Below are 114,202 nucleotides of genomic sequence, written 5' to 3'. Positions count from 1 at the left end.
GGCCCGGCGCGTCCGGCGCCAGCAGGGCCGAGGTGCGGCCGAGCGCCGCCTGTGCCTCGTCCAGCCGGTCGCGCCGGCCCAGCACGCTGGCCACGTACGCCAGGAAGCCGCGCGCACACGCCGCCGCGGCCCGCTGCGGGGGCGCCGCCGCCCCGGCCTCGGCGAGGCGCAGCGCGGCCTCCGCCTCGGCCCAGTGCGCGGCCGTGAACAGGCACTGCTCGATCAGGAGTTCGGCCCTCTGCAGGGCCGCCGCCGGATCGCGCCCGGCCTGCGGGCGCAGCAATTCGGCAGCCTCCTGCCAGCACCCGCGCGACCGCAACCGCCACACGGCTTCCGCCAGGCCGCCCTGGGCCCTCCCGTGCTCCGACAACGCCACCTCCTCGTGTGCGCCATCCAGCAGGGCGCGGGCCGTCCCCATCGACCTGCGCTGTGGCGGCAATTCAACACGGGGGCGCGCTTGTGCACCAGATCACGAGCGGCACTGATTGCGGAGGGCCGCCCTCCGCCCGACGGTGGATCAGGACGTCCAGCCGGTCTCCATCAGGGCCTCCGCCGCGCCGTTCGCCGGTTGCGGGATGCCCGCCGCGTCCACCGTGAACAGCGCCACCAGCAGCTGTTCGCCGCGCACCACCGCCTGGTGCGAGAACCCGGCCAGCGTGAACATCGCGGCCGCCATCTCCTCGCTGTGCAGCGTCTGCATCCACAGGCACTCCACGGCCTTCACGTCCGCCGGCTCGGACCAGGTGTCCACCTGCGCCACCATCCGGGTGCCGAGCAGTGTCACCGCCTCGCGGTCCTGCCCCTCCGTCAGCTCCAGGTCCTCGAAGCCCAGCCACTGCAGGTAGCGCGCCGCCGCCAGCACCGCGTCCTGCGAGGTGCGCACCGGCTGCGGGCGGAACGGCGGCCGCATCAGCCGGTGCCGGCCCGGCTGCGGTGCCACCGGCTCCGGCGGCACCGCCGTCGTGTACGGCCGCGCACCGGCGGGCCGCCCGCTCGGACCCGCCGCCGGCAGCCGCGGCGCCCGGTCCACCGGGAGCCGCACCGTCGCCCCGCAGTTGCAGGTGAACTCCGGCTGCGGCCACTGGTCGTTGCGCCCGCAGTGCGGACAGCGCATGCTCAGCCAGGAGTCCTCCCACGACCGGAACCGCACCTGCACCGGCACCCCGCCCCGCAGCAGCGGCACCCGCAACTGAGCTCCGCACGGGCACGGCAGGCTCGGCGCCTCGTACACGTGCTCGGCCCGGCAGGCCGGGCAGCGGATGGTGCTGGCGCTCGCGGCCGGGACGGGACCGGCCGCCTGGTCGCTGAAGTCGTCGGGCAGCGGCACTGCGGTCATGGCTGGCACCGTCCGTTCGGTGTCGGCTGGGCAGGTCACCCCCATCTTCGCTGATCCGGGCAGGTGACGGAGTGGATTACGGCAAACCTCAGGGAGAGTTAAGGGGCATACAACCCGACCCCGGCGCCGCCCCCTCCGAACGGCGGGGGCCGCTGTGCCACCAGCGCACGAGAGTGGCCCAACGGCCTTGTGCAGAGGCGACGTTCACCCCTGCGAGGCCGTCCAGCGGGCCAGGTCGGCCGGCGTGTCCAGATCGTCCGGCACCGCCACGTCCCCGCACTCCACCAGCAGGAGCTCCCCGGCGTGCGCGGCGAGCAGGGCGCGCGCCCCCGCATCCCCCTCGGCACCGGCCGCCGCCTCCGCGAACAGCCCCGCACCGATCAGCACCGGATGCCCCCGCCGCCCCCCGTACGCCGCCGCCACCAGCCCGCCGCCGGCCCGGTGCGCCGCCAGCAGCCGGGCCACCGCCTCCGGCGTCACCCCCGGCGTGTCCACCAGCATCACCAGCACCGCCGAGACGTCCGCCGGCAGCGCCGCCAGACCCGCCCGCAGCGACGAGCCCATCCCGCTCTCCCACGCCGGATTGTCGACCAGCAGGCAGCCGGCCGTCTCCGCCTCCGCCCGCACCCGCTCCCGCGCCGCCCCCAGCACCGCCACCAGCGGCCCGCAGCCGCCCGCCCGGACCACCCCCAGCGCGTGCTCCAGCAACGGCCGCCCGCGGTACGGCACCAGCGCCTTCGGCCGCCCGCCCAGCCGCCGCCCGCCCCCCGCCGCCAGCACCAGGCCGGCCACCCGAAGATCCGTCATGACCCCAGTCTCCCGACCCCGCGCCACCCGCGGCAGTTGTGCGATCCCACAAGGGGATGTCGCGGGTCGGCGCCGCGCCCCGGCGCTTCCGCCGCTGGCCGCACCCCCCGTCCGGCGCCTGTACTGGGCCCATGGCACCCAGTACCACCGCCCCCGGCAACGGACAGCCGCACCGCGCGCCCCTGGTCGACCGCTACGGCCGGGTCCACACCGACCTGCGGATCTCCCTCACCGACCGCTGCAACCTGCGCTGCACCTACTGCATGCCCGCCGAGGGCCTGAACTGGCTGCCCCGCCCCGAACTCCTCACCGACGAGGAGGTCCTCCGCCTCGCCCGGATCGCCGTCCACCGCCTCGGTATCCGCACCCTGCGCCTCACCGGCGGCGAACCCCTGCTCCGCCGCGGCCTGCCCGGACTGCTCGCCGCCCTCGCCGGCATCCCGGGCCCCGACGGCGGCCCGGAGCTCTCCCTCACCACCAACGGCATCGGCCTCGCCCGCACCGCCGCCGACCTCAAGGCCGCCGGCCTGCACCGGGTCAACGTCTCCCTCGACACCCTCCGCCGCGACCGGTACACCGAGATCACCCGCCGCGACCGGCTCCCCGACGTCCTCGACGGACTCGCCGCCGCCCGCGCCGCCGGCCTCGACCCGGTCAAGGTCAACGCCGTCCCCGTCCGCGGCACCAACGACGACGAACTCTGCGACCTCGTCGACTTCGCCGCCGGCCACGGCTACCGGATGCGCTTCATCGAGTCCATGCCGCTCGACGCCCAGGGCGCCTGGGACCGCAACCGCATGGTCACCGCCGAGGAGATCCTCACCACCCTCGGCCGCCGCTGGGACCTCGTCCCCGTCGGCCGGCACGGCAACGCCCCCGCCGAGGAGTGGCGGATCGCCGGCACCGACACCGTCGTCGGCGTCATCGCCTCCGTCACCCGGCCCTTCTGCGGCGGCTGCGACCGCGTCCGGCTCACCGCCGACGGCCAGCTCCGCAACTGCCTCTTCGCCACCGAGGAGTCCGACCTGCGGGCCCTGCTCCGCGGCGGCGCCGACGACGACCGGATCGAAGCCGCCTGGCGCGCCACCATCGCCCGCAAGGGCCCCGGCCACGCCATCGACACCGCCGGCTTCGTCCGCCCCGACCGCCCGATGTCCGCGATCGGCGGCTGACCGGCCCCGCACCCCCGCGGCTTGACCCGGCGGGACGGCCCCTGCTCTGCTGGTGCGCCGCTACCGCCACACCGTCGGGGGAGAACCCGTGCGCGCCCGCCGAACCACCGCCCTGTCCGCCCTGCTGCTGCCCGCCCTCCTGCTCACCGCCTGCACCTCCGGCGCCACCGGCACCTCCTCGGACGGCGCCGCCGCCCTCGGCACCAGCCCCCTCCAGAACCCCGACGGCACCAGGCCCGGCCTCGCCCCGCTCACCACCGCCGCCGACCGCAAGGCCGGCCACGACCTGATCGCCGAGGTCCGTACCGCCCGGCCCGGCCCGCGGACCGGCTACGACCGCGACCAGTTCGGCCCCGCCTGGACGGACAACGTCGACGGCACCGCCCTCGGCCACAACGACTGCGACACCCGCAACGACCTGCTCGCCCGCGACGGCCGCTCCGTCCAGCACAAGTCCGGCTCCACCTGCACCGTCACCGCCATGACCATCCACGACCCGTACACCGGCAGGACCGTGCAGTGGACGAAGGCCCAGGCCACGAAGATCCAGATCGACCATGTGATGCCGCTCTCCTACGACTGGCAGATGGGCGCCTCCAAGTGGGACAAGGCCAAGCGGGTCAGGATCGCCAACGACCCCCTCAACCTCGTCCCCGCCGACGGCTCCCAGAACTCCGCCAAGGGCGACTCCGGCCCCGCCGAATGGCTCCCCGCCGACCCGAAGATCCGCTGCGCCTACGCCGTCCGCTTCGCCCAGGTCTCCCTCAAGTACGACCTCCCGGTCACCCCCGCCGACAAGCAGGCCATGCTCGCCCAGTGCAGCTGACCTCGGTCGCCAGCCGTGGTCAGGGGCGCACCCGGACCGGTTGGGCCGGCAGAGGAAGGGGCGCGGGGAACTGCGCGCGTCGGAAGGTGCCGGTCGGCTTCTTCCGCTGCGCGCAGTTCCCCGCGCCCCTTCGGGTCGGCCCTGCTACTTGGCTGCGGTCAGGTCGTAGAGGGTGGTGCTGCCGACGGTCTTGGCGGTGAAGTTCTCCTGGACCCAGCTCGCGATCTCCGAGGAGTCGGAGGAGCCGCCCATCCCGCCACCGCCGCCGAAGCCGCCGCCACCGATGAACCAGTGCACCTTGCCCTCCTCCACGTACTGCTGGAACCGGGCCAGCGTCAGCGACGGGTCGGTGCCGTTGAAGCCGCCGAGCGCCATCACCGGCTCACCGGTGGCGAGCTGGTAGCTGGCCTGGTTCTGCGAGCCGACGGCGGCCGCGACCCAGGTGTACTTCCCGGCGTCCTGCTTGAGCAGGGCGGCGACCTCGCTGCTGACCTGGGCGCCGTTGAGCAGACCGCCCATCCCGCCGGGCCCGCCCGTGCCGCGCCCGGTCCGGCCCTCGCCGCCCGCCCCGTTCATGCCGGGGAAGCCGTTCTGGCCGTTCATGCCCGGGAGGCCGTTCTGCCCGTTCGCACCCGGGAAGCCGTTCTGGCCCTGGGCCTGACCCTGCGCCTGGCCCTGGCCCTGCGCCTGGCCCTGGCCGTTCTGGCCGCCCTGCACGCCCGGGGGGAAGCCCGTGCCGCCGGGCGCGCCGCCCGCCCGGAACCGGCCGCCGCCGGGGCCGCCGAAGCCGCCGCCCTGGACCTGCGGGCCGGCCGTGACGATGGAGCCGCTGTGCCCGGTGGATACGGTCTGCAGGGCGTAGGCGGTCGGCCCGCCGAGTGCCGCGGCCAGCGCCGCCAGCCCGGCGACCGTGGCCAGCCGTGCCCCGAGCCGCCCGCTCACCCGGCCGGCGAGCGGCAGCGCGACCGCCGCGGCGAGTCCGCCGACCAGCACCGCCCACTTCAGCCACGGCAGGAAGTCGGCACTGCGGCCGAGCAGCACGTACGCCCAGACCGCGGTGACCGCGACCACGGCGCCCAGCAGTGCCGCGTACGGCAGCCGGTGCCGGGCCCGCCAGAGGCCGTCCGCGCCCATGCCGACGAGTGCGGCGACCGCGGGGGCCAGGGCCACCGTGTAGTACTGGTGGAAGATGCCGGACATGAAGCTGAAGGTCAGGGCGGTGCAGAGCAGCCAGCCGCCCCAGACCAGGAAGCCGACCCGGGCGCTGTCGGTGCGCGGGTACCGGCGGGTCGCCCAGAGGCCGAACACCAGCAGGACGAGGGCAGCCGGCATCAGCCAGGCGATCTGCCCGCCGATGTCGCCGTCGAAGAGCCGGGTGATGCCGGTCTCGCCCCACATGCCGCCGCCCGTGCCGCCGCCGCCGCGGCCGCCGCCGACGCTGCCGGTCTCGTCGCCGGTGATCCGGCCGAAGCCGTTGTAGCCGAAGGTCACGGACAGGAAGTCGTTGTCCTGGGAGCCGCCGATGTAGGGGCGGGCGGAGGCCGGGACGAGCTCCACGATCGCCACCCACCAGCCGCCGGCGACCACCATGGCGAGGCCGGCCCACAGCAGCTGGCGGACCCGGCGGCCGAGCCCGGTCGGTGCGGTGACCAGGTAGATCACCGCGAAGGCCGGCAGCACCAGGAAGGCCTGCAGGGTCTTGGTGAGGAAGCCGAAGCCGAACATCACGCCGGCGAACACCAGCCAGCGGGTGCTCGCGGTCTCGGTGGCCCGCACCACGCCGTACGCGGCGAGGGTGAGCAGCAGCACCAGCAGCGCGTCCGGGTTGTTGAAGCGGAACATCAGCGCCGCGACCGGGGTCAGGGCCAGGGCGGCACCGGCCACCAGGCCGCCGAGGGCGGAGAACCGGCGGCGGACCGCCGCGTACACCGTGGCGACCGTCGCCACCGCCATCAGCACCTGCGGCGCGAGGATGCTCCACGAGCTGAGGCCGAAGATCCGGACCGACAGGGCCATCGGCCACAGCGACATCGGCGGCTTGTCGACGGTGATGAAGTTCGCGGCGTCGGAGGAGCCGTAGAAGAAGGCCTTCCAGCTCTGCGAACCGGCCTGCACCGCGGCCGAGTAGAAGGAGTTCGCCCAGCCGGAGGCGGACAGGTTCCAGAAGTAGAGGACGGCGGTGGCGGCCAGCAGGGCCAGCAGCGCCGGCCGGGCCCACCGCGGGTCGTCCGGGCGGCCGCGCCAGGCGCGACCGGGCAGCGTCCGCAGCCGGTCGCCCCAGCCGGAGGGCCCCTTGGGGCCGGGCGCCGGAGGGTCGGCCGGCGGGAAGAGCGGATCGACCGGGGCCCGATCGCCGGCTGGCGACGGCGGCGGGTAGTTCGCAGCCTCGGGCCACGGTTCGCTGGTCGGAGGAACGGGACGGGTCGTGGTCATGGGCGATACGCTCGCCGCGCAGGCTGAGAGCTCCATGAGAGCGGCCTATGAGCCCGGTGTGATCTTCTTCGGCCCGCCCGGCCGCCCTCCACCCGTCCGGATGCGGCCTGCGGCCCGTCGGTGTGTCAGCCCGCGGGCTGCGGCGGGGCCAGGCGCCGGCCGAGCCACTCCAGGGCGGGCGGGATCTCCCGGGTCCAGGTGTGGAAGTTGTGGCCGCCGCTGTCGAGGGTGATGGTGGACACCTCGGTGGGCGCCTTGAACGCGGCGACCATCTTCTGGGTGGCCGCGTAGTTGTGCTCGTTGCGGCTGGTGGCGAGCAGCAGCGAGACCGGCACGCCCGGCTGCGTGCGCAGCCGCCACAGCAGGTCGTTCTCCTGCTTCAGGCGCGGCCTGCCGCCGAACAGGTCGCCGGTGGTCGGGTCGACCGGGGCGGTGTAGTAGCCGGACAGCGAGATCGCCGAGCGGTACGACTCGGGTTTGCGCAGCGCGAACTTGAGGGCGCAGTAGCCGCCGGTGGAGTCGCCGATCGCGGCGCGGGCGTCCGGCCGGTCGAGGATCCGGTAGCTGCCGGCCATCGCCCTGGGGAGGTCCTCGGTGAAGAAGGTCTCCACCTGCGGGCCGTTGGGGACGTCCATGCACTCGGTGTCCCGGTTGCCGACCAGTGTGGGCCGCATCATCACCAGCACGGTCGGCGGCAGCTGCGAGGCCTGGATCGCCTTCAGGGTGGAGTCCGGGTACTCCAGCAGCGAGATGAGCTTCTCGGCGGAGCCGGGGTAGCCGGAGAGCACAAGCGCCATCGGGAAGCGGCTGTGCGCGTACTCGGGCTGGAAGTACTGCGGCGGCAGGTACACGTACGCGGGGGTGCCGATCAGGCCGGAGGAGGCGCCGCGGATGCGGACCTTCTCGATCACCCCGGAGCGGTCCTGGGCGGACCCCTGCGAGGAGTACACCTTCTGTTGGCCGGTCACCGAGACGGCCTTGCCGCCGGGTTCGTGGTCGACGACCGTGCCCTGCTTGCCGTCGGTGCCGAGCAGGTCGCTCCAGGTGGTGTAGAAGCCGAAGTAGGCGTTGGCGACCAGGCCGATCGCCGCGAGGACGGCCAGCTGGGTGCCGAAGAACGCGCCGAGCCGGCCGAGCCAGGACTTCCAGCCGCGCCCGGCCAGCCTCGGCCACAGCCACATGGTGGCGGCGAAGGCTCCGGCGGCGAGGAGGACGGCGAGGACGCGCAGCGGCAGTCCGGTCAGGCTCAACACGCGTTGATCGTAGAGGACTGTCAGAAACCACTCAGACCGCCCCCAGGCTCTGTCAAGAATGTGCACGGACGGCCCGCCCGCCACCTGCGCCCGCCCTGCGACGCACCCGCGGTGACGGTCCGTCGGCAGCCGGAGCGGGTCGATCCAGGGCGTGTGGGGGCACCCCGTGTGCCTCTTGTGGGCAAGCCTGGCGGCGTCCGGGGGACGGGGCGGTGTGTCGGCCCGCCGCGCTGTGCGGCGCCTGCCTACGCTGCTGAGCAGCCGTCACACCGATCGCCCTCGCACCGCCGGCGCCGTCCGGCGTGCCCGACCCCCGGGAGGGCGCATGGCGTCAGCGCCGCAGCCACCGCCACCACCGCCACCGCCGAGCAAGACCGCCGAAAAGGCCGCCGTGCGGCCGGGGGCGCTGCACCGGCTGGGTTCGTGGTGTGCCCGGCACGGCGTCCTGGTGCTGGTGGCGTGGCTGGTCGCACTGGCCGGCATCCAGGTCGTGGACCGGGCGGTCGGCGGCACCTTCTCCGACGACTTCAACATCTCCAGCAGCCAGGCGCAGAAGGGCCTGGAGGTGCTGCGGGCGCACAACCCGGCCGCGGGCGGCGTCGGCTCGCAGATCGTGCTGCACGACGACCAGGCGCTGACCGGCTTCCCGGACCAGGTCGACCAGGTGGTCGCGAACCTGGGGAAGCTGCCGCACGTGCTGTCGGTGCAGAACCCGCTGCCGCAGCCCGGCCAGCCGACCACCCAGACGCCCAACGGCCCGCTCTCCACCGACGGCCTGACCGGCTTCATCAACATCAAGTTCGACGCCAACCCCAGTACCTACGGCGACGACTTCCTGGACCAGGTGGACGGTGCGGTGGCGCCGCTGCGCCAGGCCGGGGTGCAGGTGGAGTACGGCGGGCCGCTGGGCGAGGCGGCCCGGCCCAAGGCGGACGACCGCAGCAGCGAGGCGATCGGCTTCGCCGTCGCGATCGTCGTCCTGCTGATCGGCTTCGGCAGCGTGATCGCGGCCGGCCTGCCGCTGATCAACGCGCTGATCGCGGTGATCGTCGGCCTCGGCTGCCTGGGCCTGCTGGCCGCGGCGACCACCTTCGCGACCGTCTCGCCGACCCTGGCCACCATGATCGGCCTGGGTGTCGGCATCGACTACGCGCTGTTCCTGCTGACCCGCTACCGGCAGGGGCTGATGGACGGCGCGGAACCGGCGGCCTCGGCCGGGCGGGCGGTGTCCACCGCGGGACGTGCGGTGCTGGTCTCCGGCTGCACCGTCATCATCGCGCTGGCCGGCCTCTCGGTCTCCGGGGTCAGCTTCATCTCCAAGCTGGGCCTGGCCGCCGGCGTCACCGTGGTGACCGCCGTGGCGGGCGCGCTCACCCTGCTGCCGGCGATGCTCGGCATCATCGGCAAGGCGATCGACCGCTGGCACGTCCGCACGCCGGTCGCCGAGACCAACGCCGCGCCCGGCGAGGAGGCCACCGGCACCTGGCACCGGTACGCGCAGCGGGTGGAGCGCCACCCGTGGCGGTACCTGATCTCCGGTGTGATCGCGGTGTGCGTGCTGGCGATCCCGCTGTTCTCCATCCAGCTCGGGCACATCGACGACGGCGCCGACCCGACGACCTTCACCGACAAGCGGGCCTTCGACCTGATGTCGGACGCCTTCGGCCCCGGCTCCAACGGCCCGCTGACGGTGGTGATCGACCAGACGACGGTGCCCTCGGCGAACCGGCAGGCGGTGACCACCTCCGTGCAGCAGGCGCTGTCCGCCACCCCGAACATCGCGAGCATCGGCCCCTTCCAGCCGTCCAGCGACGGCGACGTGCTCACCTCCACGGTGATCCCGGCGCAGGCCCCGCAGGACGAGCAGACCACCGAGCTGGTCAACCATCTGCAGGACGACGCGCTGCCGCAGGCGGTCCAGGACACCCCGGCGGTCACCTACGTGACCGGCACGACCGCCGCCCAGGTCGACTTCCGCGACATCGTCGCCGGCCGGCTGCTGTCGATCATCGCGGTGGTGGTCGGGCTGGCCTTCCTGATCATCCTCATCGTCTTCCGCGGCCTGCTGGTGGCGGTGAAGGCGGCGGTGCTGAACCTGCTGTCGATCGCCGCCTCGTACGGCGTGGTGGTGGCCGTGTTCCAGTGGGGCTGGGGCGGTCCGGCGCTCGGGGTGTCGGGCACCGTGCCGATCGAGAGCTATGTGCCGATGATGATGTTCGCCATCGTCTTCGGCCTCAGCATGGACTACGAGGTCTTCCTGCTCTCCCGGGTGCACGAGATGTGGCTGCGCACCGGTGATGCCAAGAACAGCGTGGCCCACGCGCTGGAGATCACCGCGCGGGTGATCACCTGCGCCGCACTGATCATGGTGAGCGTGTTCGCGGCCTTCATCCTGAGCGACAACATCGTGGTGAAGATGCTGGGCCTCGGCCTGGCGGTCAGCGTGCTGATCGACGCCACCATCGTCCGGCTGCTCATGGTGCCGGCGGTGATGACACTGCTCGGCCCGCACGCCTGGTGGACACCGCACTGGCTGGACAGGATCCTCCCGCACCTCAACCCGGAGGGCGACGAGGACTGAGCCCGCCGCTCCGGCCGTGGGCGCGGCCGCCGCCCGGTGGACCGGGCGGCGGCCGCTGTTTCGTGACGGTCCTACTGGGTGGGGGTCAGGCCGTCACGGGTAGGAGACGACGTTGGACGGGGTGGTGGAGGTGCCGGAGGTGGGGGCGCCGGTGTCGTTCACCACGTGGGCGAACTGGCCGTTGCCGCCGAGGGAGTTGACGAGGATGTCGTGCAGCTTCACACCGGCCTTGACCGGGACCTCGAAGCCGTGGTCCATGACGATCGTCGGGTCGACGTTGAAGTAGCAGTAGCTGCCCAGGCCCCAGCCCTCGTGGGTGTTGACGGCGTCGTCGACCTTGTAGGCCGCGTAGCCGCGGGTGTTGCCGTTCTGGACGGCGGCCTGGTTGGGGGCGTCGTACGCCTTCTCGTTCTGGAAGAAGATCGTGCGGCCGCCGTTGCCCTTCCACCAGACGTCGTACTTGTTGAAGTGCTCGACGAACAGGCCGGTGGCCAGCACGTCGTTGCCGCCGACGACGAAGCCGTAGTCGGAGCGGTTGGTCTCCCAGCCCACGCCGGCGCCGTGGTCGGCGCGCCAGATCCAGGTGTGGTCGACGACGGTGTTGTTGCTGTTGATCACCATGCCGTTGGTGGCCTTGCCGGCGCCGGCGCCGCCCACGCGGACGAAGACGTCCTGGACGACGGTCGGGTTGGCCGCGTGGCTCGCGCCCGGACCGGCGTCGCCGACCTGCAGCAGGGCGGGGGAGTTGACGGTGCCGGCGTCCAGCAGCAGGCCGGCCAGCTTGACGCCGTCCACGTCGGCGACCTTCATCGCGGTCACGCCGTTGTCCGGGACGACGGTGGCGAGGCCGAGGCCGAGCACCACGGTGTTCGGGCGGGTGATGTTGATGGTCTGGTCGACGTGGTAGACGCCGGGGGTGAAGAGCAGGTTGAGGCCCTGGGCCAGCGCCTGGTTGATGGTGGCGGCGGTGGCGCCCGGCTTGACCACGTAGAACTGGCTCAGCGGCAGCGAGGAGCCCTGCGGTGCGCCGTTGCCCCAGGAGGTGCCGCGGGCGTTGGTGCGCTTCGCGGGCACGAAGACCTTGTAGTCGTTGCCGTCCAGGTAGAGGAACGGCTTCTCCTGCGAGACCGGGGTGGTGTCGAGCGTGGTGTACGGCGGGTTCGGGAAGCCCTGGGCGGGGGCGCCCTGGACACCGGAGAAGGTCTGGTTCCAGACGCCGTTGGAGAAGCCGCCGATCGAGCTGTCGCGGGTGTACCACTGCTGCTGCGAGTAGTTGCCGATCTGGCCGTCGATCTTCGAGTCGGCGATGTAGCCGCCGGAGGCCCAGCCGTAGCCGTCGGGGGCGAGGTTGAGACCGCCCTCGACGTGCATCCGCCGGAACGGCGCGGCCTGCGAGACCGCCCAGCGGTCGGTGCCGCTGACCGGCTTGAGGTGCAGGTTCTCGGCGGAGCGCCAGAAGTTCTGGGTGGCGTTGCCGTTGAACCAGCCGGCGTCGACGGTGACGTCGCCGTTGAAGGTGGTGTCGTCGGGGCTGAGGCCCAGGCCCTGGATCGAGGTGTAGAAGCCGATCTGGGCGTTGATGTTGCTGTACGTGCCGGGCTTGAACAGCAGCGCGTACCGCTCGTTGCCGAACTGGTTCGACTCCTGCTTGGTGAAGACCTCGTCGACCTTGGCCTGGATGTTCGGCGTGGACGGGTCGAAGACCATCACGTTGGGGCCGAGGTCGCCGCCGCCCTGGACGGGCGGGACGGTGCTGCCGCCGCCGGTGTGCACGGCGAACTCCCAGAGCGAGTAGCCCCAGGCGGTGCCGCGCTGGGTGCCGTAGACCCGCACGTAGCGGCCGGAGCCGGTGACGTTCAGGGTCTCGTTGCCGCCGGCGCCGGTGGTGGTGGAGTAGACCGTCGTCCAGTTGCTGCCGTCGTTCGACGTCTGGATCTGGTAGGCCTTGCCGTACGCGGCCTCCCAGTTCAGCTGGACCTGGCAGATGTCCTGGACGGAGCCGAGGTCGACCTGCAGCCACTGCGGGTCGCTCGCGGCGGAGGACCAGCGGGTGCCGGTGTTGCCGTCGACGGCGGCCGAGGCCGGGGTGCCGGCGTTCTCGGTGCTGGAGGCGGTGGTGGCCTTGCCCTGGGCCGCGTTGGTGGTCGCGCAGGTGCCCGGGGTGGTGCCCGCGAACGAGCCGAAGACCTGGAACTCCCAGAGCGAGTAGCCGTAGCCGGTCGCCCGGGTGACGCCGTTCATCCGCACGTAGCGGCCGGTGCCGGAGACGTTGAGGGTCTCGGTGCCGCCGGCGCCGGTGGTGGTGGAGTGGACGGTCGTCCAGGTGGCGCCGTCGGCGGAGGTCTGGATCTGGTAGGCCTTGCCGTAGGCGGCCTCCCACTGGAGCACGACCTTGCTGATGGTCGCCGAGGCGCCGAGGTCGACCTGGATCCACTGCTGGTCGCTGGCGGCGGAGGACCAGCGGGTGCCGGTGTTGCCGTCGACGGCGTAGGCGGCCGGGGTGCCGCCGTTCTCCACGGACGAGGCGGTGACCGTCCGGCCCTGGGAGATCAGGGTGTCCGCGGCGTGGGCGGCGCTGCCGGGCAGTGCCAGGACGGCGCCCGAGAGCAGGGCCATGCCGAGCAGGGCGGCGGAGCTGCGGCGGCCGGCTCTGGCGCCGGGGCGTGCTGAAGTGAGCCTCACGGGCTTCTCCTGCGGTGGGGTGGGTGGGGGTTTTTGTGGGGGCGCGGACGTCGTGCGTCGGCGTGGGGACCGGCCCGCGACTGGCGGGCCGGCGCGGCGCAGGGGCGCCGGAGAACTGCGGGGCAGGGCGGTGCCGGTCGTTGCGGCCGAGCCGAGAGAGCGCTCCCCGGAGGGAGTCTGTGGGGCTTCGATCTCGGGTGTCAAGTCCTTCGACCGGAGTTCCGGTACGGATCAACACGCCTGTGGGGAGCCGTCGTTGACCCGTCGCCGGCTGTCGGCCGCGGCGGGTTTCCGCAGGTGGCGAGGGGTCCGGCAGGGCTGCACCGGCAGACCCCGGCCGAGCGCCGGGCGGGGCCGCGGAGGACTGCACGGGACGGGACGCGTCCGTACGGCCGTTCCCGGTCCGCGCGGTCTCCCGGGCGTCCGACCGGCCGCCCCCGTGCCGTCGGCGGCGGCTCCCGGCCCGCCGCGGGTCAGGGTCGGCCGCCGCCGCCAGCCGGGCGGGCAGCTCGCCGCCGGACTGCAGGAAGTGCCACAGCGGCAGGGTCGCGGCGCCGACGGTCACGGCGTCGCCGCCGGACTCGAGGTCTGCGCGCGGGGGAAGCGCAGCGCGTACGCGGTGGCGGCGTCCATCGCGGCAGGGCGCGGCCCGAGCATCGCGGCGCCGACGGTCACGGCGTCCGGCCCCAGCCGGCCGAGGTCGATCGAGGTCTGCGCGCGGGGGAAGCGCAGCGCGTACGCGGTGGCGGCGTCCCGGATCGCGGGCAGCAGGCGCGGCCCGAGCATCAGCCCGGCCCAGCCGCCGATCACGATCCGTTCCGGGTTGAACAGGTTGATCAGGTCGGCGATGGCCGCGCCGAAGTACTCGGCGGCCTCGGCGAGCAGCTCGACGGCGTCCGCCTCGCCGGCCTCGGCGGCGGCCAGCAGGGCGGCCAGCCCCGCCTTCTCGCTGGACCCGGCGGGGGCCCGGCCCCAGCGCTCGACCAGCGCCTCCGCGCCGACGTAGGCCTCCAGGCAGCCGCGCGAGCCGCAGCGGCACAGCCGCCCGCCGACGTGCACCTTGGTGTGGCCCCACTCGCCGGCGCTGCTGGTGGCGCCGCGGAAGCGGGCGCCCTCGGCGATCACGCAGGCGCCGACGCCGGAGCCGAACAGTGCGACCACCGCGTGCCGGGCGCCCCGGCCCGCGCCGAACCACATCTCGGCCTGGCCGAGCGTCTTGGCGCCGTTGTCGACGTACAGCGGCAGGTCGGTGCCGGCCCGCAGCATCCGGCCGATCGGCACGGCGTCCCAGTCCACGGTCTGGCTGTGCACCACGATGCCCGCGCCGTCGGTGCCCGGGTCGCCCTGCTCGACGATGCCGGGGACGCCCACGCCCACGCCGAGCACGGTGGCCGGGTCGGTGCCGGTGGACTCCAGCACCTCGGCGAGCCCGGTGAGGATCAGCTCGACGACGTGGTCGGAGTCGTGGCCGCAGTCCGAGAGCGGGTGGTCGCTGGCGGCGAGCTCGGTCAGCCCGAGGTCGAACAGGGCGACCCGCACCTGCGTCTCGCCGACGTCCACGCCGACCAGGTGGGCCCGGGCGGGCGGCACCTGGAGCAGGATGCGCGGGCGGCCGCCGTCCGACTCGACCGAGCCGCACTCCTCGACCAGCCCGTCCGCGAGCAGTTCGCCGACCACGTTGCTGACCGATCCGGCGCTCAGACCGCTGACCTGCCCCAACTCCTGCCTGCTCAGGGGCCCTTCGAAATACAACCGTTGCAATAGGGTCGATCTGCTGCCGCGCCGCAGGTCGCGGACCGTCTGCTTGCCTCGCTCTGCCATCGGTACTCCCTCCTGCAGCGAATCTATCGCTGCCCGTCCTCTTGACGCCAGCTTTTCTCACACGTTAAATCACGGCCTGAAGAAAGCCTCGGAAGGTCGATCCGGGGCCCTTCCACCCCCACCACGCCATCCACCCGCCCGAGAGGGGCATGGTCATGCGTATCAACCGTCTGGCTGCTGCGACCGCCGTCGTCGCGACTCTTGCACTCACCGCCACCGCCTGCGGAGGCGGCTCCAGCACCTCCGGCTCCGGCGACAACAGCAGCCCCAAGACGCTCACGTACTGGGCCAGCAACCAGGGCACCAGCCTCGAGAACGACAAGCAGGTCCTGGAGCCCGAGCTCAGAAAGTTCGAGCAGCAGACCGGCATCAAGGTCAAGCTCGAGGTCATCCCCTGGTCCGACCTGCTCAACCGCATCCTCGCCGCCACCACCTCCGGCCAGGGCCCCGACGTCCTCAACATCGGCAACACCTGGTCCGCCTCGCTCCAGGCCACCGGCGCGCTGCTGCCCTTCGACGACGCCGCCTTCGGCAAGATCGGCGGCAAGGACCGCTTCCTGCCCGCCACCATCGCCTCCGCCGGCGCCGCCGGCAAGGACCCGGCCGCCGTCCCGCTGTACTCCATGGCCTACGGCCTCTACTACAACAAGAAGATGTTCCAGGCCGCCGGCATCGAGCGCCCGCCGACCACCTGGGACGAGCTGGTCGCCGACGGCCAGAAGCTCACCAAGGACGGCAAGTTCGGCATCGCCGTCGAGGGCGGCAACGTCTCCGAGAACGTCCACCACGCCTTCACCCTCGGCAAGCAGCACGGCGCCGACTACTTCGACGCCACCGGCAAGCCCGCCTTCGACACCCCCGAGGCCGTCGCCGCGATCAAGCAGTACGTCGACCTGATCGCCAAGGACAAGATCGCCGCCCCGGGCAACGCCGAGTACGCCAACAACCAGACCGTCACCGACTTCGCCACCGGCAAGGTCGGCATGATGATGTGGCAGTCCGCCGGCGCCAACCTCAAGTCGCACGGCATGAACCCCGACGACTACGGCGTCGCCCCCGTCCCCGTCCCCGCGGGCGCCTCCGGCACCAAGCTCACCAGCTCCATGGTCGCCGGCATCAACCTCGCCGTCTTCAAGAACACCAAGAACCTGAACGGCGCGCTGGACTTCGTGAAGTTCATGACCAGCAAGGACGAGCAGATCCAGCTCAACAAGACCTACGGCTCCATCCCGCCGGTCAAGGACGCCCAGGGCGACCCGGCCTTCGCCACCCCCGAGCTCCAGGCCCTCTCCAAGGTCCTCGGCACCAGCGCCCAGCCGCTCCCGCAGGTCGCCAACGAGAGCCAGTTCGAGACCCTGGTCGGCACCGCCGTCAAGAACCTGCTCGCCGCGGCCGCCGCCGGCAAGCCGGTCACCGACGAGTCCGTCAAGGCCGAACTCACCAAGGCCCAGCAGCAGATGCCGGCCAACTGACGTGCGACAGCGACTCGGCCGAATCGGCCTGCCCCACCTGCTCCTGCTCCCGGCACTCGCCCTGGAGCTGCTGATCCACCTGGTGCCCATGGTGGTCGGCATCGTGATGAGCTTCAAACAGCTCACCCAGTTCTACATCCGGGACTGGTCGTCCGCACCGTGGACTGGCCTCGGGAACTACCGCATGGCGGTGGACTTCAACGCCCCCGTCGGCCAGTCGCTGCTCAACTCGTTCTGGGTGACCTGCGCCTTCACGATCCTCGCCGTCGGCCTCTCCTGGCTGGTGGGCACCACGGCGGCGATCATGATGCAGGACTCCTTCAGAGGCAGGGGGCTGCTCCGCGCAGCCTTCCTGCTGCCCTACGCCCTCCCCGTCTACGCGGCCGTCATCACCTGGTCGTTCATGTTCCAGCGGGACACCGGGCTCATCAACCACGTCATCCACGACCAGCTCCACCTCACCTCGGACCGGCCGTTCTGGCTGATCGGCGACAACAGCTTCACCGCACTCGTCGCCGTCTCCGTCTGGCGCTCCTGGCCTTTCGCCTTCCTCACCCTGACGGCCGGTCTGCAGAACATCCCCCGCGAGCTCTACGAGGCCGCCGCCATGGACGGCGCCGGCATCTGGCAGCAGATCCGCCGGATCACCCTGCCCTCGCTGCGCCCGGTCAACCTGGTCCTCGTGCTCGTCCTCTTCCTCTGGACGTTCAACGACTTCAACACGCCGTACGTGCTCTTCGGCAAGTCGGCACCGGAAGCCTCGGACCTCATCTCCATCCACATCTACCAGTCCTCCTTCGTCACCTGGAACTTCGGCGCGGGCTCCGCCATGTCGGTGCTGCTCCTGCTGTTCCTGCTGCTGGTGACGTCGGTCTACCTGTTCATCACCTCGCGTCGGAGGGGCGCCGATGATTAACCCGCCCGCGTCCTTCCGGTGGATCCGGCGGATCGTGCTCGCCCTGCTCGCGGTCTTCACCCTCGTCCCGGTCGGCGTCATGGTCAGCTCCTCGCTGAAGCCGCTCCAGGACGTCCAGGGGCCGTTCCGCTGGATACCGAGCACGCTCACCGTCCGGCCCTACTTCGACATCTGGAAGACCGTGCCGCTCGGCAAGTACTTCCTCAACTCGATCATCGTGGCCGGCGGAGCGACGATCTTCTCGGTGCTCATCGCGATCCTCGCCGCCTACGGCGTCAGCCGCTACCGCTTCCGCGGCCGCCGGCTGTTCACCGTCACCGTGCTGTCGACGCAGATGTTCCCCGGCATCCTCTTCCTGCTGCCGCTGTTCCTCATCTTCGTCAACATCGGCAACAGCACCGGCGTGGCCCTCTACGGCAGCCGCGGCGGACTGATCCTCACCTACCTCACCTTCTCGCTGCCCTTCTCGATCTGGATGCTGGTCGGCTACTTCGACTCCATCCCGCGGGATCTCGACGAGGCCGCCCTGGTCGACGGCTGCGGCCCGGTCCGGGCCCTGGTGCGGATCATCATTCCGGCCGCCATCCCCGGCATCGTCGCCGTCGCCGTCTACGCCTTCATGACCGCCTGGGGCGAGGTCCTCTTCGCCTCCGTCATGACCAACGACGAGACCCGCACCCTCGCCGTCGGCCTCCAGGGCTACGCGACGCTCAACGACGTGTACTGGAACCAGGTCATGGCCGCCTCCCTGGTCGTCAGCGTCCCCGTGGTCGCCGGCTTCCTCCTCCTGCAGCGCTACCTCGTCGCCGGCCTCACCGCCGGCGCCGTCAAGTGACCCTGATTGAAAGGCCAGTTGTGAACGACCTCAATGCCCTGCCGGACGACTTCGTCTGGGGCGCGGCCACCTCCGCGTACCAGATCGAGGGTGCCGTGGACGAGGACGGCCGCGCGCCCTCCATCTGGGACACCTTCTCCCACACCCCCGGGAAGATCGACAACGGCGACCACGGTGACACCGCCTGCGACCACTACCACCGCTACAGCGAGGACATCGGCCTCATGAAGCGGCTCGGCCTCGGCGCCTACCGCTTCTCCGTCGCCTGGCCGCGCGTCGTGCCGCAGGCCGACGGCCGGGTCAACGCCGAAGGCCTCGCCTTCTACGACCGCCTGGTCGACGGCCTGCTCGAGGCCGGCATCACCCCGCACGGCACCCTGTACCACTGGGACCTCCCGCAGGCCCAGCAGGACCGCGGCGGCTGGCCCGAGCGCGCCACCGCCGAGCGCTTCGGCGAGTACGCGGCCGTCGTCGCCGACCGCCTCGGCGACCGCGTCAAGCACTGGGCCACCCTCAACGAGCCGCTCTGCTCCTCCTGGATCGGCCACCTCGAGGGCAAGATGGCCCCCGGCTGGACGGACCTCACCGCCGCCGTCCGCACCTCGTACCACCTGCACCTCGGCCACGGCTACGCCGTGCAGGCACTGCGCGCGGCCCACGCGGACGTCCGGGTCGGCATCGTCAACAACCTCAGCCCGATCATCCCGGCCTCCGACAGCGAGGCCGACCGCCTCGCCGCCGTCCGCGCCGACGGCCACATCAACCGCTGGTGGCTCGACCCCGTCCTCGGCCGCGGCTACCCGGAGGACATGGTCAAGCTCTACGGCGTCGAACTCCCCGTCCGCGACGGTGACATGGAGCTCATCTCGGCCCCGCTCGACTGGATCGGACTCAACTACTACTTCCGCCAGTTCGTCGAGGACGACCCGACCGGCCCCGTCCCGCAGTTCCGGCAGGCCCCCGGCCGCAACGCCGAACACACCGCCATGGGCTGGGAGGTGGACGCCGAGGGCATCCACCAGCTGCTGATGCGCCTCACCGAGGAGTACGGCGTCCGGAAGATCTACATCACCGAGAACGGCTCCGCCTACCGCGACACCGTGACGGCGGACGGCCGGATCGAGGACCGGGAGCGCACCGCCTACCTGGAGGGCCACCTGGACGCCTGCGCCCGCGCCGTCGCCAAGGGCGCCCCGCTGGCCGGCTACTTCGCCTGGTCGCTGCTCGACAACTTCGAGTGGGCGTACGGCTACGACAAGCGGTTCGGCCTGGTGCACGTCGACTACGACACCCAGCAGCGCACCGTGAAGGCCAGCGGCGAGCGGTACGCGGAGATCATCCGCACCCACCGCGCCCGCTGACACACAGACCGAGGGGTCCGGCGGCGGCGGCCGCCGGACCCCTCGTCGGTCACCCCGCGCCCCCAACCGGTCGCCCGTACGCGTCCGCAGAAACTAGGATCGCGGGCATGGCCCTGATCATGAGCGACGTCGACCGGTTCGAGGCGGCCAGGCCCCGGCTGGAGGCCATCGCGTACCGGATGCTCGGCTCGTCGAGCGAGGCCGAGGACGCCGTGCAGGAGACGTTCCTGCGCTGGCAGGCGGCCGACGTCGAGCGGATCGACGTGCCCGAGGCCTGGCTGACCAAGGTCCTCACCAACTTCTGTCTCAACATGCTCACTTCGGCACGCGCCCGGCGCGAGACGTACGTGGGGGCGTGGCTCCCCGAGCCGCTGCTCGCCGGGGACCCGATGCTCGGCCCGGCCGACACCGCCGAGCAGCGCGACTCGGTGTCGTACGCCGTCCTCGTCCTGCTGGAGCGCCTGTCGCCCAACGAGCGGGCGGTGTACGTGCTGCGCGAGGCCTTCGACTACCCGCACCGGGAGATCGCCGAGATCCTCGGCATCAGCGAGGCGGCCAGCCAGCAGATCTACCACCGGGCCAAGAAGCACGTCGCGGACGGCAGGGCGCGTACCGAGATCGACGAGGCCGCCGCCCGGAGGATCGTCGAGGAGTTCCTGGCTGCGGCGACCAGCGGCCGTACCGAACCCCTGGTGCGCCTGCTCACCCAGGACGCCGTCTCGGTCGGCGACGGCGGCGGGAAGGTCCCGGCCCGCGCGAAGGCGTTCGAGGGCGCGCTCGCGGTCGCCAAGTTCCTGCGCGGCCTGTTCAAGCCGAGCGAGGCCAAGCGGGCCCATGTCGGCGGCGCGGCCGAGATCTACGCCGCGGACGCCAACGGCGGGCCCGCCATCGTGGCGGTCGTGGACGGCCGGGTCGTCGGGATCACCTGTCTGGAGGTCACCGCGGACGGCATCGCCGCGGTCCGCAGCCAGGTCAACCCCGACAAGCTCGTCCGCGCGACCGAGCAGTGGGCCGCCGCGGACCACGGGAACGCCCCGCTCCACACCCTCTGAGCCGATGTGACGTGCTTCACATCCCGACCCTGTCAGGAAACGCCGGGCTGCCCGGTTCAGGAGGCGAAACCGCGCGAAGACAGCGGCGGAACCCTCCAGACAGGAGCAGGCACATGCAGCACCGCATCGTCGTCCTCGGCGCCGGCTACACCGGAGCCACCGCCGCCGGCCGCATCGCCAAGCGGCTGCACCGCGAGGACGTCACCATCACCCTCGTCAACCCCGAGCCCGACTTCGTCGAGCGCGTCCGGATGCACCAGCTCGCGGCCGGCCAGGACCTCAAGCCCCGGTCGTTCGGCGAGATGTTCGCGGGCACCGGCGTGGCACTGAAGCTCGCGAAGGTCACCGCCGTGGACGTGGACCGCAAGACGGTGACGGTCACCGCCGCGGACGGCCCCGGGCGGGAGGAACTGGAGTACGACACCCTGGTCTACGCCCTCGGCAGCGGCTGGAACGACGGGGGTGTCCCCGGCACCGCCGACCATGCCCACGAGGTCTCCAGCCGCCCCGGCGCCCTCCGCCTCCGCGACCGCCTGGCCGCCCTGGACGCCGGCCGTCCCGTGGTCGTGATCGGCGGCGGCCTGACCGGCCTGGAGGCCGCGACCGAGATCGCCGAGGCCCGCCCGGACCTCGACGTCGCCCTGGCCGCCCGCGGCGCCCTCGGCGACTGGCTCTCCGAGAAGGGCCGCGCCCACCTGCGGAAGGTGGTGGACGGGCTCGGCATCACCGTCCACGAGGACGCCGCGGTCACCGCCGTGGAAGCGGACCGCGTGACGACGGCCGACGGCCGGATCATCCCCGCCGAGGTCACCGTCTGGACCACCGGCTTCGCCGTCCACCCGATCGCCGGGGCCACCACCCTGGAGGTCACCGACCGCGGCCAGATCGTGGTCGACAGGACGATGCGCTCGGTCTCCCACCCGGACGTGTACGCCGTGGGCGACGCCGCGATGGCGATCGGCCCCAATGACAAGCCCCTGCGCATGTCCTGCGCCTCGGGCGTCCCGATGGCCTGGCAGGCCGCCGACGCCGTCGCGGCCCGGCTCGCCGGCACCAAGGTCCCCCGCGTCCCCATCCGCTACTTCCAGCAGTGCATCTCGCTCGGCCGCAAGGAGGGCCTGATCCAGTTCGTCACCGCCGACGACCGGGCGGTCGACAGGGCCCTGACCGGCCGCGTGGCCGCCCTCTACAAGGAACTGATCTGCAAGGGCGCGGCCTGGGGCGTCGCCAACCCGACCGCGGGCGTGCCGGCCCGCCGCCGGCGCGTCGTCCGGGAGGAGCTCCCCGGCCGTGCACGGGCGGAGGCTGCGGCCTGACGCGGCCGGTGCCGAGCTGCTCCCATGGGTCACCACCCGGGTGCCCCCGGCGCCCCTGGGTGGTCGACCGTTCACGTTCGCGGCAGGCGGCGGCGCCAGTTGCGTTCGTAGAGGACGTCGCCGCCCTCCAGGGCGCGGATGTGGTCGTGCACGGTGATGTGCCCGGCGTCGCAGCTCGCCTCGGAGCGGATCTGCAGGGTGACGTCCCAGCCGATGTCCGTCCGCTCCAGCCGCAGGGTGCGATCGGTGCGCGCCCGGGCGCTCAGCGGGTCGTCCGAGCGGATGCGGTACGCCTCCAGGACGTGCTCCTCCTCGGCGAGGCCGTCGGGGTGCACCACCGCGCCGGCGGGGCGGGCCAGCTGCAGGCGCCATTCGCCGGTGCCCACGTCGTGGACGGCCTGCCGCTCCGGGGGGGCGGTGAGCGGTTCGGGGCGGAGTCCGGCCGGGGCCGGCGCCTGTTCGGGCGGGTCGAAGGCGACCGGCCCGCTGCCCGCGTCCGCCGCCAGGTGCCGCACCGGCAGGGTGAGCACCGACGCGCCCGGGTCGAGTTCGAAGCCGCCGGTCCCGGCCACCGGCCACAGCCACGGCCAGTACGCGGAGGAGAGCGCGAGCCGGATGCGGTGCCCGGCCGGGAAGGCGTGCGCGACCGCGGCCAGCCCGAATTCGACCTCCACCGGCCCGATGCCGCCCGCCAGGGCCGCTGCACCGCGGCTGACCAGCGTGGACGAGCCGTCCGGGGCGACGTCGCACAGCCGTGCCGCGACCTGCCCGTGCCGCGCGTCCAGGCGCACCCGCAGCCGTACCGAGGCGGCGCCGAGCAGTTCCTCGGGCTCGGGCAGCGGCACCGAGTCGAAGCAGACCGAGCGGCCGTCCTCCTCGCGCTGGTCCGGCGGCAGGTCGGCCGGCCCGCCGAGCGGCTGCACGGCCCCGGCGTCGATGCCGGTGTGCTGCGGGGAGCGGACGGGGACGAGGCGCTCGCCGGAGGGTGTCCCGGCGGTGCGCAGTGCGTCGTCGAGGCCGTAGTGCACCTCGCGGACGTCGGGGGAGGGCCAGCTCTCGTCGCCGACCCAGCGGCCGGGCCGGTTGGCGTAGGAGGTGGCGGGCGGCACGGACTCGTTCATCCAGCTGCGCAGGGCCGGCTCCTTGAGGACGCCGGTGTCGGCGCCCCTGAGCCAGTGGTCCCACCAGCGGAGGGTCTCCTGGAGGAAACCGATGGCGGGGCCGGGCGGCAGGCCCTGGTCGGGGTACTGGTGCGGCCAGGGGCCGAGGACGCCGCGGGCGTTCTCGCCGAGCTGTTCGACGAGGCGGAGCACGGTGTCGGCCTGCGGGCCGGCCCAGCCGCCGAAGGCCAGGACGGCGGCGCGGACGGCGTCCAGGCCGAGCGGGCCGCCTTCGTCGGGGTCGTCCGGGCCGACGGCGGCCAGCCGTTCCAGCCAGAGGTGTTTCCAGTCGTCGCCGGTGTACCGGGGGTCGGGCGGGCGGCAGGCGGCGGCGAGCCGGGCGGCGGAGTCGGCGTGCACGGCGGCGGCGAGCGGGGCCCCTGCTAGGTCCCGTACGGGTGCGGTGCGGTCGTCGGCGCAGACGGCGACGACCGCGGCGAGCGTCTCGGGGGCGCGGGCGGCGAGGGCGAGGGCGGCGGTGCCGCCGCGGCCGATGCCGAAGGCGCCGGCCCTGCCGTTGGACCAGGGGCGGGCGGTGAGCCAGTCGAGCAGGGCGAGCCCGTCGGCGGTGCCGGCCGGGGAGGCCGGGTCGGTGGGGATGCCCTCGGAGCTGCCGTGGCCGCGGGCGTCGACCCGCAGCGAGGCGTAGCCGTGCCCGGCGTACCAGGGGTGGCGCTGGGCGTCGCGGACGGCGGTGGTGTCGCCGATGCCGCCGGGGTGGTACTCGAGCAGGGCGGCCACCGGGTGGTCGGTGATCGGGAGCCAGAGCCGGGCCGCGAGGCGGGTGCCGTCCGGCATGGCGATCCGGACGTCCTCGCGGGTGGTGCGGTAGGGGTACGGGGCCGGCGGCTGCATGGGCCCTCCGTGGGTTGTGCGGCGGCCCGGGGCGGGCCCGACCTCCCCAGGATGGGTGCGGTCGGGCCCCATTTCCACCGGGCCGGGTGCAGGGACGTGCCGCCGCCCCTGCGGCGCGCGGCGGCGCCGCAGGGGCGGTGGTTCACGAGGCCTTGCTGAGCCAGGCGGTGGCGTTCAGGGCCAGCGCGGCGTTGGTGCCGGCGGTGTCGTTCCAGCCGTCGTACAGGGTGTTGCCGGACTGGCCGGTGCCGTCGTCGGCGGGGGAGCTGTCGCCCCAGGCGGCGACCCGGCCGCTGCCGAAGGTGCTGGTGACGAAGAAGGCGCCGGTGTTGCCGCTGTAGCCGGTGCGGTAGACGAGGCCCTTGACCGAGGAGTTGGCGGAGGGGGTGAGGGTGAAGGTGGTGCCGGAGCGCAGGATGGAGCCGGTGACGTTGCCGAAGGCGCCGTGCAGCACCGGGTTGGCGGCGTCGTTGACGGCGCGCGGGTTGTCGGTGCTGATGGTCTTCACGTCGACCGAGAAGCCGAACGGCGAGGTGTTGTCGACGCCGTTGCTGGTGAAGAGGTCGTTGATGATCTCGGGGGAGTCCCAGCCGTCGTTGTTGCGGTCGCTGTTGCTGTGGTCGGAGATCAGGAAGAGCCCGCCGCCGTTCTGGACGAAGCGCATGATGGCGGTCTTCTCGGCGCTGGAGAAGCGGATGTTGGGCTCGGGGATCACGAAGGTGTCGAAGTTGGCGAGGTCGAGCGCGGCGCCGGTGCCGTAGCTGATGGTGGAGCCGGCGGGCAGCGTCTTGAGGCTGTAGCCGCCGGCCTTCTGCAGGGCGACGCCCCAGGCGGAGAGGGCGCCCGTCCAGCTCTTCTCGGTGCTGGGGCTGGCGTTCTGGGCCAGCGGGTCGGGCTGGCTGGTGGAGATGATCCAGTCGGCGTTGCCGGCGGTCTCCGCCTTGCTGTTGTCGAAGAGCACCCGGTGGGGGGTGGCGGCGGCGGCCGGCGCGGCGGGCGCCGCGAGGCCGGTGAGGGTGGCCGCCAGGACGGCGGAGGCGGCCAGTGCCGCCTTCGTACGGATGGTGCGAGTGCCGATCATCTGCCGTTCCTCCGTGGGGAGTTGGGGGATTGGGGGGCAGTTCTGTCCGCATGACCCGCGCGCGGGACCGCGCGCGGACAGTTGGGGTATCCGCGCGTAGATCCGCGCATGGAACCGAGTATCCGCGCGTAGAAGAAGCCACAGGAAGACGCGGGAGGTTAAGGGATCGGGTACGTCGTGTGACATGTCCTGCGCGGAATGCGCCCCCGGTGCATCCGTGCAGGTCGCCATGCACCGGCCCAGCAGTTGCACATGACTTGCAATTGACTCTCCGGGGCGACAGGATGGCTCGGCTCATCCGTCCGCTGCCGGGAGGACCCCATGTCGACACCAAGCCGTCTCCGCGACCGGCTCACCCGCGAGGAGTGGCTCCGGCTCGCCGGGATGGGCGGCTTCGTGCTGGCCCTCCACGTCGTCGGCTGGTTCACCCTGCTCGCCGTGATCGCCCCCCGCCACTACGACGTCGGCGGCCAGGTCTTCGGCGCGGGCATGGGTCTCACCGCCTACACCCTCGGCATGCGGCACGCCTTCGACGCCGACCACATCGCCGCGATCGACAACACCACCCGCAAGCTGATGGGCCAGGGCAAGCGCCCGCTCTCCGTCGGCTTCTGGTTCTCGCTCGGCCACTCCTCGATCGTCTTCGGCCTCTGCGCGCTGCTCGCCTTCGGCATCCGCTCGCTGGCCGGCCAGGTCGAGTCCGACGAGTCCGCGCTGCACACCGCCACCGGCCTGATCGGCGTCACCGTCTCCGGCACCTTCCTGGTGCTGATCGGCCTGATCAACCTCGGCGCCTTCAACGGCATCCTCAAGGTCTTCCGCAGCATGAAGGCCGGCGAGTTCGACGAGGAGGAGCTGGAGCGCCAGCTCGACAAGCGCGGCTTCCTCAACCGCATCCTCGGCCGGGTCACCCGGGCCGTCACCAAGCCCTGGCACATGTACCCGGTCGGCCTGCTCTTCGGCCTCGGCTTCGACACCGCCACCGAGGTCTCGCTGCTCGTCCTGGCCGGCGGCGCCGCCGCCTTCTCGCTGCCCTGGTACGCGCTGCTGGTGCTGCCGGTCCTCTTCGCGGCCGGCATGAGCCTGCTCGACACCATCGACGGCTCGTTCATGAACTTCGCCTACGAGTGGGCGTTCTCCAAGCCCGTCCGCAAGATCTACTACAACCTCACCGTCACCGGCCTGTCGGTGCTGGTCGCCCTGGTCATCGGCGTCATCGAGCTGGTCGGCCTGCTCGCCGAGAAGCTCGGCATCACCTCCGGCCCGATCGGCTGGATCGCCGAACTCGACCTCAACATGGTCGGCTACGCCATCGTCGGCCTGTTCGTGGTCACCTGGGCCGGCGCCATCGCCTACTGGAAGCTCGGCAAGGTCGAGCAGAAGTGGTCGGCAGCCGTCCGCGAGCCGGCTGCCGTCGAGGCCGACTGAGGCTTCCGGGGCGCCCCCGGAAGCCTCGCGGCAGGCAATCGGAGCACCGGCCGCGCACTGCTCCGTCGCCCGCTCACCCGGGCCGACATCGGCTCGGCGTGCGAGCCGGCGCGCGTGTCCATCGACTCCGGGGTCGAGGGTGATCGCATGACCGTCGCCTGATCGGACGTCGAACCGCAGGACGTAATCCCGGTGTGCCAGGATCTGCTGCCGTGACGGACGGCGACCCTCTCACCGGCCTGGACGATGTGCCCTGGGCTCGGCTGCAGCACTCCTACGGCACGGCCGACGACGTCCCCGGACATCTCCGGGCGATGCAGGCGGGGGTCTGGGAGGGCCGGTACCCGCCGAGTGCGCAGCTCGCGAACCACATCGTGCACCAGGGCACGCGATCGCAGGCCGCGGTGTACACCGTTCCGTTCCTCGTGCGGATGGCGCTCGACCCGAGACTGGTCAACAGGCACCGGTTCGTCGGTCTGTTGATCGCCATCGCGATCGGGCTGGACAACAACTACCTGCCGGACGGCTACGGCCCCCGGGAGGACCGCGCCTACCTGGAGGGGCTGCGCGGCGAGGCCGACGACCGGGCCCGGTGGATCGCGGAAGCGGTGGACGACGAGCAGCGCACACAGCGCGAGGCGAGCTGCGCGCAGGTGCTCATCGACGCGGAGGCGGTGGTGCGCTGCTACGACGCCGTTCGGGAGGCACTTCCCGAACTCGCCGTCCTGCTGAGCTCGGACAGCCCCGAACTGCGGGCCGAGACGGCGAACCTGCTCGCCTGGTTCCCCGAGTCCGCGGCGACGTCGGTTCCGCTGTTGCAGGCGTTCGTCGCCGACGAGGTCTCGCCCGGCGCCGCGGCGACGGGAGTGGTAGCACTCGGTCTGCTCGGCGACCCGGCGACCGTCCCCTTCATCGAGCGCTACCTGGACAGCCCGGTCGTCGAGCTGCGCTGGGCCTCCGCCTTCGCGTTGACGCGGTTCGGCATCGCCGGCCCGGCCGTCGTCGACGTGCTGACGCAGGCCGTCGCCCGGCCGCCCGAGAAGACCGGGACGATGTCGTTCCTGAGCGGCTCCTACCGCGGCCTCGCGGCGATGGCCCTGGCCGGAACGTCCGGGGCCACGACGCTCCGGGCGGTCGATGCCATGCTGGCCGGCCTGGCCGACCGTACGGGCGCCGAAGGGTTCTACGACAGGTATTACACGGCGCAGACGCTGTTCACGCTGGTCTTCCCGGGCGATCCCGCCGAACCGCCGCAGTCCTTCGGCGACCTGAGCAACCTGCAGCAGCGTGTCGTGCGTTTCGCCGCCGACCAGGAGGACGGTGCCTGGCCGTACGCGGCAATGGACGCCCTGGACCGGTGGAAGGTGCCGACCGGGCGCTCCGACCTGCGCGTCTACGCCGGGACTGCCCAGGCCGGCCAGTAGTCCGGCGCCCGGTGCCTCTTCGAGCGGTTCCGGTGACCCCGTTCCCGGACGGTGGCGGATCGCCTGACGGCGGGTGGTGCTCGGGCGGGCGCCGACGCGGCCGCGCCGGACCGATCAGCGCCATGTGTGCGGGCGCGCAGGAGGTGTGAGGTGCGGACGCGGTGCCACCCGTGCGGAATATTCGGTTGCGCTGCCGGTGGGAGCGGCTAGTGTGCTCTCGTCCTCGCGAACGCCGTGCGAGGACCTGACGTCGAGGAGGTGTGTCCGGATGGTTGCCGCCGTGTCGCGGCGCGCCTTTGCGTGCGCGCCATACGCCTCCCTCGATCGTCACCTCCCCACCGGCTGACAGCGCGTCGCATCGGACGCACCCGGTGGGCCGTTTCCCAGGAGCCACCGCAGTGCGCGAGCGCTTTGCCGACAGCGATTCCTTCTCCCGCATCCGTCCCAAGGGCGGGCCCCGGCGCGGCCGCCGGTCCGACCGGTTCGACGACTTCGAGCCCGAGTACTTCCCCTCCGATGCCGTACTGCCGGAGGGCTTCGACGACCCCGCGTCCGCCGCCCCCGTGTCCGACGGCCCCGCCGAGGGCGACCGCTGGTCCACCTGGGACCGGTCCACCCCCACCGAGAAGGGCCCCGAGCCGCGCCCCGACTGGGTGGTGACCGAGCTGGCGGCCGTGGACACCGAGCTCGGGATCGTGAAGACCGGCAAGGAGGCCGACGTCTTCCTGCTGGAGCGTGCGGTGCCGGGCACCGACCGCCGCACCCTGATGGCCGCCAAGCGCTACCGGGACGCCCAGCACCGGATGTTCCACCGCGACTCCGGCTACCTGGAGGGCCGTCAGCACAAGGAGTCCCGGATCACCCGGGCGATGGCCAAGCGCACCGCCTTCGGCAAGGAGGCGATCGCCGGGCAGTGGGCCGGGGCCGAGTTCGCCGCGCTGTGCCGGCTCTGGTCGGCCGGGGTGGCCGTCCCGTACCCGGTGCAGATCACGGGGACGGAGATCCTGATGGAGTTCGTCGGCGACGAGGACGGCGCGGCCGCGCCCCGGCTGGCCCAGCTCCGTGCCGAGGAGGCCGATGTCGAGGACCTGTGGGAGCAGCTCGGCCGCAGCCTGTCGCTGCTCGCGGTGGACGGCTACGCGCACGGCGACCTCTCCGCGTACAACATCCTCGTCCACCGCGGGCGGCTGGTGATCATCGACGTGCCGCAGATCGTCGACGTGGTCGCCAATCCGCGCGGGCTCTCCTTCCTGGAGCGGGACGTGCGCAACGTCGGCGCCTGGTTCGTCTCCCGGGGCCTGCCCGAGGGCCGGGTCGAGGAGCTGGTCGGCTCGCTCGCCGCCGACGCGCGGCTGGGGTAGCCGGGCGCGGTGTCCGTGCCGGTCGGGCCCTCCCGGCCCGTCCGGCACGGACCCTGACGGTGCCTCCGGCGGCGGGAGGGCATGCGGCGTGTGCCAAGAGTTAACGCAGGACGTCTTGTCGTGTCACCTTCTACGCGCGTATCTTTCTGCACGGTATCTACGCGAGTAGTCACCCACTCTGACACACCCTCAGCACCCGGCGAGCCCACGTCCGCCGGGTGACCGTGCTGCCCGCACGCGGTGGTCCCGCGTCCGCCGGCAGATTAAGGAGCCTCTCCCGGTGACCGAAACCACCACCGCCCCCAACCCCCGCTCCCGCCGGAGACTGCTGCGCGCGACCGTCCTGTCGTCCTCCGTGGCGGCCTCGCTGGTCCTCGTCCCGCTGCCGGGCGCCACGGCCGCGCCCTCGGCCGACGCGGTGATCGCCGAGGTCTACGGCGGTGGCGGCAACTCCGGTGCCACGCTGAAGAACGACTTCATCGAGCTCGCCAACAAGGGCGGCGCCGCCTTCGGCCTCGACGGCTGGAGCGTCCAGTACATCTCCGGCAACCCCGGTTCCGGCAGCGCCTGGAGCGTCACCCCGCTGACCGGCTCCGTCGCCCCCGGCGGCCGCTACCTGATCGCCGAGGCCGCGGGCACCGGCGGCACCGTCGCCCTGCCGACCCCGGACGCCACCGGCACCCTGGCCCTCTCCGGCACCTCGGGCACCGTCGCCCTCGTCCAGGGCACCGCCCCGCTCACCTGCAAGACCGCCGCGGACTGCGCCGCCGACACCCGCATCCGCGACCTGGTCGGCTTCGGCACCGCCGTCGTCCGCGAGGGCAGCCCCGCCGCCGGCGCGAGCAACACCGCCTCCGTCGCCCGCGGCGCCAACCTCGCCGACACCGACGACAACGCCGCCGACCTGAAGGCCGGCGCGCCCACCCCGGTCAACAGCAAGGGCGAGGCCGCCGAGGGCGACACCGGCTCCACCGGCCCCACCGAGCCCGGCACCGTCCGCATCCACGACATCCAGGGCAGCACCCGGATATCCCCGAAGTCCGGCAGCACCATCGCCGGCATCCCCGGCATCGTCACCGCCGTGCGCACCACCGGCTCCAAGGGCTTCTGGATCCAGGACGCCACCCCGGACGCCGACCCGGCCACCAGCGAGGCCGTCTTCGTCTACACCGGCAGCGCCGCCCCGACCGTCAAGGTCGGCGACTCGGTGCTGGTCACCGCCAAGGTCACCGAGTACTACCCGGCCTACAGCGGCGGCGGCCAGTCGGTCACCGAGCTCACCGCTCCGAAGACCACCGTGCTCTCCTCCGGCAACCCGCTGCCCGCCGCCGTCCGCCTGGACGGCCGCAGCATCCCCGCCGCGTACGCGCCCGACGCCGCCGGCGCCACCATCGAGAACCTGCCGCTCAAGCCCGCCGAGTACGCCCTCGACCGGTTCGAGTCGCTGGAGGGCATGCGGGTCGAGATCGCCGACGCCCGCGTCGTCCAGGCCACCGACAAGTACAACGAGCTGTGGGTGGACGTCGACTGCGAGGACCCGGCCACCCGCCGCGGCGGCGTCGTCTACCTCGGCTACGACAAGCCCAACGCCGGCCGCCTGATGGTGCAGTCGCTGATCCCCGCCGCCGAGCAGGCCTTCCCGGTCGCCAACGTCGGCGACCGGCTCACCGGCACCACCGCGGGCCCGCTCGACTACAACCAGTTCGGCGGCTACACCGTCGCCGCCGACACCCTCGGCACCCTCAAGGACAACGGCCTCAAGCGAGAGGTCACCGCCCGTCCGCTGCCGAGCGAGGCCACCATCGCCACGTACAACGTGGAGAACCTCGACCCGTCCGACCCGGACGAGAAGTTCGCCGAGCTCGCCCAGGGCATCGTCACCAACCTGCGCGCGCCCGACGTCGTCGCCCTCGAGGAGATCCAGGACGACAACGGCGCCGTCAACGACGGCACCGTCACCGCCGGCGCCACCCTCGCGAAGTTCACCGCCGCCATCAAGGCCGCCGGCGGCCCCGCCTACGAGTGGCGCTCCATCGACCCGGTCGACGGCAAGGACGGCGGCGAGCCCGGCGGCAACATCCGCCAGGTCTTCCTCTTCAACCCCGCCCGGATCTCCTTCACCGACATCGCGGGCGGCGACGCCACCACCGCCGTCGACGTCACCGGCACCGGCAAGGCCACCGCGCTGACCGCCTCCCCGGGCCGCATCGACCCGGGCAACGAGGCCTGGAACGCCAGCCGCAAGCCGCTGGTCGGCCAGTTCTCCTTCAAGGGCAAGCCGATCTTCGTCATCGCCAACCACTTCAACAGCAAGGGCGGCGACCAGGGCATCGACAGCCGCTTCCAGGCCCCGACCCGCAGCTCCGAGGTGCAGCGCGGCAAGCAGGCCGCCGCGGAGCACGCCTTCGTCGCCAAGCTGCTCGCCGCCGACCCGGGCGCCCGCGTGGTCTCCCTCGGCGACTTCAACGACTACCAGTTCTCGCCCGCGCTGCAGACCCTCACCGAGGGCGGCGTGCTGCGCGACCTGGTCGACGAACTGCCCAGCTGGGAGCGGTACTCCTACGTCTACCAGGGCAACTCGCAGGTGCTGGACCACATCCTGGTCAGCCCCGGCCTGAAGCGTCAGCACGTCGACTACGACGTGGTGCACATCAACAGCGAGTTCGCCGCCCAGGCGAGCGACCACGACCCGCAGATCGTGCGCATCAAGCCGTGACCCGCGGCTGAGACCGCACCACCGGACGGTCGAACGGCGGGGCGCGGCCCGGGGCTTTCCCCGGGCCGCGCCCCGCCGGCGTTCCCGGCGACCTGCTGCTCGGTCCCGTCGCACCAGGAGCAGGAAGGGAGCGTGACGCGGTTCACAGGGAAAGGGTGACAGGACGCTGTCGCGGACAGCTGCAACAGTCGACGGCATGACGATCACTGACGAGGACTGCCTCCCGGAGACCCTGGCGTTCAACGAGCAGTTCGAGGCCGCCGCCGCAAGCCGCCCGGCTCGCGGGCAGGCTCCGAATGCGGCCGTGCTGGCGCTCCTGCGGCGCAACCGGCTCGGCGGGGACGCGCCGCCGGTGAGGCTGGTGCACGGCAAGGACCGCGTCGTCGAAGGCGGCGTCAGGGTGAGGGTCTTCGCCCCGGGCCACGTGACCGGCGTGTATCTGCACATCCACGGAGGCGGCTGGGCGTTCGGCTCCGCGGACGGACAGGACGAGCGGCTGTGGAGGATCGCCGAGCAGGCACGGCTGGCCGTGGTGAGCGTCGACTACCGCCTCGCACCGGAACACCCCTTCCCCGCCGGGCCCGACGACTGCGAAGCGGCCGCCCGATGGCTGGTGGACCACGCCGCGTCCGAGTTCGGTACCGAACGGCTGCTGATCGGTGGTGAGTCGGCCGGCGCCCACCTCGGCGTGGTGACACTGCTGCGCCTCCGCGACCGGCACGGCCTCACCGGAGTGTTCCGGGCTGCCAACCTGCTCTTCGGCCCCTACGACCTGTCGATGACACCGAGCCAGCGGAGCTTCGGCCCACGACGGTTGCTGAGCAACACCGACACGCTCCGGGGCAGCTACGAGCTGTTCACGCCCGGGACGGGGGAGGAACGGCGCCGCAGCCCGGAGATCTCGCCCCTGTTCGCGGACCTGACCGGGCTTCCACCCGCCCGGATCGTCGTCGGCACCGAGGACCCGCTGCTGGACGACTCGCTGTTCCTGGCCGCACGGTGGCGGGCGGCGGGTGCGCACGTGCACCTCGGCGTCGTCGCCGGTGCGATGCACGGCTTCACCCTGTTCCCCCTGACCGTCACCGAGCGGGAACTACGGCGAGAGCGGGAATTCCTGGCCTCCGCATGACGGTAGCGTCGGCGGCGTGAACCGAACCGCACGACTGTACGCACTGGTGGAAGAGTTGCGCGCGGCGGCGCCGCGGCCGCTGACGGTCGCGGTGCTTGCCACGCGGTTCGAGGTCGGCACGCGGACGGTGCAGCGCGACCTCCAGGCACTGATGCAGGCCGGCGTCCCGGTGCGTGCCGCATCCGGGCGAGGCGGCGGCTGGTCGATCGACCCCGGGACGACCCTTCCGCCGATCCGCCTCACCGCCGACGAGGCCTCGGCGCTGACCGCCGCGCTTGCCGCGGTCGACGCCGCCACCCCCTATGCCGGCGCGGCCCGCACCGCAGCCCAGAAGATCACGGCCTCGATGACCGGTCCCGCCTCGGAGGCAGCCCGGGAGTTCGCCGCACGCATCGTCGCCCTGCCCACGCGCAGCGACCCCGCGATCCGTACCACGGTCGAGCAGAGCCTCGCCGCCCACACGGTGCTGCGGCTGTCCTACACCGACGCGGCAGGACGGGAGAGCGACCGTGTCGTGGAACCGGCGGGACTGCTCACCGCCGACGGCCGCTGGTACCTCATCGCCTGGTGCCGCACACGCCTTGCCGGCCGGGGCTTCCGGCTGGACCGGATCGCGGCAGCGGCTCCGACCGGTGAACGGGCGCAGCCCCGTGACCTGGCCGGACTGCTGCGCGACTCGGCCGCCGCCGGCGCGGGACAACCCGCGGTACTGGCCGCACTCGCAGCCCGACCACGGGAACCCGAAGGCACCGGCCCGGCGAACCGTCCCGGCCGCCCGGCTGTCGGTGCCGGCCGCTAGCGTGCGCCCGTGACCAGCCGGACGACCGCCGAGGCCCACCGGGCCGTCCTCGACCACGTGCTCGCGACCGCCGCCGGCGCACCCTGGATCGACGGCCTGGTGCTGCGCGGCAGCGCCGTCCTCGCCGCCTGGTGCCCGGACACCGCCCGGCCGCCCGCCGACCTCGACTTCGTCCTGCGCGCCGTGCCCGCGGTGCCGATCGACCCGCTGGACCCGTACCCGTACCTCGACACCCCCGACGCCGTGCTCTGCGAGCCCGAGACGGCCCACGGCGCCGGCACCGCCGAACTCTGGGACCCGCAGGGGGCCGAGCCGCGCGGCCCCCGCGTCCGGCTCCCGCCCGAGGGACTGCGCTGGCTGCACGACACCCGGCCGGAGGACGTGCCCCACGGCGACCTGCTCGACCGGCTGCAGGACGCCCCCGAGGCCGCACCCGGCCTGCGGCTCGACGCCGAGTCCGCCCGGCACGAGGGCCTCGGCGGCTACTACGCGCCCTACGGCGGCGGTGCCACGGGCCTGCGGCTCACGATTCCGTGGGCGGCGGACGGGCTCGCGCCGGGCACCCTGCGGATCGACTTCGCCCTGGACGAACCGCTGCCCGAGGCGCCTGTGTTCACCGCGATACCGCGGGCGGACGGCGGGCCGCCGGCCGTGCTGCCCACCGCGAGCCGCGAACTCTCCCTCGCCTGGAAGCTGCTGTGGCTGCTCACCGAGGGCACGGCCGACGGCGGCACCGCCCGCGGCAAGGACCTCTACGACGCCGTCCTGCTCGCCGAACACCCGGCCGTCCGCCCGGCACCCGAACTCCTGCACCGAGTGCTGGGCCGCGGCCCGTACCCCGTTGCGCCTGCGGCGCTGCCCACCTGCCGCGTCGACTGGCAGGGTTTCCCGGGCACTCCCGAGGAATGGCTGGACCGCCTGACACGTGCCCTGGCGGTGAAGTCCTGAGGGGCGCGGGAACTGCGCGAAACGGAAGTGAGACGCCGTCACTTCCGATTCGCACAGTTCCCGCGCCCCTACGGGCTCGCCCGTTTGCCCTTACTTGCCGAGAGCGGCGAGGACGGCGCGTGCCATGACCTGTTCGCCGGTGGCGTTGGGGTGGAAGGGGACGGCGGGGGAGCCGGGGAGGGCACCCTCGATCCAGCGGTCGTTGGAGCAGACGTCGTGGCCGCGGGTCGGGGTGAGGGTGTCGACGTAGGTGGCGCCGTTGGCGGCGGCCGTGGCGGCGAGGGTGTCGTTCAGCCTGTGCAGGATGCCGCGCAGGTAGGCGACGTCGCCGGTGGTGATGGGCTGGCGGCCGATGCAGTTGCGCTCGTTGTCGGGCAGCACGGAGGGGTAGCCGACGAGCAGCACCTTGGCGTTCGGGGCCTTGGCGTGGATCTTCTGCAGGGCGGCGGCGATCCTCGGGCCGCTGGCGTCGATCCGGTTCACCAGGGTGTCCTCGCCCCACTTCCAGGACCAGGACCTGAAGTCCCAGTGGCCGTGGGCGTAGACGTCCTTGCAGGGGGTGCCGAAGGGGTTGACCACGGCACCCGCCATGCAGGTGGCGATGACGTCGCCGATGCCGAGGTCGGAGGTGCCGAGCTCGTTGCCGCCGATGCCGAGGGTGACCAGGTCGGTGCCGGAGGAGACGGAGTCGAGCTGGGGGTCGTTGACCCGGATGAAGGCGTCGTACTGGGCCTCCGTCAGGTCGGAGATCTTGGCCGCGCCGCAGGTGGCGTCGCGGTAACTGGCCGAGCCGAGTGCGGAGGCGACCAGGTGGCCGTAGTTCCGGTTCGAACGGAGGCAGAGGCCCGCGTACTGGGAGGGGACTCCTGCTCCGGATGCGTACGAGTCGCCGAGGGCGACGTAGTCGCCGTTGATGTCGGCGGCGCTTGCGCCGGGGGCGCCGAGCAGGCCCGCGGCGGCGGTCGCCAGGACGGCGCTGACCAGGACGGACGAACGCTTCAGGGCACGGCTGAACACGGTTCCTCCTGGGGAAGAGAAACGGGGCGAGGGTGGGGGAGCTACTGTTCGGTAAGTTACTGGCAGGTTAACGCAGTTGTCCAGATATTCGACATGCAATTCGCGTCTGAATTTCCGTCAGGCCGCGCCCGAATTACGCTCCATGGTGAAGCGTTCGGGATTTCCACTACCCGGTGGAGCGAAATTCCCGGGCGCGGAGGTTACCGGCCGGTTGACCGCCGCTCCGCCAGGGCGCACCATGCTGGTCACCGAGATCGACAAGCCCGCTCCCAGCCCTGGAGGACCGCCCGGATGGCACTCGACGCCGACGTGATCGTGATCGGAGCGGGCCTGGCCGGCCTGGTCGCCACCGCCGAACTGGCCGAGGCGGGCCGCAGGGTGATCCTGCTCGACCAGGAGCCCGCCGCCTCCCTCGGCGGCCAGGCCCACTGGTCCTTCGGCGGCCTCTTCCTGGTCGACTCGCCCGAGCAGCGGCGCATGCGCATCCGCGACTCCCGGGACCTCGCCTGGCAGGACTGGCTGGGCACGGCCGGCTTCGACCGCCCCGAGGACGAGTGGCCGCGCCGCTGGGCCGAGGCGTACGTCGATTTCGCGGCCGGCGAGAAGCGCGCCTGGCTGCACGAGCGCGGAGTGCGCTTCTTCCCGGTGGTCGGCTGGGCCGAGCGCGGCGGACTCACCGCCACCGGCCCGGGCAACTCGGTGCCCCGGTTCCACATCACCTGGGGCACCGGCCCCGGCCTGGTCGAGCCCTTCGCCCGCCGGGTGAAGGCCGCGGCCGGCAAGGGGCTGGTCGACTTCCGCTTCCGCCACCGGGTCACCGGGCTGTCGGCGACCGGCGGCAGCCTGGACACCGTCAGCGGCGAGATCCTGGCGCCCAGCACCGTGCAGCGCGGCGAGTCCAGCTCGCGCGAGGTGACCGGCTCCTTCGAACTCCGGGCCCAGGCCGTGATCGTGGCCTCCGGCGGCATCGGCGGCAACCACGAACTGGTCCGCAAGGCCTGGCCCGCCCGGCTCGGCACCCCGCCGGAGCGGATGCTCTCCGGCGTGCCCGCCCACGTCGACGGCCTGATGCTCGGCATCGCGGGCGACGCCGGCGGCCACCTGATCAACGGCGACCGGATGTGGCACTACACCGAGGGCATCGAGAACTGGGACCCGATCTGGCCGATGCACGGCATCCGCATCCTGCCCGGCCCGTCCTCGCTCTGGCTGGACGCCCGCGGCCGCCGACTGCCCGTCCCGCTGTTCCCCGGTTTCGACACCCTCGGCACCCTCGAGCACATCATGACCACCGGACACGACCACACCTGGTTCGTGCTCACTCAGAAGATCATCGAGAAGGAGTTCGCCCTCTCCGGATCCGAGCAGAACCCGGACCTCACCGGGAAGTCGATCAAGGGCGTGCTCGGCCGCGCGCTGCCCGGTGCCACCGGGCCGGTCGAGGCGTTCAAGAAGCACGGCGTCGACTTCGTCGTCGCCGACACCCTCGACGAGCTGGTCCGCGGCATGAACGCCAAGACGCCCGAGGCGCTGATCGACGCCGCCGAGCTGCGCCGCGAGGTGGAGGCCCGCGACCGCGAGATGGCCAACCCCTTCTCCAAGGACCTCCAGGTCACCGCCGTCCACGGGGCCCGCCGCTACCTCGGCGACAAGCTGATCCGCACCGCCTCCCCGCACCGCCTGCTCGACCCCAAGGCGGGCCCGCTGATCGCGGTGCGGCTCAACATCCTCACCCGCAAGTCGCTCGGCGGCCTGGAGACCGACCTCTCCTCCCGCGTGCTGCGCGCCGACGGCACCGTCCTGGACGGCCTCTACGCGGCGGGCGAGGCCGCCGGCTTCGGCGGCGGAGGCGTCCACGGCTACCGCGCCCTCGAGGGCACCTTCCTCGGCGGCTGCCTCTTCTCCGGCCGCGCCGCGGGCCGCGCCGCCGCGAAGGCCACCGCGTAGGGCACGGGCGGTGACAGCCAGGGGCGCGGGGAACCGGACGGTTCCCCGCGCCCCTGCGTGGTTCGCGCAGGGTCAGCGGCTCACGTAGATGCTGTCCATGAACTCGATGATCTGGCGGTCGGTCAGGCGCTGGCCGTCGCGGTGGCCCATGGCGAGGTCGGCCTCGCTGATCATGCCGACCAGCTTGCCGTTCTCGATCACCGGCATGCGGCGGATCTGGTGCTGCTCCATCTTCTTCAGCACCGTCTCCATGTCGTCGCCGGCCTTGACGCAGTGCAGGTGGCCGGCCATGTCCATGGCCTTCATGGTCGACGGGTCCTTGCCGGCCGCCAGACACTTCACCACGATGTCGCGGTCGGTGATGATGCCCTTCAGCATCTTGTCCGGGCCGCAGATGGGGAGGGCGCCGACGTCCAGGTCGCGCATCATCTTCGCGGCGGCCATCAGGGTTTGGTCGGCGTCGATGCACTGGGCACCGCGGTGCATGATGTCACTGGCTGTGGTCACGAGAGGTCCTCTCGGTCGTCCGCGGGGGCGGTCGCCGGTCGCGGCCGCGACGGCCCGCGGAGCGTGATGGTGCGATCACCATATGCATCCCGCTGCGGGGTCGCGCGCGGAGCGGGAGGGCGGCTGCGGCAGAATCTTCCCAGGTACCGGCCGTCCGGACGGTGCCGTTCGTACCGGTCCGCCGTCCTCGGAGCCGTCACCCGTTCGGCGGTGCGCGGCGGTGGCCACCAGGGAGGGAACCCATGGCCCGTCGTCCCCGCAGCCGGCCGCCCGCGGCGGCCGCACCGGTCACCGTCACCGTCTGCCGCGGCTGCTGCTGCGGCACGACCGCCAAGCACCCCGGGGTCGACCACGCCGGCCAGCTGGCCCGGCTCCGCGAGGGCGTCGGCGACGCCGGCCGGGTCCGCGCCGTCGACTGCCTGGACACCTGCGGCCACTCCAACGTGGTCGTCGTCGGCCCCTCGACCGAGGGCAGGCTCGCCGGCGGCCGGCCGGTCTGGCTCGGCTGGGTGCTCTCCGAGGACATGATCGACGAGGTCGTGGAGTGGGTGAAGGCCGGCGGCCCGGGTGTGGTGCCCGCGCCCGGCACCCTGGACCTCCAGGAGTTCACCGTCTCCCGGCGCGTGCGCGAGAATCTGCCCGGCTGACCGTCAGGCCGTCGCCCGTGCCGCCCCGTTCGGCCACACCACCAGGACGGGCACACCGGCCCGCCGGGCGGTGGCCACCATGTCGGCGGTGCCGCCGAGGCCGAGGCCCGGCAGCCCGTCCCAGACCGCGACCACCAGGTCGGCCCGGCGCAGCAGTTCGGCGTTGGCCGCCTGGTAGGCGGCGTCCGACTGCTCGCGGTACGGCAGGGCGACCGCCTCGGCGGCCGCCGCGAGCAGCCGGTCGAAGGCGGGGCGGTCCGGCTCGGCCAGCCAGCGCCGGTAGTGCGGCGAGGGCAGCACGGCGACCAGGCGCCCGCCCGCCGCCAGCACGGCCTCGGCGAACAGCGAATCGGCCCCCGGGGCGAGGCAGGACAGGCCGGTCAGCCCGGACGGCGGATGGTCGGCCAGCAGCGCCCGCAGCTCCGCCCGTACCAGCGGCACGGTCTCCGCGGAGAGGTCGAGGTGTCCGGTCACCGCGATCGCCGTCATACCGTCCTCACCGGTCGCCGCCACCGTCGGGCCCGTACGGGCCGAGCCGCAGGTTATCGCGGTGGCGGCTGCCATGCTGGGCGCATGGCGGAACTCGACGGGCGGCCGGCCACGGCCGCCGAACTGCAGGCGCTGGCGCTCACCAACTACGGCCACTTCACCACGATGCGGGTGGCGGACGGCCGGGTCCGCGGGCTGCGGCTGCACCTGGACCGGCTCGACCGGGACTGCCGGGAGCTGTTCGGCACCGCCCTCGACCCGGAGCGCGTCCGCACGTACGCACGCCGGGCGGCGCCCCCGGCGGGGGAGGCGGTCGTGCGGGTGACGGTCTTCGACCCGGAGCTCGACCTCGGACGGATCGGCGCCGAGGCCCGTCCGCGGGTACTGGTGACGACCCGTCCGGCCGGGCCGGACGGGCTGCCGCCGCTGCGCGTGCGCACCGTCCGGTACGAGCGGGACGCCCCGCACATCAAGGGGGTGGGTCTGTTCGGGGCGCTGCGGGAGCGGCGGGCCGCACAGGCGGCCGGCTACGACGACGCGCTGTTCACGGACGCCTCGGGGGCGGTCTCCGAGGGCGGCACCTGGAACATCGGCTTCGTCCGCGGCGGCGAGGTGGTCTGGCCGGAGGCCGAGGTGCTGCGCGGCACCGCCATGGAGCTGCTGCAGGCCGCCCACCCGTGGCGGGCCGAGCGGGTGTCCGGCCCGGACGGCTTCGAGGCGGCGTTCGCCACCAACGCGGCGGTCGGCGTCCGGGCGGTGGCGGCGGTGGACTCGACCGTCCTCGCCGCGGTGCACCCGGTGCTGGACGCCCTTCGGGCGGCGTACGGGGCGGTGCCGGGGGACCTGTTGTAGAGGGCGTGCCGCTTCAAGGCGGTCGGGCACCCCCGGGGCGCGTGGGGGCGCCTCCCCGCACCCCCGCGGGGCCGGCCGGTGCTCAGGCGTTGTGCTCGGCCTGGGCCATCCAGGAGTACTTCTCGAGGTCGGCGGTGAGGCCGATCAGGATGTCCTGGCTGACCGGGTCCGGCTCGCCGGTGGCGTCGATCCGGGTGCGCATCCGCCCGATCACGGCGCCGAGGGCGGCCACCAGGGTGGCCACCGTGTCGGTGTCCTGGATGCGTCCGGCGGCGGGGGCGGTGATGCCGCTGGTCTCGGCGACGGTGCGGGAGCGGCCGTCCGGGGAGACACCGATGGCCGCGGCCCGCTCGGCCACGGTGTCGGCGTGCACCCGGGCCAGGGCGACGACCTCGTCCAGCTGGAGGTGGACGGAGCGGAACCGCGGGCCGACCACGTTCCAGTGCAGCTGCTTGGCGACCAGGGAGAGGTCGACCAGGTCGACCAGGGCGCCCTGCAGCGCCTCGCCGACCACGGCGCGGTCGGCGTCGGGCAGCGGGCTGTTGATTGCGTACATCGGGGCTGCTCCTCGGGGGTCGGATCTGCCCGTCAGCCTCTCACAGGGAATCTGCCCAATCGGGCATATGTCACTTTTCGCCGAGGGCATGCCGGACGCCGCCCAGCAGGTGCGCCCGGAAGCACGCGTCCCGGTAGGCCTCCGGGGCGTGGCCGATCGAGGTGTAGAAGGTGGGGGCGCCGTCGTGCTCGCCGGACCAGGCGATCGGGTGGTCGGGGCCCATCAGGCCGCCCTCGTAGCCGCCCTCGTCGACGGTGAGCAGCACCCGTGCGCCCAGCTCGCGCGGGTCGGTGCGGAAGTTGTACCACTCGTCGGTCCACGTCCAGGACGGCGGCAGGTGGGAGGTGGCGGGGTGGCCGCTGTCGGCGGTGCGGACGGTGGCGGTCTGGATCGGCGGGTGGCTGTGGAAGCGGGCACCGACCAGGCCCTCGTACCAGGGCCAGTCCAGCTCGGTGCCGGCCGCGCAGTGCACGCCCATCCAGCCGTTCCCGGCGGTGAGGTGGGCGCGCAGGGCGTCCCGGCCCGGCTCGTCCAGGACCTCGCCGCCGGTGGAGAGGAAGACCACGGCGGCGTAGCGGCGCAGCGATCCCGGCCGGAACTCCGAGGGCTCGTCGGTGGCGTCGACCTCGAAGCCGTGGTCCGCGCCGAGTTCGCGCAGGGCGCGCACGCCGTCGACGACGGACTCGTGCGGGAAGAGCAGATTGCGGGTGTGGATCAGAATCCTGGCGGTCATGGGCCTCGATCCTGCCGCAGCGGGTGCCGGGCGGGGGAGTGCTTGCACGAACCGTGCGCGGAAGCGCGCCCGATCCGTGCGCGGTCCGGCAAGTCCGGCGGTCGGACGGTCCGGCAGGTCCCGCCGCCGGACGGGGGCGCCCCCGGCAGCCGGGGTGCGGTTGCCGGGGGCGCGGTGAGGGGAGGTCAGCCGGCGAAGGCGACCGCGGCGAGGCGCAGTGCCCCGCGCAGCACCAGGTGCACCTCCTGGACGCCCTTGGCGGGGGCGGCGAGTTCGGCCCGGACGGCCGTCCAGTCGTAGCGGCCGCCGGTGGCGGGCACCGCGATCCGGGTGACGGCGCCGCCGGCGTGCACCTCGACGACCGCCGGGCCGGGGGCGGTGCGGGAGACGGTGAGTTCGGCGGCGGTGGCGCCGTCGCCGAGGTCGACGGCCCGGAAGGAGAGCCGGGCCGGTGCGCCGCCGTCGGTCTCGACGGCCTCGCCGGGGCCGTCCGGGGCGAGCCCGACCAGGCGGACGCCGGTCGCCTCGTCGAAGTCCCGGGCGGCGATCGGGGTGTTGAGGCCGGGCCGGGGCGGCGGTGCGGGCCCGTCGACGGTGATGCCGGCGCTGCTGCGCAGGTCGGTGGCGGAGGCGCCGGCGGCCAGGGTGTGCCGGCCGGGGTCGACCGTCCAGCGGCCGTGCGCCGGGTCGAAGCGGCCGAGGGCGGCCAGCGGGACGCGGAAGGAGACCTGCCGTTCCTCGCCGGGGGCGAGCTCGATCCGCTCGAAGCCGACCAGGCGGCGCAGCGGGGTGGCGACCGGCGCGTCGTGGGTCCGTGCGTACAGCTGGACGACCTCCGCGCCGGTGCGGCCGCCGGTGTTGGCGACGGTCAGCTCGGCGACCGCGTGGTCGCCGTCGACGGCGGCGGAGAGGGCGCCGTAGTGGAAGGCGGTGTAGGAGAGGCCGTGGCCGAAGGGGTAGAGCGGCTCCTCGTCCAGGTAGAGGTAGGTGGTGCGGGCGGTGAGGATGTCGTAGTCGAGCAGGTCGGGGAGGTGCTGCCCGGCGCGGTACCAGGTCTGCGGGAGGCGGCCGGCGGGGGAGTGCTCGCCGAGCAGGACGTCGGCGAGTGCGGCGCCGCCCTCCTGTCCGCCGTGGGCCGTCCACAGCACGGCGGGCACGTGGGCGTCGGCCCAGTCGACGGCGTACGGGTAGCTGCTGACGACGGCGAGGACGGTGCGCGGGTTGGCGGCGCGGACGGCGCGCAGCACCTCCTCCTGCTGGGGCGGCAGGGCGAGGTCGCGGCGGTCCTCGGTCTCCCGGCCGTTGATGTGCGGGTCGTTGCCGAGCACGACGATCGCGGTGTCCGCCCCGGCGGCGAGCCGGGCGGCGTGCTCGGTGCCGGACGAGACGGTCCGGACGGTGAACGGCTCGGCCTCGTCCCGGGAGGCGGCGTAGGTGGTGAGGGCGGCGCTGCCGGCGGCGACGGCGATCCAGCGGCCGCTGCCGAGGTGCTGGATGCGCACCCGGCCGTCCTCGCCGCGCTCCAGCCGGAAGGTCTCCTGGACGACCCACTCGTCGGGGTGCCCGGCGGTGGCGGCGAGCAGGCCGTACTCGTCCTTGGTGAGGTAGCGGCCGTCGTGGGCCTGCAGGGTGGTGACGCCGTGGCCCCAGTCCTGGACGGCGAAGCCCTCGGCCGCCCCGACGGTGCCGGAGGCGGCGGTGAGGGTGCCGTCGGGTGCGGCGCCGAGGTAGCGGCCGGTGGCGGTGGAGCGCAGGGCGATCCGGTCGAGGCCGTCGGAGTGGGTGACGCGGTCGGCGCCGAGCCGCTCGCGCAGTGCGTCGAGCAGGGTGGTGCGGTGCAGCAGCGAGCCGCTGTACCAGTCGCGCAGCACGTCGTCGCCGAGCGGGCCCAGGACGGCGACGGTGCCGCCGGCGGGCAGCGGCAGCAGGCCGTCCTCGTTGCGGAGCAGGACGACGGCCCGGCGGGCGGCCTGCCGGGCGAGGTCGCGGTGGGCGTCGCAGCCGATGACGTCCTGGCCGGTTCCGGCGTACGGGTCGAGGCCGGGGTCGAGTTCGCCGCAGTTGATCCGCATCAGCAGCTGCCGGCCGACGGCGGCGTCGATCTCGGCCTCGGTGACCAGGCCGCGCTCCAGGGCCTCGGTGAGCCGGGCGGTCGTGACGGGGGAGTCGGTGCCGTGGTCGGTGAAGCTGTCCACCCCGGCGCGCAGCGCGGCGGCGTGGGCCTCGGCGTGGTCGGCGTAGTGCCGCTGGGCGGCGACCAGGTTGGACGGCGCCTCGGCGTCGCTGCAGACCAGCAGGTCGGCGCCGTTCTTCCACTGCCGCAGCTCCTCCTTCAGGTACGGGGAGACGTGCGCGGGCCGGCCGTTGACCAGGTTGTACGAGGGCATCACGGCGGCGACCGCGCCGGCCTCCACCGGGCCGCGGTAGCAGGGCAGCTCGTACTCGTGCAGGACGCGGGGGCTCAGGTCGGAGGAGGTGCTGGTGCGGTCGGTCTCGTTGTTGTAGCCGAGGAAGTGCTTGAGGGTGGGGGCGGTGCGCCAGTGGACGGGGTGGTCGCCGCGCAGGCCGCGGGTGTAGGCGGTGGCGAGTTCCGCGGTGAGCAGCGGGTCCTCGGCGTAGCCCTCCTCGTTGCGGCCCCACAGCGGGTGGCGCAGCGGGTTGACCACCGGGGCCCAGACGTTGAGGCCGGTGCGGGCGCGTCCGGGGGCGGCGGGCCGCTCGTGGAAGGCGCGGACCTCGGTGGAGACGGCCTCGCCGACCCTGCGGAGCAGCTCGCGGTCCCAGGTGGCGCCGAGGCCGACGGCCTGCGGGAAGGACGTGGCCGGGCCGAGCCAGGAGACGCCGTGCAGGGCCTCGGTGCCGGTGGTGTGGGCGGCGAGGCCGAGCCGGGGGATCGCGGGGGCGTGCTGGTGCAGCAGCGCGATCTTCTCGTCGGTGGTGAGCCGGGTGAGGAGGTCCTCGACCCGCCGGCGGGCGGGCAGCCGGGCGTCGCGGTAAGGGGCGTCGGGCATGGATGGTCCTCCGGTGCGGCTCTGGAGCGGTGCTGACGCTTCACGAGGTGGTCGATCGAAGCGCTTCGAAATTGGCAGTGCGACTGCGGGCTGTCAAGACGTCCCCGACCGTCGGCGGAGTGGGCGGCGCTGGTGTTCCTGCTGGTCCAGACCGCTTTCCCGGCGTCGCAGGTCGGTGTCTGGAAGCGGCCGCACGGCCTGTGTCGGTGTCAAGTCCTGAACTGAGAAGCTCGTGCAAACCCTTGTGCGCCGGCCTCGGCTGGCCTAGCCTCGGCGCCACGTTGAAGCGCTTCGACAGTGCGACGGACCACCCCCGCACCGGAGCCGCGCAACCCCGCACCACGCACCCCCGCACCGGCCGCACCGTGCCCGCCCGCCCCGCCACACGACGAAGGACTCCACCCGCCATGACCAGCGCTGACAGAGTCGGCCCCACCCCCCGTGCCTCCCGCCGCACCTTCCTCGGCGCCGCCGTCGCCGCGGCCGCCGCGGTCACCGGCGGCAGCCTGCTGACGGCCTGCTCCTCCGGCACCGGCCGGTCCAGCAGCAAGGGAGGTGTCGCCACCGGCAGCGCCCTGCAGAACGCCCTGCCCGCCTTCGCCGCCTCCACCCTCGTCACCCCGGACATCCCGGGCGCCAACGGCTCCACCCCGGCCTTCCTGAAGTTCCCCGCCGAGCTGAAGGCCTCCGTCTCCGGCAAGCCGGGCAAGGGCGGCTCGTACACCTTCTTCACCCCGCTGTGGGGCTCCGACCCGGGCAAGGGCAGCAAGTACTTCGCCGCCATGGACGAGGCGCTCGGCGTCAAGATCAACTGGCAGCTGCAGGACGGCGTCACCTACCAGGACAAGCTCGGCGCCGTGCTCGCCGGCGACAGCATCCCCGACCTGTTCTGCGTGCCCGGCTGGAACATCACCGGCCAGATCCCCAACGCCATCGACGCCAAGGCCGCCGACCTCGGCCCGTACCTGTCCGGCGACAAGGTCAAGAAGTACCCCAACCTCGCGGCCATCCCCACCGACGCGTGGAAGATGTGCATGTTCGGCGGCAAGCTCCGCGGCCTGCCGATGCCCAACCGCCCGCTCGGCGGCGTCGTCCCCTACTACCGGGCCGACGTCTTCACCGAGAAGGGCTGGACCCTCCCGAAGACCGCCGACGAGTTCCTCGCCCTCGCCAGGGAGATCACCAGCCCCACCGCCAAGGTCTGGGCCTGCGAGGACATGTGGTGGACGGCGCAGGTCATGTTCAACTGCGTCCCCGGCACCATGCCCGGCTACTGGAAGCAGCAGGACGGCAAGCTGCTCCACCTCGTCGAGACCGACGAGTACATCGAGGCACTCTCCTGGACGCAGAAGCTCTACGCCCAGGGCAGCGTCCACCCCGACTCCGTCGCCGGCAAGGCCAACGACGCCAAGACCCGCTTCACCTCCGGCCAGTCGCTCATCATGAACGACGGCGACGTCATGCGCGGCATGATGAACGAACAGGCCGCCGCCAACCCCAAGTTCCGCATCAAGCCGATGGACTTCTTCGCCCACGACGGCGGCAGGCCGGAGCTCTACATCGGCAACCCGGCCGGCATCTTCAGCTTCCTCTCCGCCAAGCTCCCCGCCGCGAAGATCGAGGAACTGCTCGCCGTCGCCGACTTCGCCGCCGCCCCGTTCGGCAGCAGGGAGTTCGTGCTGGAGAAGTTCGGCGTCGAGGGCGTCCACTACACCAAGGACGCCTCCGGCACCCCCGTCCAGACCCCGCTCGGCACCAAGGAGGTCCTCTCCTCCTACGAGTTCGTCGCCTCCCCGGCCGCCACCATCGCCTGGCCCGACCAGCCGCAGGCCGCCACCGACTTCGCCGGCTGGATGAGCCGCATGATGGCCTTCGCCAAGAAGCCGCTCTTCTACGCGATGCAGATCCAGGAGCCGACCAAGTACGCCTCCCTGTACACCCCGTTCGACGACCTGCAGAAGGACGTCGTGCGCAACCGCAAGAAGATCTCCGACGTCAAGGACGCGGTCGACAACTGGCGCAAGAACGGCGGCGAGGAACTCCGCGCCTTCTACCAGGACATCCTCGCCAAGACCTCCAGCTGACCCGCGCGCCGGCCCGCACCGGCGCCCCCACGACATGCACTACGGCCGCCCGGTGGCGCATCGCACCGGCGGCCAGGGCGGAGCACCCACCATGACCAGCAGGGCCCCAGCAGCCGACCGGACGGCACCGCCGCCGGCACCACCCGCCGACGGCCGACCCGCAGGGCCGGCCGCACCCCTGCGCGGCATCACCCGCATGCAGCGGCTGCGCCGCGACCGCACCCTGCTGCTGATGACCCTGCCCGCCCTGAGCCTGCTGCTGGTCTTCAACTACGTCCCGCTGCTCGGCAACGTCGTCGCCTTCCAGGACTACGACGTCTACGGCGGCGGCATCACCGGCAGCGCCTTCACCGGCCTCGAGAACTTCGCCGCGGTCTTCGGTGACGCCCGCTTCTGGGAGGTCGTCGCCAACACCCTCTCCATCACCGCCGTCCAGCTGCTGCTCTTCTTCCCGATCCCGATCGCGCTCGCCCTGCTGCTCAACAGCGTCGTCAGCGGCCGGCTGCGCACACTGGTGCAGAGCATCCTCTACCTGCCGCACTTCTTCTCCTGGGTGCTCGTCATCACCGTCTTCCAGCAGATGCTCGGCGGCGCCGGCCTGATCGCCCAACTGCTGCGCCGGCACGGCATCGAGGGCTTCGACCTGATGACCGAGCCCGCCCTCTTCAAGTACCTGCTGACCGCCCAGTCCGTCTGGAAGGACGCCGGCTGGGGCGTCATCGTCTTCCTCGCCGCCCTCAGCGCCGTCTCCAGCGAGCTCTACGAGGCCGCCGCCGTCGACGGCGCCGGCCGCTGGCGGCGGATGTGGCACGTCACGCTGCCCGCGCTGCGCCCGGTGATCGCCCTGCTGCTGGTGCTGCGCGTCGGCGACTCGCTCTCCGTCGGCTTCGAGCAGATCCTGCTGCAGCGCGACGCCGTCGGCGTCGGCGTCTCCGAAGTCCTCGACACCTACGTGTGGTTCCGCGGCATCCGCAGCGGCGACTTCAGCTACGCCGCGGCGGCGGGCCTGGTCAAGGGCCTGTTCAGCCTCGGCATGGTGCTGCTGGCCAACAAGGCCGCGCACAGGCTCGGCGAGCAGGGGGTGTACTCCAAGTGACCACAGTGACCGAATTCCGCCCCTCCCGCAGCGACGGCCGCCCGGTCTGGGAGGAGGAGGCCGGACCCGTCGGCAAGGGCCTCAAGGGCCTCTCGCTGACCGCCATCTGCCTGCTGATCCTCGGCCCGCTCTGGGTCGTCGTCGTCACCAGCCTCTCCGACGCCGAGACCGTCAACGACGCCGGCGGCCTGGTCGTCGTCCCCGGCCGGCTCACCGTCCGGGCCTACGCCGAGGTGCTCTCCGGCGGCGCCGTCACCCGCGCCGTCCTGGTCAGCACCGGCATCACCGCCGTCGGCACACTGATCTCCATGGTGGTCTCGGTGCTCGCCGCGTACGGCCTCTCCCGGCCCCGCAGCTTCGCCCACAAGCCGATCCTCGCCACCATGATGATCACGATGTTCTTCGGCGCCGGCCTGATCCCCACCTACCTGCTGGTGCAGAACCTCGGCCTGATGGACAGCTACTGGTCACTGATCCTGCCCGGCTGCGTCTCCGTCTTCAACCTGCTCGTCCTGCGCTCCTTCTTCATGGGCACCGCCCCCGAACTCATCGACGCCGCCCGGATCGACGGCGCCGGCGAGTGGCGCATCCTGCTGCAGGTCGTGCTGCCGCTCTCCCGTGCGGTCGTCGCCGTCATCTCGCTGTTCTACGCGGTCGGCTACTGGAGCTCCTGGTTCGCCGCCTCGCTCTACCTCAACGACCAGAACCGGTACCCGCTGCAGAACGTGCTCAACTCCTTCGTGCTGCGCCACCAGGCCCCCACCGGCATGTCCCAGGCCATCAACACCGGTGCCGTGCCCGGCCTCTCCGTGCAGATGGCGGTCATGGTGATCGCGCTGGTCCCCGTGGTCTGCGTCTACCCGTTCGTCCAGAAGCACTTCCAGAAGGGCATGCTGATCGGCGCCGTCAAGGGCTGAACAGCGAGAGGCCGAGCAGCGAGAGGCTGCGCTCCGAAAGGCTGCGCCCCGAAAGGACCCCCATGCCGTCCCTTGCCGACACCACCCGCGGCCGCATCCTCTTCGGCGGCGACTACAACCCCGAGCAGTGGCCAGAGGAGACCTGGCCCGAGGACGTCCGGCTGATGCGCGAGGCCGGCGTCACCACCGCCACCGTCGGCGTCTTCTCCTGGGCCCGGCTCGAACCCACACCCGGCGCACGCGAGTTCGGATGGCTGCGGCGCATCCTCGACCTGCTCCACGACGGCGGCATCGAGGTCTGCCTGGCCACCCCCACCGCCTCCCCGCCGCCCTGGCTCGGCGAACTCCACCCCGGCACCCTGCCCGTCACCGCCGACGGCACCCGCCTGCACTGGGGATCGCGCAACCAGTGGTGCCCCTCCTCCGCCGACTACCGCCGCCGCGCCCTCGCCCTCGTCGACGACCTCGCCGCCGAGTTCGGCCACCACCCGGCCGTCCGGATGTGGCACGTCAACAACGAGTACGGGCCGGTCTGCCACTGCGAGGAGACCGCCGAACGCTTCCGCGACTGGCTGCGCAAGCGGCACGGCGGCCTGGAGGCCGTCAACGCGGCCTGGGGCACCGCGTTCTGGAGCCAGCACCACAGCAGCTGGTCCACCGTCACCCCGCCGCGCGCCGCCCCCTACCTGCCCAACCCGGCCCAGCAGCTGGACTTCCGGCGGTTCTGCTCCGACGTCCTGCTCGAGTGCTTCACCGCCGAACGCGACGTGCTCCGCCGGCACACCCCCCACCTGCCGGTCACCACCAACTTCATGACCCTCTACCCGCACGTCGACTGCTGGTCCTTCGCCGCCGAGGAGGACGTCGTCTCGCTCGACGCCTACCCCGACCCGGCCGACCCGCGGGCCGCGGTGTACGCCTCGATCGGCCAGGACATGACCCGCTCCCAGGCAGGCGGGCCCTGGCTGCAGATGGAGATGGCCGCCTCCGCCGTCAACTGGCGCGGCACCAACCGGGCCAAGCCCGCCGAGCGGCTCCGCCTGGAGGCCCTGCAGGCCGTCGCCCGCGGCGCCGACGGCCTCTGCTTCTTCCAGTGGCGGGCCTCCCGGCAGGGCGCCGAGAAGTTCCACTCCGCCCTCCTCCCGCACGCCGGGGCGGACACCCCCCAGCACCGGGCCGTCCGCGCCCTCGGCCGCGAACTCCCGCTGCTCGCCGACGTGGTGGGCACCCGGGTGCAGGCCGAGGTGGCCGTCGTCTTCGACTGGCCGAACTGGTGGGCCCTGGAACAGCGCGGCCGCCCCTCCGGCCGGGTCGACCTCGAGCCGATCGCCCTCGCCTGGCACGGCGCCCTCTGGGACGCCCACCTCACCGCCGACTACGTCCACCCCGAGGCCGACCTCACCCGCTACAGGCTGGTCGTCGTCCCCAACCTCTACCTCGCCTCCGACCGGGCCGTCGAGAACCTGCTCGCCCACGCACGCCGCGGCGGTACCCTGGTCGCCGGCTTCTTCACCGGTGTCGCCGACGACCAGGACACGATCCGTCCCGGCGGCATGGACGGACGGCTGCGCGACCTGCTCGGCATCCACCCGCTCGAGTGGCGCCCGCTCGACGCCCCCGCCGACCTCGACGGCGGCGGCACCGCCGACCTGTGGAGCGAGGAGCTCCGCCTCGGCGAAGGCACCGAGGTGACCGCCTCCTTCGCCGACGGCACCCCCGCCGCCACCCGGCGCGGCCGCGCCCACTACCTCGCCACCCTGCCCGAACCCGCCGTCCTGCGGCGGCTGCTCGCCGACGCCGCCGACGCCGCCGGCGTGCACCCCGAGCTGCCCGGCCTCCCCGACGGAGTGGAGGCCGTCCGGCGCGGCGGACTGCTCTTCGTGCTCAACCACACCGCCGCCCCGGTGCACCTGCCCCTGTCCGGCCCTCACCGGAACCTGCTGACCGCCCGCGACACCGCCGCCCTGCACCTCGCCCCCCACGGCGCCGCGGTGCTGCGACCCATGTGACCCGACAGGACTCCGCCATGCCCGACGCCCCCACGCACGGCATCCACGACACCGAACCCGCCGCCCGCTGGGAGGACGCCTACCTCGGCGGCAACGGCCGGCACGGCGTCCTCGTGCACGGCCGCACCGACGACGAGCAGCTGGTGATCACCCACCACGACCTGGTCCGCCCCGACCCCGCGAGCGGCGCCGAACCGCCGCTGCTCGCCCCGGTGCTCGGCGCCGTCCAGGACGCGCTGCTGGCCGGCCGGCAGCAGGAGGCCGTGGCCGCCTTCGGCGGCGACTGGGAGCCCCGGTACGTCCAGCCCTTCCACCCGGGCTTCGCCGTCCGCATCCGCCGCCCGGCCGCCGGGGCCGACGGCTACCGGCGCAGCCTCGACTTCCGCACCGGCGTCGCCTCCGCCGAGTGGCGCGAGGCCGACGGCTGGTGGCGCTCCGAGTCCTTCGTCTCCCGCGCCGACGACGTGGTGGTGCACCTGCTCACCGCCCCCACCGGCGGCACCGTCGAGGCCGAGGTCTGCCTGGACACCCGGCTGCCCGGCGCCCCGGAGGACCTGCGCGCCGCCGTCCGCTCGGTCTACCGCCCGGCCGAGATCCCCGCACCCGAGGCGGACGCCCCCCGCGACACCGCACTGCTGCGGCTGCGCGTCCGCTACCCCGACAGCGAGCTCGGCTACCGCGGCGCCACCCGGCTGATCGCCCCCGGCGGCACCGTCCGCTGCGACGGCCCGCGGGTGCACGTCACCGGCGCCCGCCAGGTGCTGCTGCTCACCCGCACCGCCCGCGGCCCGGTCGCCGAACCCGGCGGCTGCCTCGGCCGCCTCGACACCGGTCTCTACGCCCTGCCCGACGACCACGAGGAACTGCTGCACCGCCACCTCGACGTGCACACCGGGGCGTACGACCGGGTGAGTCTCGACCTCGGCGCCCCGGAGGCCGACCGCGACCTGCCCGCCGGCGAACTGCTCGCCCGCCAGGAGCAGGACCCCTCCACCCTGCAACTCGCCCTGCTGGAATCGCTGTTCGCCGCCGGCCGGTACCACCTGCTGGCCTCCTCCGGGGACCGCCCGCCGCGGCTGTGCGGCCTGTGGACGGGCGACTGGGACACCGCCTGGGGCGGCGCCTTCACCACCAACGCCAACCTCAACCTGCAACTCGCCGGCGCCGCCGCCGCAGGACTGCCCGAGGCCTCGCTGGCCCTGGCCGCCCTCGTCCGCGACCAGCTGCCGGACTGGCGCACCAACGCCCGCCGCCTCTACGGCACCCGCGGCGCCGTCGCCCCCGCCCACACCGACGGCACCAACGGCCTGCAGTACCACTTCAACCACAGCTGGGCGCACCACCTGTGGACGGCCGGCGCCGACTGGCTGCTGCATCCGCTGCTGGAGCACGCCGAGACCACCGGCGACACCGCCTTCCTCACCGGCGAACTGCTGCCCGCCCTGCTGGAGACCGCCGCCTTCTACGAGGACTTCCTCACCCGCACCGGCCCCGACGGCCGGATCGCCGTCGTCCCCTCCTACTCGCCGGAGAACCACCCCGTCGACCCGGACACCGGCGAACCGGCGCCCGCCGCCGCCTCGGTCAACGCCACCATGGACATCGCCGCCGCCCGGCACGCCCTCACCACCGCCGCCGACCTCGCCGAACGGCACCGGGCCGCCCCCGCCGCCCGCACCGCCGCCTGGCGGGCGCTGGCCGCCCGGCTGCCCGACTACCGGGTCAACGAGGACGGCGCACTCGCCGAATGGGCCTGGCCCGGCCACCGCGACGGCTACGACCACCGGCACGTCAGCCACCTCTACCCGGTCTGGCCGCTCGACGAGATCACCCCGGACACCACCCCCGAACTCGCCGCCGCCGCCCGCACCGCCCTGCTGCTGCGCGGCGACGAGAACCGCTCCGGCCACGGCCACCTGCACCGCGCGCTGGCCGCCGCGCGGCTCGACGACGCCGGCCTGGTCACCCGCCAGATCGCCCAACTGCTCGTCGGCGGCTTCTTCTTCCGCTCCCTGATGAGCAGCCACTATCCGCAGCGGAACGTCTTCAACGCCGACGTCGCGCACGCCCTGCCCGCCGTGCTCATCGAGATGCTGCTCCGCTCCCGCCCCGCCCGCGGCGGCCGCCCGGCCCACCTCACCGTGCTGCCCGCGCTCCCCGCGGCGGTGCCGCACGGCCGCCTCACCGGGGTGCGCACCCGCTTCGGCGCGGTGGTCGAGGAGCTCGCCTGGTCGCCGCAGCAGGTCACCCTGGCCCTGCGGGCCGACCGGGCCTGCACGGTCGAACTGCGGATCGCCCCACTGCACAAGGAGGGCGCGGAGCTGCTGGACCTGGCACCGGGCCGGCTGCGCACCTGCACCGTGGAGCTCTGACGGGAGTCCCGGACCCGCCCCTCCGCGCGGGGTCTCTGCGCAGAGGGGCGGGCATCCGTGGCTGCGTCGCTCAGCCCAGCTTGGCGAGCTCGGCGGCGAGTTCGTCGCTGTGGCGGAAGGTCAGGCCTGCCAGGGCGACGTGCTTCCAGCGGACGGTCAGATCGGCGTCCAGGATGAACACCGAGCGGCGCAGGCCGAGTCCGGGCACCGCGATGCCGTACGCCTTCGCGACGGTGCGGTCGGTGTCGGCGAGCAGCGGGAAGGCGATCCGGTGCTTGCGGGCGAACTGCTCGTGGCTGTCCAGGCCCTGCGGGCTGATGCCCCAGACGGTCGCGCCGAGGCCGGTGAACCGCTCCAGGTCGGAGGTGTACTCGCAGAGCTGCTTGGTGCACACCGGCGTGTCGTCGCCGGGGTAGAAGACCAGCACCAGCGGCCCCGCGCCCTTGGCGTCGGTGAGCCGGTACTCCTGCCGCCGGGAGGTGTCCCCGTCGAGCAGCAGGCCGGGCAGGGCGAAGTCGGGGGCCTGGGTTCCGGCCTCGGGCGGCTTGGGCATGGCTGTCCCTTCCAGGGCGTCTGGTAGACAGACCTGTCTGTCTACACAGGCCCGATGCTAACCCGCCCGTCCGGCCGGTGCGAGGGCGCCCCCGCACCGCCGCCGGGGCTGCGGGCCGCTACTGCCGGTAGGTCGCCAGGAAGCGCCCGATCCGGCTGATGGCCGTCTCCAGGTCGTCGGCCCGGGGCAGGGTGACGAAGCGGAAGTGGTCCGGCCGCGGCCAGTTGAAGCCGGTGCCCTGGACGACGTGGATCTTCTCCCGGAGCAGCAGGTCCAGGACGAACTTCTCGTCGTCGACGATCTTGTGCACCTCGGGGTCCAGTCGCGCGAAGGCGTACAGCGCGCCCTTCGGCTTGACGCAGCTGACGCCCGGGATCTCGTTCAGCGCCCGCCAGGCGACGTCGCGCTGCTCGGTGAGGCGGCCGCTCGGCAGCGTGAGGTCGTTGATCGACTGGTGGCCGCCGAGCGCCGCCTGCACCGCGTACTGCGCCGGCACATTGGGGCACAGTCGCATGCCGGCCAGCATGGTCAGGCCCTCCAGGTAGTCCGCGGCCTGCTGCCTGGGGCCGGAGACGGCGAGCCAGCCGCTGCGGAAGCCGGCCACCCGGTACGCCTTGGAGAGGCCGTTGAAGGTGAGGGTGAGGACGTCGTCGGCGAGCGCGGCCAGGCAGTGGTGCTCGGTGCCGTCGTAGAGGATCTTGTCGTAGATCTCGTCGGCCAGCACCATCAGGCCGTGCCGGCGGGCGAGGTCGAGGATGCCCTCCAGCAGCTCCTTCGAGTAGACGGCGCCGGTCGGGTTGTTGGGGTTGATGACGACGATCGCCCGCGTCCGGTCGGTGATCTTCGAGGCGATGTCGTCCAGGTCCGGGAACCAGTCGGCCTGCTCGTCGCAGAGGTAGTGCACCGCGCGGCCGCCGGCGAACCGCACCACCGCCGTCCACAGCGGGTAGTCCGGCATGGGGACGAGCACCTCGTCGCCGTCGTCCACCAGCGCCTGGACGGCCATCTGGATGAGCTCGGAGGCGCCGTTGCCCAGGTAGACGTCGTCGACCGTCATCCCGGCGACGCCGCGCTGCTGGTAGTACTGCACCACCGCGCGGCGGGCCGGCAGGATGCCGCGGGAGTCGCTGTAGCCGTGGGCGTTCGGCAGGTTGCGGATGATGTCCTGCAGGATCTCCGGCGGCGCCTCGAAGCCGAACGGCGCCGGGTTGCCGGTGTTCAGCCGCAGCACGCTGTGCCCGGCCTCCTCCAGGGCGTTCGCCTGGTCGACCACCGGCCCACGGATCTCGTAGCAGACGTCCTTGAGCTTGCTGGACTGCCGAAACTCCACTGCGGCCTCCCGACCTCGCCTCTGGTTGCTTTGTTCTACCAAGTAACCACTTGGAAAGTCCAACCTTTTGGCTATGCTGATCCCCATGCCACGCCGAAGCTACGACCAGTACTGCGCCGTCGCCCGCGCCCTGGACGCGGTGGGGGAGCGCTGGAGCCTCCTGATCGTCCGTGAACTCCTCGGCGGACCCCGCCGCTACACCGACCTGCACGCCGACCTGCCCGGCGTCTCCACCGACATCCTCGCCGCCCGGCTCAAGCAGCTGGAGGGCGAGGGCCTGGTCGAGCGCCGCCGCCTGGAGCGCCCCGCCAACGCCTCGGTGTACGAGCTCACCCCGCGCGGACACGCGCTGCGCCCCGTCCTGGACTCGCTCGCCGCCTGGGGAGTCGACGACCTCGGCGAACCGCGCCCCACCGACGCCGTCCGCGAGCACTGGTACACCGCCGCCGCCCGCTGACCGCCGATCAGGCGCGGGCCGCGGCCGCCCGCCGGTGTGTCCCGCACCCGGGCGCGCCCGCCCCGACCTAGGGTTGGCGGCGGGAGGCTGCACATGGCACGGGTCGTCACGCAGGCGTCGATGTCGCTGGACGGTTTCATCGCGGACCACTCCGACCAGGTCGGGCCGCTGTTCGACTGGTACGGCAACGGGGACGTCGAGTTCACCGGCGCCGACCCGGACCGGGTCTTCCGGGTCTCCGCCACCAGCGCCGCCTACCTGCGCTCGGCCTGGTCGAACGTGCGCGCCGGGGTCATCGGGCGCCGCCTGTTCGACATCACCAACGGCTGGGACGGCCGCCCGCCGGTCGGCGAGGCCGTCTTCGTGGTCACCCACAACCCGCCGGAGGACTGGGACTTCCCCGACGCGCCGTTCACCTTCGTCACCGGCGGCCCGGCCGAGGCCATCGCGCTGGCCAAGGAGTACGCCGGGGACGGGGACGTCTCCCTCACCCCCGGCGACGTCGGCGGCCAGGCCTTCGCGGCCGGGCTGGTGGACGAGGTCAGGGTCGACCTGGTCCCGGTCGTCTTCGGTGCCGGCGTCCACTACTTCGGCCGGTACACCGGCTCGCCGCTGATGCTCGACGACCCCGACATCGTGCAGGGCGACCGCGTCACCCACCTGCACTACCGGGTCCGCCGGAGCTGACCGGGGTGTGTCCTGCGGCTCAGCCGCGCCCGGCGGCCGAGCCGCCCTCCGCGGCAGAGCGCAGTGCGGCGTCGGCCGCCCGGAACTCCTCCTCCAGCAGCCCGCCGTTCGCCGCCAGGACGTCGGCCGCCATCGAGCCCGAGAAGGTCTCGCTGTTCACCACCCGGGTGCCCGCGCCGTCCGGGACCAGCTCGAAGCTGTGCCGACCCCACAGCAGCCCCGGCATCCCGCCCTCCCAGGCCAGCAGCCGCGGCGCCTCGGCCGCCACCACCGTGCCCTCGGCGGAACGCTCCTGCGGGGTGCCGGCGGCGATCCGCATGGCGAGGGCGGCCCCTGCCCGCGGCTCGCCCCGGAGGATCTCCAGGCTCGGATGCCACGTGCCGTAGCGGTCGAACGCGGTGAGCACCTCCCAGACCCGCTCCGGCGGGGCGGCGACGGTGACGGTGGTGCTGATCGTGTGGCCGTCCGTACGGCCCTCATTTTCCTGCATGGCCGTGCAGCATAATGGGTGGGCGGCAGGACCGCATCCGATAAACTCCGGGCCATCGCAGGGATCAAGGGACAGACGCAGCAGCGCGGCATCGAACGGCGACGGCGCATCGTCGATGCCGCCGTCGAGCTGTTCGGACGCAACGGCTACCGCGGCACCGGCGTCGCCGCCGTCGCGGAACGGGCCGGCATCACGCCCTCCGCCGTCATCCACCACTTCGGTTCCAAGGACCGGCTGCTGCAGGCCGTCCTCGACGAGTTCGACGCCCGCGCCGCCGCCCGCCTCGCCCACCACCTCGACGGCGGACTCACCGGACTGGTCGCCGCCCTGCTCGACGACGCCGACCACATGACCCGCCACCCCGGGCTCGCCACCCTGCACACCGTCCTGCAGGCCGAGCACCTCGCCGACGGCGACTCCCCGGTGCACATCCGCTTCCGGGAACGCAGCAGACTGCTCCGCCGCCACATCGCCGACACCGTCGGCACCGCCCATCGGCTCGGCCGCCTCCCCGCCGCCACCGACCCCGAGGCCACCGCCGCCGAACTCCTCGCCTTCCTCGAGGGCGCCCTCACCCTCTGGCTCCTCGACCCGGAGACCGTCGACCTGGTCGCCCTCTACCGCGGCTACCTCAACCGCATCTTCCCGCCGGAAGCCGACTGAGGGGCGCGGGGGGCCGCGCCCCTCAGGGTGCCCGAGGGCGTCGACCCGGTGCACAGACCGGGTCTCAGAACCCCGTGACGCCGTCGGTGTGTTCGCGGAGCAGGTCGGCGTGGCCGTTGTGGCGGGCGTACTCGGACACCAGGTGGAAGAGCACCAGGCGCAGCGAGTACTCCTCGCCGTCGAGCACGAAGGTGTCGTCGAGGGATGCGGCGGCCAGGATTCCGTCCGCGATCCGGCGCTCCTCCAGGAGCCGTGCGTAGTCCTCCTCGGCGCGGGACGGGTCCAGCTCCTCGAAGTCGGCGTCCTTCGACGGGCTCTCCGAGAACAGCCGCGGGACCGGCTCGGCGGCGAACCGCTGGCGGAACCAGGTGCGTTCGACCTTGGCCAGGTGGCGGATCAGGCCGAGCAGGGAGAGGTTCGAGTCCGGCAGGGGCCGCAGTGCCAGCTGTTCGCCGGTCAGCCCCTGGCACTTGGTCAGGAAGGTGTCGCGCTGCCACGCGAGGTAGCCGGTGAGCATCTCGCGCTCGCCGGCCACGAGCGAGCCGCCGGTACGGGTGACGTCGGGTGCGGTCCAGGTCATGTCCGGATCATGCCGCCCGGCCGTACCGCCGCGCCAGCCCCTTTCCCCGGGCGAAGCGGTACACCGCGCCGTACACCAACAGCGCTGCCCCGGCGCCCGCCAGCGAACCGAAGGCCGTGGTCGGGACCAGCTCGAACGCGGGTGCGTCCCCGGGCAGTCGGGACCAGCGGACGATCCGCAGCACCGTCCCGGCCGCGGCGGCCAGCCCGATCCAGCAGAACACCGCCCGCCGTGCCCGCGCCCCCAGTACCGGTACGACTGCGACCGCAGCCCCGTCCGCGGAGCGCCGCCGCAGCTCCCGCACCAGCCACAGCGCGAGCACACCCAGGGCCATCGCCGAGGAGCCGTACTGCACCGCCGTGTACAGCGGGCGGCCCGCGACCACCGTGTGCTCGAGGGCGGGGAAGAGGCGCGCTCCGGCGCGGCCCGGGTGGGTGAAGGCGTCCCATCCGACGTGGGTGGCGGCGCCGACCGCTGCGGAGACCGCGAACCACCACGCCTGCCGCGGCGATCGCAGTGCGGCCGGTGCCGGCAGCGCACAGACCGCCGCCCACCGTGCAGGCAGCAGCGCGAGCAGCGGCTCCCGCAACAGCCCGCACCACAGCGCCACCGCCGCGGCGGCGAGCAGCACGTCCACCGTTGCCACACCCCACCAGGCGTGCGTCACCGCGCCCAGGCCGAACACCCCCGGTACGACCGAGTCCGCGAAGTAGGGCACGTCCGGCACCGTCGAACCGGCCACCAGGGCGGCGGCGACCAGCGGGCCGCGGCCCCGCCCGCGGGCGATCAGCGGAAGAACGGCAGCGGGATGGCTGAAGGTGAACGGCACGCGCCCACGATAGGGCGTGCCCGCCGAGGCACACGGGTGACCACTCATGGCGCGTGGGGGCACCTCCCGGTCGAAGGCCGGGGGAGAACTGCGCGATCCGGATGCGAGCCGTACTGTGCGTCGGGTGGCGGGAGTTGACGGAGTGCCGGGCATCTCCTAACGTGATCACCCGGCGCACCGAGCGCCCGCCCCGCACCGTGCGGAGAAGGGAGGCACCGCGATGTACACCATTCACACACCGGCGCTTCCCCACGGAGTCGACCGGGCCGCCTAGAGCACACGACGTGCCTGCGGTCGGGGAGCGCCTGCCGACACTGCTTCGGAGGCAGCGTGCGCATCCGCCCCACCGTCGAGTCCGATCTCGACAAGGTTCTCTCCTGCACCGTCACGGCCCCGGTCAGTTGGGCCGACCCCGATCGCTACCGCCGGTTCCTCGCGGACGGCAGCTACCGCCCTGCCCACACCTGGATCGCCGAGGACGAAGAGGGCCGGCTGCTGGCCCGCGCCGTCTGGTGGACCTTCCCGGCCGGCGACCGGCCGCTCGCCCTGGACTGCATCTGGGTGGACGACTCGGTGGCCGACCCCGCCGCGCTGGCCGCGGAGCTGCTCACCACCGCCCATGCGGCCTTCCCCGCGGGGGAGTTGCCGGAGTACCACCTGTTCCTGCCGCCGGCCTGGCGGGACGACCCGGCCGTCCTGGCGGCGGTGGAGTGGCGCCGGGACGTCGCGGCCCGGGCCGGTCTGACCGAGGAGCTGGAGCGGCTCCGCTACGAGTGGACGCCGGGTGCCCCGGTGCCCGCCGACAGCGGACGGCTGGTCTTCTCGGAGGCCTCGGACGAGGAGTTCGTCGAGGTGTTCCGGCAGGTCGCGGTCGGCAGCCTGGACGACGACACCCGGCGCGGCCTGCTCCGCCTGGACCCGCAGGTGCAGGCCGAGGAGACCCTCGCCGACTACCTCCGGATGCCTGGTGACCGCTCCTGGTGGCGGCTGGCCAGGACCCCGGAGGGGGTGCCGGCCGGGTTCGCCCTGCCGTCGGCCAACAACGGCGGCCCGGTGGTGGGTTACCTCGGGGTCGTCCCGGAGATGCGCGGCCGGGGGCTGGTCGACGAGCTGCTCGCCGAGATCACCCGGAGCCATGCGGCCCGCGGTGCGGCGCGGATCGGGGCCGACACCGACTTCGGGAACACGCCGATGGCGGCTTCGTTCGACCGCGCGGGATATCGGAACTTCGGTGTCCGACTGGTGCTCTCGGGCCCTGCGTCAGCGGTCTGACGGATCGTCGGGTCGTCGGCCCGGCCGAACCTTAAGACAGTCTTAGGTGTCTCCGAAATTACGCCGCCCGTCATGATGCAGAGTGATATTGCACCTACTCTGTGCAATTTCACTATTTGACGGGGCGTCTAACGACAGATCACGAAACATAACTTTTCTATAAAGTCGTATGCGAAGGCGGCGGCGGGTCGGTCTGGACCAATCCGTCGTCGTCAATCCAACTCAACTTCTCCACAAGGAATTTGACGATCGTCCGGGTCGAATTGTGGAGACGTTGAACCCCGTACTTCTTCGCGCGTAGAACACGGGCGGCCCCACCGTTCCGGCGTTCTGGCAGTATTCCCGGCACTCAACCCCTCCCAAGGAATGAGGTGTGGTTTGTCCGGTCGTAGAAGAGCGGTCAAGCGGCGGCGCAACACCCGCGTGATGCTGGTGGCAGCTGCCGTGGCCGCGGCGGGGGTCTTCGTGGGCAGCGCTGCCATGGGCGGCGCTTTCACCGACGAACGGAGCACGGCTGCGGCCGGCGTCTCCGCCGACGGTGCCGCGCCGGCCTCCGATCCCGCGCACGACAAGGCCCCCGAACCGGTGGCCTCGATACCCAGCAACGACCCGCCGCGCGGCCTGGTGTACACCGGCCTCAAGGCCGCCCCCAAGGGCGACAAGTGCGTCGGCGTGCTGAAGACGGCCGAGGGCAACTGCACCCACGGCCCCGACTCCCCGCCCAAGGGCGTGGACATCAAGAAGGACACCGCCCCGGCGGTGAAGGCGGAGGAGCCCGCCGCCGACCCGAGCCGCACCGGCTCGACCGGCCAGGCCGCGCAGGCCCCGACGGCCGGTGCGGAGGCGGCCGTCGACGCCGCCGCCCAGCCGGCGGCCGCCGCGGCCCCGGCTCCCGCGGCGAGCACCCAGCCCGGCCGCACCGCGGCCGCCGGCCCCGCCGGCCAGACCGTCCAGTGCGACGGCGACGGCAGCACCGGCAACCGCGTCCAGGTGGTCTACGTGCACGGTCCCGGCAAGGACCGGTACGCGCAGTACGCCGCCTCGTTCCGCAAGTGGGCCGCGGACGCCGACACCATCTACTTCGCCAGCGCCCAGGAGACCGGCGGCGTCCGGCACATCCGGTACGTGACCGCGGCGGACTGCACGCCGTCCGTGCTCAACGTGGAGCTCCCGGACTCGGCGCTGGCCGAGTTCAGCGCGATGAACTCCGCGCTGGCGCAGAAGGGCTTCAACCGCAAGGACCGCAAGTACATGGTCTTCGCGGACGCCAACGTCTACTGCGGCATCGGCACCTTCGCCGGCGACGAGCGCCCGACCCAGGACAACCTGTCCAACTTCGGTCCCTCGTACGGCCGGACGGACTCCGGCTGCTGGGGCGGCTCCACCGCGGCGCACGAGCTCGGCCACAACCTCGGCGCGGTCAACAACAGCGCGCCGAACACCAGCCGCGGCGCGCACTGCACCGACGAGTGGGACGTCATGTGCTACTCCGACTCGCCCTACTACCCGGCGATGCGCACCGTCTGCCCCGAGCGCGGCCACGACGAGCGCCTGGACTGCAACCACGACGACTACTACAACACCAGTCCGAAGCCCGGCAGTTACCTGGCCACGCACTGGAACGTCGCCGACAACCGGTTCCTGATGACCGGCGGCGGCACCAACCCGAACCCCAACCCCAACCCGAGCCCGTCGCCGACCTCCTCGCCGACCCCGTCGCCCAAGCCGAGCCCGACCGGCCCGACCGGCACCACCGGCCCGGACCCGACGGTCGGCCGGCTCGCCTCGGACTCCGCCGTCCTCAACTGGCCCGCGGTCAACGGCGCCGAGTGGTACCAGGTCCGGCTGAACGGCAACTTCCTCACCTGGGTCCAGCAGAACTCGGTGCGCATCTACAACCTGCGCCCGGACACCGACTACAAGGTCTCGGTGGCGTTCCGCGACCGCTCCGGCAAGGACTCCGCACCCGGCCGCACCGTCGCCTTCCACACCCCGAAGGCCGGCGCCACCACCACGCCCACCGAGGCGTACACCATGGTCAACGGCACCACCGGCCTCGCCGCCGAGGTGTGGGGCGGCAAGTCCGCCGACGGCACCGTGCTGGTCGCCTCGCAGCCCAACGGCTACGCGGGCCAGCGCTGGTACTTCGACGACGCCGGCAGCGGCTACGCCCGGATCCGCTCCGCGGTGTCCGGCAAGTGCCTGCAGCTCGGGGGCGCCGCCTCCGCCGGCCAGTGGGTGTACCAGCAGCCCTGCAACGGCTCCAACACCGCACAGCAGTGGCGGATCGCGACGGCGGGCAGCGGACTGACCGTCACCGCCAGGGGCAGCTCGCTCGTCCTCGGCATCAGCAGCCGGCCGTACTACGGCGCCTGGCTGATGGAACTCCAGGACCCGGCCGGCTCCGGCTACCACAGCTGGACCGTCCAGAAGGCGTCCTGACGCCCCGCCGAGCAACCGGGGGCCCGCGCGCAGCCGCGGGCGGGCCCCCGCCGCACCACCGACTGCCCCAGGAGCGAACGCCCATGCGCACCCTCCGTACCGCGGTGGCCTGCACCGTCCTCACCGGCCTGCTCACGCTCGGCCCGGCCGCGACGGCCCACGCCCACGGCGACACCATCCGCCTCACCGTCACCGGCTCGACCACCGGGCACCCGCTCGCCACCGCCGTGTGGGAGAACGACCAGGACCCGGTCGACGAGCGGATCGCGGGCACCTTCTCCGCGACCGCTCCCGACGGCAGCACCGTCGGACCCTGGCCGCTGGTGGCCGTGCCCGGCAAGCCCGGCACCCTCACCACCGCACAGGCCCTGCCGCCCGGCCACTGGACCGTCACCGCCGAGACCGCCTTCCCCGGGCTCGGCCGCTACCAGGGGACCCTGGACGTGCCGGTGAGCGACCCGCCGGGCTCCGCCCCGTCGACCGGGCCGACAGCCCGTACCGCAGGGCCGACCACCGGCACCTCCCGGGCGCCGTCCGGCTCGCCGGGCGCGGTCACCGACCCCGTCCCGGCCGGCACCGCGGCCACCGGGAGCCCGGCACCCTCGGCGGCCGGCAGCGACCGCCCGGCCTGGCTGCTCGCCCTGGCGGGCCTCGGCACCGCCGTCCTCGCGGGCGGCGCGGTGACCGTCGCCGTCCGCATCCTGCGGCGCTCCGCCCGGACCTGACGGCCGGTCGGCCACGGCGGGCACCCCACAGGCCCGCCCCCTTCGCACGGCGCTGCGGCCGCGCATCCGCGCCCCGCCGCACCCGTGCCCTCTTGTCCCCGCGCCCGTGCGCACGCCCGGCCGGGCACACCCCGGCCCCGGGCGCCTCCGGTTCACCCGACCCGCCGCCGGCCACCCCGGCGGCCCGGGGCCGGACCCTCGGATCAAGGAGCACCATGCACAGACTCCGCGCGTCCCGCCGCAGGAAGACACTGCTGGCCGCGATCGTCGCCGCACTCTCCGGAGCCCTGCTCTTCGGCATCGGCGTCTTCGCCCAGGCCGGCACCGCCACCGGCACCGTGACCGCCGGCCAGGGCGGCTTCCGCACCATCAACCAGCGCGCCCAGCCCTCGCTGACCGCCAAGGTCACCGGCAGCTCCGCGGTCGGCGACCGCGTCCCCACCGCCTGCCGCACCACCGGCGACCGGGTCGAGAACAACACCCGCTGGATCTGGTCCGGCACCTACTACATCGCCGACGCCTTCATCAAGGAGAACACCAACAACCTGCAGGTCTGCGGCTCGACCACCCCGACCGGCACCGCCAGGACCCTCAACATCGGCATGCAGAAGCAGGTCAGGACCCAGTGGTGCTGGGACGCCTCCGGCGTGACCATCGCCAACTTCTGGGGCCGCAGCGCCACCCAGGAGGAGTTCTGCCGGCTCGCCGCCCAGGGCACCTGGGTGAACTGCAACAACCAGCCCGCGACGCTGGAGGACATGGCGAACGGCCTGGCCCGGCTGGGGATGTCCAACAGCGGCCGCAGCCTGTACCGCAACGCCTCGTTCGCCGAGTCCACCACCGAGATCGCGGCCGGCCGCCCGTTCGCCGTCCGGATCGGCTGGCGCACCGGCGGCGGCCACATGAACGTCGTCTACGGCTACGACAGTGCCAGCAACATGATCGCCGTCGGTGACCCCTGGCCCAGCACCCAGACCTACACCTGGTGGAACTACAACACCTACTCCAGCAACAACTCGTTCCAGTGGACCCACTCCCGCATCGGCATCCAGGGCTGAGGAGACGACAGAACGTGCCCATCACACCGCAGCTCCGCCGCACGGCCGTGCTCGCCGCCGGCGCCGCACTCGCCCTGCTCGCCTCCGCGTCCCCGGCCCACGCCGACGGGCCCGACCTCGGAACCGCCAAGCAGGTCCTGCAGTCCGGCCAGGTCCGGGACACCGTCTCCCGCTTCCTGGTCGCCACCCGGCAGCCCGGCGCCCCGGCCGCCGCGGCCGCCGACGGCGGCACCGTCGGCGCCCCGCGCAGCGACGCCGCCCCCGCCGGACCGCCCGCCTTCGACCTGAAGGACCCGGTCGCGCTGTACGAACTCGCACCCGAGTTCGTCTCCGGCAAGGCGAGGCCCACCGCCGAGAACGCCCTGCGGCTGTCCTACCTGGCCTCCCGGGTCGCCGCCGCCGACGGCCACCGCGCCTCCGTGCTGCTCGCCCCGCAGGACCGGGACCGCAGCTGGCAGCTGGCCGGCATCCGGGACGGCGACAGCGAGGTCTCCCTCGCCGAGCAGGGCACCGCCCAGGCCCGCACCTTCACCGAGCCGCAGATCCACGCCTGGTACCGGCTCACCGACAAGGGCCAGGTCGAGGCGCTCAACCAGGAGGCGACCACCGGCCTCGGCGGCCGCCGCAGCACCACCCTGGCCGCCTACCAGAAGCTCGTCACCGCCCGCTACGGCGACAAGCTGCCCGGCTCGGCCTACGACCGCAAGGGCCTGGCGGGCGGCTACCCCGGCCTGGACGAGTCCGCACCGCCGGCCGCCGGCACCGCCCCGGTGGCGGCCGCCGCACCCGACCGCGCCCCGGCCGGGCCGGCCACCGCATGGTGGGCCGCAGCGGCAGCCGCCGTGCTCGCCCTCGCCGGCGGCGCCGCCGTCCTGCTCCGCCGCCGCTCCGCCGGTACCCGCTGAGCGGACCCGGACCCGCCGGCGCCGCGGCCACCGTCCTGTCCGGTGGCCGCGGCGCCGGCGCCCCCGCGAACGGGGGCCGACACCGGCCGGGTTGCGGTGCGAAGCCCGCCCCCGCGGCCGATCCTGGGAGGGCAAGCCCCGCACAGTCCGCCCAGGGAGACCATCCATGACCATCGCCGGAGACTGGTACAACGAGTTCGGCTCGCACATGCGGCTCACAGCCGACGAGTCCGGCGGCCTCACCGGGACGTACGTCTCGAGCGCCGGACACGTCGCCGGACCGTACGACCTCACCGGACGCCAGGACACCCCCGCCCGGCCGGGCCACGGCACCGCCGTCGGCTGGACGGTCGCCTGGCGCAACGAGCAGGGCGACGCCGGCTCGGTCACCAGCTGGAGCGGCCAGTACCTGGACGGCGACGACACCATCCTCGCCACCTGGCTGCTCACCCGGTCGGCCGCCGCCTCCGACGTCTGGGAGTCCACCGTCGTCGGCCAGGACGTCTTCACCCGCCGGGCACCCAGCTCCGAGGAGGTCGAACGCCACCTCCGCGGCCGCCGTCCCGCCTCCCACCCCAGCTGAGGCACCACCCCCGGGGGCGCCCCCGAGCACGGGGCGCCCCTTCGTACCCGCCGGTAGCAGCTGCGCGTACGATCGTCGGGCCATGGAGAACACAGCCACCTTCACCAGCTACGTCGCCGTCGGGGACTCCTTCACCGAGGGCATGTGCGACGACCTGCTGCCCGACGGCCACTACCGCGGCTGGGCCGACCGGCTCGCCGCCGCACTGGCCGCCGAACGGAACGGCGACGGCTTCCGCTACGCCAACCTCGCCGTCCGCGGCAAGCTGATCGGCCAGATCTGCGACGAGCAGGTCGGGCCGGCCGCCGCCATGGGCACCGACCTGGTCACCCTGGCCGGCGGACTCAACGACGTGCTGCGCCCCGGCTGCGACATCGCCCACGTCAGGGAACGGTTCGGCATCGCCGCCCGCACCCTGCTCGCCGGCGGCGCCACCGTGGTCATGTTCACCAGCACCGACCCCAGCCGCCGGATGCCCGGCGGCACCCGCCTGCTGCCGGCCGTCCTGGAGCTCAAGGCCTTCGTCGAGGGCATCGCCCGGGACTCCGGCGGCAAGGCGGTCGTCGTCGACCTCTTCAGCGCCCCCTGCTTCGACGACCCGCGGATGTGGGCCGAGGACCGCCTCCACCTCTCCGCGGAGGGCCACCGCCGGGTCGCCGTCGCCGTCCTCGAGGCACTCGGCCGCCCCGCCGCCCAGGACTGGCGCATCCCGCTGCCGCCCGCGGCCCCGCAGAGCCGCACCGCGAAGCTCGGCGCCGACCTGCGCTGGCTGCGGAGCCACCTCGGCCCCTGGATCGGCCGCCGCCTCACCGGCCGCTCCTCCGGCGACGGCCGCCCGCCCAAGCGCGCCGAACTCCTCCCGTACGAGGGCTGAGCCCGTCCCGCCCGCTTCCGCACGCACGTCCCCGGGTACCCCCCAGAACAGGAGAACGAGCATGGCCGAGCCGCTGATCGCCGCCGTTGCGGGCCGGGTGCCCGCGGTCGACCCGACGGCGTTCGTCGCCCCCAACGCCGTCGTCGTCGGCGCGGTCACCGTCGCCGCCCGGGCCGGCATCTGGTACGGCGCCGTGCTGCGCGGCGACGCGGAGGCGATCTCGGTCGGCGCCGACACCAACATCCAGGACAACTGCACCCTGCACGCCGACCCGGGCTTCCCGCTGAAGCTCGGCGAGCGGATCTCGGTCGGCCACAACGCGGTGCTGCACGGCTGCACCGTCGAGGACGACGTGCTGGTCGGCATGGGCGCCACCGTCCTCAACGGCGCCCGGATCGGCGCCGGCTCGCTGATCGCCGCCGGGGCCGTGGTCACCCAGGGCACCGAGGTGCCCCCCGGCTCCCTGGTCGCGGGCGTGCCGGCGAAGGTCCGCCGACCCCTCACCGAGGAGGAGCGCGCCGGCATCAAGGCCAACGCCGAGGGCTACCTCCTCCTCGCCGACGCCCACCGCAGCATCGAGCCGCAGTAGGTGCCCCCACGCGCCCCTGTGCAGTCCCCGGGCCCCTGTGGGTGCCCCGCTCGACTGATCCGGGGTGGGGGGCGCAAGCTGGGGATCACCCCCCTGTGACGGCGGTGCCGGGTCAGGCTGCGGCCGGTCGGGGCGGGCCGAGGCCCGGCAGAGCGGAGGAGCCGTGTTCCAACTGCTGTGGATTCTGATGATCGGTTTCGTGCTCGGCGTCCTGGCCAAGCTGGTCCTGCGCGGGCCGCAGGCGATCCCGTGGTGGTTGACGATGCTGCTCGGCGCCGCCGGTGCGCTGCTGGGCAACGCGGTCGCAGGCTGGATCGGCGTCGCACACACCGGGGGAGTGGACTGGACCCGGCACCTGCTGCAGATCGGCTTCGCCGTCGCCCTGGTCGCCGTGGTGGCGCCGATGTGGGAGCGCCGGAAAACCGGCCGCTGAGCTGCGGCGTCCCCGGACGCGCGCCCGCCGGGCCCGGTCGATCGGCCGGGCCCGGCGGGCGTTCGGACGCAGGTCCGCGGCGTCAGTCAGCCACGAACTCGAGCAGATCCGTCTCGAAGGCCGCCCGGTAGGCGCCGTACAGGCCGTGCGAGCCGCCCTCGTAGATCTTGAGGGTGTTGTCCGGCACGTGCTGGGCCGTCTTCAGGGCGGAGGCCTGCAGCGGCACGATCTGGTCGTCGTCGCCGTGCGCGATCAGCGTCGGGACGTCGATCCGCTGCAGGTCCTCGGTGAAGTCGGTCTCCGAGAACTGCTTGATGCACTCGTAGGCCCCGCGCAGGCCGGCCTGCATGCCCATCAGCCAGAAGGCCCGGCGGGTGCCCTCGGAGACCTCGGCGCCGGGGCGGTTGAAGCCGTAGAAGCTCTCCGAGAGGTCCCAGTAGAACTGCGAGCGGTCGGCCGCCACGCCGGCCCGGATCCCGTCGAAGACCTCCATCGGGCTGCCCTCCGGGTTGGACGCGCTCTGCAGCATCACCGGCGGCACCGCGCCGAGCAGCACGGCCTTGCGGACCCGCGCGGTGCCGTGCCGCCCGATGTACCGGGCGACCTCGCCGCCGCCCGTGGAGTGCCCGACCAGGACGGCGTCGCGCAGGTCGAGGTGCTCGATCAGCGCGGCCAGGTCGTCCGCGTAGGTGTCCATGTCGTTGCCCTGCCAGGGCTGGTCGGAGCGGCCGTGGCCGCGCCGGTCGTGGGCGACCACCCGGTGGCCCTCCTCGGCGAGCAGCCTGAGCTGCTCGTCCCAGGCGTCGGCGTTGAGCGGCCAGCCGTGGCTGAACACGACGGGCCGCCCGCTGCCCCAGTCCTTGTAGAAGATGCCGGTGCCGTCGGCGGTCGTGATCCTCGGCATGTCGCTTCCTTGTCTCCGGGCGCCGGGACGGGCCCGCGCCGGGGTGGGGTGTGCGGATCGCGCAGCGGCCGTGGCCGGCGGGGGCGGAACCTGCGGCCGCAGTCCGCCGAACGGGTGGCCGGCGGCGGCCCGCCCCGTCCGCAGGCCGCGGACGGCGGGGCCGGGGCGGTGCCGTACACGGTGGCGCGGCGGCGCGGCCCGAGGGCGTGCGCGGTGGACATGCTTCGACCGTAGGGCGGTCCGGGCCGTGCGGCAGCGGTCGGCGGACCGGTGCCGCCCGGCCTCGGCCCGGTGGATCAGGCGGCGGTGGTGACGGTGACCGTGGTGAAGCCGAGCGAGCGCAGCAGCCCCTCGAGCATGGCTGCGGTGTTGGTCTCGGCGGTGGTGGTGAGGGCGGTGTCGCGGGCGGCGGTCTGGATCTTCTCGGTCGCGAGGATCTCCAGCCGCTGCTGGTCGCCGGGGTTGCCGGAGAAGAAGTCGCCGATCCGGTCGAAGAGGCCGCGCTGCTGGGAGAAGACGTACGAGCGGCGGACGTCGAGCGCGGCCTCGGCGAGGCGGGCGTGCGGCAGGGCGACGGTGGCCGTGCGGCGGTCCTCGGAGACGGTCACCGCGCCCTGCTGCAGGCCGCCGAGGTCGACGTAGGCGCCGACGGTCCCGGCGGCGACGTACAGGGTGCGCTTGCCGAGGAGCTGGGACGGCAGGAACTTCGCGTCCTGGTCGAGGTCGACGATGACCTGGAAGTTGCCGGTGGCGGCGGTGTACCGGCTCATGTTCTGGATGGACTTGAGGACGGCGGGCTGGCTGCGGTCGACCTCCCGCCGGGCGAACGGGTCCGGCAGGCCGGGCACCAGGTCGAGCCGGGCCGCCGTGAGCAGCAGGGCGACCACGGCGGCCAGGGCGAGCGGCAGCCGGAGGACGCGGGGGAGCGCGGGGAGCCGACGGCCGGCGCGGACCGGATCGTCCTTCCCGGTGGTGCGGTCGTTCTCGGCGGCGGTGTCGGGTACGGACCGGCGGGCCATCGCAGAACCTCCTGGGTCGGTGCGGGCGCGGGTGTCCGGCCCGCGCGCGCATCCTTCCCCCGATCGGCGGTTCGATTCGGCCCGCCCGGGGCCCGGCCGGTCCTGACTCCGACCGGGCCCGGGTTCAGCCGGCCCAGGGCGGGGTGACCGTGGAGCCGTCCGGGAGGACGGCCTGCAGGCCGACGGTGCTGGTGACCCATGCGGCGGCGGGGCCGGGGCCGGGGTTGTCCAGCCGGAGCACCGAGCCGGCCGGGGCGACCGCGGTGTCCCCGGGGGCGAGGACGACGGTGGTGCCGTCGAGGGTGACGGCCGGGGTGCCGTCGAGCACGTGCAGCACCTCCTCGTGGCTGATGGTGTGCTCCACGCCCCGGGTGCCGGCCGGGACGTCCAGGCGCCAGGCGCGGAGCCGGTCCGCGCCGGTGGTGGCCGAGGCGTGCGAGGTGAAGCGGGCGCCGTGCAGCTCGTACACGGTGGCGTCGGCGGGGCGGACGACCGGCATGCGGGATTCCTCCGGGCTCAATGGTCAGCTTGCTTGACTATATAGTCAGGAGGATTGACCATATAGTCAAGCGGCTGGACTTGTTTGTGGGTGGGCCGGCCCGGCCCGGAGCCCGGTGGATCGTCAAGTGCCTAGACTGTCCGCCATGGACGAGCATGTTGCCCGCGCCCTTCCGCCCCTGGTCCTCGGCCTCGCCGCGGACCTGGTCCGCACCATCGACGAGGGCGTACGGGCCCGCGGCTTCGACGACGTGCGGCCGGCGCACGGCTTCGCCTTCGTCCGGCTCGCCCCCGACGGCGCGACCGTCGGCGAACTCGCCGAGCACCTCGGCGTCACCAAGCAGGCCGCCAGCCAGATGGTGGAGGAACTCGTCCGCAAGGGATACGTGGAGCGCCACCCGCACCCCGGTGACGCCCGCGCCCGCCTGGTGATCCTGACCGCGCGGGGGTGGGCCTGCACCCGGGCCGCCGACGAGGCCGCCGCCGACGCCGTCCGCCCTTGGCAGGAGGCCCTCGGGGAGCAGCGCATCGGGCGGCTCACCGCCGACCTGGCGGAGCTGACCCCCAGTGGGAGGCTGCGCCCGGTCTGGTGACGCCCCCTCCGTCGGTGCCCCGCCGCTGATGCCCCGGACGGCCCGTCAGTCCCGGTCGAAGGAGCGGAGGAAGGCCTCCAGCAGCGAGGCGTCCCCGAAGACCTCCAGCCGGTCGTCGCCGACCCGGCCCCAGAGCCACAGCAGCAGGTCGGAGGCCTCGCCGCGGACGGCCACCGCACCCTTGGCGTGCTCGCGGGCGACCGTCCACGCGCCGTCGGCGACCCGCACCGACCACTCGCCCTCACCGTCGGTGGCGTGCAGGTGCACCCCGCCCTCCGGGAAGTCCGCCGGCGGGACGGCCTCGTCGTGGAAGAGCGCCAGGAACTCGTCGATGCCGTCGACGGCCACCGCGCGGGGGACCGGCTCGGCGAGACCGGCCGCGGACTGGGCGTCCCAGCAGTGCACGGCCGTCTCCTGGGCCATCCGGCGCTGGACGAACCCGGCGTCCTTGCGGGCGGACCAGGACCAGCGCGGCTCGTCCGGGTCGAGCTCCGCCAGCACGGCGGCCAGCTCCTCGCACTGCGTGCCGAACCAGGGGATCAGCTGCTCGTCGCCGACCGGGGCCGGGTCCTCGTAGCCGTCGGGGCCGGCGAGCTCGCCGGAGGCGATCAGGCGCCAGAAGAGGTAGACCTCGCCGGTGTGCCGGACGAGGTCCCGCACCGTCCAGTCCGGGCAGCCGGGGACGGGCAGGTCGAGGCGGCCGTCGGCGGCCTTTGCGAGGCGGGCGGCGCCCTCGCGGAGAGCTGACACGTAGTCGGATCGGTTCATGGGGCGAACGGTAGTCCGGCGCCCGGTGGCGGACCATCGGGTTTCGGGCCGCCGGACGGCCGCCGGCCTGCTGCTCAGGCCACCCGGATCGGGCCGCGGTTCACCCGCGGTGCCTCCTGCAGCGCCGCCACGGGGGAGACCGAGACCCGCCACAGCCGGGCCGCCGACCAGAGCGAGGCGGTCAGCAGCAGCCCGTTGCGGGCCACGATCACCAGCGTGGGCTGCCAGCCGCCCTTGATCATCGCGTCGAAGAACAGCGGGTAGTCGACCGTGGTGACGCCCACCGCCAGCAGGATGACCACCGCCACCGGGCGCTGCGAGGAGCCGCGCACCGTCAGGCAGACCGCCGCCAGGCCGATCAGCCAGATCAGGTACTGCGGGCTGATCACCCGGCTGGTCACGGTGAACAGCAGCACCGCGGTCAGCGCCGCGTCGTACGGCAGCGCGGGGTTCCACCGGCGGGCGCGGAACCGCCACAGCAGCAGCCAGCCGAAGGCGAGGGCGGTCAGCACCAGCGACACCTTCGCCACCAGGTCCACGTGCGGGCCGAGGAACTCCAGCGAGCCGTAGTGCATGTCGACCTCGCCCGGCCAGCCCAGCTCCCTGGCGACGTGCAGCACGCTGCCGCCCAGCGACTCGATCTCCACGCCGCGGCCGCGCTGCGCGGTCAGGAAGTCCAGCGCACCGTCGAACAGCGTCGCCAGCACCAGCAGCAGCGCCGCCGCCGACAGGCACATCGCCGTCCAGGCCTGCCGGGTGCCCCTGCCGCGGGGCGCGCCGAGCACCACCAGGGCCGGCCACACCTTGACCATCGCGCCGATCCCGGCCAGCGCCCCGCCGGCCCGCGGCCGGCTCGGCATCAGCAGCAGCGCGGCCATCGCCAGCGCCGTCACCGGAAGGTCGTACCGGCCGTACGGCAGGCCCAGCATCAGCGGCAGCGACAGCGCCCACATCCACGCCCCGGCGGTCGAGCGGCCCCGGTGCACCCCGCCGTTGCGGCGCAGCGACACCCGCACCAGCGCGGCCTGGGTGACGGCGTCCGTGAGCAGCATCAGCAGCACGAACGCCTGCAGGTAGGTGAGGTAGGGCACCAGGCCCGGCGCCAGCATGGTCAGCGCCGCACCCGGCGGGTACTGCCAGGTCACGTCGCCCACCGGGAAGTGGCCCTCGCGCAGCACCTCGTACCAGTGGAAGTAGGTGCGGTGCACCTCGACGGCCTGCTCGGCCTTGCCGGAGCGCAGCATGGCGATCATGACCAGCCGCGAGGCGATCCAGTAGCCGGCCAGGGCGAGGGCCTCACGGGGCCAGGTGGCGGGTCGCGTCCAGCGGAACGGCCCGTCCAGGGGCATCCCCCACTGGGTGACCGGTGTCGGACCCTGAGCCACCTTCGCCTCCATGGAGCTGCGCGTGCCTGTGATCTATCTCATACCAGACAAATCGGGCCGGGTGATCACGGTGCAACCGTGTGTCACCGACCGTCAGCACAACGCGCCACGCCGCCCGCAGGACACGGCCCGACCCGATCCGGCGCGCCGCACCTGCCAGAATGCAGGGCGTACCAGGAGGAACCCCGGGAGAAGGTGGCAGGCTCCGTGACCATGCCGGTCGAACGCAAGATCGCCGAAGAGCTGGGCGTCCGCGAGGGGCAGGTGAAGGCGGCCGTCGACCTGCTCGACGGCGGCTCGACCGTGCCCTTCATCGCCCGCTACCGCAAGGAGGCCACCGGCGCACTCGACGACGCCCAGCTGCGCACCCTCGAAGAGCGCCTGCGCTACCTGCGCGAGCTCGAGGAGCGCCGCACCGCCGTCCTGGAGTCCGTCGAGGCGCAGGGCAAGCTGGACGACGAACTGCGCGCCCGCATCCTGGCCGCCGACTCCAAGGCGCGCCTGGAGGACATCTACCTCCCCTTCAAGCCCAAGCGGCGCACCAAGGCGCAGATCGCCCGCGAGGCCGGCCTGGAGCCGCTCGCCGAGACCCTGCTCGCCGACCCCGCCCAGGACCCGGCCGCCCTCGCCGCCGGCTACCTGAACGAGGCCGTCGCCGACACCGCCGCCGCCCTCGAGGGCGCCCGCGCCATCCTCGTCGAGCGCTTCGGCGAGGACGCCGACCTGGTCGGCTCGCTCCGCGAGCGGATGTGGACCAGGGGCCGCCTGGTCGCCACCGTCCGCGAGGGCAAGGAGCAGGACGGCGCCAAGTTCTCCGACTACTTCGACTTCGCCGAGCCCTACACCAAGCTCCCCTCGCACCGCATTCTCGCCATGCTCCGCGGCGAGAAGGAGGAGATCCTCGACCTCGAGCTCTCCCCGCTGGACGGCTCCGAGGGGACCGACCTCCCCGGCGAGACCGACTACGAGCAGCGGATCGCCGCCCGCTTCGGCATCGCCGACCGCGGCCGCCCCGCCGACAAGTGGCTCACCGACACCGTCCGCTGGGCCTGGCGCACCCGCATCCTCGTCCGGCTCGGCATCGACCTGCGGACCCGGCTGCGCCAGGAGGCCGAGGACGAGGCCGTCCGCGTCTTCGCCGCCAACCTGCGCGACCTGCTGCTCGCCGCCCCGGCCGGCACCCGCGCCACCATGGGCCTCGACCCGGGCTTCCGCACCGGCGTCAAGGTCGCCGTCGTCGACGCCACCGGCAAGGTCGTCGCCCACGACACGATCTACCCCCACCAGCCCGCCAACAAGTGGGACGCCGCGCTCGCCACCCTCGCCGCCCTCGCGAAGAAGCACGCCGTCGACCTCGTCGCGATCGGCAACGGCACCGCCTCCCGCGAGACCGACAAGCTCGCCGAGGACCTGATCGGGCGCAACCCCGGCCTCGGCCTCACCAAGGTCATGGTCTCCGAGGCCGGCGCCTCCGTGTACTCGGCCTCCGCCTTCGCCTCCCAGGAACTGCCCGGCCTGGACGTCTCCATCCGCGGCGCGGTCTCCATCGCCCGCCGCCTCCAGGACCCGCTCGCCGAACTGGTCAAGATCGACCCCAAGTCGATCGGCGTCGGCCAGTACCAGCACGACCTCAGTGAGGTGAAGCTCTCCCGCTCGCTGGACGCCGTCGTCGAGGACTGCGTCAACGCCGTCGGCGTCGACGTGAACACCGCCTCCGCGCCGCTGCTCACCCGGGTCTCCGGCATCACCGGCACCCTCGCCGACAACATCGTCGCCCACCGCGACGCCAACGGCCCCTTCCGCACCCGCCGGGCGCTCAAGGACGTCGCCCGGCTCGGCCCGAAGGCCTTCGAGCAGTGCGCGGGCTTCCTGCGCATCCCCGGCGGCGACGACCCGCTGGACGCCTCCGCCGTCCACCCCGAGGCGTACCCGGTTGTCCGCCGCATCCTCGCCGCGACCGGCGGCGACCTGCCCGCCCTGATCGGCAACAGCTCCGCGCTGCGCGCGCTGCGCCCGGCCGACTTCGCCGACGACACCTTCGGCGTGCCGACCGTCAGCGACATCCTCGGCGAGCTCGACAAGCCCGGCCGCGACCCGCGCCCGGCCTTCCGGACCGCCACCTTCAAGGAGGGCGTCGACAAGATCGGCGACCTCGAGGTCGGCATGGTGCTCGAGGGCGTCGTCACCAACGTCGCCGCGTTCGGCGCCTTCGTCGACATCGGCGTCCACCAGGACGGCCTCGTGCACGTCTCCGCGCTGTCCAAGAACTTCGTCAAGGACCCGCGCGAGGTGGTCAAGCCCGGCGACATCGTCCGGGTCAAGGTCACCTCGGTGGACGTGCCCCGCAAGCGCATCGGCCTGACGCTCCGCCTCGACGACGACACCGCACCCCGCTCCGGCGGCGACCGGGCGGACCGCGGCGACCGCGGCGACCGGCGCGGCGGCGACCGCGGCTCGCGCCCGCCCCGCCAGGACCGCCGCGGCGGCGGCCGCGAGCAGGCACCGGTGGTCAACTCCGCCATGGCCGACGCCCTCCGCCGGGCCGGCCTGACCCGCTAGGCCTGGTGCCACAGGGGCGTGTGGGGTACCCACCCCACACGCCCCCGGGTGCTGCGGCCCCGCTATCCTCCTCGGGTTGTCCATGATCGTCGGGGAGGAAATCCATGGGCCGCCCTCGCGCCCTGCTCACTGCTCTTGCCGTCGCAGCCGCCGTCACCACCGGCTGCGCACCGAAGGCCGAACCGTCCGCCACCGCCGCCGTCACGGCCGCACCGGCCGCGGCCGCCTCCTCCGCCACCCCCACCGCCGCGGCCACGGCCGACGCGGAGATCCCCGACGGCTACGACGAGAGCCGCGACGCCGCCGCCGACATCAAGGCGGCCCTCGCGCTCTCCGCGACCGACCACCGCCAGGTGCTGCTCGACTTCGGCGCCGACTGGTGCCCGGACTGCCACGTCCTCGACCGGCTCTTCCACGCCGAGCAGGTCGCGCCGCTGCTCCACACCGACTACCGGGTGGTCGCCATCGACGTCGGCCGCTTCGACCACAACCTCGACCTCGCCGCCCGCTACGTCGACCTGAAGACGAGCGGCATCCCGGCCCTGGCCGTGCTCGCCCCGGACGGCACCGTCCGCACCGCCACCAACGACGGCTCCTTCGCCGACGCACGTTCGATGAGCGCCGGCACCGTGGCCGCCTTCCTCAAGCAGTGGTCCGCGAAGTGACGCTCCGTCCCCGGCACGCCGCGCTCCTCGGCGCGGCGCTCCTCCTGCCGCTCGGCTGCGCCGCCCCGAGCCGGCCGGAGCCCGCGCCGTCGGGCCGCTACATCGGCGGTGGCGTCACGGTCGAACTCCGACTGGACGCCGCCGACGCATCGCCCCGGCTCCTGCGGGCCACCTTCACCCCGCAGGAACCGGGCTTCCACCTCTACAGCGTCGACCTGCCCGAGGGCGGAGTGTCCGGCCTCGGCATTCCGACCAGGCTCGGACTCCGGGGGTCGCTCGCGGCGGCCGGCACGCCGAAGGCAGACCGGCCGCTGCGGACCGTCAGCCCGTCCGGCCTCGGCGTTGCCCTGCCGGTCTACCCGGACGGCCCGGTGACCCTCACCGTGCCGGTCCGCAGCACCGGGACGGGACAGGCCGGCGCCGTGATCAGCTACGGGGCCTGCAGCGCCCAGCGGTGCCTCGTCCCCGTCACGGAGCAATCGGTCCCGCTCGACCCGTCCTGAACGCAGGGGCGGCACGCGGCGTCCCGCCGGTCAGCGGTGCGCCGCGCGGGACTCCACGGCGAGGGCGACCAGTTCGCCCCACCAGGCGTCGCGGCCGCGGACGAGCAGGCGCTGGGCCTCCTCGGCCGGCATCGCCCGTACCTCGACCACCTGCTCGCCGTCGTCCGGGTTGGTCGGCAGTGAGTCGACCACCACCTCGGCCCAGCCCCACAGCCAGGCCTTCTCCGGGTGCGGCTGCCACGGCCGGTACGGCTCCGGGGCGTCGGTGACGGCATGGTGGGCGCCGATCCAGACCGGCGGTGAGAGCAGTCTCGCCCCCGCCTCCTCCCGCAACTCCCGCTCCAGGCACGACTCCACCGACTCGGCGGCCTCCCGGGTGCCGCCCGGCAGGAACCAGTGCCCGCGGGCGTCCTTGCAGAGGACCACCCCGCCTTCGGTGAAGCCGACGACATGGATGTTCGTGATCAGCTCGTCCGGCGGGAGCTCCGCCGAGAACTGCGCGTCGATACCGCCCCAGCCCCAGCGCTGCGGGGCGTGCAGGTGCGGGAACCGGGCCGCCAGGGCCGCGAGTTCCCCTGCTCTGTCCGTGGTGTCCGTCATTGATCGATACTAGTCCGCCCGCAGCCGCACCCGTGCACGTTCACGGTCGCGTCGGCCATACGGGTCAGTCCGGGACGTGACCCCTCACGACATCCGCGTGTCCGGAACCTCCTCGGACCGCCCGTCCGCGTCCTAGGGTGTCCTCGCGCGTCCGACAGTCCGCACCGGTACGACTCCACGAGCGACGGGGGAACGAACGACCATGCGCAAGTCCTACTACGCGGCCCACACCTACATGATCCTGGGCGTGGTGTCCGGTCTGTACTACCGGGAACTGACCAAGTACCACCACTTCGAGGGCGAGACGCAGCTCTCGGTGGTGCACACCCACCTGCTGGCCCTCGGCATGCTGGGCTTCCTCATCGTCCTCGCCCTCGACAAGCAGTTCGGGCTCTCCGGGACGAAGCAGTTCACCGCCTTCTTCTGGTTCTACAACGCGGGGCTCGCGATCACCGTGCTGGCGATGGTCTTCCGCGGCACCGGGACCGTGCTCGGCCGCACCGTGCCCGAAGCCGTCGCCTGGTTCGCCGGGCTGGGCCACGTCGTGCTCACGGTGGGGCTCATCCTGCTGTTCGTCCTGCTCGGCAAGCGCCTGACCGCGGACGAGCCGGCCGCCGCCGGGGCCCCGGAGTCCTCCGGGACCCGGGCCGGGTGACGGCCGGGCACACCCGGCAGCCGAACGGGGAGCGGCCCGGTGCGCGGCCGCTCCCCGTTCCGCCGTTGCGGACCGCTTACCAGGCGGCCTCCTGGTAGTCCTTGAGGAAGACGCCGGAGACCGGGGAGCCGGCCTCGCCGCGGACGATGGGGTCGTAGATCCGGGCCGCGCCGTCGACGATGTCCAGCGGGGTGCGGAAGCCCGCGGCGGACTTGCGGGCCTTGACCGGCGCCGGGGTCTCGTCGGTGATCCAGCCGGTGTCGACGGCGCACAGGTGGACGCCGTGCTTGGCCAGTTCGGAGGCGCTGGTCCGGGTGAGCATGTTGAGGGCGGCCTTCGCCATGTTGGTGTGCGGGTGGTCCGGGGTCTTGTTGCGGACGGCGAACCGGCCCTCCACGGCGGTCACGTTGACGATGTACCGGTTCGGGTGCGGCGAGGCGAGCAGCAGCGGCAGCAGCCGGTCGCAGAGCAGTGCCGGGGCGACCGCGTTGACCAGCTGGACCTCCAGGACCTCGGCCGCGTCCAGCGTGCCGAGCCGGGCCGACCAGGAGTTGTGCTCGGCGGTGTCGGGCAGCAGGCCTGCCTCGTCGGCCTCCGGCCGCAGCGCGGCCGGGAGGGCCGGGGCCGCGGCGGCGGGCTCGGCGGACTCGAGCTCGGCGGTGGGCCAGGCCGGGGCGAGCGCGGGCATCGGGCGGAAGCCGGGGGCGTGCAGCACCCGGGCACCGGCGGGCAGTTCGCCCTGCTCGCCGGCGGTGAGCAGGGCGTACGCCTCCGGGGGCCGGCGGATGGTCTGGGCGGCGTTGTTGACCAGGATGTCCAGCGGCTTGCCCTCGGCGTGCAGTTGCTCGCAGAGGCCGAGGACCTGGCGCGGGTCGCGGAGGTCGATGCCGACCACGCGGAGCCGGTCCCACCAGGTGTCGCTGTCGGCGGCGGCGCGGAAGCGGCGCAGGGTGTCGCCGGGGAACCGGCTGGTGACGGTGAGGTCGGCGCCGTCGCGGAGCATCATCAGGGCGAGCTGGAAGCCGATCTTGACCCGGCCGCCGGTGAGCAGGGCACGGCGGCCGCGCAGGTCGGTGCCGAGGGTGCGGCGGGCCGTGTTGAGGGCTGCGCAGCGGGGGCAGAGCCGGTGGTAGAACGCATCCATCTGACGGTATGTCGACTTGCAGACATAGCAGTGGTGGGAGCGTATGAGGGTGCCGATCGGCCCGGGGGTGTCCGGTGCGGCCAGCGGGGCGTCCTCGCGGCGGTCGACCGCGCCGGTGGCGGTGGCGTGCACGAGGGCGGTGTCGGCGACCCGGGCGAGGTCCTGAACCTGCTGCCGGCGCCGGCGGCGGCCTTCGCGGATGAACGCGTCGGCGGTCTTCTCCGCCCTGACCCGGACGGGGTGGTCGGCGGGGAGCCTCCGCAGGCGGGCCACGGTGTGCTCGTAGGCGGCCAGTTCGTCCTCGGAAAGCTCGGTGCGCAGCAGCATGGCCCCTCCGTTCGGGCTCGGTCGGCGGCCCGGCGGCGGTCGCGGGGCTCGCAGTGCACCGCCCGGGTCGCCGGGCAGCCGGCCGCCCCGGCGGTGCTGGGAGCCTAGCGACCGCCACCGTCAGGCCGGAATCGATTAAGACCGACCGGCACATGGGGGGCGGCGTCGCGGCGCCATGGCTCTCGCCCGAACGGCTTCTCCTCGGGCGCCGCAGCTCCGCTGCCACTCCCTCGTCGGCACCGCCCGGACTCGGCCCTACGCCGACATCAGCCGCTGGCGCGGCGGGCGCTCCTTCTCCCACCCCCATGTGCCGGTCGGTCTAGGACCGGCCGGCGCCGCCGTGCCGGGCCGTCACCAGGTGGGTGCCGGGACGGTCATGATCCCGAGGGTGCCGCCGGGCGGGAAGAGGCCGGCCCGGACGACGGTGAGGAAGAGCGGGCCGAGCAGGTCGAGCAGGCGCTCGGTGCGGTCGGCACCGAGGGCCTCCCAGGGCGCGGCCGCGAGCCGGTCGGTGAGCCGCTCCACCTCGTTGCGGCCGGCCCGTCCGAGGTCGGTGGCGCGGCCCTCGACGTCCACCCAGCCGCGGGCGGCCAGCCGTTCGGTGGCGGCGGCCCACTCCTCGCCGGTCCAGCCGCGGCCGGCGAAGTCGGGCACGGCGACGGCCCCGGTGGCGGCGAGCGACACCAGCGACTCGCAGGGGTCGAGGCCGGCGGCCTGGAGGGCGGTGAGGTGTCCGTCGCCGCGGTGCTCGCGGAGCACGGTGGCGGCCTGCCAGATGACCAGGTGCGGCTCGTCGGGCCAGGGGAGGGCGGCGTTGGCGGCGGCCAGCGGGCGCCCGGCGACCGGGGCGGACTCGGCGGCGGCACGGGCGAGTTCGGCGGCCTCGTCCAGACCGGGGAGGCCGGCGCCGTCGAGCAGGCCGCGGTAGAAGGCGTCCACGGCGCGCAGCCGGGCCGCGAGGACGTCCTCGGGGGCGGCGACCGACCAGGCGGCGGGGACGTGCCGGGCGACGGCGGCCGGGCTGAAGCTGTAGCAGACCGCGGTGGCGAGTTCGGCGCTCGCGGCGCCGAACGGCGCCGTCCGCCAGGCGAAGTAGCCGGGCCAGCGGGTGGTGGTGTCGTAGCCGAGCGCCGCGGCCTCGGCGAACGCCTCGGGGGCGTAGTAGAGCACGGCGTGCAGCGGCTCGAGGTGGTGCCAGGCGCGGCGCGGCAGGGCGCGGTCGAAGGGCATGTGCGGGTCTCCCGGGGGTCGGGGTGCGGTGGCGGGCGGCCGACGCCCATGATGCCCCAGGTGTGTGAGGGTCGGTCAGGTGTTCGACGGGTGGAATGGGGGCGACCCCCGGCGGGCCGGTTGGGGCTCCGCCGGGGGTCGCCGGTACGGGTGGGGCGGTGCGGTGTCAGCCCCGGTACTGCGCGAAGATCTTCGAGAACTCGTACGGGCTCTGCGGGATGTTGGTGCACTTGTAGAGGGCGCCGGTGCAGGCGTTGGCGTCGCGTCCCATCTCCCAGAAGGACAGCATGCCCAGGTGGTGCTGCTGGGCGAAGGCGACCAACTGCCGTGCGTCGTCCTGGTTGTAGATGCCGTGGTCGTCGTTCTCGCCGAGCATCGGGGTGACGCCGGTCATCGCCCACAGCTGGGCGTCGCTCTTGGCCGGGTAGAGGGTCGCGAGCTGGTCGCGGGTGGACTGGGCGGCCTGCACGGCGTCGGTGCCGTAGTCGGTGGCGGGCCGGTTGTAGTCCATGGCCATCACGTTGACCAGGTCGACGGCCACGCCGGCGTCCCGGGCTGCGCGGACGACGGAGACGCCCTCGGCGGTGAGGCCCTCGGGCAGCACGGGCAGGGTGAAGGAGACCTTCAGGCCGGGGTGGGCCTGCTGCAGCTTGGCGAGGGCGGCGCCGCGGCGGGCGTTGGCGGCGGTGTCGGGCACGGCCGCGCCCTCGATGTCGAAGTCGACGTACTTCAGGCCGTAGGCCTTCACCACGGCGTCGTACTCGGCGAAGAGCGAGTCCACGGTCGAGCAGGCCTGGGCGAGTTCGGTGCCGGAGGCGCCGCCGAAGGACACCTTGACGTCCCCGCCGGCCGCCCGGATCGCGTCGATCTGGTCCTTGCCCCAGCCGGTGCGCGGGTCGTAGGCGTTGAACCAGCTGGCCTTGCAGCCGGTCGAGGTCACGAAGGCGAGGGTGAAGGACTTGAGGTTCCCGGCGCTCGCCATCGCGGTCAGCGAGGGGGTCGGCCAGGCACCCATGTCGACGTACGGGGCGACCGGGACGGCCACCGCGGGGCCGGTGGAGGTGGGGGACGGGCTGGAGGTCGCGGTCGGGGTCGCCGTGGCGGTCGCGGTCGGGGTGGTGGTGGGCGTCGCCGTCGGCGTGGTGGTCGGGGTGCCGCCGGGGCCGGAGAGGACCAGGTCGTCGGCGAGGTAGGCGCCCTGGCCGTACCAGCCGTGCAGGTAGACGGTGACGCTGGTGGTGGCGGGGCCGGTCTTGAAGCCGGTGCTCAGCTGCTGCCAGCTGCTGCCGCCGGGCGTCCAGGTGGCCGGGTCGGTGACGCCGTTTCCGGTGGCGCCGAGGTAGACGTACTGGCCCTGCACCCAGGCGGAGAGGCTGTAGGTGGTGTTCGGCTGGACGGCGACGGTCTGCGTGCACTGCGCGGTGTCGCTGGCGGAGGCGGCGCCGCGCAGCGCGTACGAGCCGCCGTGTGCACCGGTGTTGACCACGGAGCCGGTGCCGGCGGAGCAGGTCCAGGGGCCGAGCGAACCGCTCTCCAGGCCGGGGTTGGCGAGCAGGTTGGCGGCGGCCGCGTCGGCGCCGGACGCGAGGACGGAGAGGCCGCCCGCGGCGAGGGCGGCCGCGCAGACGGCCGCGGCGATGCGGCCCTTGCGGCGGGCGGCATGGCGGTGGAGCGCGCGTGGCATGGGGAGTGCCTTTCGGGGACGTGGCCGGGTGCCCGCGCGGGTCGTGGGGGTGCGCGGGCGGGCCGAGGGGGCGGTGTGCGGCGCCGCTCACCACAAAATGGCCTAGACCATTGGGTGCGTCAACCCTCCTGGGCGCACATGGGCGAGGCTTACGGCGCCGTTAAGGTCCGCCGTCCCCGGCTCCGCCCCTCCGCTGGCTGACGGGTCGTCGGATTCCGACTTGACCTCGAGTGCACTCCAACCGGCAGGCTTGCCCTGCGACCGGATCACCACCGAAGGAGGAGCAATGCGCACCACCAAGCTCGGCACCGAGGGCCCCGAGGTCGGAGTGGTCGGACTCGGCTGCATGGGGATGACCTGGGCCTACGACCCCAACGGGCGGGACGACACCACCTCGGTCGAGGTGATCCGCACGGCGCTCGACCTCGGGGTCACCCTGATCGACACCGCCGACATCTACGGCCCGTACGACAACGAGGAACTGGTCGGCAAGGCACTGGCCGGGCCGTACCGCGAGCGGGCGGTGCTCGCCACCAAGGTCGGCCTGGTGCCCGGAACGGGCGGCGAGCGGGTCGGCAACGACGGGCGCCCCGAGCACGTGCGGAAGGCGATCGACGACAGCCTCCGCCGCCTCGGCACCGACCACGTCGACCTCTACCAGCTGCACCGGGTCGACCCGAAGGTGCCGATCGAGGAGACCTGGGGCGCCCTCGCCGAGGCCGTGCAGGCCGGCAAGGCGCGGCAGATCGGCCTGTCCGAGGTGACGGTGGAGCAGATCGAGCGGGCGCAGGCCGTCCACCCGGTGGCCTCCGTGCAGTCCGAACTCTCGCTGTGGACGCGGGACGCCCTCGCCGAGGTGCTGCCCTTCACCGAGGCCAACGGCATCGCCTTCCTGCCGTTCTCCCCGCTCGGCCGCGGCTTCCTGGCCGGCCGGTTCTCCTCGACCGGCGACCTGCCGGCCGACGACTGGCGGGCCACCCTGCCGCGCTTCCAGGCCGAGGCGCTGGAGGCCAACCTGGCGCTGGTGGCGAAGGTCAAGGAGATCGCGGAGCGGACGGGCGCCACGACCGCCCAGGTGGCGCTCGCCTGGGTGCTGGCACAGGGCCGGCTGGTGATCCCGATCCCGGGCACCAAGACGCCGAAGTACCTGGCGGACAACGCCGCCTCGGCCGACGTCCGGCTCTCCGCCGAGGACCTCGCCGAACTGGACGCCCTGCCGGCCCCGGTCGGCGACCGCTACTGAACCGCGACAGGGGCGCTGTCTTCAGGGGCGCTGGGGCACCTTCCAGCCGAAGGCTGGGGGCGGAACTGCGCGATTCGGATGCGGGCCGTCGTACAGATCACGGCTTGGCCCGTGCAGTCATGACTCCCGCATCCGAATTGCGCAGTTCCCCGCGCCCCTGATCTGACCACTCAGGTTCCTTCAGGCTGTCTTGTCCATCACCCAGATCAGCTTGCGGCCGGTCTCGGAGGGTGCGGTGATCAGCGACTCGTCGATCCGGTCCAGCCGGTAGCCGAGCTTCCGCGGGACGGCCGCGCTCGCCGTGTTGGCCTCGTCGCAGTGGATCTCCACCCGCCCGACCCCCGGCAGGGCCAGCGCGGCCTCGGTGAGCGCCCGCGCGCCCGCCGTGGCCAGGCCACGGCCGACGTGCCGCTCGGAGACCCAGTAGCCGATCTCCAGGGCGCCCGGCCCGATCCGCCCGTGCAGGCCGAACGCGCCGATCACCTCGCCCGGTTCGGCGTCCGGCGCGAGCACGTACATGAAGTCGGTGCCGGCGTCCCAGACCTCCTCGCCGGCCCGGGACATCTCGATGCTGTGCTCCATGCTCGGCGCGGCCTTCGCCCACGGCATCCACGGGCGCAGGTGGTCCAGGTTGGTGCGGACGGCCTCGTTGAGCGCGGCCGCGTCCGCCACCCGGCGGCGCCGGAGCGAGGCGCCGAGCGGCAGTGGAAGCAGCTCCGGCGGGCGGGCGTCGGACACCGGGCGCGGGCCGGTGTCAGGAACGTCGGCAGTGTGGTTCATGACAAGGATTATCGGTGCAGGCCAGCGGCGCCTTCAACGCCTTTCCCGGCGCGCCGGGGCGGGCGCCCGCCCCTCTCCGGGACCGGCGCCCGCCCTGACCGTCACAGCCGCACCAGGACTTTTTCCAGCCCCTTGCGTCGCAGATCCGACACAGCACACGGCGGGCCGGTGGCACAGACCTCCTGCGACCGTTGTCAGAGCTCGCGGACCCGGCCGCCCTCGACCACCAGCCGCCGGTTCACCGTGACCGCCTCCAGCATCCGCCGGTCGTGCGTCACCAGCAGCAGCGTCCCCGTGTACGAGGCCAGCGCCGACTCCAACTGCTCGATCGCCGGCAGGTCCAGGTGGTTGGTCGGCTCGTCCAGCACCAGCAGGTTCACCCCGCGGGCCTGCAGCAGCGCCAGCGCCGCCCTCGTCCGCTCACCGGGCGACAGCGTGCCCGCCGGACGCAGCACGTGCACCGCCTTCAGCCCGAACTTGGCGAGCAGCGTGCGCACCTCCTCGTCGCTGAACTCCGGCACCGCCGCGGCGAACGCCGCCGACAACGGCTCCTCGCCGAGGAACAGCCCGCGCGCCTGGTCCACCTCGCCGACCACCACGCCGGAGCCCAGCGAGGCACTGCCGCCGTCCAGTTCGAGCCGGCCCAGCAGGGCGGCCAGCAGCGTGGACTTGCCCGCGCCGTTCGCCCCGGTGATCGCGACCCGGTCCGCCCAGTCGATCTGCAGGTCGACCGGCCCGAAGGAGAAGTCCCCGCGCTGCGCCGTCGCACCGCGGAGGGTGGCCACCACGGCGCCGGAGCGCGGCGCGGTGGCGATCTCCATCCGCAGCTCCCACTCCTTGCGCGGCTCCTCCACCACGTCCAGCCGCTCGATCATGCGCTGCGTCTGCCGGGCCTTCGAGGCCTGCTTCTCCGTCGACTCGGCGCGGGTCGCCCGCGCCTTCTTGTCGTTGTCCCCGCCCTTGCGGCGGGCGTTGCGGACGCCGTGCTCCATCCAGTTGCGCTGCATCTGCGCGCGGGCCTCCAGCGAGGCCTTGGTGTCCGCGAAGTCCTCGTACTGCTCGCGGGCGTGCCGGCGGGCCACCGCCCGCTCCTCCAGGTACGCCTCGTAGCCGCCGCCGTACAGGTTGACCTGCTGCTGGTGCAGGTCCAGCTCCAGCACCCGGGTCACCGTACGGGCCAGGAACTCGCGGTCGTGGCTGATCAGCACCGTGCCCGCGCGCAGGCCCTTCACGAAGGACTCCAGCCGCTCCAGGCCGTCCAGGTCCAGGTCGTTGGTCGGCTCGTCCAGCAGGAACACGTCGTAGCGCGACAGCAGCAGCGAGGCGAGGCCCGCCCGCGCCGCCTGGCCGCCGGACAGCGCGGTCATCGGCAGGTCCAGCGACACCTTCAGCCCGAGCTGGTCGGCGACCTCCTCGGCCCGCTCCTCCAGGTCGGCGCCGCCCAGGTCCAGCCAGCGGTCCAGGCTCGCCGCGTACGCGTCGTCCGCACCGGGACGGCCCTCCACCAGGCCCTCGGTCGCCTCGTCCAGTGCCGCCTGCGCCGCGGCCACGCCCGTCCGGCGGGCCAGGAAGTCCCGCACCGACTCGCCCTCGCGGCGCTCCGGCTCCTGCGGCAGGTGGCCGACGTTCGCGGTCGGCGGGCTCAGCCGCAGCGCACCGCCCTCCGGCGTGTCCAGGCCGGCCAGCAGCCGCAGCAGCGTCGACTTGCCGGCGCCGTTCACGCCGACCAGGCCGATCACGTCACCGGGCGCGACCACCAGGTCCAGGCCGGAGAAGAGGGTGCGCTCGCCGTGGCCGGCGGCAAGGTCCTTGACTACGAGAGTGGCGCTCATGATGCGCCGATTCTAGGCCGAACGGGCCGCGGGCCCGTTCGGCACCGAGGTCAGGCGCTCTGCACCGGGCTGACCTCGAACACCCCGCACACCCGCAGGTGGAACGGGACGAGCTTCTGCTGAGTGCTCGCCGGCGGATACACCCCGAGGTAGGTCGAGGTCGTCCGGCAGGACGGCACCACACCCGGATCGTTGGTGCGGATCGTCGCCGTCGCGGTCCCGGCGGGGGCGAGCACCACCGTGCTCACCGGGACCCCGTTGCGGGCGGCCGGTGCGCCGATCATGGCGTGGCCGACCGTGAGCACGCTGACCCCGGGGTAGCCGCGCAGCGCACAGGAGTGGGTGGCGGTGTTGGTGAACACCACCGGGTACAGGAAGGAACCCGCGGCCCCCTGCGGGCTGCCGACGGCCAGATACAGGTCGCCCGCCTGGCAGGTGGGGGTCGTGGATGCGGCCTGGACGCTCTCCGCGGCGGCCACCGCCCCGCCGGCGGCGAGGAGGGCGGCTGCGGAGCCGAGGGCCAGGGTGCGCTTGCCGAATCGAATCATGACGTCCCCCGTCCGGGACCGGGGCAGACACCATCGACCGGCCTGCCCGCACTCCTGGAGACGCCTTCGGCACACCGAACGGTTCTGGACCGACACCCAGGGGCGGTCGGCTCGCGCCCCTGTCGTGGACTCCCCGAATAATCCGTTGCCGCTCCGCGGGGCGGTCCGTACGGTGGTGGGCGTTCGCACGACAAGCCCGTACGTCTGGAGAAGGCCCTTGCTCTTCTGAGGTCACGAGACACCGCTCGATGCTCCCGCCCGACCATCCGTCGGCGGTGGAGCGTGCGTGAGCGTGCGACCTCGGACGAGAGCCGGACCTTCCACGGTGCCCGTGCCCGCCCTGTGCCGTCCTACCGCTCCCGCGGTGTCTCCCGTGTTGCTCCCTCCCACACCAAAAGCAACCGCAGGAGGCCATCCATGGCGCAACCCACCACTTCCGTCCTGTGCACCGACCTGTCCTTCGAGTGGCCGGACGGCGTCCCCGTCCTCGACGGCTTCCACCTCGCGGTGGGGCCCGGCCGCACCGGTCTGATCGGCCTCAACGGGGCCGGCAAGTCGACGCTGCTCCGGCTGATCGCCGGGGAGCTGACGCCGACCTCGGGCACCGTCCGGGTCGGCGGCGAGCTCGGCTACCTGCCGCAGGGCCTCACCCTGCGGCAGGACGAGCGGGTCGACGAGGCGCTCGGCATCCGGGCGGCCCGCGAGGCCCTGCACGCCATCGAGTCCGGCGACACCGACGAGCGGCACTTCACCGCCGTCGGCGACGACTGGGACGTCGAGGAGCGCGCCCGGGAGACCCTGGACCGGCTCGGCCTCGGCCGGCTCGACCTGGGCCGCACCACCGGCGAACTCTCCGGCGGCGAGGGCGTGCTGCTGCACCTCGCGGCCCTGCTGCTGCGCCGCCCGGACGTCCTGCTGCTGGACGAGCCCACCAACAACCTCGACCGGTCCGCCCGCGCGCGGCTGTACGAGGCGGTGGCCGCCTGGCGCGGTGTCATGGTGATCGTCAGTCACGACCGCGAACTGCTGCAGCACGTCGACCAGATCGCCGACCTCAGGGACGGCTCGGTGACCTGGTACGGCGGCAACTTCGCGGACTACGAGCGGACGCTGGCCGCCGAGCAGGAGACCGCCGAGCGGCTGGTGCGCAATGCCGCGGCCGACGTGCAGCGGCAGAAGCGCGACCTGATCGAGGCCCGCGCCCGGCTGGAGCGCAGCGCCGCGTACGGGAAGGCGAAGTCCGCCCAGCGCAACGACCCGAAGATCCTCGCCGGGGCGTTCAAGAACAAGGCCGAGGCGACCTCCGGGCGGGTGCGCGGCATGCACGCCGAGCGGCTCGCCGATGCGAAGGAACGGCTGACCGCGGCGGAGGAGGCCGTTCGCGACGACGCCGAGATCCGGATCGACCTGCCGCACACCGCCGTCCCGGCCGGACGGACGGTGCTCGTCCTCGACCGGGTGCGCCCGGCCCACGGGCCGGTCGGCGCAGCGCCGATCGACCTGGAGCTGCGCGGCCCGGAGCGGGTGGCCCTGGTCGGCCGCAACGGCTCCGGCAAGACCACCCTGCTGCGCACCGTCGCGGGCGAACTCGCCCCGGCGGCGGGGGAGGTGGGCACGCCGGTGCCGATGAGGTACCTCCCGCAGCGGCTCGACCTGCTGGACGACGAGCTGAGCGTGGTCGGCAACGTGCGGCAGTTCGCCCCCTCGGCGGGGAACAACGCGATCCGGGCGCGGCTGGCCCGGTTCCTGTTCCGCGGCGAGCGGGCCGACCGGCCCGCCGCCACGCTGTCGGGCGGCGAGCGGTTCCGGGCCACGCTGGCCTCGCTGCTGCTCTCCGAGCCGCCGCCGCAGCTGCTGCTGCTGGACGAGCCGACCAACAACCTGGACCTGGCGAGCGTCCGCCAGCTCACCCAGGCGCTGGCCGGCTACCGGGGCGCGCTGGTGGTGGTCAGCCACGACCTGCCGTTCCTGCGGTCGATCGGCATCACCCGCTGGCTGGAGCTCGACGGCGACGGCCTGCGCACCGTCGACCCGCTGTAGCCGCAGGCCGTACGGGTCCGTGGCACCCGCCGTGAAAATGCCCGTGCGCCCGCACCGTGGGTGCGGGCGCACGAAGCGGAGGCGCCGGGGAGGGCCGACCCCCTGCGATCTTCCCTCCCCGGCGGGTTCTCGGAGGCCGGCGCCGTGCGGCGCCGGCCTGCGGCGGGTCAGCCCTTGACGGCCGTCTCCGCCGCGGACGCGTCCGCTGCGGCCGTCTCTGCCCCGGCGGCCCGGCGGCGCCCGCCGGCCAGCTTGGTGCCGAGCCGGTCGAGGCCGATCACCACGGCGCCCAGGACGACGAACTCGACCGTCAGCTGGGCGATCTGGCCAGCCACCCAGCCGTAGCCCTCCGGGTTCGGGTCGAGGAAGAAGTACGGGTACTTCAGCGGGAAGGACGGGAAGAGGATGGCCCGCGCCTCGGTGACCAGGGCGTACCCGAGCGGGAAGGAAAGCCACAGCGGCAGGTCCTTCCAGCGGGAGGCGTTGCGCGGCTTGAGGAAGAGCCAGTCGCCCACGACGAGCACCGGGGTGACGTAGTGCAGGAAGAAGCTCGACCAGTGCTGCAGCCGCTCCGGGCCGGACATCAGGCCGGGCAGCGGGTTCTCGCCGTGCTGGAGCAGGATGTGCGAGACCAGGCCGGTGATCACGATGTACAGCGTGGCGGCGCCGCGCAGCCGCGGGGCGGGCGCGTCCACCGTGTTGCGCTTGACCATCCAGTACACGGCGCCGATGAAGTAGCCGAGCACGATGACGTTGCTCTCGAGGGTGAAGTACACCAGCGAGCTGTTGCTGAGGACCAGCCCCAGGCCGGCCGAGAGCACGATGGCCAGCCGCCACCAGAGGGCGGGCTTGGTCCGGACTGTCATGGGTTCACCAGTTCTTGTCGGCGTGCGGACGCGGCCCGCCGTCGTGACCGATGGGTCGGCAGGCAGGCCGGTCGCCGCACTCTACCCGCCGGTAGGTGAGCTGTGGAAGCTGCGTGCGCGGCGCCGGTGGATCACCCCGCGGCCATGAATCCGGAGCGGTAGGCGAGCACCACGGCCTGGGTGCGGTCGCGCGCGCCGATCTTGGCGAGCACGTTCCCGACGTGCGTCTTCACCGTCTCCGGGCTGACCACCAGCCGTTCGGCGATCTCCCCGTTGCTCAGCCCGTCGGCCATCAGCCGCAGCACCTCGCGCTCCCGCGGGGTGAGCCGGTGCAGCAGCCGGCGGGCCTCCGCCGCCGCCGACTCCGCCGGCGCGGCCGGCACGGCCGGGCCCGGGACGATCCGGCGCACCGCCTCCGGGAACAGCAGGGAGTCGCCCCCGGCGACCGTCCGGACGGCCTGCACCATCTCCTCCGCGCGGGCCCGCTTCAGCAGGAACCCGGCGGCGCCCGCCCGCAGCGCCCCGTACACGTGGTCGTCGTGCTCGAAGGTGGTGACCACCAGGACCCGGGGCGCGTCCGGTTCGGCGGTGAGCAGCTCGGTGGCGCGGATGCCGTCGGTGCCGGGCATCCGGACGTCCATCAGCACCACGTCCGGGCGGAGCTCGCGGACCAGCGGCAGCACGGCGGCGCCGTCCTCGGCCTCGCCGACCACGGTGAGGTCGGGTTCGGCGTCCAGCACCACCCGCAGCCCGGTGCGGACCAGCCGCTCGTCGTCGGCGATCAGCACGCGGATCATGCGCCCGCCTCCTGCCCGGCCCCGGCGCGGCCGGTGGCCAGGGGGAGGCGGACGGCGAGCCGCCAGCCGCCGGCGGCGTCGGGCCCGGCACTGCCGGTGCCGCCGAGTGCGGCCACCCGCTCGGTGATCCCGGGCAGGCCGCGCCCGCCGCCTTGCCTCGTTGTCCGGCCTGCCCCCGGCGGGTTGGTCAGGTCCACGGTCAGCTCCCCGTCGTCGATCCGGATGTGCAGCCGGGCGGGCACCGGCCCGGCGTGGCGCAGCACATTGGTCAGCCCCTCCTGGACGATCCGGTACACCTCCCGGGAGAGCGCCGGCGGCAGGCCGCCCAGGCCGGGGTCGAGCCGTGCCTCCACCGCCACCCCGGCCGACGCCGTCCGCCGGAGCAGGGTGTCCAGCCCGTCGAGCGCGGGCCCGCCGCCGGCCGTCTCCTCCTCGCGCAGCAGTCCGAGGACGGCGTCCAGCTCGCCCACCGCGTCGCGGGCCACCGCCTCGATCGCGGCGAGCGCCTCCGCGGCGAACTCCGGGTCGCTGCGCAGCACCCGGCCCGCGGCGGCCGCCTGGATCGCCACCGCGCCTAGCGCATGGCCGACGGAGTCGTGCAGTTCGCGGGCCAGCCGGTTCCGCCGGGCCAGCTCGAGGGCCCGCCGTTCGGCGGCGGCGATGCGTTCGGCCGGGGTGGGGCCGAGCAGCGGCCCGGCCGCGCGGGCCAGCAGGGCGCCCGCCGCCACGACCGCGCCGGCGAGCAGCAGGGCGAGGCCGAGGGCGATCAGCGGTGCGGGCGGCGGGTGGTCGCCGAACCAGTACTGCTCCCAGTCGCCGTCCGCCGGCAGCACCAGCAGGGAGACCACGGCCGGCGGGATCGCGAGGGACATCCCGGCCACCACCCCGCCGAGGAACAGGTGCAGGGTGAACCAGGCCGCCGTGCGCCGCCGGGCCGCCCACGACCGGGAGGGCAGCACCGACAGCCGGGCCGCGGCCGTGCCCGCGCAGAGCGCCCGGGCGGCGGTGCTCTCCAGTGCCCGCACCACCGGGACGAGCCCGGTCACCGCGGTCATCGGCAGCGCCGCGGCCAGTGCCAGCAGCTGTCCGGCGAAGGAGTGCTGCGACGCCGTGCGGGGCAGCAGCACCCCGACCACGACCATGGTGAGCAGCCAGTACGGCATCAGCAGGGCGCCGCCGAGCACCAGATGGACCCAGCGCAGCGCGACCCGCCGCCCGTACTGCGCCGCACGGGACCCGCGGCGTGCTGGACGAAGGCCGTGCAGCGCACTGCGGCGGCGCACGGGTGTCGGAAGGCCGGTGGAGTCCATGCCCCGACCCTGCCACTCCCGTGGCGCCCGCCGCATCGGCAGGAAGAAGGGAACCTGCTCCCCCGGGCGGGGGAGCAGGTCCTGTCCTGCCGGAGGATCGGACGGTCGGTCAGACCGCGCTGCAGACGGTGCCGTTCAGGGTGAAGGCGGTCGGCGCGGGGTTGCTGCTGCCGTAGCTTCCGTTGAAGCCGAAGGCGTAGGAGGCGCCGGGGGCGAGGGTGGTCGCCCAGGAGGGGTTGGCCGCGGCCACGGCGGCGCCGGACTGGGTGAAGACCGCGCTCCAGCCCTGGGTCACCTGCTGGCCCGCCGTGAACTGCCAGCCGACCTGCCAGGGGCCGATCGCCGAGGTGCCCTTGTTGGTCACCGTGACGTTCGCGGTGAAGCCGCCCGTCCACTGGTTGGCGACGCGGTAGGCCACGGTGCAGCCGCCCGGAACGGGGGAGGAGCTGGGCGACGTGCTCGGCGAGGCGGAGCCGGACGGCGAGGAGGACGGCGAGGCGGAGGTGCTGGGGCTGGCCGTCGACCCGCCGAAGGCGGCCGCCACCGCGGAGTACGCCGGCTTGGGCTGCAGGTTCTCGTCGTACAGGGTGGCGGCGCCGTAGCCGGAGAAGACGCCCGGCACCCAGGAGTCGGCGTCGTCCAGGCCCCAGACGGTCACGCCCACGCACCGGGTGACGGCGCGGCAGGCGGCGATGACCTTGCGGTAGTCCTCGGCCTGGGTGGCCAGGGTGGTGGCGTTGGACGGCGTCTGCATCCGGACGTCCAGCTCGGTGATCGCCACGTCGACGCCGAGGTCGGCGAAGCGCTGCAGGTTGGCCTTGAGGTCGGACGGCACCTGGCCGAGGACCAGGTGCGCCTGGAAGCCGACGCCGTCGATCGGAACGCCCTGCTGCTTCAGCGACTTGACCAGGTTGTAGAGCGCGGTGCTCTTCGCGTTGACGCCCTCGATGCTGTAGTCGTTGATGTACAGCTTGGCGGCGGGGTCGGCCTGGTGCGCCCAGGTCAGCGAGTCCGCGATCCAGCCGTCGCCGAGGTTGTCCTGCCAGATGCTGCTGCGACGGGTGCCGTTGTCGTTGAAGGCCTCGTTGACGACGTCCCAGGCGTAGATCTTCCCGGCGTAGCGGCCGGCCTCGGTGGCGATGTGCTGTTGCAGCATGGTGCGCAACTGGGCTGCGCCGAAGCCGCCGTTGGTGATCCAGCCGGGCACCTGGCTGTGCCATGCGAGGGTGTGGCCGCGGACGACCTGCCCGTTGGCCTGGGCGGCGGCGACGAGGCGGTCGGCGGCGGCCCAGTTGAAGTTGCCCTGGCCGGGTTCGACGGCGTCCCACTTCATCGCGTTCTCGGCGGTGACCGAGTTGAACTGGGTTGCCACGAGCGAGGCGTAGGCGGTGGATCCGGTGAGCCGGTTGTCCGCCACCGCGACGCCGATCTGGCGGCCGTCGGCCGTGGCGAGGGTCCGCAGCGGGGTGTCTGCGCCGTGCGCGGACATCGAGGACAACGGGATCAGGACGGCGGCCAGCAGGGCGGCTACGAGCGCGACCAGGCTGCGGCGCGAAGTGGAGGCCACGGGGGCGTCCCTTCTCTGCGTGGAATGTGTACCCGGGGTACTGCGACACGCAGAGGCCCGGAGGGGATGGTGGTGCCTCCGAGGGTTGGTGCAGACGGTACGGGTGGGGCGCGGGCACGTCAACGGGTCCGGCGCACGAGCGCCGGACCCGTCGAAGGCAGCGATCGGCCGCCGGGCCGCAGCGGCGGCGGCACCGGCGGAGGGGACGCCCGGGTGGAAGCGGTCAGAAGGTCAGCCGGGCGGTCTCGTGGGTGCGGGTCTCGATGCCCGCAGCGGCCTTGTCGATGAGCTGGTGGGCGAGGTTGGAGCAGGCACGGGCGGCGGCGAGCTCCTCGCCGATCGTGGAGTCGGGCGAGTCGTCGGGGTTGCGGCGGGCGATGCCGATACCGCGCACACCGGGGGCGCTGAAGCCGCTGAGCGAGGCCGTGCAGCTCGTCCGGCTCTCGTCCTCCTCGAAGTTCAGGTCGACGATCCAGTGGTTGTGCATACGGATCACCTTCTCTGGCGGCGGTCGTCAGCCCCAGAATCCGCCCGCCGGGCGCGGTTGGCAACCGTGGGACCTGGCCGGACGCGACCCCCCGGCCCCTTGTTACCGGCGGGTCACATGCCTATCATCGCCACTGTGACAGCTGAACTGTCAAACAAGGGAGGACGGCGGTGACGGACTCGGTCGCACACGGCCCGCTGGCCGGCGTGCGCGTGGTGGAGCTGGCCGGAATCGGACCCGGTCCGTTCGCCGCGATGCTGCTCGCCGACCTCGGCGCCGACGTCGTGCGTGTCGACCGGCCCGGGCCGCCCCCGCTCGGCCCCGAGCCGGCGCTCGACCTCACCAACCGCAACAAGCGCTCCGTCCTGGTCGACCTCAAGGCGCCCGGCGGCCCCGCCGCCGTGCTCGACCTGGTGGCGCGCGCCGACCTGCTGGTCGAGGGCTACCGGCCCGGCGTCGCCGAACGGCTCGGCGTCGGTCCCGCCGCCTGCCTGGCCCGCAACCCCGCCCTGGTCTACGGCCGGATGACCGGCTGGGGCCAGGACGGGCCGCTCGCCGACCGGGCCGGCCACGACATCGGCTACATCGCCACCGCCGGCGTGCTCGGCCTGGTCGCCGGCGAACCCGGCGGCCCGCCCGGCATCCCCGCCAACCTGCTCGGCGACTACGCCGGCGGATCGCTCTACCTCGCCGTCGGCCTGCTCGCCGCCCTGCACCACGCCCGCACCACCGGCACCGGCCAGGTCGTCGACGCCGCCATCGTGGACGGCGCCGCGCACCTGACCACCATGCTGTGGGGCCTGAAGGCGGCCGGCCACTGGCACGACACCCGCGGCGCCAACCTGCTCGACGGCGGCGCCCCGTACTACGCCCTCTACCGCACCGCCGACGGCCGGCACATGGCCGTCGGCGCACTGGAGTCGCAGTTCTACGCGGAGTTCGCCCGCCTGCTCGGCCTCGCCGAGGACGCGCCCGCCCAGCACGACATCGCCCGCTGGCCCGAGCTCCGCGCGCTGATCGCGGCCCGCTTCGCCACCCGCAGCCAGGCCGACTGGACGGCGGTCTTCGAGGGCACCGACGCCTGCACCGCCCCCGTCCTCGCCCTCGCCGAGGCCCCCGACCACCCCCAGCTGAAGGCCCGCGGGAGCTACACCGAGCACCACGGGCTGGCCCAGCCCGCCCCCGCACCCCGGTTCTCCGCCACCCCGGCGCAGCTGCGCCGCCCGCCGGCCCTGCCCGGCGCGCACACCGCGGAGGTGGCCCGCGACTGGGACGTCCCCGCCCTCGACCCGCCGGGCCCCGACCCGAGGACCTGAGCCCGGCCCGCACCACCCCAGACCCGCACCGACCGTCCAGACCACCGAGGAGCAGCAGGTGCAGCGCGAGATCTACACCGAGGAGCACGAGGCGTTCCGGGAGACCGTCCGGGCCTTCCTCGCCAAGGAGGTGCTGCCGCACCAGGAGCGCTGGGAGCAGGCCGGCATCGTGGACCGCGGGGCCTGGCTGGCGGCCGGCCGGCACGGGCTGCTCGGCCTCGCCGTGCCGGAGGAGTACGGCGGCGGCGGCACCCCGGACTTCCGCTTCCCGGCGGTGCTCGCCGAGGAGTTCACCCGCGCCGGGGTGAGCGGGCTGGCGCTCGGCCTGCACAACGACATCATCGGCCCGTACCTGACCTCGCTCGCCACCGAGGAGCAGAAGCAGCGCTGGCTGCCCGGCTTCTGCAGCGGCGAGATCGTCACCGCGATCGCGATGACCGAGCCCGGTGCCGGCTCCGACCTGCAGGGCATCCGCACCACCGCCGTCGACGAGGGCGACCACTACGTCCTCAACGGCACCAAGACCTTCATCTCCAACGGGATCATCTCCGACCTGGTGGTCGTGGTGGCCCGCACCACCCCGGAGGGCGGTGCGCACGGGCTGAGCCTGCTGGTCGTCGAGCGCGGCATGCCGGGCTTCGAGCGGGGTCGCAACCTCGACAAGATCGGCCAGAAGTCACAGGACACCGCCGAGCTGTTCTTCGACGACGTGCGGGTGCCGAAGGCCAACCTGCTCGGCGAGGAGAACCAGGGATTCGTCTACCTGATGCAGAACCTCGCACAGGAGCGCCTGACCATCGCGGTCTCCGCGATCGCCGGCGCCGAGCACCTGCTGGAGCTCACCACCCGGTACGTCCAGCAGCGCACCGCCTTCGGCAAGCCGCTCGCCAAGCTGCAGCACGTCCGCTTCGAGATCGCCGAACTCGCCACCGAGTGCGCGGTCACCCGGACGTTCGTCGACCGCTGCATCACCGAGCACAACCGCCACGCACTCACCCCGGTGGACGCCTCGATGGCCAAGTGGTGGGCCACCGAACTGCAGAAGCGCACCGCCGACCGCTGCCTCCAGCTCCACGGCGGCTACGGGTACATGACGGAGTACCCGGTGGCGAAGGCGTTCACCGACGGCCGTATCCAGACCATCTACGGCGGCACCACGGAGATCATGAAGGAGATCATCGGCCGCTCCCTGCTCGGTTGACCCCGGCCCGCGCCAAGACTCCAGACCCAGCCGACCCCATGCACCGAAAGGCACCCACCGTGACCACTGAAGCGTTCGTCTACGACGCGATCCGCACCCCGCGCGGGCGCGGCAAGGCCAACGGCTCCCTGCACGGCACCAAGCCGATCGACCTGGTGGTCGGCCTGATCCACGAGCTCCAGGCCCGCTTCCCGACCCTGGACCCGGCCGCGATCGACGACATCGTGCTCGGCGTGGTCAGCCCGGTCGGAGACCAGGGCTCCGACATCGCCCGGATCGCCGCCATCGCGGCGGGTCTGCCGGACACGGTGGCCGGCGTCCAGGAGAACCGCTTCTGCGCCTCCGGCCTGGAGGCGGTCAACCTGGCCGCCGCCAAGGTCCGTTCGGGCTGGGAGGACCTCATCCTGGCCGGCGGCGTCGAGTCGATGTCCCGGGTCAAGATGGGCTCCGACGGCGGCGCCTGGGCGATGGACCCGATGACCGCGTACGAGACGAGCTTCGTCCCGCAGGGCATCGGCGCCGACCTGATCGCCACCGTCGAGGGCTTCAGCCGCACCGACGTGGACGCCTTCGCCGCCGAGTCCCAGGCGCGCGCCGCCAAGGCCCAGGCCGACGGCCACTTCGACCGCTCGGTGGTGCCGGTCCGCGACCGCAACGGCCTGGTCGTGCTGGACCGCGACGAGTTCATCCGCCCCGGCACCACCGTCGAGACCCTGGCCGGCCTCAAGCCCTCCTTCGCCGGGATCGGCGAGGCCGGCGGCTTCGACGCCGTCGCCCTGCAGAAGTACCACTGGGTGGAGAAGATCGACCACGTCCACCACGCCGGCAACTCCTCCGGCATCGTCGACGGCGCCGCGCTGGTCGCCATCGGCTCCCGCGAGGTCGGCGAGCGGTACGGCCTCACCCCGCGCGCCCGGATCGTCTCCGCCGCGGTCTCCGGCTCCGAGCCCACCATCATGCTCACCGGCCCCGCCCCCGCCACCCGCAAGGCCCTCGCCAAGGCCGGGCTCACCCCCGAGGACATCGACCTCGTCGAGATCAACGAGGCCTTCGCCGCCGTCGCCCTGCGCTTCATGCGCGAACTCGGCTTCGGCCACGAGAAGGTCAACGTCAACGGCGGCGCCATCGCCCTCGGCCACCCGCTCGGCGCCACCGGCGCCATGCTCATCGGCACCCTCGTGGACGAACTGGAGCGCCGCGACCTCCGCTACGGCCTGGCCACCCTCTGCGTGGGCGGCGGCATGGGCGTCGCCACCGTGATCGAGCGCATCTGACCACCCCACTCCCTGGAGAGACTTCCCCATGACTGAAGCAACCGCCATCCGCTGGGAGCAGGACCAGGACGGCGTGGTCACCCTCGTCCTCGACGACCCCACCCAGTCCGTCAACACCATGAACGAGGCCTTCACCGAGGCCCTCGACGCCACCGTCGCCCGGCTGAAGGCCGCGGACGACGTGCGTGGCGTGATCGTCACCTCCGCCAAGAAGACCTTCTTCGCCGGTGGCGACCTGCGCATGCTCTCCTCCGTCGGCCCCGACCAGGCCGCCGAGACCTTCGAGCACGGCATGCGGATCAAGCGCGCACTGCGGGCCCTGGAGACCCTCGGCAAGCCCGTCGTCGCCGCGATCAACGGCGCCGCCCTCGGCGGCGGCCTGGAGATCGCCCTCGCCTGCCACCACCGGATCGCGCTCGACACCCCGGCCACCAAGATCGGCCTGCCCGAGGTCACCCTCGGCCTGCTGCCCGGCGGCGGCGGAGTCGTCCGCACGGTGCGGCTGCTCGGCATCACCGACGCCCTGCTCAAGGTCCTCCTGCAGGGGCAGCAGTACCGCCCCGCGCAGGCCCTGCAGCACGGCCTGGTCGACGAACTCGCCGCCACCCCGGAGGAGTTGCTCGCCAAGGCGCGCGCCTTCGTGGACGCCCACCCGGAGTCCGTGCAGCGCTTCGACGTCAAGGGCTACCGGATCCCCGGCGGCACCCCGGCCACCCCCGCGCTGGCCGCCAACCTGCCCGCCTTCCCCGCCAACCTGCGCAAGCAGCTGGCCGGCGCCCCCTACCCGGCCCCGCGCAACATCCTCGCCGCGGCCGTGGAGGGCGCCCAGGTCGACGTCGACACCGCGATGGCGATCGAGGCCCGGTACTTCACCGAGCTGGTCTGCGGCCAGACCGCCAAGAACATGATCCAGGCCTTCTTCTTCGACATGCAGGCCGTCAACTCCGGTGCCGGGCGCCCCAAGGGCGTCCCCGCGCGGAAGGTCGAGAAGGTCGCCGTGCTGGGCGCCGGCATGATGGGCGCCGGCATCGCGTACTCCTGCGCCAGGGCCGGCATCGAGGTGCTGCTCAAGGACGTCACCGTCGAGGCCGCCGAGCGCGGCAAGGCCTACTCCGCCGCGCTGCTCGACAAGGCGGTCGCCCGCGGCCGCACCACCGAGGCCGAGCGGGCGGGGTTCCTCGCCCGGATCACCCCCACCGCCGAGGCCGCCGACCTGGCCGGCTGCGACGCCGTCATCGAGGCCGTCTTCGAGAACCCCGAGCTCAAGCACAAGGTCTTCCAGGAGGTCCAGGACGTCGTCGCCCCCGACGCCCTGCTCTGCTCCAACACCTCCACCCTGCCGATCGGCCTGCTCGCCGAAGGCGTCGACCGCACCGCCGACTTCATCGGCCTGCACTTCTTCTCGCCGGTCGACAAGATGCCGCTGGTCGAGATCATCCGCGGCCCGCAGACCGGCGACGAGGCGCTCGCCCGCGCCTTCGACCTCGTCCGGCAGATCCGCAAGACGCCGATCGTGGTCAACGACTCCCGCGGCTTCTTCACCTCCCGCGTGATCGGACAGTTCATCAACGAGGGCGTGGCGATGGTCGGCGAGGGCCTCGACCCGGTCTCCGTCGAGCAGGCCGCAGCCCAGGCCGGCTACCCCGCCAAGGTGCTCTCGCTGATGGACGAGCTCACCCTCACCCTGCCCCGCAAGATCCGCAACGAGTCCCGGCGGGCCGTCGAGGAGGCCGGCGGCAGCTGGCAGCCGCACCCCGCCGACACCGTCATCGACCGCATGGTCGACGAGTTCGGCCGCGAGGGCCGCAGCGGCGGCGCCGGCTTCTACGAGTACGAGAACGGGCAGCGCGCCCGGCTGTGGCCCGGCCTGCGCGAGCACTTCACGCAGCCCGGCAAGCAGATCCCGTTCGAGGACATGAAGGAGCGGATGCTCTTCGCCGAGGCCCTGGACTCCGTCCGCTGCCTCGAGGAGTCCGTCCTCACCTCGGTCGCCGACGCCAACGTGGGCTCCATCCTCGGCATCGGTTTCCCCGCCTGGACGGGCGGCGTCCTCCAGTACATCAACGGCTACCCCGGCGGCCTCGCCGGATTCACCGCCCGCGCCCGCGAGTTGGCCGCCGCCTACGGCGAGCGCTTCACCCCGCCCGCACTCCTGGACGAGATGGCCGCCGACGGCCGCACCTTCCAGGACTGACCCCCGCCGGCACCGCCCCCGCCCGCCCGGGCGGGGGCGGTGCCCGCCCCGGCGGCTACCCTTGCTCCGGAACGATCATCCGGAGGAGGGGGCCGCGGATGAAACCGCTGGCATGGCACGAACTGGCGGCATACCGGGCACGACTGCGCGGCTGCCTGCTCGGCGGGGCGATCGGGGACGCCCTCGGCAACCCGATCGAGATGAAGTCCATGGTCACCGTCGAGGCCGAACACGGCCCGACCGGCATCACCGGGCTCGTCCCCGACCGCGACGGCGTGATCGGCCGGATCACCGACGACACCCAGATGACCCTCTTCAGCGCCGAGGGCTGGATGCAGGGCTACCGCCGCATCATGGCCAGGGGCATCAGCGGCGCCGAGACCGCCATCGTCAAGGACGCCTACCTGCGCTGGCTGGACACCCAGCGGCACGACGCCCCGCCGCCCCAAGACGGCCTCCGGCACCGCTGGGGCGACCTGCGCGAACAACAGTGGCTGTACGCACGCCGCGCCCCCGGCCGCGCTTGCGAGTTCGGCCTCCAGGAGGACCACACCCCCGACGCGCACGCCCCCGTCGACGGCACCCCCGGCCCGGTCAACCCCGACGCCAAGGGCTGCGGCTCCGTGATGCGCTCCGCCCCCTTCGGCTTCACCGGCCGCGGCATCACCGGCAAGGGCGACCTGCACGCCTTCGAACTCGCCGCCCGCTGCGCCCGGATCACCCACGGCCACCCGACCGCCCAGCTCGCCTCCGGCGCCTTCGCAGCCATGATCAGCCGCCTGGTCGACGGCGAGTCGCTGCCGGACGCCGTCCGCAACGCCATGGAGCTGCTCACCCGCTACCCCAACCACCAGGAGACCCACGCCGCGCTGCGCAGGGCCGTCGACCTCGCCGCGGCCGGCCCGGCCACCCCGCGGACGGTGGAGAGCCTCGGCGGCGGCTGGACGGCCGAGGAGGCGCTCGCCATCGGCGTCTACGCGGCGCTCGCCCGCACCGAGCACTGGCACCACCGGACCCCGGTGGAGTCCGCCTTCCTGCTGGCGGTCAACCACTCCGGGGACAGCGACTCCACCGGCGCGATCTGCGGCAACCTGCTGGGCGCCCACCACGGCGACGGCATGCTGCCGCCGCAGTGGCTGTCCCGGATCGAGGGCCGCGCGGTGATCGCCGCCCTGGCGGACGACTTCGCCTCCGTCGTCCACCCCGGCGAACGGCGGCCCTGGGAGGAGTACTAGCCGCAAATCGGCAACCCATAGGGGCGCGTGGAGTTCTCCCCCAGCCTTCGGCCGGGAGGCGCCCCCACGCGCCTCTATGGGTTGCCCCGTTGCCCACGCAGCTGACCTCAGGCGGAGTCTGCGTGCAGGCCGTCGAGGCGGAGGCCCTCCGAGCGGCCCAGCTGGTAGGCCATCTGGACCCGGCTCTGGGCGTCGTACGCCTTGAGGATCTTGGCGATGTGGGCCCGGCAGGTGCGGACGTTGAGGCTCATCCGGCGGGCGATCGCGTCGTCCGGTTCGCCGTCCACGAGCATCCGCAGGATGGTCTGCTGGACCTCGTTCAGCCCGCGCCCGGCCGAGCCGTCGCGGTAGCGGACGCCGTACGGGCTGGCCCGCCGCCAGTCCCGTTCGAAGCCGTCGGCGAGGAAGGCGACCAGGGCGGGGTGGCGGACCAGCACCGCCCGGCGGCTGTCCTGGGCGGCGGAGACGAAGGCCGTCCTCCGGTCGAAGATCATCAGCCGTTTGGGCAGTTCGTCGAGGGTGCGGACCTCGGCGCCGAGCGAGCTCACCTTGGTCACGTAGTCCCTGATCGGCTCGCTGAACCTGGCCGGGTGCTGGTAGAGCGTGCGCAGGTGGGCGCCGCGGGCGAGCAGTTCCTCCGCCTTGCCGAGCGCCCGCGCCAGGGCGTCCGCGCCGCGGCCGTTGCCGGGCTGGGCGGTGAGCGCCTCCTGGGTGCAGTTGCGCATCGCCTCGTCGACGGCTGAGGTGATCATCTCCAGGCCGACCAGGTCCTGCACGGGCGCCGCCTGCGGGCCGTCCGAGGACGACTGGTCGTAGAGGTGGGAGAGCCTGGTCAGCTCGCCGACCATGCGGGAGCCGTACTCCTCGATGCGGGCGGACTGGAGGCGCACCCGCCGGCGGACGGAGGCGGCGGCGAGCTGCGGGTCCACCGGGACGAGCACGGTCGGGTCGCAGGCGTCGGCGGCCAGCAGTCCGAGTCTGAGCAGCTGTTCCCGGGCCGCCTGTTCGTCCGGCGAGAGTTCCGAAGGCTCCCCGGTGAGTGCGGTGTTGGGCAGTCCGCCGGTGCCCAGGGAGCGCACGTAGAGCCGCTCGGCGGCGGGGCTGAGCTGGGGGACGTCCTCCTGGCCGGAGCCCCCGGCCCGGTGTTCCGTGTTCATGACCACCCTCATGTTCATGCTGTTCATCAACATGAGCCAGCTGATCGCTTGCTCGACTCGGCCGGTCGGCCAAGAATTGTGCCCAGGCAGTGCGAGACCTTCGCAATTGCAGGCCAGAAATAAGGAGTTGACTGATGGTTGGCAAAGCTCCGGCAAACCTTCGCCGCTGGGTCGCCCTGCTCGTGGTTCCGGCCGCCGCCCTCGTGGGCCTGACGGCAGCCGCCGACCTCGGCGGCCACCAGGGCGCCGGACAGAGCACCCAGGTGCTCGCGGACCTCGAGTGGGACGTCGTCCCCGCCGGTCACTGACCCTTCGGCGGCCAGGCCTCCCGGCCGGCCGCGGGCGGCGGATCAGACGCCGCCGACCGGCCCTCCCGAGCGGGGCGGCCGACATCGTGCCGGAGCCTGTGGGGCGGACGCCCTCCGCCGGGCCGGCACCCCGGGCACCGAGTCCGGCGACGAATCCGGCCGGACGCTGATCTGCCGGTCGCCGATCCGCCGGGCGCAGCCCCGCCCGCCTGGCACACCGCACATCCCAGCTCCCTGTGTTGCCGCCCGCCCCCTGCGCGGCGCGGCGAAACTCGTCGCGCTCATGACCAGAGCCGATCGTACCCAACTGAACGGCCCCGTGGGCTGTAGTTCGACACTTCCGAGTGCTTGTCTACGCGCGTCCAAGTGCGGCGAGGTCTGACGAGTCGTCAGCCTCGGCCGCCGCCGCGACCGCCCCGCCCCCGCCGTTCGGACCCCGACACCCACCCCGCCCACCGGCGCCCGCGCGGCACCCGGTGCCGGCCGGGGCTGCCCGTCCAAGGAGGACACCCATGAAGAAACTGCTGCTGATCGAGGCGAACGGCATGGTCGGCGGTGACCTGCTCGACGCGGCACGGGAGTTGGGCGTCGAGGTGCACGTCGCCACCCACGAGGAGCTCTACCGCGACTACCGCCCCGAGCTGAAGGAGAAGATCGACGGCACGGTCTTCACCGACCTCGGCAACACCGAGACGGCCGTCCGCGACCTGCTGAACTTCGCCCGCGAGCAGGGCGTCGACGGCGTCGTCACCGGCTGGGAGTTCTTCTCCCCGCTGGTCACCCGCCTCGCCGGCGAGCTCGGCCTGCCCGGGCACGACCCGGAGAAGGCCTCGGCCGCCCGCAACAAGCGGGTGATGGCGCAGGTCTTCGAGGCCGCCGGCGTCCCGGCGCCGCGCACCGCCGTGGTGGCCACCGCCGCCGAGGCCCCCGGAGCGGTCGAGTGGGCCGGCTTCGAGTACCCCGTCGTGGTGAAGCCCTGCGAGAACGCCGGTTCGGTCGGCGTCTCGGTGGTGCGCAGCGAGGAGGAGCTCGCCGCGGCGGTCGAGTTCGCCCAGGGCTGGCCGAACGAGTTCCCGCACGGCACGCCGCTCGAGACCACCGTGCTCATCCAGGAGTACATCGGCGGCAAGGAGTTCAGCATCGAGACGGTGGTCTTCGAGGAGAAGTACCACCACCTGGCGATCACCGAGAAGTTCACCACCGACGACGCCACCCGCGCCGAGGTCGGCCACACCGTGCCCGCCGCACTGGACGACGCGGCCACCGAGGCGGTGCTCGCCACCGTCGAACAGGGCCTGGCCGCACTGGGCTTCCGCCACGGCGTCGCGCACACCGAGCTGAAGCTGCTCGAGGACAACACCGCGCGGATCATCGAGGTCGGCGCCCGCCCGCCGGGCGACCACATCGTCAAGCTGGTCCAGCAGGCCACCGGCGTCAGCGAGGCCCGCGCCTACATCCAGGCCGCGCTGGGCGAGCACCCCGACGTGCTGCCGACCCACCGGTGCGCCGCCGCCATCCGCTTCCTCACCCCGCCCTCGGCCGGCGTCTTCCGGGCCGTCGAGAACCTCCCCGAGGGGCCGGCCACGGTCGCGACCGCGGTGTACGTCGAGCCCGGCAAGGAGCTCGCCCGCCCGCAGGACAACATCTCCCGGATCGGCCACTTCGTCCTGACGGCCGACACCGCCGAGGAGGTCAACCGGCTCGCCGCCGACGCCCTGGCCGCCGTCCGCATCGAGCTGGCCTGAGATGGCCCGCATCGCACTGCTGCGGTCCATCGAGATCCAGCAGACCGACCCCTACGTGAAGGACCTGGCCGGGCCGGCCGCAGAGGCCGGCCTCACCCTCAAGCTGTTCTACACGGACGGTGACTGCGGGCCTGAGGACTTCCCCGGCGAGGCCGAGAAGCTGCCGCCCGGCCTGAGCTGCGACGAGATCGCCGACCGGATCGCCGCCTGGGGCGCGGACGGCGCCGTCTCGCTGTCCATCCCCGACGAGAACGCGCTGCGCGACGCCGTGGTGCGCGAGAAGCTCGCCGCCCGCGGCATCCCGATGGTGATGCACGGCCCGGACGCCACCTGCGTCCTGGCCAACAAGTGGGAGACCAAGCAGCTGCTCGCCGCCCACGGCCTCGACACCCCGAGAGGGCTGCTGATCGACGGCGACCTGCTGCGCGGCCGCAGCGTCCAGGCCCCGGCCTACCAGGACCTGCTGCTCGAGAAGGCGGAGGAGATCGGCTACCCGCTGCTCTCCAAGCCGCTCTGGGACTGCCTCGCCACCGGCATCCGCTTCCTGCCGGACCGCGAGGCGCTGCGCGCCTACCTCGCCGACCCGTACGACGGCAGCACCGTCCTGGAGGCCTGCGTCACCGGCGAGCTGTGCTCGGTGGAGGTGGTCGGCCGGCGCGGGCACTACGCCCTGCAGCCGCTGATCTGGAAGGGCCCGACCGGCGGCGCCCCGTCGTTCGTCTTCGACACCGTCCGGTACACCGCGCCGCGGCCCGGCCCGGACCGGGACTTCCGACCGGTCGCCGAGCGCCTGCTGCGGATGTGCGAGGACCTCGGGATCGAGGGCGCCGTCGAGGTCGAGATGATCTACGCAGACGGCGGCTACCGGATCATCGAGATCAACCCGCGGGTGTCCGGCTCCACCACGCTCTCCATCGCCGCCTCCGGCGACAACACCTACGCCGCCCTGCTGGCACTGCTGCTGGGCACCTGGGAGCAGCAGGCGCCCGGCTTCGGCCGGCGCCGCCGGATCGCCCTGCAGCTGCCGATCTGCCGGCCGACCCCCGAACTCACCGCCCTGCTGCGGGAGCGCCTCGAGCTCGTCCGCGCCAGCGAGTTCCACATCGACGGCCAGGCCTACGCCAACACCGTGCTCACCTGCGAGTTCGACCGCAGAGAAGAACTCGCGTCGACCCTGCGCGAGTTGACCGCCGACCACGGCCTGCTCGCCCCCGGCGTGCTCGCCCTGGCGGAGCAGCTGCTCGCCGCACCCGCACCACTGGCCGCCGCCACGGCCTGACCGGCACCAACCGCATCGTCCACACCCAACCGATAGGAACCGCACCCATGTTGGTCAGTGAGCAGAGCCCCGTCCTGGACGCCGCACCCGGCGTCGAGCTGCGCAGCGACATCACCGTCGAGCTGGTCGACCACGGCGCCAGCGACGCCGGCGTCGTCCGGGCCGCCCGCGTCTCGACGATCGGCGAGGACGCCCAGCTCGAGGACAAGGGCGAGGGCTACACCGCCGGCCTCATCAACTACCTGATGAAGAGCCGCCACGGCAGCCCCTTCGAGCACAACTACATGACCTTCCTGATCACCGCGCCGATCTTCACCGTCCGGCACCTGATGCGCCACCGCACCTGGTCGTTCAACGAGGAGAGCGCCCGCTACCGCGAGCTGCGCCCGGTCTTCTACGCGCCGGACGGCGAGCGGCTGCTGCGCCAGAAGGGCAAGCCCGGCCACTACCAGTACATCCCGGGCACCGACCAGGACCACGAGCAGATCCTCACCTCGGCGCACGCCGTCTACGCCAAGGCGTACGAGGAGTACACCGCGATGCTGGAGTCCGGCATCGCCCGCGAGATCGCCCGCATGGTGCTGCCCGTGGCCACCTACTCCTCGGTGTACGCCACCTGCAACTCCCGCGGCCTGATGCACTTCCTGAGCCTGCGCACCAACCGCGCCGACGCCACCTACCCCTCGCACCCGCAGCGCGAGATCGAGCTCGTCGCGGAGCAGATGGAGGACGCCTGGAAGGCCCTGATGCCGGTCACCCACGCGGCGTTCGAGTCCTACGGCCGGGTCAGCCCGTAATGCGGGTCACCGTCTACGCCGGCTCCTCGGCCGGCCTGGATGCGGTGTACGCCGAGGAGGCCGCCGCCTTCGCCCGCGAACTCGCCGAGGCCGGGCACGAGATCGTCTACGGCGGCGGCAGCGTCGGGCTGATGGGCGTGGTCGCCGACACCGCGATGGCGACCGGCGGCCGGGTCACCGGCGTCATCCCGCGCTCGCTGTACGACGCCGAGGTCGCCCACCTCGGCCTCAGCGAACTGCACGTCGTCGACACCATGCACGAGCGCAAGGACCTGATGGCCCGGCTCGGCGACTGCTTCGTCGCCCTGCCGGGCGGCCTCGGCACCGTCGAGGAGCTCTTCGAGGTCTGGGCGTGGCTGATCCTCGGCCACCACGGCAAGCCGGTCACCGTCCTCAACACCGACGGCTACTGGGACGGCCTGCTCGGCACGGTCGAGGGCATCGCCCGGGCCGGGTTCATGCGGCCCGAGGAGAGCGCCTCGCTGGTGCCCGTCCGCAAGGCCGGCGACCTGCTCGCGCTCTGCGCCGACTGGCAGCCCCCGCCGCCGCGCTGGGCCTGACCGGCACTCCAGACCCCCATCCCCCCGCCACCGACCGAGAAAGGCAGCGTCCGTGCAGCAGAGCATGGTCATCCCCGCCTTCTCCCGACTGCCCCGCTCGGCCCGGCTGGACGGCGACTTCGACGTCGTCCGGCTGGGCGCCGACCTGGACGCGCTCCGGCACGTCCACTGGCGCCGCCGGCGCCGGTACGCCGCACAGGCCGTCACCGCCCTCCCCGAGGACTGGCGGACCCTGCCGCTGCGCAGCATCGGCGGCGACCCGGACCGCACCGACGCCGGCGGCCCTGCCCAGGACGACTTCGCCGACACCCCGTGGCTGGACGAGACCCCGTACCTCGCCGAGGTGCTGGACGGACTGCCGGCCGCCAAGCGGGCCGTCCGGCTGATGGCGCTGGCGCCCGGGGTGTTCGGCACGCCGCACTGCGACGCCAAGAACGGCCTGGCCTGGGGCACGGTGCGGCTGTACCTGCCGGTCACCGCCCTGCCCGGGGCCGGGCTGGTCATCGAGGGCGAACCGCAGCACTGGCCGCCGGGCACCCTCTGGTTCGGCGACGTCAGCCGCACCCACCGGCTGTGCAACCCCGGCGCGGCCGGCACCCAGGTCCACCTGGTGGTCGACCTGCTGCCGAGCCGGGCGCTGCTGGAACTGTTCCCGCCCGCCTTCCGTGCCCCGGAGGTGCTGGACGAGATCGTCTTCGCCAGGCCGCCCGCCCCGCTCGACGACGCCGCGCGGGCCGCGGCCGGCCTCCGGTTCGACGTCCCCGAGTCATTCACCGACCGGGAGGAGGAGGACGGCGACTTCCTGCGGCACCAGCGCAGGCTCCCGGCGACCGTCCTGAGCCGCGGGGAGCACCTGTTCCTGGCCGTGCCCGGCGAACCGGAACTCGGCCTGGTCCACCTGGGCGGCGGCGAATTCCGCTTCGCCGGCTGGACGGAGGAGCGCACCCTCCGACTGCCCCGGCCCGGCGACGACCCGTCCGTCGTCCTGCGGACCCGCTGCGGCAGCACCGTGCGCGAACTGGCCGTGCCCGCCCGGCGCGACGCCTGACACCCGAGGGCCGGGACCCTCCCGCCCCCGTACCGACAGCAGAGAGGTGAGAACCGTGCCGACCATGGCAGCAACCGCCGCCCCGGCGGGCGCCCCGGTGACCCTGGTGGACGGCTACGTGCCGGTCATCGACCTGACCGGCGCCCGCTCCGGCGACCCCCGCAGGCGCGCCGAGGTCGCCGAGGCCATCGACCGGACGTGCCGCAGCAGCGGCTTCCTGGTGATCGTCGGCCACGGCGTCCCCGAGCATGCCATCGCCGAGATGTACCGGGCGACCCGCGAGTTCTTCGCGCTCCCGCAGCACCTGAAGGCCGCCCACCTGGCCGACCCCGCCGACCCGCTGATGCGCGGCTTCGGCCGCAGCGGCAGCCTCGCGGCGTCCAACGAGGACGCCTCCGTGGAGAGCGAGCGGGCGCTGCCCGACGTCTCGGAGACCTTCACCGTCAACCGGCTCGGCGAGCCGGAGGGTGCCCGCTCGCTGCCCGCCGACGCCGAGCCCGGGCTGCGCACCCCCAACCCGTGGCCCGCGCTGCCCGGCTTCGCCGAGGCCTACCGCGGCTACTACGCGGAGATGGAGCGCCTGGCCGGCGAGCTGATGCGGCTCTTCGCCCTCGGCCTGGGCCTGCCGGAGGACTGGTTCGAGGACAAGATCGACCAGCACATGACCAACCTGACCGCCAACTACTACCCGGCGCAGCCCGTCCCGCCGGCGCCCGGCCAGCTGCGCAAGGGTGAGCACAGCGACTGGGGCAGCCTCACGATCCTGTACCAGGACAACGGCACCGGCGGCCTGCAGGTGCTCGACCGCACCGGCGACCGCTGGCTGGACGTGCCGGTGGTGGAGGGCTCGTTCATCGTCAACATCGGCGACCTGATGGCGATCTGGACCAACGACGCCTGGGTCAGCACGGTGCACCGGGTGGTCAACCCGCCCCGCGAGGAGGCGCACAACGAGCGCTACTCCGTGCCGTTCTTCCACCAGCCGAACTACGACGCCCTGATCGAGTGCATCGCCACCTGCACGGACGAGGACAACCCGCCGCGCCACGCGCCTGTCCGGTCGGGCCCCTACATCATGGGCAAGTTCGACCGCGCGTACGGAAACTGACGCACCATCATTCATGCGGCGGCCGCCGGCGAGGCGGCCGCCGCGCGCACGCAGGAGAGTCATGGACAACAGCGCACCCCCGAAGCCGCGCGGACTGCGGCACACCCTCGGCCTGCCCGACCTCACCGGCAACGGCCGGTTCCTGGCGGCCAACATCATCGACAGCCTCGGCAACGGCCTGGTCCTCGCCTTCACCGTCGTCTACTTCACCCGGACGACCTCACTGCCGCTGGTCGAGATCGGCGCGGCACTGACCCTGGGCCACCTGCTCTCGCTGCCCGTGCCCGCCCTGGTGGGGCCGCTGCTGGACCGGATCGGCCCGCGTGCCGTGGTCGCCGTGGGCAACCTGGTGTCCGCCGGCGGCTTCCTCGGCTTCCTGTTCTGCCGCCAGGCCTGGATGATCGTGCTGTTCCAGCTGGTCGTGCAGATCGGCGCGAACATCTACTGGACGTCCAGCCGTTCGCTGGTCGTGCTCGCCGCCCGCGAGGGCGAGCGGCAGCGCTGGTTCGCACTGATCGGCTCGCTGCGCAACATCGGCGCGGGCTTCGGCGCGGCCGTCGCCGCCCTGCTGCTGCAGGTCGCCGGCGCCACCGGCCTGCGGGCCGTGGTGGTCGCCAACACCGCGACCTTCCTCCTCGCCGCCTGGCTGATCTCCTCCTGGCGGCCGACCGGCGAACAGCCCCGCACCGCGGGCCCCGCCGGCCCGGCCGACCGGCCCGCCGGCAGCTACCGGGACGTCCTGCGCGACCTGCCCTACCTGCGCCTGGTCGCCGCCAACCTGGGCTTCGTGCTGGCCGCGATGGTGCTGCCGGTGCTGCTCGCGGTGTACGCCACCGGGACGCTGCACGCCGCCGCATGGATCGTCGGTGCCCTGGTGGTGCTGAACACCGGCCTGGTCGCGCTGGTGCAGACCACGGTCGCCCGCTGGGGCGAACGCCGCCGCCCGGTACGGGTGCTGGCGCTCGCCGCCGTCCTGAACGCGGTCGCGTTCGCGCTGTTCGGCGCGCTGTCCGCGGTGCCGGCCTGGGCGGTCGAGGCGGGCCTGGTCGTGGCCGTCCTCGTCTACACCCTGGCCGAGATGGTCGGCGGTCCGCCGTCCAACGAGCTCAGCGTGGCGATGGCCAAGGAGCACATCCAGGGCCGCTACCAGGCCGCCTTCCAGCTGTCCTGGACGATCGGCGGCGCCGTCTCGCCCGTGGTGCTGACCGCCCTGCTCGACCGCGGCCCGCTCTGGCCGTGGGCGTTCCTGGCCGCGTTCAGCCTGCTGTCGGCACTGCTGGTGCAGGGGCTCACCGCCCGGCCCGAGGCCACCCCCGCCGCGGCACCGGTGGCCGCACCCGCCGGGGAGCCGTCCGCGCAGACCGCGGAGGTGACCGGTGCTGCGTGAACGGCTCGGCCTGAGATGGGAGTTGCACGGCGACGGTCGCGAGCCCCGGCCCGGCGCCTCCGTCCGGCCCGACCAGCGGCTCAGCTGGCCGCGGACGGCAGGCCTCGGCGCCCAGCACGTGGTCGCGATGTTCGGCGCCACCTTCGTCTTCCCGCTGGTGATGGGCCTCGACCCGAACCTCGGCATCATGATGTCCGGCATCGCCACCGCGATCTTCCTCCTGGTGGTGCGCGGCCGGATCCCCAGCTACCTCGGCACCAGCGCCTCGTTCGTGGGCGCGGTGGCTGCGATCCGGGCGGCCGGCGGGTCCAGCGCCGTCGTCACGGGTGCGGTCGCGGTGTCCGGAGCCGCGCTGGCCCTGGTCGGCCTGGCCGTGCAGCGGGCCGGCAGCGCCGTCGTCAACCGGCTGTTCCCGCCCGTCGTGGCCGGCGCCGTCGTCCTGCTGATCGGCTTCAACCTGGCGCCCGTGGTCGCGCAGATCTACTGGCCGCAGGACCAGTGGACGGCGCTCGCCACCATGGTCGTCGTGCTCGCCTCCGGCGTCCTGCTGCGCGGCTTCTGGGGACGGATCTCCGTCTTCATCGGCCTGGTCTTCGGCTTCGCCTTCTCCTGGCTGCTGGACCTCACCACCGGCCCGATCACCGCCAAGGACGCCACCGGCGCCGTCACCACCCACCTGCGGGTGAACCTCGACGCGGTGGCGAGCGCCGACTGGATCGGCCTGCCGTCCATGCACGCACCGGAGTTCCGGCTCTCCGCCGTCCTGCTCGCCCTGCCCGCGGTGATCGCCCTGGTCGCCGAGAACACCGGCCACGTGAAGGCCGTCGCCGAGATGACCGGCACCGACCTCGACGGCAGCCTCGGCCGCGCACTGTTCGCCGACGGCCTGGCCACGGCGGTGGCCGCCGGCACCGGCTCCGCCCCCACCACCACCTTCGCCGAGAACATCGGCGTGATGGCGGCGACCCGCATCTACTCCACCGCCGCGTACTGGGTGGCCGCCGGTACGGCCGTCCTGCTCGGCCTCTGCCCCAAGTTCGGGGCGGTCGTCGCGGCCACCCCGGGCGGCGTGCTCGGCGGCATCACCGTGGTCCTCTACGGCATGATCGGGCTGCTCGGCGCGAACATCTGGGTGAAGAACCGGGTGGACTTCGGCGATCCGGTCAACCTGGTTCCGACCGCCGCCGGCGTGGTCGCCGGGATCGGCGGCGTCTCGGTCGGCGTGACGGGCGGCTTCTCCCTCAGCGGCATCACCCTGGGCACGCTGATCGTCCTGGTCGGCCACCACGCCCTGCGCCGCCTCTCCTCGCGCCGCCCCGCCACCGCGAATCCCTCGCCCGCCCCCGCCGAGGCCGCTGCGAGCCCCGTACCCACCCCTGCCGCCGCACCCGCCGGCGCCGCCCCCGCCTGTTGAGGAGCAACCCGATGACCCGCCCCGCACCCGCGTTCACCGAGAACGCGCTGACCACCGCCTACCTGGCCGGCAGCCCGAGCGCCGAAGCCCTGGCCAGGCTCTGCGCCGACGACGAGCCGCTCCGGGCCGCCCTCGGCGGCAACTACCTCACCCGCCCGGTCTTCCTCGACGGCGCCGTCGCCCGCGACATCGGGCAGCGCCTCAGCGGCCTCTACGACCTGCTGCTCTCCCTGCCGGAGCGCCTTTTCGGCGGCGACGTCAGGGAGTTCGCCGCCGCGGCCGGCTGGTCGCCGCTGCAGATCGCCACCTCGCTGCGCCCGGACGGACGGCCGCGCACCGTGCCGCGGATCGCCCGCTCCGACCTCTACCAGGAGGCCGGCGGCTTCAAGCTGCTGGAGCTGAACGTCGGCAGCCCGCTCGGCGGCTTCGACACCCCGCTGATCAACCGGGCCATGCTCCGCGACGAGAACCTCCGGCGCTTCGTCGCCGAGCACCGGCTGGAGTACGCCGACACGCTGCAACTGCTGGTCGCCATGTGGCGCGAGGCCTTCCCCGCCCTGGACTTCGCCGCCTCCCCGGTGGTCGCCCTGGTGGACTGGCCGACCAGCTACCCGTACCTGGAGCCGCGGCTGCGGGTCATGGCCGACATGCTCGCACCGCTGGGCATCGAGGCGATCCCCTGCCACGCGGGCGAGGTCGAGGTCGGCCCCGACGGGGTGTACGTGCACGGCCGCCGGATCGACCTGGTGCACCGCTGGTTCGTCAGCGAGGACCTGGTGGACCCGGCCGACGCCGCGCTGGCCGCGCCGATCCTGGCCGCCGCCGACGCCGGCCTGGTCGAGCTGTTCGCCACCCTGGAGACCGAGCTGTACGGTGCCAAGGGCTGCCTCGCCCTGGTCAGCGACGAACGGCACCGCCCGTCCTTCGACGCCGCCGAACTCGCCCTGGTCGACGGGCTGCTGCCGTGGACGCGGATGCTCGCCGACCGCAAGGTCGAGGCCGACGGCGAACAGGTCGACATGCTGCCGTACGTGCTGGCCCACCGGGAGGAGTTCGCCCTCAAGGCCACCGCCGGACACGGCGGCCTCGACGTGCTGGCCGGCTGGCAGGCCGAACCGGAGGAGTGGCGCGCCCGGGTGGAGGCCGCGACCGGCGGACCGTACGTCGTGCAGCGGCGGGTCCGGCCGCTGGTCGAGCGCTTCCCGGTCGGCGACGGGACGGGCCGCACCGAACCGGTGGTCGTCAACTGGGGCGTCTTCATGATCGGCCACGGCTACGGCGGCGCCTTCAACCGCGGCATAGCCAACCCGGAGCCCGGCGTGATCAGCCTCGCCAACGGCGCCAGCTTCACCACCGCGTTCCACACCCCGGTGGACTGACCCCGCGCCGGTGCCTGCGGGCTACTCCGTGAGCGCCGCCGCGGCGGCCCGGGCGAAGCCCTCCGGGTTGTCCAGCATGATGTTGTGCCCGCAGTCCGGGACGGACACCACCGACACCCCGGCGGCGGCCAGCCCCTCCGCGCCCGGCAGCGGCCCGTCGGCCTCCGGCACCAGGAAGGTGCGCGGCACGGCCAGCCTGCACAGCACCTCCCGCACCGTCGGGGAGGTGTTGCGGACGAGGTGGACGGCGCTGCGGTACAGCGCCTCCCGGCCGGCCAGCCGCATCGTGGCCCACCAGTGCGGGCTCACCCGCTCGGCGATCTCGTCCCAGCCCTCGGCGAGGAACTCCTCCTCGGTGTACGCGGCGATGCCGCTGCCACCGCCGCGTCCGGGGCGGGGGGCCACCGGGTCGAGGTTCGCGTCTACCAGCAGCAGCCGGGACACCAGGTGCGGGTGGCGGTCGGCCAGCACGACCGCCACCGAGCCGCCCATGCTGTGCGCGACCAGCTCGGCACCGGCCACACCCGCGGCGGTCAGCGCCGCGGCCAGGGCGTCGGCGTGCGACTCGAGGGTGTAGTCGAAGCCGGCCGGCCGGTCGCTGATGCCGTGGCCCAGCAGGTCCACCAGCAGCGACCGGCGCCCGGCCAGCAGCGGATGCACGGCCGAGGCCGCGAAGTACGCCGGTGCACTGGCGCCCAGCCCGTGCACGTAGACCCGGGCGGCCTCCCGTCCTTCGAACTCCACCCAGCGCATCTGATCGCCCTCGGGCGTCACGGTTGCGGTCCGCACCGGCCGGCTCCTTCTGTCTCGTACATGTCGGCAGGAGAAGACCCTAATGCGTCCCGACACCTCGTCAGGCCGGGTTCCGGCAGGTCCGGCGTCCCGTCAGGACCGGCCGGGCAGACCCTGCGGCGACCGGCGCAGCCGGTACAGCACGCTCGGGCGCAGCGGGCTGCCCTCCGGGGCGTACGGGTCCTCGAAGTCCTCGGCCGGGTCGCGGACCATGCCGAGACGCTGCATCACGGCCTGCGAGCGGTGGTTGGCGGCGGTGGTGACGGCGAGGACCTCCGGCAGGCGGAGGGTGTCGAAGGCGGTCCAGGCAGGCCCGGCCGGCCTCGGTGGCGTAGCCGTGGCCCCAGGCGCTGCGGGCCAGCCGCCAGCCGACCTCCACACCGGTGAAGGGCATGTCCCCGTCGACGTCGTCCAGCCCGGCGAAGCCGACGAACTCCCCGGTGGCGGCGACCTCGACCGCCCACCAGCCGTAGCCGCGCCGCTCCATGTCGGCGCGGAAGGCGGCCACCCCGGCCTCGCACTGCTCCCGGGTC

The 114,202-nt window shown here is 73.4% G+C and carries 96 protein-coding genes and 2 pseudogenes (2 of these 98 running past the window's edge); 58 read left to right on the top strand and 40 right to left on the bottom strand.

The genetic code is table 11. The features are described 5' to 3' along the window. From ACQ614_RS09025 to ACQ614_RS09015, 3 genes are all read right to left on the bottom strand, one after another. Positions 1–418, bottom strand: the 5' portion of a protein-coding gene (locus ACQ614_RS09025) for a hypothetical protein (protein ID WP_431677908.1). Its footprint begins 431 nt before the window's first position; the window shows 418 of its 849 coding nt (coding positions 1–418); its start codon is at positions 416–418; its stop codon lies beyond the left edge, outside the window. 99 nt (positions 419–517) lie between these two features. Beyond that, positions 518–1,336 carry a hypothetical protein gene (locus tag ACQ614_RS09020; protein WP_431677906.1) on the bottom strand — a complete coding sequence of 273 codons (819 nt, stop codon included), beginning with the start codon at positions 1,334–1,336 and terminating at the stop codon, positions 518–520. Between the two features lie 204 nt (positions 1,337–1,540). Further along, a complete protein-coding gene (locus ACQ614_RS09015; protein ID WP_431677904.1) occupies positions 1,541–2,143 on the bottom strand; it encodes a nucleotidyltransferase family protein in 603 nt (200 codons plus the stop codon). 131 nt (positions 2,144–2,274) lie between these two features. Between ACQ614_RS09015 and moaA the strand changes: the two genes are divergently transcribed. Next, entirely contained in the window at positions 2,275–3,315 is a 1,041-nt protein-coding gene (moaA, locus tag ACQ614_RS09010; RefSeq protein WP_431677902.1) for a GTP 3',8-cyclase MoaA, read from the top strand. 88 nt (positions 3,316–3,403) lie between these two features. After that, the gene (locus ACQ614_RS09005; protein ID WP_431677901.1) at positions 3,404–4,141 is read left to right on the top strand and encodes an HNH endonuclease family protein; all 738 of its coding nucleotides are present in this window, start codon (positions 3,404–3,406) and stop codon (positions 4,139–4,141) included. 144 nt (positions 4,142–4,285) lie between these two features. Here ACQ614_RS09005 and ACQ614_RS09000 read toward each other — a convergent pair whose 3' ends face one another. Together ACQ614_RS09000 and ACQ614_RS08995 are read right to left on the bottom strand one after the other, a co-directional pair. Beyond that, positions 4,286–6,574 (bottom strand): ArnT family glycosyltransferase, encoded by a 2,289-nt coding sequence (locus ACQ614_RS09000; RefSeq protein WP_431677900.1) that lies wholly within the window; start codon positions 6,572–6,574, stop codon positions 4,286–4,288. Between the two features lie 125 nt (positions 6,575–6,699). After that, complete coding sequence (locus tag ACQ614_RS08995; RefSeq protein WP_431677898.1) at positions 6,700–7,827, bottom strand: alpha/beta hydrolase; 1,128 nt, start codon at positions 7,825–7,827, stop codon at positions 6,700–6,702. A gap of 325 nt (positions 7,828–8,152) precedes the next feature. Here ACQ614_RS08995 and ACQ614_RS08990 point away from each other — a divergent pair, with 325 nt between their 5' ends. Continuing rightward, entirely contained in the window at positions 8,153–10,408 is a 2,256-nt protein-coding gene (locus ACQ614_RS08990; protein ID WP_431677897.1) for an MMPL family transporter, read from the top strand. Positions 10,409–10,501: 93 nt separating this feature from the next. On the opposite strand, the gene ACQ614_RS08985 is transcribed toward ACQ614_RS08990, so the two are convergent. Next, positions 10,502–13,024, bottom strand: coding sequence for a discoidin domain-containing protein (locus tag ACQ614_RS08985; RefSeq protein WP_431683868.1), 2,523 nt, complete (start codon positions 13,022–13,024; stop codon positions 10,502–10,504). Positions 13,025–13,651: 627 nt separating this feature from the next. Beyond that, positions 13,652–14,911, bottom strand: a complete 1,260-nt coding sequence (locus ACQ614_RS08980) for an ROK family transcriptional regulator (RefSeq protein ID WP_431677895.1) — start codon at positions 14,909–14,911, stop codon at positions 13,652–13,654. 155 nt (positions 14,912–15,066) lie between these two features. Between ACQ614_RS08980 and ACQ614_RS08975 the strand changes: the two genes are divergently transcribed. From ACQ614_RS08975 to ACQ614_RS08950, 6 genes are all read left to right on the top strand, one after another. Then, complete coding sequence (locus ACQ614_RS08975) at positions 15,067–16,383, top strand: ABC transporter substrate-binding protein (RefSeq protein ID WP_431677894.1); 1,317 nt, start codon at positions 15,067–15,069, stop codon at positions 16,381–16,383. Between the two features lies 1 nt (position 16,384). Beyond that, on the top strand, positions 16,385–17,299 hold the full coding sequence (locus ACQ614_RS08970) for a carbohydrate ABC transporter permease (protein WP_431677892.1): 915 nt from the start codon (positions 16,385–16,387) through the stop codon (positions 17,297–17,299). Beyond that, complete coding sequence (locus tag ACQ614_RS08965) at positions 17,292–18,134, top strand: carbohydrate ABC transporter permease (protein WP_431677891.1); 843 nt, start codon at positions 17,292–17,294, stop codon at positions 18,132–18,134. The genes ACQ614_RS08970 and ACQ614_RS08965 overlap by 8 nt, the downstream gene beginning before the upstream one ends. A gap of 20 nt (positions 18,135–18,154) precedes the next feature. Further along, on the top strand, positions 18,155–19,495 hold the full coding sequence (locus tag ACQ614_RS08960; protein WP_431677890.1) for a GH1 family beta-glucosidase: 1,341 nt from the start codon (positions 18,155–18,157) through the stop codon (positions 19,493–19,495). A gap of 107 nt (positions 19,496–19,602) precedes the next feature. Further along, entirely contained in the window at positions 19,603–20,547 is a 945-nt protein-coding gene (locus ACQ614_RS08955) for an RNA polymerase sigma-70 factor (RefSeq protein ID WP_431677888.1), read from the top strand. Between the two features lie 113 nt (positions 20,548–20,660). Beyond that, positions 20,661–21,863, top strand: a complete 1,203-nt coding sequence (locus ACQ614_RS08950) for an NAD(P)/FAD-dependent oxidoreductase (protein WP_431677886.1) — start codon at positions 20,661–20,663, stop codon at positions 21,861–21,863. Positions 21,864–21,934: 71 nt separating this feature from the next. On the opposite strand, the gene ACQ614_RS08945 is transcribed toward ACQ614_RS08950, so the two are convergent. Together ACQ614_RS08945 and ACQ614_RS08940 are read right to left on the bottom strand one after the other, a co-directional pair. Further along, complete coding sequence (locus ACQ614_RS08945; RefSeq protein ID WP_431677884.1) at positions 21,935–23,878, bottom strand: CocE/NonD family hydrolase; 1,944 nt, start codon at positions 23,876–23,878, stop codon at positions 21,935–21,937. A gap of 142 nt (positions 23,879–24,020) precedes the next feature. Continuing rightward, positions 24,021–24,959: a hydrolase gene (locus tag ACQ614_RS08940; protein WP_431677883.1), complete on the bottom strand. Its 939-nt coding sequence runs from the start codon at positions 24,957–24,959 to the stop codon at positions 24,021–24,023. A 321-nt stretch (positions 24,960–25,280) separates the two neighbouring features. Between ACQ614_RS08940 and ACQ614_RS08935 the strand changes: the two genes are divergently transcribed. The 7 genes from ACQ614_RS08935 to ACQ614_RS08905 all read left to right on the top strand — a co-directional run bounded on the left by ACQ614_RS08935 (position 25,281) and on the right by ACQ614_RS08905 (position 34,764). Next, complete coding sequence (locus tag ACQ614_RS08935; RefSeq protein WP_431677881.1) at positions 25,281–26,387, top strand: HoxN/HupN/NixA family nickel/cobalt transporter; 1,107 nt, start codon at positions 25,281–25,283, stop codon at positions 26,385–26,387. Positions 26,388–26,599: 212 nt separating this feature from the next. Then, the gene (locus ACQ614_RS08930; RefSeq protein WP_431677880.1) at positions 26,600–27,811 is read left to right on the top strand and encodes a HEAT repeat domain-containing protein; all 1,212 of its coding nucleotides are present in this window, start codon (positions 26,600–26,602) and stop codon (positions 27,809–27,811) included. A 398-nt stretch (positions 27,812–28,209) separates the two neighbouring features. Continuing rightward, positions 28,210–29,172, top strand: coding sequence for a serine protein kinase RIO (locus ACQ614_RS08925; protein ID WP_431677879.1), 963 nt, complete (start codon positions 28,210–28,212; stop codon positions 29,170–29,172). Positions 29,173–29,452: 280 nt separating this feature from the next. Next, positions 29,453–31,888, top strand: coding sequence for an endonuclease/exonuclease/phosphatase family protein (locus tag ACQ614_RS08920; RefSeq protein WP_431677877.1), 2,436 nt, complete (start codon positions 29,453–29,455; stop codon positions 31,886–31,888). Between the two features lie 196 nt (positions 31,889–32,084). Then, the gene (locus tag ACQ614_RS08915) at positions 32,085–33,017 is read left to right on the top strand and encodes an alpha/beta hydrolase (protein ID WP_431677875.1); all 933 of its coding nucleotides are present in this window, start codon (positions 32,085–32,087) and stop codon (positions 33,015–33,017) included. Between the two features lie 16 nt (positions 33,018–33,033). Beyond that, positions 33,034–33,816: a helix-turn-helix transcriptional regulator gene (locus tag ACQ614_RS08910; RefSeq protein ID WP_431677873.1), complete on the top strand. Its 783-nt coding sequence runs from the start codon at positions 33,034–33,036 to the stop codon at positions 33,814–33,816. 9 nt (positions 33,817–33,825) lie between these two features. Beyond that, on the top strand, positions 33,826–34,764 hold the full coding sequence (locus tag ACQ614_RS08905; RefSeq protein WP_431677872.1) for a nucleotidyl transferase AbiEii/AbiGii toxin family protein: 939 nt from the start codon (positions 33,826–33,828) through the stop codon (positions 34,762–34,764). A gap of 90 nt (positions 34,765–34,854) precedes the next feature. On the opposite strand, the gene ACQ614_RS08900 is transcribed toward ACQ614_RS08905, so the two are convergent. Beyond that, positions 34,855–35,781 (bottom strand): SGNH/GDSL hydrolase family protein, encoded by a 927-nt coding sequence (locus tag ACQ614_RS08900; protein ID WP_431677871.1) that lies wholly within the window; start codon positions 35,779–35,781, stop codon positions 34,855–34,857. Positions 35,782–36,072: 291 nt separating this feature from the next. On the opposite strand from ACQ614_RS08900, the gene ACQ614_RS08895 reads away from it, so the two are divergent. Beyond that, positions 36,073–37,728: an FAD-binding dehydrogenase gene (locus tag ACQ614_RS08895; RefSeq protein WP_431677870.1), complete on the top strand. Its 1,656-nt coding sequence runs from the start codon at positions 36,073–36,075 to the stop codon at positions 37,726–37,728. Between the two features lie 72 nt (positions 37,729–37,800). On the opposite strand, the gene ACQ614_RS08890 is transcribed toward ACQ614_RS08895, so the two are convergent. After that, positions 37,801–38,235 carry a CBS domain-containing protein gene (locus tag ACQ614_RS08890; protein ID WP_431677869.1) on the bottom strand — a complete coding sequence of 145 codons (435 nt, stop codon included), beginning with the start codon at positions 38,233–38,235 and terminating at the stop codon, positions 37,801–37,803. Between the two features lie 242 nt (positions 38,236–38,477). On the opposite strand from ACQ614_RS08890, the gene ACQ614_RS08885 reads away from it, so the two are divergent. Next, positions 38,478–38,882 carry a (2Fe-2S) ferredoxin domain-containing protein gene (locus tag ACQ614_RS08885; RefSeq protein ID WP_431677868.1) on the top strand — a complete coding sequence of 135 codons (405 nt, stop codon included), beginning with the start codon at positions 38,478–38,480 and terminating at the stop codon, positions 38,880–38,882. Between the two features lie 3 nt (positions 38,883–38,885). Here the strand turns inward: ACQ614_RS08885 and ACQ614_RS08880 are convergent, their stop codons facing one another. Beyond that, a complete protein-coding gene (locus ACQ614_RS08880; protein ID WP_431683867.1) occupies positions 38,886–39,371 on the bottom strand; it encodes a hypothetical protein in 486 nt (161 codons plus the stop codon). An 84-nt stretch (positions 39,372–39,455) separates the two neighbouring features. Between ACQ614_RS08880 and ACQ614_RS08875 the strand changes: the two genes are divergently transcribed. After that, positions 39,456–40,223 (top strand): aminotransferase class IV, encoded by a 768-nt coding sequence (locus ACQ614_RS08875; protein ID WP_431677867.1) that lies wholly within the window; start codon positions 39,456–39,458, stop codon positions 40,221–40,223. A gap of 82 nt (positions 40,224–40,305) precedes the next feature. On the opposite strand, the gene ACQ614_RS08870 is transcribed toward ACQ614_RS08875, so the two are convergent. The 3 genes from ACQ614_RS08870 to ACQ614_RS08860 all read right to left on the bottom strand — a co-directional run bounded on the left by ACQ614_RS08870 (position 40,306) and on the right by ACQ614_RS08860 (position 44,523). Beyond that, on the bottom strand, positions 40,306–40,779 hold the full coding sequence (locus tag ACQ614_RS08870; RefSeq protein WP_431677865.1) for a Dps family protein: 474 nt from the start codon (positions 40,777–40,779) through the stop codon (positions 40,306–40,308). A gap of 70 nt (positions 40,780–40,849) precedes the next feature. Continuing rightward, on the bottom strand, positions 40,850–41,512 hold the full coding sequence (locus ACQ614_RS08865) for a ThuA domain-containing protein (RefSeq protein WP_431677864.1): 663 nt from the start codon (positions 41,510–41,512) through the stop codon (positions 40,850–40,852). A 185-nt stretch (positions 41,513–41,697) separates the two neighbouring features. Continuing rightward, the gene (locus ACQ614_RS08860) at positions 41,698–44,523 is read right to left on the bottom strand and encodes a glycoside hydrolase family 3 C-terminal domain-containing protein (RefSeq protein WP_431677863.1); all 2,826 of its coding nucleotides are present in this window, start codon (positions 44,521–44,523) and stop codon (positions 41,698–41,700) included. Positions 44,524–44,930: 407 nt separating this feature from the next. On the opposite strand from ACQ614_RS08860, the gene ACQ614_RS08855 reads away from it, so the two are divergent. From ACQ614_RS08855 to ACQ614_RS08835, 5 genes are all read left to right on the top strand, one after another. After that, positions 44,931–46,607 (top strand): extracellular solute-binding protein, encoded by a 1,677-nt coding sequence (locus tag ACQ614_RS08855; protein WP_431677861.1) that lies wholly within the window; start codon positions 44,931–44,933, stop codon positions 46,605–46,607. 91 nt (positions 46,608–46,698) lie between these two features. Further along, positions 46,699–47,703 (top strand): ABC transporter permease, encoded by a 1,005-nt coding sequence (locus ACQ614_RS08850; protein WP_431677859.1) that lies wholly within the window; start codon positions 46,699–46,701, stop codon positions 47,701–47,703. After that, complete coding sequence (locus ACQ614_RS08845; RefSeq protein WP_431677858.1) at positions 47,700–48,620, top strand: carbohydrate ABC transporter permease; 921 nt, start codon at positions 47,700–47,702, stop codon at positions 48,618–48,620. The genes ACQ614_RS08850 and ACQ614_RS08845 overlap by 4 nt, the downstream gene beginning before the upstream one ends. Positions 48,621–48,682: 62 nt before the next feature. After that, positions 48,683–50,629, top strand: a complete 1,947-nt coding sequence (locus ACQ614_RS08840) for a beta-galactosidase (protein ID WP_431677857.1) — start codon at positions 48,683–48,685, stop codon at positions 50,627–50,629. A gap of 17 nt (positions 50,630–50,646) precedes the next feature. Next, positions 50,647–53,001: a glycosyl hydrolase family 95 catalytic domain-containing protein gene (locus ACQ614_RS08835; protein ID WP_431677856.1), complete on the top strand. Its 2,355-nt coding sequence runs from the start codon at positions 50,647–50,649 to the stop codon at positions 52,999–53,001. A gap of 70 nt (positions 53,002–53,071) precedes the next feature. Here the strand turns inward: ACQ614_RS08835 and ACQ614_RS08830 are convergent, their stop codons facing one another. Next, entirely contained in the window at positions 53,072–53,554 is a 483-nt protein-coding gene (locus tag ACQ614_RS08830; protein WP_431677854.1) for a peroxiredoxin, read from the bottom strand. 118 nt (positions 53,555–53,672) lie between these two features. Further along, positions 53,673–54,884: a pyridoxal phosphate-dependent aminotransferase gene (locus tag ACQ614_RS08825; RefSeq protein WP_431677853.1), complete on the bottom strand. Its 1,212-nt coding sequence runs from the start codon at positions 54,882–54,884 to the stop codon at positions 53,673–53,675. Positions 54,885–54,969: 85 nt separating this feature from the next. On the opposite strand from ACQ614_RS08825, the pseudogene ACQ614_RS08820 reads away from it, so the two are divergent. Together ACQ614_RS08820 and ACQ614_RS08815 are read left to right on the top strand one after the other, a co-directional pair. Further along, a pseudogene (locus ACQ614_RS08820) lies at positions 54,970–55,323 on the top strand (winged helix-turn-helix transcriptional regulator); the annotation flags it as partial. A gap of 111 nt (positions 55,324–55,434) precedes the next feature. Further along, positions 55,435–56,028 (top strand): dihydrofolate reductase family protein, encoded by a 594-nt coding sequence (locus ACQ614_RS08815; RefSeq protein ID WP_431677852.1) that lies wholly within the window; start codon positions 55,435–55,437, stop codon positions 56,026–56,028. Between the two features lie 19 nt (positions 56,029–56,047). Here ACQ614_RS08815 and ACQ614_RS08810 read toward each other — a convergent pair whose 3' ends face one another. After that, positions 56,048–56,518, bottom strand: coding sequence for an SRPBCC family protein (locus ACQ614_RS08810; protein WP_431677851.1), 471 nt, complete (start codon positions 56,516–56,518; stop codon positions 56,048–56,050). 18 nt (positions 56,519–56,536) lie between these two features. On the opposite strand from ACQ614_RS08810, the gene ACQ614_RS08805 reads away from it, so the two are divergent. Then, positions 56,537–57,181 (top strand): TetR/AcrR family transcriptional regulator, encoded by a 645-nt coding sequence (locus ACQ614_RS08805; RefSeq protein WP_431677850.1) that lies wholly within the window; start codon positions 56,537–56,539, stop codon positions 57,179–57,181. Between the two features lie 64 nt (positions 57,182–57,245). On the opposite strand, the gene ACQ614_RS08800 is transcribed toward ACQ614_RS08805, so the two are convergent. After that, positions 57,246–57,761, bottom strand: coding sequence for a DinB family protein (locus tag ACQ614_RS08800; RefSeq protein WP_431677849.1), 516 nt, complete (start codon positions 57,759–57,761; stop codon positions 57,246–57,248). A 7-nt stretch (positions 57,762–57,768) separates the two neighbouring features. Continuing rightward, a complete protein-coding gene (locus ACQ614_RS08795; RefSeq protein ID WP_431677847.1) occupies positions 57,769–58,590 on the bottom strand; it encodes a DUF4184 family protein in 822 nt (273 codons plus the stop codon). Positions 58,591–58,920: 330 nt separating this feature from the next. Between ACQ614_RS08795 and ACQ614_RS08790 the strand changes: the two genes are divergently transcribed. The 9 genes from ACQ614_RS08790 (at position 58,921) to ACQ614_RS08750 (ending at position 67,471) form a co-directional block, all read left to right on the top strand. Further along, positions 58,921–59,862 (top strand): GNAT family N-acetyltransferase, encoded by a 942-nt coding sequence (locus ACQ614_RS08790; RefSeq protein WP_431677846.1) that lies wholly within the window; start codon positions 58,921–58,923, stop codon positions 59,860–59,862. A gap of 426 nt (positions 59,863–60,288) precedes the next feature. Continuing rightward, a complete protein-coding gene (locus ACQ614_RS08785; protein ID WP_431677845.1) occupies positions 60,289–62,304 on the top strand; it encodes an RICIN domain-containing protein in 2,016 nt (671 codons plus the stop codon). A gap of 83 nt (positions 62,305–62,387) precedes the next feature. After that, entirely contained in the window at positions 62,388–63,029 is a 642-nt protein-coding gene (locus ACQ614_RS08780; RefSeq protein ID WP_431677844.1) for a hypothetical protein, read from the top strand. Between the two features lie 215 nt (positions 63,030–63,244). Beyond that, on the top strand, positions 63,245–64,087 hold the full coding sequence (locus ACQ614_RS08775) for a papain-like cysteine protease family protein (RefSeq protein ID WP_431677843.1): 843 nt from the start codon (positions 63,245–63,247) through the stop codon (positions 64,085–64,087). A gap of 14 nt (positions 64,088–64,101) precedes the next feature. Further along, on the top strand, positions 64,102–64,992 hold the full coding sequence (locus tag ACQ614_RS08770; RefSeq protein ID WP_431677841.1) for a hypothetical protein: 891 nt from the start codon (positions 64,102–64,104) through the stop codon (positions 64,990–64,992). Between the two features lie 166 nt (positions 64,993–65,158). After that, on the top strand, positions 65,159–65,575 hold the full coding sequence (locus ACQ614_RS08765) for an avidin/streptavidin family protein (protein WP_431677840.1): 417 nt from the start codon (positions 65,159–65,161) through the stop codon (positions 65,573–65,575). Between the two features lie 82 nt (positions 65,576–65,657). After that, positions 65,658–66,449 carry an SGNH/GDSL hydrolase family protein gene (locus tag ACQ614_RS08760; RefSeq protein WP_431677839.1) on the top strand — a complete coding sequence of 264 codons (792 nt, stop codon included), beginning with the start codon at positions 65,658–65,660 and terminating at the stop codon, positions 66,447–66,449. Between the two features lie 61 nt (positions 66,450–66,510). Further along, a complete protein-coding gene (locus tag ACQ614_RS08755; RefSeq protein WP_431677838.1) occupies positions 66,511–67,038 on the top strand; it encodes a gamma carbonic anhydrase family protein in 528 nt (175 codons plus the stop codon). A 163-nt stretch (positions 67,039–67,201) separates the two neighbouring features. Beyond that, positions 67,202–67,471, top strand: coding sequence for a GlsB/YeaQ/YmgE family stress response membrane protein (locus ACQ614_RS08750; RefSeq protein ID WP_431677837.1), 270 nt, complete (start codon positions 67,202–67,204; stop codon positions 67,469–67,471). 82 nt (positions 67,472–67,553) lie between these two features. On the opposite strand, the gene ACQ614_RS08745 is transcribed toward ACQ614_RS08750, so the two are convergent. The 3 genes from ACQ614_RS08745 to ACQ614_RS08735 form a co-directional block, all read right to left on the bottom strand. After that, on the bottom strand, positions 67,554–68,375 hold the full coding sequence (locus ACQ614_RS08745; RefSeq protein ID WP_431677836.1) for an alpha/beta fold hydrolase: 822 nt from the start codon (positions 68,373–68,375) through the stop codon (positions 67,554–67,556). Between the two features lie 296 nt (positions 68,376–68,671). Then, positions 68,672–69,394 (bottom strand): DUF4230 domain-containing protein, encoded by a 723-nt coding sequence (locus ACQ614_RS08740; protein WP_431677835.1) that lies wholly within the window; start codon positions 69,392–69,394, stop codon positions 68,672–68,674. Positions 69,395–69,518: 124 nt separating this feature from the next. Next, entirely contained in the window at positions 69,519–69,893 is a 375-nt protein-coding gene (locus ACQ614_RS08735) for a cupin domain-containing protein (protein WP_431677834.1), read from the bottom strand. 145 nt (positions 69,894–70,038) lie between these two features. Between ACQ614_RS08735 and ACQ614_RS08730 the strand changes: the two genes are divergently transcribed. Continuing rightward, complete coding sequence (locus ACQ614_RS08730; protein WP_431677833.1) at positions 70,039–70,485, top strand: MarR family winged helix-turn-helix transcriptional regulator; 447 nt, start codon at positions 70,039–70,041, stop codon at positions 70,483–70,485. A 45-nt stretch (positions 70,486–70,530) separates the two neighbouring features. On the opposite strand, the gene ACQ614_RS08725 is transcribed toward ACQ614_RS08730, so the two are convergent. Beyond that, the gene (locus ACQ614_RS08725) at positions 70,531–71,253 is read right to left on the bottom strand and encodes a maleylpyruvate isomerase family mycothiol-dependent enzyme (RefSeq protein WP_431677832.1); all 723 of its coding nucleotides are present in this window, start codon (positions 71,251–71,253) and stop codon (positions 70,531–70,533) included. Positions 71,254–71,327: 74 nt separating this feature from the next. Continuing rightward, on the bottom strand, positions 71,328–72,638 hold the full coding sequence (locus ACQ614_RS08720; RefSeq protein ID WP_431677831.1) for a glycosyltransferase 87 family protein: 1,311 nt from the start codon (positions 72,636–72,638) through the stop codon (positions 71,328–71,330). Positions 72,639–72,851: 213 nt separating this feature from the next. Between ACQ614_RS08720 and ACQ614_RS08715 the strand changes: the two genes are divergently transcribed. From ACQ614_RS08715 to ACQ614_RS08705, 3 genes are all read left to right on the top strand, one after another. Then, a complete protein-coding gene (locus tag ACQ614_RS08715; RefSeq protein ID WP_431683866.1) occupies positions 72,852–75,197 on the top strand; it encodes a Tex family protein in 2,346 nt (781 codons plus the stop codon). 104 nt (positions 75,198–75,301) lie between these two features. Beyond that, complete coding sequence (locus ACQ614_RS08710) at positions 75,302–75,862, top strand: thioredoxin family protein (RefSeq protein ID WP_431677829.1); 561 nt, start codon at positions 75,302–75,304, stop codon at positions 75,860–75,862. Then, complete coding sequence (locus ACQ614_RS08705; RefSeq protein WP_431677828.1) at positions 75,859–76,365, top strand: hypothetical protein; 507 nt, start codon at positions 75,859–75,861, stop codon at positions 76,363–76,365. The genes ACQ614_RS08710 and ACQ614_RS08705 overlap by 4 nt, the downstream gene beginning before the upstream one ends. A 30-nt stretch (positions 76,366–76,395) precedes the next feature. Here the strand turns inward: ACQ614_RS08705 and ACQ614_RS08700 are convergent, their stop codons facing one another. After that, a complete protein-coding gene (locus ACQ614_RS08700; protein ID WP_431677827.1) occupies positions 76,396–76,965 on the bottom strand; it encodes an NUDIX hydrolase in 570 nt (189 codons plus the stop codon). 202 nt (positions 76,966–77,167) lie between these two features. Between ACQ614_RS08700 and ACQ614_RS08695 the strand changes: the two genes are divergently transcribed. Beyond that, on the top strand, positions 77,168–77,620 hold the full coding sequence (locus ACQ614_RS08695) for a DUF2871 domain-containing protein (protein WP_431677826.1): 453 nt from the start codon (positions 77,168–77,170) through the stop codon (positions 77,618–77,620). 76 nt (positions 77,621–77,696) lie between these two features. Here the strand turns inward: ACQ614_RS08695 and ACQ614_RS08690 are convergent, their stop codons facing one another. From ACQ614_RS08690 to ACQ614_RS08680, 3 genes are all read right to left on the bottom strand, one after another. Beyond that, complete coding sequence (locus ACQ614_RS08690) at positions 77,697–79,091, bottom strand: SDR family NAD(P)-dependent oxidoreductase (RefSeq protein ID WP_431677825.1); 1,395 nt, start codon at positions 79,089–79,091, stop codon at positions 77,697–77,699. A 351-nt stretch (positions 79,092–79,442) separates the two neighbouring features. Beyond that, positions 79,443–80,321, bottom strand: coding sequence for an SCO6745 family protein (locus ACQ614_RS08685; protein ID WP_431677824.1), 879 nt, complete (start codon positions 80,319–80,321; stop codon positions 79,443–79,445). A gap of 166 nt (positions 80,322–80,487) precedes the next feature. Further along, complete coding sequence (locus tag ACQ614_RS08680; RefSeq protein ID WP_431677823.1) at positions 80,488–82,005, bottom strand: carbohydrate binding domain-containing protein; 1,518 nt, start codon at positions 82,003–82,005, stop codon at positions 80,488–80,490. A gap of 286 nt (positions 82,006–82,291) precedes the next feature. On the opposite strand from ACQ614_RS08680, the gene ACQ614_RS08675 reads away from it, so the two are divergent. Beyond that, entirely contained in the window at positions 82,292–83,248 is a 957-nt protein-coding gene (locus ACQ614_RS08675; protein WP_431677822.1) for an aldo/keto reductase, read from the top strand. A gap of 180 nt (positions 83,249–83,428) precedes the next feature. Here the strand turns inward: ACQ614_RS08675 and ACQ614_RS08670 are convergent, their stop codons facing one another. From ACQ614_RS08670 to ACQ614_RS08660, 3 genes are all read right to left on the bottom strand, one after another. After that, positions 83,429–84,028 (bottom strand): GNAT family N-acetyltransferase, encoded by a 600-nt coding sequence (locus tag ACQ614_RS08670; protein WP_431677821.1) that lies wholly within the window; start codon positions 84,026–84,028, stop codon positions 83,429–83,431. 194 nt (positions 84,029–84,222) lie between these two features. Beyond that, positions 84,223–85,860, bottom strand: coding sequence for an ABC-F family ATP-binding cassette domain-containing protein (locus tag ACQ614_RS08665; RefSeq protein ID WP_431677820.1), 1,638 nt, complete (start codon positions 85,858–85,860; stop codon positions 84,223–84,225). Positions 85,861–85,910: 50 nt separating this feature from the next. Further along, entirely contained in the window at positions 85,911–86,408 is a 498-nt protein-coding gene (locus ACQ614_RS08660) for a DUF4232 domain-containing protein (RefSeq protein WP_431677819.1), read from the bottom strand. A gap of 417 nt (positions 86,409–86,825) precedes the next feature. Here ACQ614_RS08660 and ACQ614_RS08655 point away from each other — a divergent pair, with 417 nt between their 5' ends. Next, the gene (locus tag ACQ614_RS08655; RefSeq protein WP_431677818.1) at positions 86,826–88,448 is read left to right on the top strand and encodes an ABC-F family ATP-binding cassette domain-containing protein; all 1,623 of its coding nucleotides are present in this window, start codon (positions 86,826–86,828) and stop codon (positions 88,446–88,448) included. Between the two features lie 167 nt (positions 88,449–88,615). Here ACQ614_RS08655 and ACQ614_RS08650 read toward each other — a convergent pair whose 3' ends face one another. The 5 genes from ACQ614_RS08650 to ACQ614_RS08630 all read right to left on the bottom strand — a co-directional run bounded on the left by ACQ614_RS08650 (position 88,616) and on the right by ACQ614_RS08630 (position 93,475). Then, a complete protein-coding gene (locus ACQ614_RS08650; protein ID WP_431677817.1) occupies positions 88,616–89,314 on the bottom strand; it encodes a Pr6Pr family membrane protein in 699 nt (232 codons plus the stop codon). A 131-nt stretch (positions 89,315–89,445) separates the two neighbouring features. Continuing rightward, positions 89,446–90,111 carry a response regulator transcription factor gene (locus ACQ614_RS08645; RefSeq protein ID WP_431677816.1) on the bottom strand — a complete coding sequence of 222 codons (666 nt, stop codon included), beginning with the start codon at positions 90,109–90,111 and terminating at the stop codon, positions 89,446–89,448. Continuing rightward, the gene (locus ACQ614_RS08640; protein WP_431677814.1) at positions 90,108–91,421 is read right to left on the bottom strand and encodes a sensor histidine kinase; all 1,314 of its coding nucleotides are present in this window, start codon (positions 91,419–91,421) and stop codon (positions 90,108–90,110) included. Before ACQ614_RS08640 ends, ACQ614_RS08645 begins: the two co-directional genes overlap by 4 nt. A gap of 109 nt (positions 91,422–91,530) precedes the next feature. Then, on the bottom strand, positions 91,531–92,910 hold the full coding sequence (locus ACQ614_RS08635) for an endo-1,4-beta-xylanase (protein WP_431683865.1): 1,380 nt from the start codon (positions 92,908–92,910) through the stop codon (positions 91,531–91,533). A 301-nt stretch (positions 92,911–93,211) separates the two neighbouring features. Next, positions 93,212–93,475 carry a DUF1876 domain-containing protein gene (locus ACQ614_RS08630; protein ID WP_431677813.1) on the bottom strand — a complete coding sequence of 88 codons (264 nt, stop codon included), beginning with the start codon at positions 93,473–93,475 and terminating at the stop codon, positions 93,212–93,214. A 170-nt stretch (positions 93,476–93,645) separates the two neighbouring features. Between ACQ614_RS08630 and ACQ614_RS08625 the strand changes: the two genes are divergently transcribed. The 5 genes from ACQ614_RS08625 (at position 93,646) to ACQ614_RS08605 (ending at position 100,695) form a co-directional block, all read left to right on the top strand. Further along, positions 93,646–94,791, top strand: a complete 1,146-nt coding sequence (locus tag ACQ614_RS08625; RefSeq protein WP_431677811.1) for a CaiB/BaiF CoA transferase family protein — start codon at positions 93,646–93,648, stop codon at positions 94,789–94,791. 58 nt (positions 94,792–94,849) lie between these two features. Continuing rightward, positions 94,850–95,992: an acyl-CoA dehydrogenase family protein gene (locus tag ACQ614_RS08620; protein ID WP_431677809.1), complete on the top strand. Its 1,143-nt coding sequence runs from the start codon at positions 94,850–94,852 to the stop codon at positions 95,990–95,992. A gap of 59 nt (positions 95,993–96,051) precedes the next feature. After that, positions 96,052–97,266: an acetyl-CoA C-acetyltransferase gene (locus tag ACQ614_RS08615; protein ID WP_431677808.1), complete on the top strand. Its 1,215-nt coding sequence runs from the start codon at positions 96,052–96,054 to the stop codon at positions 97,264–97,266. Positions 97,267–97,294: 28 nt separating this feature from the next. Then, positions 97,295–99,460: a 3-hydroxyacyl-CoA dehydrogenase NAD-binding domain-containing protein gene (locus tag ACQ614_RS08610; protein ID WP_431677806.1), complete on the top strand. Its 2,166-nt coding sequence runs from the start codon at positions 97,295–97,297 to the stop codon at positions 99,458–99,460. A 98-nt stretch (positions 99,461–99,558) separates the two neighbouring features. Next, entirely contained in the window at positions 99,559–100,695 is a 1,137-nt protein-coding gene (locus ACQ614_RS08605) for an ADP-ribosylglycohydrolase family protein (RefSeq protein WP_431677805.1), read from the top strand. A gap of 107 nt (positions 100,696–100,802) precedes the next feature. On the opposite strand, the gene ACQ614_RS08600 is transcribed toward ACQ614_RS08605, so the two are convergent. Then, entirely contained in the window at positions 100,803–101,852 is a 1,050-nt protein-coding gene (locus tag ACQ614_RS08600; RefSeq protein ID WP_431677804.1) for a LuxR C-terminal-related transcriptional regulator, read from the bottom strand. A gap of 134 nt (positions 101,853–101,986) precedes the next feature. Between ACQ614_RS08600 and ACQ614_RS08595 the strand changes: the two genes are divergently transcribed. The 10 genes from ACQ614_RS08595 (at position 101,987) to ACQ614_RS08550 (ending at position 112,877) form a co-directional block, all read left to right on the top strand. Next, complete coding sequence (locus tag ACQ614_RS08595) at positions 101,987–102,160, top strand: hypothetical protein (protein WP_431677803.1); 174 nt, start codon at positions 101,987–101,989, stop codon at positions 102,158–102,160. A 512-nt stretch (positions 102,161–102,672) separates the two neighbouring features. Beyond that, positions 102,673–103,905, top strand: a complete 1,233-nt coding sequence (locus tag ACQ614_RS08590) for an ATP-grasp domain-containing protein (RefSeq protein ID WP_431677801.1) — start codon at positions 102,673–102,675, stop codon at positions 103,903–103,905. A 1-nt stretch (position 103,906) separates the two neighbouring features. After that, the gene (locus ACQ614_RS08585; protein WP_431677800.1) at positions 103,907–105,184 is read left to right on the top strand and encodes an ATP-grasp domain-containing protein; all 1,278 of its coding nucleotides are present in this window, start codon (positions 103,907–103,909) and stop codon (positions 105,182–105,184) included. Between the two features lie 47 nt (positions 105,185–105,231). Continuing rightward, on the top strand, positions 105,232–105,981 hold the full coding sequence (gene thyX, locus ACQ614_RS08580; RefSeq protein WP_431677799.1) for an FAD-dependent thymidylate synthase: 750 nt from the start codon (positions 105,232–105,234) through the stop codon (positions 105,979–105,981). Then, positions 105,981–106,541: a TIGR00730 family Rossman fold protein gene (locus ACQ614_RS08575; protein ID WP_431677798.1), complete on the top strand. Its 561-nt coding sequence runs from the start codon at positions 105,981–105,983 to the stop codon at positions 106,539–106,541. Before thyX ends, ACQ614_RS08575 begins: the two co-directional genes overlap by 1 nt. A 52-nt stretch (positions 106,542–106,593) precedes the next feature. Then, entirely contained in the window at positions 106,594–107,589 is a 996-nt protein-coding gene (locus tag ACQ614_RS08570; RefSeq protein ID WP_431677797.1) for an aspartyl/asparaginyl beta-hydroxylase domain-containing protein, read from the top strand. Positions 107,590–107,653: 64 nt separating this feature from the next. Then, positions 107,654–108,697, top strand: coding sequence for an isopenicillin N synthase family dioxygenase (locus tag ACQ614_RS08565; RefSeq protein WP_431677795.1), 1,044 nt, complete (start codon positions 107,654–107,656; stop codon positions 108,695–108,697). A 61-nt stretch (positions 108,698–108,758) separates the two neighbouring features. Then, positions 108,759–110,084: an MFS transporter gene (locus tag ACQ614_RS08560; protein WP_431677794.1), complete on the top strand. Its 1,326-nt coding sequence runs from the start codon at positions 108,759–108,761 to the stop codon at positions 110,082–110,084. Beyond that, positions 110,074–111,498: a uracil-xanthine permease family protein gene (locus ACQ614_RS08555; protein ID WP_431677792.1), complete on the top strand. Its 1,425-nt coding sequence runs from the start codon at positions 110,074–110,076 to the stop codon at positions 111,496–111,498. Before ACQ614_RS08560 ends, ACQ614_RS08555 begins: the two co-directional genes overlap by 11 nt. An 11-nt stretch (positions 111,499–111,509) precedes the next feature. Beyond that, positions 111,510–112,877: a hypothetical protein gene (locus ACQ614_RS08550; protein WP_431677791.1), complete on the top strand. Its 1,368-nt coding sequence runs from the start codon at positions 111,510–111,512 to the stop codon at positions 112,875–112,877. A 21-nt stretch (positions 112,878–112,898) separates the two neighbouring features. On the opposite strand, the gene ACQ614_RS08545 is transcribed toward ACQ614_RS08550, so the two are convergent. Together ACQ614_RS08545 and ACQ614_RS08540 are read right to left on the bottom strand one after the other, a co-directional pair. After that, positions 112,899–113,666 carry an alpha/beta fold hydrolase gene (locus tag ACQ614_RS08545; protein WP_431677790.1) on the bottom strand — a complete coding sequence of 256 codons (768 nt, stop codon included), beginning with the start codon at positions 113,664–113,666 and terminating at the stop codon, positions 112,899–112,901. A gap of 96 nt (positions 113,667–113,762) precedes the next feature. Beyond that, positions 113,763–114,202, bottom strand: a pseudogene (locus tag ACQ614_RS08540) (GNAT family N-acetyltransferase); it runs 116 nt beyond the window's last position.

Origin of the sequence: Kitasatospora dryopteridis (genome assembly GCF_050749075.1) — a bacterium.
Classification (GTDB): domain Bacteria; phylum Actinomycetota; class Actinomycetes; order Streptomycetales; family Streptomycetaceae; genus Kitasatospora.
This window is presented reverse-complemented; position numbering and strand designations above follow the sequence as displayed.

Excerpts from the sequence above, each read along its gene's own strand:
- ACQ614_RS08630 (WP_431677813.1), bottom strand. The coding sequence starts at position 93,475 with ATGCACAACCACTGGATCGTCGACCTGAACTTCGAGGAGGACGAGAGC.
- ACQ614_RS08935 (WP_431677881.1), top strand. The coding sequence starts at position 25,281 with ATGTCGACACCAAGCCGTCTCCGCGACCGGCTCACCCGCGAGGAGTGG.
- ACQ614_RS08650 (WP_431677817.1), bottom strand. The coding sequence starts at position 89,314 with ATGACAGTCCGGACCAAGCCCGCCCTCTGGTGGCGGCTGGCCATCGTG.
- ACQ614_RS08975 (WP_431677894.1), top strand. The coding sequence starts at position 15,067 with ATGCGTATCAACCGTCTGGCTGCTGCGACCGCCGTCGTCGCGACTCTT.
- ACQ614_RS08785 (WP_431677845.1), top strand. The coding sequence starts at position 60,289 with ATGCTGGTGGCAGCTGCCGTGGCCGCGGCGGGGGTCTTCGTGGGCAGC.
- ACQ614_RS08690 (WP_431677825.1), bottom strand. The coding sequence starts at position 79,091 with ATGCTGCTGCGCACCGAGCTTTCCGAGGACGAACTGGCCGCCTACGAG.
- ACQ614_RS08710 (WP_431677829.1), top strand. The coding sequence starts at position 75,302 with ATGGGCCGCCCTCGCGCCCTGCTCACTGCTCTTGCCGTCGCAGCCGCC.
- ACQ614_RS08675 (WP_431677822.1), top strand. The coding sequence starts at position 82,292 with ATGCGCACCACCAAGCTCGGCACCGAGGGCCCCGAGGTCGGAGTGGTC.
- ACQ614_RS08735 (WP_431677834.1), bottom strand. The coding sequence starts at position 69,893 with ATGCCGGTCGTCCGCCCCGCCGACGCCACCGTGTACGAGCTGCACGGC.
- ACQ614_RS08775 (WP_431677843.1), top strand. The coding sequence starts at position 63,245 with ATGCACAGACTCCGCGCGTCCCGCCGCAGGAAGACACTGCTGGCCGCG.
- ACQ614_RS08855 (WP_431677861.1), top strand. The coding sequence starts at position 44,931 with ATGACCAGCGCTGACAGAGTCGGCCCCACCCCCCGTGCCTCCCGCCGC.
- ACQ614_RS08635 (WP_431683865.1), bottom strand. The coding sequence starts at position 92,910 with ATGTCCGCGCACGGCGCAGACACCCCGCTGCGGACCCTCGCCACGGCC.
- ACQ614_RS09015 (WP_431677904.1), bottom strand. The coding sequence starts at position 2,143 with ATGACGGATCTTCGGGTGGCCGGCCTGGTGCTGGCGGCGGGGGGCGGG.
- ACQ614_RS08560 (WP_431677794.1), top strand. The coding sequence starts at position 108,759 with ATGGACAACAGCGCACCCCCGAAGCCGCGCGGACTGCGGCACACCCTC.
- ACQ614_RS08700 (WP_431677827.1), bottom strand. The coding sequence starts at position 76,965 with ATGACGGACACCACGGACAGAGCAGGGGAACTCGCGGCCCTGGCGGCC.
- ACQ614_RS08860 (WP_431677863.1), bottom strand. The coding sequence starts at position 44,523 with ATGCCCGACGCCCCTTACCGCGACGCCCGGCTGCCCGCCCGCCGGCGG.
- ACQ614_RS08755 (WP_431677838.1), top strand. The coding sequence starts at position 66,511 with ATGGCCGAGCCGCTGATCGCCGCCGTTGCGGGCCGGGTGCCCGCGGTC.
- moaA (WP_431677902.1), top strand. The coding sequence starts at position 2,275 with ATGGCACCCAGTACCACCGCCCCCGGCAACGGACAGCCGCACCGCGCG.
- ACQ614_RS08835 (WP_431677856.1), top strand. The coding sequence starts at position 50,647 with ATGCCCGACGCCCCCACGCACGGCATCCACGACACCGAACCCGCCGCC.
- ACQ614_RS08840 (WP_431677857.1), top strand. The coding sequence starts at position 48,683 with ATGCCGTCCCTTGCCGACACCACCCGCGGCCGCATCCTCTTCGGCGGC.
- ACQ614_RS08815 (WP_431677852.1), top strand. The coding sequence starts at position 55,435 with ATGGCACGGGTCGTCACGCAGGCGTCGATGTCGCTGGACGGTTTCATC.
- ACQ614_RS08990 (WP_431677897.1), top strand. The coding sequence starts at position 8,153 with ATGGCGTCAGCGCCGCAGCCACCGCCACCACCGCCACCGCCGAGCAAG.
- ACQ614_RS08655 (WP_431677818.1), top strand. The coding sequence starts at position 86,826 with ATGGCGCAACCCACCACTTCCGTCCTGTGCACCGACCTGTCCTTCGAG.
- ACQ614_RS08565 (WP_431677795.1), top strand. The coding sequence starts at position 107,654 with ATGGCAGCAACCGCCGCCCCGGCGGGCGCCCCGGTGACCCTGGTGGAC.
- ACQ614_RS08730 (WP_431677833.1), top strand. The coding sequence starts at position 70,039 with ATGGACGAGCATGTTGCCCGCGCCCTTCCGCCCCTGGTCCTCGGCCTC.
- ACQ614_RS08765 (WP_431677840.1), top strand. The coding sequence starts at position 65,159 with ATGACCATCGCCGGAGACTGGTACAACGAGTTCGGCTCGCACATGCGG.
- ACQ614_RS08695 (WP_431677826.1), top strand. The coding sequence starts at position 77,168 with ATGCGCAAGTCCTACTACGCGGCCCACACCTACATGATCCTGGGCGTG.
- ACQ614_RS08550 (WP_431677791.1), top strand. The coding sequence starts at position 111,510 with ATGACCCGCCCCGCACCCGCGTTCACCGAGAACGCGCTGACCACCGCC.
- ACQ614_RS08870 (WP_431677865.1), bottom strand. The coding sequence starts at position 40,779 with ATGTACGCAATCAACAGCCCGCTGCCCGACGCCGACCGCGCCGTGGTC.
- ACQ614_RS08605 (WP_431677805.1), top strand. The coding sequence starts at position 99,559 with ATGAAACCGCTGGCATGGCACGAACTGGCGGCATACCGGGCACGACTG.
- ACQ614_RS08865 (WP_431677864.1), bottom strand. The coding sequence starts at position 41,512 with ATGACCGCCAGGATTCTGATCCACACCCGCAATCTGCTCTTCCCGCAC.
- ACQ614_RS08980 (WP_431677895.1), bottom strand. The coding sequence starts at position 14,911 with ATGGCAGAGCGAGGCAAGCAGACGGTCCGCGACCTGCGGCGCGGCAGC.
- ACQ614_RS08585 (WP_431677800.1), top strand. The coding sequence starts at position 103,907 with ATGGCCCGCATCGCACTGCTGCGGTCCATCGAGATCCAGCAGACCGAC.
- ACQ614_RS08595 (WP_431677803.1), top strand. The coding sequence starts at position 101,987 with ATGGTTGGCAAAGCTCCGGCAAACCTTCGCCGCTGGGTCGCCCTGCTC.
- ACQ614_RS08670 (WP_431677821.1), bottom strand. The coding sequence starts at position 84,028 with ATGAACCACACTGCCGACGTTCCTGACACCGGCCCGCGCCCGGTGTCC.
- thyX (WP_431677799.1), top strand. The coding sequence starts at position 105,232 with ATGTTGGTCAGTGAGCAGAGCCCCGTCCTGGACGCCGCACCCGGCGTC.
- ACQ614_RS08965 (WP_431677891.1), top strand. The coding sequence starts at position 17,292 with ATGATTAACCCGCCCGCGTCCTTCCGGTGGATCCGGCGGATCGTGCTC.
- ACQ614_RS08610 (WP_431677806.1), top strand. The coding sequence starts at position 97,295 with ATGACTGAAGCAACCGCCATCCGCTGGGAGCAGGACCAGGACGGCGTG.
- ACQ614_RS08915 (WP_431677875.1), top strand. The coding sequence starts at position 32,085 with ATGACGATCACTGACGAGGACTGCCTCCCGGAGACCCTGGCGTTCAAC.
- ACQ614_RS08640 (WP_431677814.1), bottom strand. The coding sequence starts at position 91,421 with ATGGACTCCACCGGCCTTCCGACACCCGTGCGCCGCCGCAGTGCGCTG.
- ACQ614_RS08590 (WP_431677801.1), top strand. The coding sequence starts at position 102,673 with ATGAAGAAACTGCTGCTGATCGAGGCGAACGGCATGGTCGGCGGTGAC.
- ACQ614_RS08600 (WP_431677804.1), bottom strand. The coding sequence starts at position 101,852 with ATGAACACGGAACACCGGGCCGGGGGCTCCGGCCAGGAGGACGTCCCC.
- ACQ614_RS08715 (WP_431683866.1), top strand. The coding sequence starts at position 72,852 with ATGCCGGTCGAACGCAAGATCGCCGAAGAGCTGGGCGTCCGCGAGGGG.
- ACQ614_RS08725 (WP_431677832.1), bottom strand. The coding sequence starts at position 71,253 with ATGAACCGATCCGACTACGTGTCAGCTCTCCGCGAGGGCGCCGCCCGC.
- ACQ614_RS08660 (WP_431677819.1), bottom strand. The coding sequence starts at position 86,408 with ATGATTCGATTCGGCAAGCGCACCCTGGCCCTCGGCTCCGCAGCCGCC.
- ACQ614_RS08740 (WP_431677835.1), bottom strand. The coding sequence starts at position 69,394 with ATGGCCCGCCGGTCCGTACCCGACACCGCCGCCGAGAACGACCGCACC.
- ACQ614_RS08745 (WP_431677836.1), bottom strand. The coding sequence starts at position 68,375 with ATGCCGAGGATCACGACCGCCGACGGCACCGGCATCTTCTACAAGGAC.
- ACQ614_RS08945 (WP_431677884.1), bottom strand. The coding sequence starts at position 23,878 with ATGCAGCCGCCGGCCCCGTACCCCTACCGCACCACCCGCGAGGACGTC.
- ACQ614_RS08685 (WP_431677824.1), bottom strand. The coding sequence starts at position 80,321 with ATGCCCTTCGACCGCGCCCTGCCGCGCCGCGCCTGGCACCACCTCGAG.
- ACQ614_RS08950 (WP_431677886.1), top strand. The coding sequence starts at position 20,661 with ATGCAGCACCGCATCGTCGTCCTCGGCGCCGGCTACACCGGAGCCACC.
- ACQ614_RS09000 (WP_431677900.1), bottom strand. The coding sequence starts at position 6,574 with ATGACCACGACCCGTCCCGTTCCTCCGACCAGCGAACCGTGGCCCGAG.
- ACQ614_RS08645 (WP_431677816.1), bottom strand. The coding sequence starts at position 90,111 with ATGATCCGCGTGCTGATCGCCGACGACGAGCGGCTGGTCCGCACCGGG.
- ACQ614_RS08875 (WP_431677867.1), top strand. The coding sequence starts at position 39,456 with ATGGCGGAACTCGACGGGCGGCCGGCCACGGCCGCCGAACTGCAGGCG.
- ACQ614_RS08880 (WP_431683867.1), bottom strand. The coding sequence starts at position 39,371 with ATGACGGCGATCGCGGTGACCGGACACCTCGACCTCTCCGCGGAGACC.
- ACQ614_RS08800 (WP_431677849.1), bottom strand. The coding sequence starts at position 57,761 with ATGACCTGGACCGCACCCGACGTCACCCGTACCGGCGGCTCGCTCGTG.
- ACQ614_RS08830 (WP_431677854.1), bottom strand. The coding sequence starts at position 53,554 with ATGCCCAAGCCGCCCGAGGCCGGAACCCAGGCCCCCGACTTCGCCCTG.
- ACQ614_RS08810 (WP_431677851.1), bottom strand. The coding sequence starts at position 56,518 with ATGCAGGAAAATGAGGGCCGTACGGACGGCCACACGATCAGCACCACC.
- ACQ614_RS08680 (WP_431677823.1), bottom strand. The coding sequence starts at position 82,005 with ATGCCACGCGCGCTCCACCGCCATGCCGCCCGCCGCAAGGGCCGCATC.
- ACQ614_RS08885 (WP_431677868.1), top strand. The coding sequence starts at position 38,478 with ATGGCCCGTCGTCCCCGCAGCCGGCCGCCCGCGGCGGCCGCACCGGTC.
- ACQ614_RS08895 (WP_431677870.1), top strand. The coding sequence starts at position 36,073 with ATGGCACTCGACGCCGACGTGATCGTGATCGGAGCGGGCCTGGCCGGC.
- ACQ614_RS08940 (WP_431677883.1), bottom strand. The coding sequence starts at position 24,959 with ATGATCGGCACTCGCACCATCCGTACGAAGGCGGCACTGGCCGCCTCC.
- ACQ614_RS08955 (WP_431677888.1), top strand. The coding sequence starts at position 19,603 with ATGGCCCTGATCATGAGCGACGTCGACCGGTTCGAGGCGGCCAGGCCC.
- ACQ614_RS08760 (WP_431677839.1), top strand. The coding sequence starts at position 65,658 with ATGGAGAACACAGCCACCTTCACCAGCTACGTCGCCGTCGGGGACTCC.
- ACQ614_RS08850 (WP_431677859.1), top strand. The coding sequence starts at position 46,699 with ATGACCAGCAGGGCCCCAGCAGCCGACCGGACGGCACCGCCGCCGGCA.
- ACQ614_RS08575 (WP_431677798.1), top strand. The coding sequence starts at position 105,981 with ATGCGGGTCACCGTCTACGCCGGCTCCTCGGCCGGCCTGGATGCGGTG.
- ACQ614_RS08985 (WP_431683868.1), bottom strand. The coding sequence starts at position 13,024 with ATGGCCCTGCTCTCGGGCGCCGTCCTGGCACTGCCCGGCAGCGCCGCC.
- ACQ614_RS09020 (WP_431677906.1), bottom strand. The coding sequence starts at position 1,336 with ATGACCGCAGTGCCGCTGCCCGACGACTTCAGCGACCAGGCGGCCGGT.
- ACQ614_RS08780 (WP_431677844.1), top strand. The coding sequence starts at position 62,388 with ATGCGCACCCTCCGTACCGCGGTGGCCTGCACCGTCCTCACCGGCCTG.
- ACQ614_RS08665 (WP_431677820.1), bottom strand. The coding sequence starts at position 85,860 with ATGAGCGCCACTCTCGTAGTCAAGGACCTTGCCGCCGGCCACGGCGAG.